Genomic DNA, 115343 nt, shown 5'->3' with positions numbered 1-115343 from the left:
TAAACATCTCACAGTAACCTTGAATAATATCCTCGCTAATCCATGTTTTATCTGCATAACTTCTTGGCAAAGAGCAAGAGCGAATAACTTGTTCAAAGGCATGATTTACCGTAATGGTGTAATCGTACTTTTTCATGTTCCGAATGAGTGATTTACTTGGTTTATAGTTTTGAGGGTAGATCACGCAACGAGGTTCTGGGCTCCACCAACAAATAGGCTCATCTTCATTAAACCAAGGAAAAAGACCATGGGTGTATGCTTCATATAGGGTAGAAGGGGAGAGGTCCGCTCCGATACAAATTAAACCATGCCCATCTGGATCGGCCTCAATGGGATCAGGAAAAATGAATTGGGAAAGTGGAAGTGTATTCATAAAAATAAAATAAGATGAGCTTTAAGGTTATGCTATAAAAATTAATATATGTCAGCTAGTCATTATTCTAAAAAAACAGCCGTTATAAGAACGGCTGTTTTAAAACTCTAGAAATCTATTAATTAAAGATTATCTAGATATTTTTCAGCATCTAGGGCCGCCATACAGCCAGACCCAGCAGAAGTAATCGCTTGGCGATAAATGCTGTCAGCGACGTCACCAGCAGCAAAAACACCAGCTACAGAAGTCGCTGTTGCATTACCAGAGGTACCGCTTTGCACTTGGATGTAGCCATCACGTAGGTTTAACTGGCCTTCAAACATTCCAGTGTTTGGCTTGTGACCAATTGCTACAAACAGACCATGAACCTCTACGTCTTGCTTAGAATCATCTTGAGTTGATTTAAGGCGAACACTGGTTACGCCAGTATTGTCACCCAATACTTCTTCAACTTCGTGGTTCCAGATAATGCTGATTTTGCCTTCTTTTTCTTTGGCAAATAAATGATCTTGCAAAATCTTTTCAGAACGTAAAGTATCACGGCGGTGTACAAGCGTTACATGTGAAGCAATATTTGATAAATAAAGTGCTTCTTCAACAGCAGTGTTACCACCACCTACAACCATTACTTTTTGGTTTTTGTAGAAGAAACCGTCACATGTTGCACATGCGCTTACACCTTGGCCCATAAAGTTTTGTTCAGACTCTAAACCAAGATATTGAGCTGTAGCACCAGTTGCAATAATCAAAGCGTCACATGTGTACTCTTCCATGTCACCTTTTAAAACAAAAGGACGTACATTTAAATCCACTTCGTTAATATGGTCATAGACGAGTTCTGTACCAAAGCGTTCAGCATGTGCTTGCATACGATCCATTAATGCAGGACCTGTTAAACCTTCAGGATCGCCCGGCCAGTTGTCAACTTCGGTTGTTGTTGTAAGTTGCCCACCTAGTTGTAAACCTGCAATTAAAGTAGGTTTAAGGTTTGCACGCGCTGCATATACTGCTGCACTATAGCCCGCAGGGCCAGAACCGAGAATAATTAACCGAGAATGACGAGCACTCATTGAGGGTATCCTTATTTATTTCGAGAATTTTGAAAATTATACGTGAATTTGCCGATCAATAGCGTTAAATCAATGTGGATAATATTGATCAGGTCAATCGAATTAAGTTATATAACAATATAGAAGTGCCTTATGTTAACAACAACTGTAAAGAATCATGCACCTTTTTTGTAAGAACAGGTGCATAATATAAAGTTCATTCGTTGAAGATCTAAAATATAGTTCTTCACATCTCTAAACCAATAATTAAATGGGTTACAGGACAGTATATGACTGCGGTGTCAAGTGTTTATGCACAGCGCTTATTGATGACATTATTCTTGGTTTCTTTTGGTATTTATATGTTTCTGGCAACAGTAACATATACACCATTTGACCCGGGCTGGATGCATATTTCCAGTGATACTCAGCAAGTATCCAATGCAAGTGGTATTGCTGGCGCATGGATTGCAGATTTGCTGTTTGGTTTTTTAGGATGGGCAAGTTTGCTTATTCCAATTTTCCTTTTCATTGAAGCAATTCAGGTTTGGTGGCCACGTAGTTTCCTAAACCGCCCATTTCGTTATGCTGCACAATTCTTCTTAATTTTAGTTGTATCTAGCTTACTTTATTTACACTGGAATGTGCCGGCAGATACTTTAGATAATGCAGCTGGGGGAATTATTGGTTATGAGTTAGGTCAAAGCCTATCTCAGTTGTTAACAATTTACGGTGCAACCTTATTTTTACTGGTTTTCGGGGTCGTGTTGTTTACTCTTGCATTTGGGGTGCAATGGAGTAAAACATGGGTTACGCTCAAAGCTACACCAAGTTATTTACAAGATTTATTTTATAAGAACGTATCTCCGAATGAATCGGATTATGACTTAACAACTCAACCTGCCACCAAAGCAGCCGCGGTTAAAGTTGCTGACAATGTAGAAACGAATGCTAATGCTTCAGATGAGAAAGAAGCATCAGTTCAACCTGAATCAACTCAACCGCAATCTACCACAACGCGACATGATGCGGTTGCTGAGCGCTTATTTGCAGATGTGCTAGCGAAAGAGCAGAGCCGACCTGAACCTGTTGCAGATACACCAGTTGCAAATACTCAGAACTTTGAGCATACGCTTGAACAGGCCCATAAACTTGAACGAGATAGCCAACGTTTAGTTGCGACTGGCGAAGTATGGCGTGCTTTACAGCGTGATGATGCGAGCCATAAGCAAGAAATTGATGCGCTTTTAAGAGCTGCTGATGATTCGACAGAGACAGAGCAAGTTCCTACTCATGAGCAATTTCAGCAAACAATTTCTCAGGTAAATCAAAATCAACCATCATCTAAACAAGACTTACATGGTCTTGATTGGAATGATGATGAGATTTTTGATGAGTTGCTTGCCGCGGTTCCAAACAGTAAAACTGCAACAGATGTGCATACACCATTTGTTCAAGATCACCATGTAGAAGCCGAACCAACTTCGCAATCTGTTAATATTGCGAATGAAACATCTTCAAATATTTCAAATTTAAATCAATCACCTAAAAATTTAGCAAACGAACAAGTCTTTGAAGATTTTGATGATTTATTAATAGATGAAGACATTGCCCCAACTGAACCTGTGAGAGCAAGTAGTTATGCGCAATCTTCAGCATTTGTAAAAGCTCCTATTCAAACGACTATTCAGGCCGACAAACTTTCAAAAGAAGAGTTTATTGAAGCTTGGCAGGAGACTGCTGGAAAACCGCAGGAAAATGCTGATTTTGATGAGGACGATTTCGATTTTGATGCACCGTTAACAGATGCATCAGGCCGCCCAATGTCTCGTGCAATGCAAGTTGCTAAGAAGCGTTTGGATTTACCAACTTTACCGGGCCTTGACCTACTTGATAAGGTTGATCCAAATAAGAAAGTCAACTTTACTGAAGAGCAACTTTCACGTTTATCTGAATTGCTTGAAATTAAATTGCAAGAATTTAACGTTAAAGCACAGGTGGTAGAGGCTCAACCAGGACCAGTTGTAACTCGCTTTGAGTTAGATTTGGCGCCGGGTGTTAAAGCTTCTAAGGTAACGAATATCTCACGTGACTTGGCACGTTCAATGTCGATGGCATCTGTACGTGTGGTCGAAGTTATTCCTGGTAAACCATACATTGGTATTGAAGTGCCAAACAGTGCCCGTGAAATGGTACGTTTGATTGAGTTATTGGAAACACCAACATATCGCGACCCAAGTGCATTAATTAGTATGGCGATGGGTAAAGATATTTCAGGTAATCCTGTACTCACTGATTTAGCGAAAGCACCACATATGTTGGTTGCTGGTACGACAGGTTCTGGTAAATCGGTTGCGGTCAACTCGATGATTTTATCGATGTTACTTAAATATACGCCTGACCAATTACGTTTAATTTTAATCGATCCAAAACAGCTCGAACTTGCAAACTATAATGATATTCCACATTTATTAACTCCAGTCGTTACTGACATGAAAGATGCGGTAAGTGCTTTGAACTGGTGTGTGAATGAAATGGAACGTCGTTATAAGCTTATGTCGTTCTTAAAAATTCGTAAATTAAGTGACTACAACCGTAAAGTTGAAGAAGCGATTGCGAATGGTGAAGACTTAATTGATCCGACTTGGAAGCCAAGCGACTCGGCGACACAAGAACGTGCACCTCGTTTAACGCCATTACCATCTATTGTGATTGTTGCGGATGAGTTCGCCGACATGATTATGCAGGTGGGTAAAAAAGCAGAAGAAATGATTACCCGTTTGGCACAAAAATCTCGTGCTGCTGGTATTCACCTATTGCTTGCGACTCAACGTCCCTCTGTTGATGTTATTACTGGTTTGATTAAAGCCAATATTCCAACGCGTGTAGCACTACGTGTAAACAGTAAAATTGACTCGCGTACTATTTTGGATGCAGGTGGTGCAGAAGACTTGTTAGGTCACGGTGATATGCTGTTCTTAGGACCAGGTAAAATTGAGCCGGAACGTGTGCATGGTGCTTTCATTAGTGATGATGAAGTAAACCGTATTTGTGATGCTTGGCGTGAGCGTGGCGAGCCTGATTATATTGATGAAATCTTGACTCCATTTGATGAAGAGCCTGCATCACGTGGCTTTGAAGAGGGTGAGGGTGGTTCTGACCGAGATGCACTCTATGATCAATGTGTGTCATTCGTATTAGAAACTCGAAAAGCGTCTACATCTTCGCTACAGCGCAAATTTAGCCTTGGTTATAACCGTGCCGCTCGTATCATTGATCAAATGGAAGAGAACGGCATTGTGAGCTCAATGGGCCCTAATGGTAAGCGGGATATTCTAGTTTAATACGTATAATTTAAGCCTCTTCGGAGGTTTTTTTATAACTTAAATAAAGTGAACCTATTTATAAATGACTTAAAGATTTTATCGTCTAGTAAAAAATGCTAATGTATTTTCCCTAAATAAATAACAATGAATTAAATTAGGAGAAAGACATGTTATTAGCTTTGATTACTTTAGCCTTTATTCACTTTTGTGCGCTTATCACTCCTGGGCCTGATTTTTTTCTTGTATCTCAAACCGCCATTAGCCGGTCTCGTAAAGACGCTATGCTGGTCGTTGCTGGTATAACGGTGGGTGTTATGTTTTGGGCGTGCTTGGCACTGATGGGATTAAATCTTATATTTGAGAAAATGGCTTGGTTAAAGCAAGGATTGCTCATTGCTGGTGGCTTATATCTATGTTGGTTGGGCTATCAGATGCTACGTTCGGCTTTTTCAAAAAATCAGCAAGAGGGCAGTGTTGCTGTTGAGCTCCCAAAAGCACCTTACTTATTTTTTATTAAAGGTTTGATAACCAATTTATCAAATCCAAAAGCTGTTATTTATTTTGGTAGTGTTTTCTCTTTATTTTTAGCTAATCCTCAACTTGATCAGGTTCACTGGCTACTATTTATTATTGTCACGGTCGAGACAATTTTATGGTTCTGCTTTGTGACTTTTATTTTTTCATTACCGAGTTTTAGAGCAGCTTATCGTAATTTTTCAAAATGGATTGATGGTATTTCGGGTGGTATTTTTACCGTATTTGGTATTTTCCTGATTGGTAATCGATAAGTCTAGATAAGAAAAAAGCCTCTTTTAGAGGCTTTTTATTTTTAAGCAAACTTTGCTAGAACTTCTAAAAATGGTGCTGATTGACGCGGAAACTTAGCAATTACATCATGGATGCGTTGGCCTTCAGGATCTTTGGCATTAATATCGCGTCCGTCCGCAATAAATTGCGTTAAAAGACGCTCATAGTCTGTTGGGCGCATATGTTTGAATGCATGGTAGAGCACATGAAAATCTGCATTCACACCACTTGGAGGAAGTTGGTTGAGGTAGGCAAAAACACGCTCATCGGACCATTCTTCATTGAAAGTTGCTGGCTGTGATAATGCCATGACAATCTCCTCATTTTAAAAAAGGCAAAATAACTTGCGTTATTTTGCCTTGATTCTGATTTATTGAATAGTCAGAAATAGAATTATCGTTCTTCAGGTAAATTGATATTCATTTCTAACATTTCGATATTGGCTTCAGAGCGAACTTGCATTTGGATATGCTGTTCACCTACACCGCTAACATAACGACTAACCACTTGCATGATTTCTTTTTTCATCTGATCAATTTTGTCTTGGCTTAAACGGCGGCCTAAACCTTGTTCAGAAGCAACAATAACTTTCAAACGATCTTTGGCAGTTTGAGCACTTGATGGTTTTTCTTCGCTGCTAAATAATTTACTCCAGAATCCTGCCATATCTACGCTCCAAATAGTCGTGCTAACCAGCCTTTAGGTTGAGCTGTGATGTGTCGATAAGGACGGTCTTCGCCAAGGAAGCGTGCAACCAAATCATCATACCCCTGACCAGCTTTAGTTTCTGAATACAGAATAACTGGCTTACCTTCGTTTGATGCTTGTAATACACTTGGACATTCTGGAATAACACCTAATGTCGGTACGCGTAAAATATCTTTAGAAATATCATCAATTGTCAGCATTTCCTGACGGTCAGCACGTTCCGGGTTAAAACGTGTAATACATAAATGTTTACGTATACGCCCTTCGTTGTGTTCAACTTTCTTGGTCTTGCTATCTAACATACCAATAATACGGTCAGAGTCACGTACTGAAGAGATTTCAGGGTTTGTTACAATGATTGCTTCATCTGCATGATACATGGCTAAAATCGCGCCACGCTCGATCCCTGCAGGTGAGTCACAAATGATGTAATCAAATTCTTGAGATAGCTCATCAATAACACGAGCAACACCTTCGTCGCTCAACGCATCTTTATCACGTGTTTGTGAAGCCGGTAAAATATAAAGGTTTTCGATATCTTTATCGCGAATAAGGGCTTGCTGCAGACGTGCTTCGTTATTAATAACATTAACAAAATCATAAACAACACGACGCTCACAACCCATAATCAAATCAAGGTTACGTAAGCCTACATCAAAATCAATCACAACAGTTTTATGACCACGAAGGGCTAAACCTGTTGCAAAAGATGCGCTCGTTGTAGTTTTACCTACACCACCTTTGCCTGATGTTACGACAACAATTTTGGCCACCGAATCCACTCCTATTATGGTCATACACCCTTAAAAGGGCTGTTTTTTGGTGATTTGCTTAATAAATTAAAGTTCTAGAGCTTCAAATTCAAGCTCTTGCTTTTCATTTAAATAAATATGTACTGGTTTTTTTACCACATGTTTAGGGATATCATCTGCGACACAATACGTTCCGGCAATGGAAACGAGCTCAGCCTCTAAAGATTGGCAAAAAATGCGTGCAGCTGCGTGCCCGCCCGCACCAGCAATGACTCTACCACGAACTGTGCCATAAATATGTATATTTCCTGAAGCGATCACCTCGGAACCACTATTCATGCCAGCCTTTAAAATAATATCGCCGTTATCTTGTACAAGGGATTGGCCTGTACGCAAAATTTCATCATGATAAGAGGTAATATGAGCGACCGCTATCTTGTTTAGTGGTTTTTTTGTTTCTGCTGAAGACGAGGCAGGAGCTGTAGCAGGTTTTTCCACAATAGCCACTTGTTCAGCTGTCGCTTTAATGCGTTGTAATGGTTGATCTGCCGGTAAAACAGGGAATTGAATAGCGCGAGCCTCATCTCCTAAAATACCGTCGATTACCGCCATTGGTTGTAAACCCAAGCTCACCAGAAGTTGAATCAATGCAATTAACTCTTGCTCAACTGTACTGTCAATAATCACTAAAGTTCCTTGATAGGAACCTTCATTTAAAATATTTGATAATTGCTGGCGGATCACATCATGATCATTGGTATCGAAGGTTATCCTGCTAAAGTTAACCATTCTGCCGGTAATCCGTATATCAGCCATAAGTCTTCCTTCAAGGCGTTAAACGAGCTGTAATATCGTTAAGTTTATTGTAAATAGGGCAAATGCTAGAACAATTCGTGCCAATTCTCTAGCGTGATTTATAAAAAATTAAATAAATGCTTATTCTTTGATTCGATCATACTCCGCAAGGGTTTGTTGCCATTGTTTGACCTTGACTTGTTTACGTACAGACTCCAGTGTCTCGAACACTACAGATTCAACCAATTGCTCAAGCTGACGATTATTAATATTGATTTCACTTACTCTTTGAGAAATTAATTGATAAGTAGGATTTGGAGCATCTTGAGATCCCTCAATTAAAGGTTCAATTAAACCTGCACTAATATTTTCACCTAATCTTTGACCAATGCTTTGAATTTGCTGTTCAATGCGGCCACCGACTAAAGGAATTAAGCGTAATAATTGAGTTAGCTCAGGCGTATCAATAATGGCTTGATCTACAATTTTGCCCACACCTTTTGTAATGGCAGGCTTTTGTTCTTTTAAAGCGGTGGCTAAAGATTCTTGTAATAATGCGGTTAGAGCGACAGTAAATTGCTCACGATGATGATTAACCAAGTCATGAATAATCTGTTTATGGCTAGAACTGGTTTCAAGTTCATATCTAATGCCATCAATCACGGTAATTACAACGCGGTCAGATAGTTCTTCCATTACGACGCGATAATAAAATAGCCCAGTTTTTCGCCAGCTTTCAGGAACAACTGGATAGCCCAACTCATGTAAGCGATAAGCAATAATCCCAGCGCGGAATAAACGTAAAAAACGGAGCTGAGGAATAATAGCTAAAATTTCATACCAGTGAATAAACGGGAAAAAGAACCAACGCTTATGGTGCTTGTTGATGATCGCAATAGCCCAGCGTACAAGCAGCTCAATAATTAAAAAACCAATAAACCAAGCTTCTGATGTAATCACCCACGGATGTAGTGAAGTACGATAAAAGCTGAGTACTTGGGGCAAGTGAATATGTTCGAAGAACCATGCCCCAATACTGCTCATTAAAAAGAAATTAGTTGCAAGACAGAACAAGTTAAAAATGATAATAAACACCATAAAGATGTCGTAGACCAAAAACAGCTTAAATGAAAGGCTGTTTGGGTCTACATGATGGTATTTCGTTTTTTTCCCAGAACTGTTTTGCATAATAACGGGTGCTTTCTTAAATATTTGCAGTGGTATATTGAGACTTCATTTGCTCAATAAGTTGATCTTTTTCGGTCCAAATGTCATGAACCCATTGCTGGAAACGTTCACGATAAGCCGCGTCATCTTCATAGTTGCCGCCAAGTACCCAGTCTGGAATTTCAATTTTACGTAAGTTAACCGCAATTTTTGAAACATCCCCAAGCCAGAAATCGCTATATCCTGGTACGCCATCAGGATAGACGATGGTCATATCAACTAGGGCATCAATTTTGTCACCCAAGATGTTTAATGCAAGCGCTAAGCCACCTGCTTTGGGTTTTAGCAAATGCTTATAAGGGGATTTTTGCTGGTCATGTTTTTCTTGAGTAAATCGAGTTCCTTCCAAATAATTTAATAATGTAAAGGGTTGACTTAAAAGCTGCTCACAGGCTTTACGCGCTTCCATCATGTCACGGTCTTTAAGTTCAGGATTCTTTGCAATCTGTTCTTTGGTGTGACGTTTCATCATTGGGAAGCCTAAAATTTTAAATGCTTGCCCAACAAAAGGAATAAAGATGAGTTCCCATTTAGTAAAGAAACGGGTTAGAGGCATACGGGTTAAACCGAAATATTGATTTACAGTCGTGTCTACCCAACTTTGATGATTACAGGTCATGAGATAACGACCTTGCATATTCAGATCAAGTCCTTCATCAATGGTAATGTCCCATTTTAGATTGGGTAGAACATGGTCAATTAACCAATTATTTACCCCTAACCAGCTATTTGTAATTTGAATATTAGTTTCATCTATTTTTGATGATTTTTTTAATAGCTTGGTCAGACCTAATGCAAGAACAGGAGGACCATGAAAAAAAGTACTTCCTGTAATGACTGTACCTACAGTGAGTCCACGTGTAATTTTTTTTAGCGCAGATTGTTTATTGGGTGCAGTTGACATATAAAAGACCCCGAATGTCTCAAATCCATAGAAAAGTTGTTCAACTATAACTGTCATAATATGAAATACAACGATATCTTAGACAACAATGAAGAAATTGTGATGAGCTAGCATCTTAAAGTGCATCAAAATATTACAAAAACATAACTAAACTGTTTATTATTAACAAAATATCAATGTTTTATACTTCCTTTTTGTTTCATTATTCATTCAGACAACAAAACACACAAAGTGAGGAGGCATGCAATGCGTGCATTAGTTATTTCAACAGTGGTAGGGGCAGCAGTAGTTCTTTCTGGTTGTCAAACAACTGGTAATAATCTTGGTGGCGTTGAATACGATAAAGCCGCATTAGGTACTTTAATTGGTGCAGCAGCTGGTTATGGTATTTCTAAATCAAATGCAAACTCTAGCCGTCAAAACAACCGTGCTGCGGCAATTGGTGCAGTTCTTGGTGCTGGTGGTGGTGTATATCTTGACCAGAAAGAGAAAAAATTACGTCAACAAATGGCGGGTACTGGTGTAGACGTTGGCCGTAACCCAGATGGTTCTGTTCAATTGATCATGCCTGGTAGCATTACTTTTGATACAAACAAATCAAACATCAAGCCAAACTTCTACGCAACTTTAAACAAAGTGGCTCAAACTTTGGCTGAAGATAACAAGAGTGCAATTCTTGTAACTGGTTATACTGATAACACTGGTAATGATTCAATTAACATTCCATTATCACAAGCACGCGCTCAATCAGTACGTAGTTATTTAGCTAGCCAAGGCGTATCTGCTAGCCGTATCGACGCGCAAGGTTATGGTTCATCTAACCCGATCGCAGATAACTCAACTGCATCTGGCCGTGAACAAAACCGCCGTGTAGAAATCAGCATTTATGCTAAACAATAAGATCTAGTTTATTGTTTCAAAAACCACCTTCGGGTGGTTTTTTTATGGGTGCAGTACAAGAAATAATCACGACATTCTGCGGCGCATAAATTGCATTATTAGACATCATTTATACATATCCGTAGATTTACTATTGGGATTCTAAAAAAGAGATGACTATAATCATGCTCGAAAAATTAAGAGGTAATACACGATGTCATCTGCCAGTCAATTGAACAACAAGCAAGAAGAAGCCATGAAATATACTCAGGGCCCTTTATTGGTGCTTGCTGGCGCTGGTTCAGGTAAAACATCGGTAATTACGCGTAAAATTGCCTATTTGGTGCAACATTGCCGTATTCCTGCGCATCGTATAACCGCGATGACCTTCACAAACAAAGCTGCACGTGAAATGAAAGAACGTGTGACTAAGCTTTTGTCACGTGAAGAAGCAAAAGGTTTATCTGTTTCTACCTTCCATACTTTTGGTTTAAATCTTTTACGTTTAGAACTTAAAAATTTACCTTTAAAAGCTAATTTTTCGATTTTGGATGCAGACGACTGTAAACGTATTTTGATGGATTTGATGCATCGTGACAATTTATCGGGTGCAGAGAGTAAAGAATTAATTGCCAAGGCAATGAAGAAAATTTCAGATTGGAAAAACGATCTGATTTTGCCTGAACAAGCGCATTCGACTTGTGAAACACCAGAAGATGTCCAGTTTGCTCATCTTTATCAACTTTATGAACGTAATTTACGTGCCTACAATGCTGTCGATTTTGATGACTTGATTGTTATGCCAACACGCTTATTGCAAGAAAATGCAGAAGTACGTGACAAGTGGCAAAACCGTGTCCGTTATTTATTAGTCGATGAATATCAAGATACCAACACCGCGCAGTATATTTTGGTCAAACTTTTAGTTGGGGTAATGGGGCAGTTCACCGCGGTAGGTGATGATGACCAGTCGATTTACGCATGGCGTGGTGCTAAGCCTGAAAATATGGCATTGCTTAAACAAGATTTCCCAAATCTACATATTATTAAGCTTGAACAAAATTACCGTTCGACCAGCCGTATTTTAAAAGCAGCTAACTGTGTGATTCAAAACAACCCACATATTTTTGACAAGAAATTGTGGAGTGATAAAGGACATGGGGAAGTCATCCGAATCATTACATGTCGTAATGATGACGATGAAGCAGAGCGCGTGGTAAAAGACTTACTGACTCATAAGCTGATGAACGGTAAGAACTGGAAAGATTATGCTGTGTTGTACCGCGGAAACTTTCAGGCACGTGTGTTAGAAACCCAGCTTCGTCAAATGCAAATTCCGTATAAACTCTCTGGCGGTACATCGTTCTTCGCCCGTGCAGAAATTAAAGACGTGATGAGTTACTTACGTCTTATTATTAATCCAGAAGATGACAGTGCTTTCTTACGAATTATTAATACGCCTAAACGTGCGATTGGCCCTGTTACTCTAGAGAAGCTAGGTTTATTTTCACAAGAAAATAATTTGTCTTTACTCGGTGCTTCTGCTGACCAGCGTTTAAGTATGGTGCTTCCTAAAAAGGCAGAAACACAGCTTCATGAGTTTGCTGACTTTATTGCGACATTTACTCGTGAATTGTTGGAAGATGATGAGCCTGTGCCTAAAGTTCGTCAAATGATGAATGAAGCGGGTTATATGGATTACGTTCGCGAACAGTCAGCTACACCTGCACAAGAGAAAAGTAAACTCGATAACATCGAGAATTTATTTACCAGTATTCAAAATCTGATTAATCGTGCAGAAGATGTTGATGAAAAGAATATTGAAAGTGTTATCCGAAAACTAGTTTTGCTCGATCTGTTAGAACAGCAGCAGGAAGAAGAAGATACAGACAAAGTGAACCTTCTTACTTTGCATGCAGCAAAAGGTCTGGAATTCCCATATGTGTACATTATGGGACTTGAAGAAGAACTATTGCCTCACAAGAACTCGATTGCAGCAGAAACCATTGAGGAAGAGCGCCGTCTCATGTACGTGGGAATTACACGTGCACGCCAAGGTTTAACGTTAACTCTAGCGGAACAGCGTAAAAATGGTGGACAGATGAAACAAATGACGCCTAGCCGTTTCCTTGATGAGCTTCCGCAAGATGAGCTTGAGTGGTTAGGGCGTAAAAAGAAAATTGCGGCTAATGTTGATCCTAAAGAACAGGCTCAACAATATCTGGCAAATTTAAAAGCTTTATTAAAGCGTTAATTTTTTTATTTTTTAGGAAATCCCATGAAAGTTCAAGTGAAATTGCTCGATCCGCGTTTAGGTAAAGAATGGCCTTTACCTTCATATGCAACAGCAGGTTCAGCGGGTTTAGATTTACGTGCCTGTTTAGATGAAGCAATTGATATTGAACCAGGACAAACTGTTTTAGTTAAAACAGGTATGGCAATTTATATTCATGATGTAAATTTTGCTGGTTTAATTTTACCGCGTTCAGGGTTAGGTCATAAACACGGTATCGTGCTTGGCAACTTAGTTGGTTTGATTGATTCGGATTATCAAGGTGAATTGATGGTTTCAGTTTGGAACCGTGGTCAAACCACATTCCGTTTAGAACCAGGTGAGCGCTTGGCACAGTACGTTTTAGTGCCTGTCGTACAAGCTGAATTTGAGCAAGTAGAAGAATTTGAAGAAACTTTACGTGGCGCAGGTGGCTTTGGTCACACAGGTAAACAATAAGTTTTTTAAATATTAACGAAAATCAAACGCCTGTTGAACAGGCGTTTCTTTTTACATCTTGAATGTTACAAAGGATTATATTACAACACGCTTTACTCATATTCTTTTAACTTTTTTAGCAAACAAACCTTTCAAAAATTTTGAATAATCTATGTTTTTGCGATAGATCGAATTGATCTTTAAATAGAAGATACGCTATGAATGTAAGACACTCATTTCCAAAAAGTATTTTTCGTGCTTACGATATTAGAGGCAAACTTTCTTTCTTAACCACGGACGTTGTCCGTTCAATTGCCTACGGATTGGCACAACAATACAAACAAGCAAAACAAACTCAATTAGTAATTGGCTATGATGCCCGTCTCACAAGCCCAGCCTATGCACACTTAATTGAAGAAATTTTAGTAGAACAAGGTTTAAAAGTGACCAATATTGGTTGCTGTTCATCACCAATGATGTACTACATTGCTCGAGATTTTGGGGGCAATGGCATTATGGTGACCGCAAGCCATAATCCAAAATCTGACAATGGGATTAAGTGGATTTTAAAGGGTGAACCGCCGTCTCCAGAAATGATTCAGCAGGTGGGTGAAGAAGCCCAAACTTATGTACCGTCTCATTCAATTTCTGTACTTGAATTGACATTACCTCAATTTAAAGCTGAATTTTGCCAACAATACCAACAAGCTATTTTTAAAGATATTCATTTAAAACGTCCTTTAAAAGTTGTTTTAGATGGTCTGCATGGTTCAGCTGGGCATTGTTCAAAATTAATATTGGAAAAAATGGGTTGTGAAGTCATTGCTTTACGCACCAATCCAAATGGTGAGTTTCCAGATCACGCACCAGACCCTTCACATGCGGCACATTTAACTCATTTGCGTAAAGCTGTAGTTGAGCAGCAGGCGGATATCGGCATCGCTCTTGATGGCGATGGAGACCGTGTTGTTTTAGTCGATGAAAAAGCACAGATATTAACAGCAGACCGCTTATTGTCGCTTTTTGCGCAAATGTGCCTTGAGCAGCATCCAGAGCAAGAAATTGTTTTTGATGTGAAATGTTCACGTATGGTTCAAGAGACCGTCGAGAAACTCGGTGGAAAAGCAAAAATGATCCGCACGGGAAGTAGCTTCTTACGTGCTTATTTATCTCAATCGAATGGACGTGCCATTTTTGGTGGAGAATATGCAGGTCATTATGTGTTTAATGATGGCCGTGGTTTTGGCTACGACGATGGTTTATATGCTGCATTACGAGTAATGGAGTATTTTACCCAATCTGATGCCGCTACGATTTCTGAATTATTTGCTCCATATCCGGAAAGATGTTGTACAGAAGATACCTATATTGGTACTTATCAGTCTGATCCAAAGTATGTATTACAAGATATTGAGATTTTAAGTCATCGCTTAGGGGCGCGTATTAGTAAAATTGATGGCGTACGTCTTGATTTTGATGATGGTTTTGGCATTATTCGAGCATCAAATACTGGTGAATACTTTACAGTACGATTTGATGCAGATAATCCTTTACGATTAAAGGAAATCCAGCAAAAATTTGTGGATATGTTGCAAGAACACTATCCGCAAATTGCACAAGAACTTTCAGAGGCCTAAGTAAGGAGAGGCGTAATGCCACAACATCAGCATATCGGTGTCGACAAAGCAAAAATCTTGATTGAAGCTTTGCCGTATATTCAACGCTTTACTGGTAAAACGCTGGTGGTGAAATACGGTGGCAACGCAATGACTGATCCAGAGCTTGAAAGTTCATTTGCCCGAGACATCGTTTTACTTAAAACTGTAGGATTAAATCCGATTGTTGTTCACGGTGGTGGACCACAAGTGGACTCATTCTTAAAGCAGTTAGGCCGTGAATCTGACCGCATTGACGGTATGCGCGTAACTGATGCTGCAACCATGGAAGTGGTTGAAATGGTGTTGGGCGGCAGTGTAAATAAATCAATCGTTAACCTGATTAATAAACACGGTGGACGTGCGATTGGTTTAACGGGTAAAGATGGTAATTTACTTCGTGCCCGTAAATTGCTTATGGAAAAGCAAGAAGAAGATGGTTCTGTCAAACATATCGACTTGGGTATGGTTGGTGAAGTGACAGGCGTTAAAACAGATGTATTGGAAATGTTCACCCAAAGTGACTTTATTCCAGTTATTGCGCCATTAGGTGTAGATGAAGAAGGCAATACTTATAATATTAACGCTGATTTAGTTGCAGGTAAGGTTGCAGAAGCATTAGGCGCTGAAAAATTAATTTTGCTCACCAATATTAGCGGTGTGCTTGATGAAAATAAAAATCTGTTAACTGGCCTTACGACACAAGAAGTTGATCGCCTCATTGAAACAGGTGTGATCTATGGTGGTATGATTCCTAAGGTAGGCTGTGCGCTTGATGCTGTTAAAGGTGGCGTTGTGAGTGCGCATATTGTTGACGGTCGAGTGCCACATGCTACATTACTTGAGATCTTCACTGATCATGGTGTTGGAACGCTGATTTCTAACCGAACTAAAACAGCTTAAGAAATCCATTATTCTCAATAAAAAGATCACCCTAGGTGGTCTTTTTTTATACCATTTTGATTTGGTCATTTTTTTGTCATGAGCTTTGACTAGTGTAGGGGGGGGCACTAGGAGCGTTCATTATGCTGGAAAAATTTAATCAATATCGCCAAACCTGGACTTTACCTTTAAATCGTCATAAAGCAATAAATCAGACGCAATTTCGTTTTGAGTGGGTTGATAATTTAAAAGAATTACAAGATGTACAACGGTTTCGTGCACAACAATTTAGTCAACAATTCGGAATCAAGTTTGAAGATAACTTAGACCAAGATATTTACGATTTTGGTTGTGAACATGCGGTCTTGCGTGAAAAGTGGACTGGAGAAATTGTAGCGTATACGCGTCTAAAACTATTTCAAGGCCATGAAATAGCACAGAGTTATAGTGCACATGAGTTTGATATTGTTCCTCAATTATCCCATCTTCCAAATGTGTTAGAAATAGGCCGTACTTGTGTACATCCTCGCTTCCGTAATGGTAAAGCGTTATCTATGCTGTGGTTAAACCTTGCACCGAAAGTGCTATGGTCAATGCGTGCTAAATATTTAATGGGCTGTGTCAGCATTCATTTACAAGATAATTTGGCTAGAGCGTACTACACGCATCGTCAGATTCAGCAGTTACCTGAAAGTAAAACGATTGATATCCGTTCGAAAAAAATCTATGAACCTGAATATCCTGAGTTTAGCTTTCCACAAGATGAACGTATGCCAAAGCTATTCCAAATGTATTTGAGCATGCAGTCAAAACTATCAAAACAGGCTTTTTTTGATGAAGAGTTTAACTGTTTGGATTATTTTGTATTTCTCGAGGTCAATAAAGTCGCGACCTCGTTTGTAATGAATAAAATGGTGCAGCGTTAATCATATTTTCTATTTTGTAATAGCCAGCACATATTGAGATTTGCAAGCACTTTTACTCTCATGCACAATAGAGCATATGGGGTAATTAGAAGTAGTTTAAAAAGCGATATGTGCCAGCTATTAGGAATGAATTGTGCAACACCAACGGATATTACTTTTTCCTTCCGTGGTTTTTCACAACGGGCAGGAATTACCTCAGATCATAGTGATGGATTTGGCATCGCATTTTTCGAAGATAAGGCGTGCCGTTTATTCGTTGATAATCAGTCGGCAGTTGAATCTCCAATTGCTGATCTTATCCGTAATTATCCTATTAAATCACGCAACGTGATTGCACATATCCGCAAAGCTACTCAAGGCAAAATCACTTTAGAAAATTCCCATCCCTTTATTCGAGAGTTGTGGGGGCGACAGTGGATTTTTGCCCATAATGGTGATTTACATGATTTTAATCCGCCGTTAAGTGGACGTTTCACGCCAGTAGGTAATACCGATAGCGAGCGTGCTTTTTGTTATTTGCTTGATCAACTCGTTGAAGCTTTTGGTTATGAAGAACCAAGTCTTGAACAGATATTTGAAGTGTTAGAAAAGATTTCTCCACAAATTGCGGAATACGGCACATTTAACTATTGTCTATCTAATGGCAAAGCATTATTTAGTTATGCCATTACTAAATTACATTGGCTCGTTCGTGAATATCCATTTAATCATGCTCATTTAATTGACTTAGATGTTGAAGTCGATTTTAGTCAGGTAACCACCCCAGAAGACCGTGTGGCAGTAATAACAACTGAACCTTTAACACATAATGAAAATTGGACAGCGTACCAACCTGGTGAAATGATTTTATTTCAACATGGTAAACCAATTAAAAAGGCTATTACCTTTGTAGAAAGATTAAAGCGCGAACAGGAAAATCCTGAACTTAAACGTATTACGCGTGCAGATCAGTATTAATATAAAATACATTTAAAATATATGAATAAGGATATTTATATATTTTTATCATTTAATAATAAAATAGTTTGTTTAAAAAATACTTTATTATTTTAGTTGGTTAATTTTAATTTAATATTTAAAAAACAATAACTTGGGTTAATTATGATTTTTATATGCTAAAGCCGACAAATTAGGTTTGTTTTTATTTATATTCTTTAAATATATCATGCAGTTTATGCAACGATCATTAATCATCATTGGGGAGATGTATGAAAATGAAATGGGCTTCAGAATATAATACGGGTATTGATGTTATTGATGAGCAACATAAACGAATACTTGATTATATTAATGAAATTGATGATGTAAAAGATGAAGAGGATAGACGTCGTATTAAAGATGTTCTAGACAATATTATCGATTACACGCAATCACATTTTACTTTCGAAGAAAGTTTGCAAGAGGAAGCTGATTATAAATATCGTGTACCTCATAAACGTGTACATGATTTATTTATTAAAAAAATAGAGTTATATCGTGAACGTTTTGAAATGGGGCACACGATTGAAGCAGAATTACAAGAAATTTTGGCTAAATGGTTAATTAACCATATTCAACATGATGATGCCGATTATGTAGGAGCAGTAAAAGAAAATATGATGGGAATTATTAGAGAAAAAGAAAAGAAAAAAGGGAAAAACTGGTTTGCTCGGTTTTTCTCATAACCTGAAATAAAAAGAACTCATAATTTCAGTTAGCGCGGCAAACTATCGATTCGGTAGTTTGCTTTTTTTATTGAGCAAACTTTGATTTTCAAGCATGACACGGGCAAAATATCTCTAGTCTTTTTCAAGGAATGCATAATGCAGGACATACCTATGTCACGATGGTTATCGCCCCTGATGGCGTTTTGCTTATCTTTCATCATTATGGCGACATTGGCACCCACAATGGGAATCCAGATTGATCGTCAACTCGATTTCTGGTTATTGTGGTTAGGCACAATGTTGTTATTGGCACTACCAGTTTGTTATTTGGAAATTGCTTTAGCAAAACGGTCGAAGACTACAGCCTTAAATGCTTTATCAAGTTTAACTCGTGAAGCAGATAGTTCCCCAAAATGGCGTTTGGTTGGCTGGCTTGCAGTTATTTTTATTCCATTTTTAGCTGGTAATGTATTAAGTACCGCTGGCAATTTACTGACTACACAACTTAATAATAGTGTTTCAGGACAACTTGTTTTTGCTGGCCTTGCTGTTGTGGCTCTCATTTTATCTTTTATTCCACGTCAAATTTTAATTTTACTGATGACGGTTGGTGTAATTGCTTCTCTTGTTTTAGCTAACACAATGGGAACAACTTTACAGCCTTGGCACTGGACCAATGTTGAGTTTAAAGAATGGGGGAATGCGACTGTACTTGCACTTGTTGCGAGTGGATTGGGCTTAGGGCTTTACTGGCAAAATAGTGTAGGTACTGTTCAGTCGCAAGAAGGTGCAACGAAAACTGTTCTTCCAATTTGGTTAGCTCAGTTAATTGCTGTGATTGCCTTTGGTTTCTTTTCTTTACAAGCACAGCTTCCTGTTTTTACTTGGATCTTTACCGCAGTAATGACCACAGCGTTATTTGTGCAATTGGCTAGAGAGCAGCTTGCTCAGCGTCAGCTTATGCCTATTTTACAGTGGGTGATTATTGTTGTAGCGATTGCTGTTTGGGCTGTGCCTGAGCTTCATAACATCTTTACGCTGATTTTGATGCTTTGGGGATTACTCATTTGCCTGATCTATGCCATTTTTGCTGGCTGGATTATGAAAATTAGCCATTTGCGTAAATCTATGAATTTTAGCAATGAGTTGTTTTATAACTTATGGCGTATTGCAGTACGTATTGTATTGCCGCTTTCAATTGTTATTGCCATGATTGCGGTGATTGGACAAATTATCTGATGGAAAAAGCTCAGCAAGTGTGGGTTGCTTATGCAGCCCCAGAGCAACAGTTTTTAGTTGCTATTCCATTTGAAGCTGGTATGACTGCATTACAAGCAGTTGAGGCGAGTGGCTTGCAGACACAGGTCAGTTTGCCTGAGCCATTACAACTTGGCATCTTTGGTGCAAAAGTTGAAGCACATGCGATTTTGCAAGCGGGTGATCGAGTTGAGGTTTATCGCCCTTTAACGATTAACCCCAAAGATATACGACGTAAACGCGCCGAGAAAAACCCTGTGGGGCGATATATTAAAAGTAATCGCTTTAAGCAATAAGCCCCATAAACAAAACCCCTCAAAGTATTTCACTTGAGGGGTTTATTTTTATTAGAAAAAACGATTATAGTGGTGGTGCAGTTAAAATCGCTTCTTTAGAAGCAGGTAAACCTGGTTGCGATTCTGGAATAGTTTCTAAACCTTCAATTTTAGTTACTGTGCCAGTGCCATCAAAGTAAATTTTTAAATGCTGACCATGTGCTGCGGGGATTTTTGCTTTTTTAGCATAAGTTCCCGGGATATAGTTGTAAATGTAGTCCCAACGTAGAGGATTGAGGGGATCAGTCACAGTTGGACTACCAAGCAAAAAACGCACTTGCTGGAAATTCATGCCGACTTGTACTTGAGAGGCTTGAGCTTTGGTCAATGGAGTCCCTTGAGGAATATCAACCTTATATACACCAAAGATTGAACAACCAGCAAGGAGTGAAGTGACTAATAACGTCAGCACGAGTTTTTGCATTTTGCTACACTATCCCAATAAATTATGATGCATTTGATCAAAGGATAGATCATACTTCATCTAAATTCTATTGCCTATTCCAACTTGAGATTTGTTGAGAGACCTTTTTTCATGCCTATTTCCAATCAAGATTTGCGCAAAGCTGGACTTAAAGTTACCCTTCCTCGAATTAAGATTTTGGAATTATTAGAAAATTCAAAACAACATCATCTTAGCGCTGAAGATATTTACAAGACTTTGTTAGAACAAGGGGAAGATGTCGGTCTTGCGACAGTTTACCGTGTGTTAACACAATTTGAAGCTGCAGGTATCATTCAGCGCCACCATTTCGAAAATAATCATTCTGTTTTCGAAATTATGCAAGAAGATCACCACGATCATTTGGTTTGCCATAATTGCAACAAAGTTATTGAATTTACTAATGATGTTATCGAGAAAGAACAGCATGCTGTAGCTGAGCAACATGGGTTTACCTTAACGGGTCACTCATTAAACCTCTACGGTTACTGTAACGAACCTGAATGTCAGGAAGTACTGCGCAAGAAATAATCGTTTTCACACAAAGAAAACAAATAAAAAAGGAAGGTTACGTTTAACCTTCCTTTTTTTATGAAGAAATTACTGTCTGTCGAAGGTTAAATGCTGATTTGTGCCTGCAATTTGCTCAGGACCTTCTTCGGCAAGCTTAATTGTTAAACGTAAATCGTTTGGTGAGTCGGCATGTTTTAATGCATCTTTGTAGGTAATTTGTCCTGACTTATAGAGATCAAACAGTGCTTGGTCAAAAGTTTGCATACCGAGTTCACGTGAGCGTTTCATTAAATCTTTAATTTCATGAATTTCGCCTTTGCGAATATAGTCTGAAATTAGTGGTGAGTTAATGAGAATCTCAATCGCTGCACGGCGCGAATTACCATCTGGAGTCGGAATAAGTTGTTGTGCAATCATGGCCTTTAAATTAAGCGATAAATCCATGTAGAGCTGGCTATGACGGTCACTTTCAAAGAAGTGAATAATACGGTCAAGTGCTTGGTTGGCGTTGTTCGCATGCATCGTGGCTAAGACCAAGTGACCCGTTTCGGCAAAACCAATCGCATAGTCCATGACTTCACGCGTACGGATCTCACCAATCAAGATTACATCGGGTGCTTGTCGCAAAGTATTCTTTAAAGCTACTTCAAATGAATCAGTATCGATCCCGACTTCACGTTGGGTAATGATGCAGCCAGCATGTTCATGAATAAACTCGATAGGGTCTTCAATGGTAATGATGTGACCTTTAGAGTTATGGTTACGATAGCTAATCATTGAAGCCAATGATGTCGATTTACCTGTACCTGTTGCCCCTACAAAAATAATGATGCCACGTTTGGTCATCGATAAATCTTTAAGCACTGGCGGTAATTGTAAGTCGTCAATTGAAGGAATTTTGGTTTCAATTCGACGTAGTACCATGCCTGGCATGTCGCGTTGCTGAAAAGCACTTACACGAAAGCGCGCACTTTTATCACGGTTCATAATCGCAAAGTTACATTCACGAGTCTCTGCAAATTCTTTGCGTTGTTTTTCACTCATGATGGAGTGTAATAGTTGCCCGATAATTTCGCCTGAAAGACTATTTTTTGAAATGGGAACAATTTGCCCGTTAATCTTCATCGATGGTGCAACGCCATCTGTAATAAAGAGGTCGGATGATTTTTTTTCAACCATCAGGTTGAGCAGGTCATTAAAATCCATATTTATTCTCTAATTATTTTTATAGAAATGATTCAGGCTGTTTAGCAGCAGTACGAGCCGTTTGCGGGCTGATCACACCGCGAGACACCAAATTTTTTAAGCTTTGGTCGAGGGTGGTCATGCCATGATTTGCGCCAGTCTGAATAGCTGAGTACATTTGCGCGACTTTATTTTCACGAATTAAGTTACGAATAGCAGGAATACCAATCATGATTTCATGAGCTGCGACACGACCGCCGCCATTCTTTTTAAGCAGGGTTTGTGAAATTACAGCCTGCAATGATTCAGAGAGCATGGCACGAACCATGTCTTTTTCTTCGGCTGGGAATACATCAATTACACGGTCGATGGTTTTCGCAGCAGAAGTGGTGTGCAGCGTGCCAAATACCAAATGTCCTGTTTCGGCAGCAGTAAGTGCTAAACGAATAGTCTCAAGGTCACGCATCTCACCGACCAAAATAATATCTGGGTCTTCACGCAGTGCTGAACGTAGTGCCTCATTAAAGCCGTGTGTATCACGATGCACTTCACGTTGGTTGATGAGACATTTCTTAGATTGGTGTACAAATTCGATAGGGTCTTCAACCGTTAGAATGTGGTCATAACGGTTTTCGTTGATGTAGTCCATCATCGCTGCAAGTGTCGTCGATTTACCAGAACCTGTTGGACCTGTCACCAGTACAATGCCGCGTGGATAATCACAAATATCTTTAAAGATTTGACCTAAGCCTAAATCTTCCATGGTGAGTACTTTGGACGGAATCGTACGAAACACTGCACCCGCACCACGGTTTTGGTTAAATGCGTTAACACGGAAACGAGCAACGTTGGGTACTTCAAAAGAAAAGTCGGTTTCGAGTTTTTCTTCGTAGTCACGACGCTGTTTATCATTCATGATGTCGTAGACCAAACGATGAACATCTTTATGATCTAGAGCAGGTAAGTTAATGCGACGGACTTCACCATCAACGCGAATCATTGGCGGCATGCCAGCAGACAAGTGTAAATCGGACGCGCCATTTTTCACAGAGAAGGCGAGTAGCTCTGTAATATCCATAATTTCCCCAAGTAAATCAAAATATGTCATTATTTTGTAGAATAATATACGGCTTTCACCGAGGCTTACCAACACCTCGCTTTAGGTGAAAAGCAAAAAAGTTTTTTGAAAATGAGAACCTTGTCAATGAATTACCTGCAAGATGCGCGGCAGCACGTATTACAGCAAATCCAAAGTGCTTGTGAACATGCTCAACGTGCGCCTGAAACCGTACAACTTTTAGCCGTATCGAAAACACATCCAAGTGAAAGTTTGCGTGAAATGTATGCAGCAGGGCAAAGAGCATTTGGCGAAAACTATTTGCAAGAAGCTTTAGATAAAGTCGAAGCTTTACACGATTTAGACATTGAATGGCATTTCATTGGTCATGTTCAACGCAACAAGACGAAGCATTTGGCCGAGAAATTTGATTGGGTACATGGTGTAGATCGTTTAATTATTGCCGAGCGCCTATCTAACCAGCGTGGTGATGATCAATCTGCGCTTAATATTTGTTTGCAAGTGAATATTGATGGGCAAGACAGTAAAGATGGCTGTGTACCAGATGAAGTTGCCGAGTTAGTTGGTCAAATGAGTCAACTACCGAAAATCAGGTTACGTGGCTTAATGGTCATTCCAGCGCCTGACAATACTGCCGCTTTTGCAGATGCTAAAGCCTTGTTTGATGCTGTGAAAGACCAACATACGCACCCAGAAGACTGGGACACTTTAAGTATGGGAATGTCGGGTGATTTAGAAGCTGCAATTGCTGCTGGTTCAACTATGGTGCGTGTAGGAACGGCGTTGTTTGGTGCTAGAGACTATTCGCAAAAAGGGTGATGTAAGCTTTATCTTACAGAAATTTCGGCCTTTTGCGGCTATGGCAGACAATGCTTTTTTCGTATTATGAACTCATCAGGAAACAGGATGTTTCTAAGAATAACAATAAACAGTGATGAATGGATGCATACAGGTACGACAGGAGTTATACCAACGCAGAATCTAAAAAAGCCCCGACAGGATGTCGGGGCTTTTTAGTTTTAACCTACTACTTCAATGGTACTTGCACCCGCGCCGAGTGGTTTTACCTGAATTTGTACAGGAATACGTTCATGCATTTCTTGAATGTGTGAGATGAGAATGACTTGGCGTCCCTGATTTTGTAGTTGGTCTAGAGCATTCATGACCATATGTAAAGATGAGGCGTCTAAAGTACCAAATCCTTCATCAATAAACAGCGATTCAATTTTCATTGAGCCCGAGGCCATATTGGCAATCGCTAAAGACAAGGCAAGGGCAGTTAAGAACGACTCACCGCCAGACAAAGATGCAACAGAACGGGTTTCTCCATCCATGTCATGGTCAATAATCGCAAGACTTAGAGACTGATCTAGGCGTTTTAGCGTATAGCGTTGAGACAGCATTGCCAGTTGCTGGTTGGCGTGTTCAACTAAAATATCTAAGTGATATTGCTGGGCATAGTCGCGGAACTCTTTACCTTTGGCATCACCAATCAAGCCTGAAATTTTGCTCCAGCGATGTTCTTCTTGCTGAATATTTTGAATTTGCTCGGCATATTGTTGCTGTTTAGCCAGATTTTGCTGATGGACTTCAAGCTTAAGCTTGAGGCGATCACGTACTTCAAGCTGGGCTTTGAGCTCTACAATATTGTCTTGAATAAGGCTAACAAGCTTTTCATATTCAATATCTGGCTGAGTTTGTAAGTGCTCGCTCAATTGCTCTTGCATAGTTTTAAGGGCAGAAGAAGCTTCACTTAATAAACGCTCTGCATAATTAAGACGGTTACGAATGTCTTGCTCTTGGGCTGAATTAATTTGTATGAGTGCCGTAAGATCATATGCTTGAAAATCAGTATGGGCTTTTAACCAGTTTTGAATTTGCCCATCAATTTGCTGCTGGTACTCCGCAGTGTGTTGATGTTGATGCTTGAGTTGATCGAGCGCCTGTTTTTGTTGTTCAAAGTGTTGTCTGGTTTGTTCGAAACGCTGTTTAGCCTCATGATACGCCGTTTGTTGTTGCTGACGTTTGGCGTCATGCTCAATTAACCATTCATGTGGTTTAATATCGGTACGGCCTGTCATTTGCTGAATGAGCGATACCGCTTTTTCATTATTTTGTTGGCCTTTAAGCGTAATTTCTTTGAGATTTTGATCGACCTCATCAATTTGCTTGGTCATTTGCTCAAGGTTGGCAGCTAACATTTTAAGTTCTTGTTGCTGCTGTTCAAAATGCTGTGCAAGCTGTTCTTGTTGCTCAAGTTGCTTGGCGCGTGCATCAAGAATAGTCCAAGTCTGCTTAGCCGTTTGGCTACTCGACTGCTGCCATGCGTGTTGTTCAGTTTCCGATAAACACTCAACAATATGTTGAACCTGTTGTTGCCATTGCTGTGCTGTATTAAGCAAACTTTCATTACGCTGAATCGCTTGAACAAGTTTATTGTGTTGCTTAATCGCTTGGGCTAAACGCACGTTTTCTGAGTCAAATGAACTTATGGCAGTTTGTGTGGCTTGTCTGAGTTTGTTCAGTGTTAGCAAGATTTGTTCAGGAGCTTGATTAAGCTCAATCTGTAACTGATTGAGGTTAAGCGCTTGCTCAAGTTCTTGCTGTAAGTTTGTTTGTTTTGCCTGAAGTTGAGCTAGATATTTCTGAACTTGCTCAAGTTCGGCATGGCACTGAGTAAGTGCATGTTGTTGGGTTTGCCACGTATTAAATGTAGTTTGCTCGAGTACAATAGCTTGTTGCTCTTGCTGTTGCTGCAAATCGAACAAGGCCTTGGAGACTGCACTGTCATCAACACGGTAAGGGTGATGGGTACTTCCACACACTAAACATGCTTCACCTTCTTTAAGATTGGCCCGTAACTGCTCAATATTTTCGGTGTGTAGTAAACGCTGTTGTTGCAGAATGTGCTGTAACTTTTCACGTTCAGTTTTTGCTGTTTGGTAGTCTTGTTCAGCTAACTGGCAAACGGTTTTAAGCTGCTGTTCTTGGGCTGAGACTTGAGTTTGTTTTTCAGTGAATTGCTGAAGCTCAGCATATAACTCATGATAAATTTTTATTTTCTGTTGAACCAGATCTAACTGAGTGATTTGAGCAAGTTTCTGATCTTTATCTTTACGTTGCTGTTCAAGCTTTAACTCAATTTGTTCAACTGTGCCGAGTGAAGCTGTGAGTTGTTCAACTTCACTTTTAGCTTCCGATAGCTTTTGGCGAGCAAGGGTAGGGTTACCGAGCTGTTGTTCAATCGTTTGGTAATTTTGAATAAATTGCCCGAGCTGATGTAGATGTGCTGAAAGGCCCTTATCTAATACCGCATATTGCTGAGTTTGGGTAAGTTGTTGTTGTAGATAAACTTGGTTCTGCTCAAGCTGTACAATCTGCTGTTGCACAGTGTTTTGCTGTTGTTGCAATGGACTGAGTTTCTGCTCAAGTACATTTTTCTTTTCTTTGCACTTTTTATATTCATCGGCAATAAAGGCACGTTCTTGAATGGACTGTCGAACTTGATTTAAAGCTTGTTGATGCTGTTGCTCAAAATCGAGCGTTTGTTTGAGTTGTTGTTCTGCAAGTTGATACTGTTTTTGTTCCGTTTCAAAAAATTGCACCAACTCATTAAACTTGGTTTGCGCTTGCTGAATTTGCGGCTCAAGTTGTTGTAGCGTTTGTAAATTTTGAGATTGCTGAAAAACTTGTGGGCGTATTTCAGAGAAAACTTCGAGTCGTTTTAATTGCTCACGTTCAGGGGCAAGTTGCTGATGGTGATTTTGCTGGGTTTGAAACTGTTGTTGTTTAGCTTGAACTTCTTGTTCAAGTTTTGCTTTACGTTCAAACCATTGTTGTTGTTTGTCTAAAACATTTTTTTGTTGTTCTAACTGTTGATGGTTTTGCTCGGCTTGCTGATATTGTTCGGTAAAAGCCGCAATATCTTCATCAGACAAAATTTCAATGTGGCCTAAGAACTCTTCAAACTGTTTACGCTGCTTTGCAATATCGGCTGTTTTACGAAAGGCCAATTCACCGATTTTGGCGAAAATACTGGAGTTGGTTAGGTACTCGAGTAACTCACCGCGTTCGCTGTCTCTTGCTTTTAAAAATGCGGTTACTTCTGACTGGGCAAGTAATACAGCACGCGTAAACTGTTCAAAAGAAAGCTGGGTAATTTGTTTAACTTTTTCATCAACCGCTTTGGCTTTATCAGCAAGCACGACACCATCGGTTAAGCATTTTAAGTGGCGCTGTACGCTTTGTAATTTACCATTTGGGTTTTCACGTGCCCGTTTAATTTCCCAACGAGCCAAATAGCGCTTTTGATCTTGTGCGATAAAGCAAAGCTCAGCAAAACCATGTCCTGTACCACGGCGTAAGACAGTTAAAGGTGAGTTAGTGAGTAACTCAGAACCATCAACATCTTTTAATTTACCATCACTGTCTTTCAAGCGAGGCACCCGATTAAACAAAGCCAGACACATGGCATCTAAAATAGTCGATTTACCAGCACCAGTTTTTCCCACAATCGCAATGAGACCTGCATGGGCGAGAGGCGCGCTTTCAAAATCAATAAAGTGTTCATCAGAAAGAGATGCCAGATTTTTTATTCGAATGGATAAAATTTTCATGACATATCCTTAAGGTGTTGCATCATTTTCAAGATATTTTTGTGCTTCTTGTACTAGACTTAGAAAATCTTTTAAGACCGCATCATCAGCGTTGTAACCTTGTTTTTCCCAGATATTTTGAAAGAGTTTTTCTGGTGTTGGTGGTTCAAGTGCGATTTGCTGAGTGGTATTTGAATCAGCCGCATCTTTATTCACATATTGACGTGAAATACGTACTAAACGGTAGCGGTCAGACGGTAGAGCTGCTTCAAACTGCTGACGTAAATTAGGCTGTGGCGGCGTTAAACTATAATACTCAATATCGACATATTCACGGTGGTCAATATTCTCAATCACGCCGCTTGGTAAGGCTTTGAGTTGTTGCAAGACTTCATTTAATTCACCACGAATGCGGTGCAACTGTATACAACGCGGAATTTCTACAGCGTCAAATTGCAAACGGCTGTCTGCCTCCTGAGTCGGATCAACTTTGACCTCAACCACTTGGTGTTTATAGTTTATTTCACTAAAAGAAAGCGGAATTGGCGAGCCACTATAACGAATGTGTGGCTGACCTACTTTTTGTGGTTTATGTAGATGTCCTAAAGCGACATAGTCGACAGCATCTTCAAATAAAGTCGTTGAAAGTGCCTCTTCATTACCAATAATAATTGGGCGTTCAGAGTCGGATGTTTCCCCACCTTGCATATGCGCATGCGACATCAAAATAAGTGCTTGGTCTGGTGTCTTGCGACGTTTGGCTTCTGCTATGAGTTGCTGGTGCAAATAGGCAATTGCGTTTTTGCTATTGGTGGTATGTTCGTTAAAACCCGTAATTTCGGCCGAACGTAAAAAAGGCAGGGCAAGGCACCACGCCACAATATCCTGATTTTGATTATAAATAGGCAAAAGTAGTCGATCGAGATCTAGAGTTTTATCTTCATTCCAGCGAACCACGCCCACGGTTTTTGCATTGTATTTTTCTAAAAGTGGTTCGACCTGTTCAATACGGTAGCCTGAGTCATGATTGCCCGCAATCATGAGTGTTTGCATGTGCGGTGCAATGCGATGTGCATCTGCTAAAAATTGGTAGAGTTGTTTTTGTGCTTGTGAACCCGGGTTAATGACATCAAAAATATCGCCAGCAATAAGCAGGGCATGCGGTTGTTTTTCTTGAATTTGAGTGAGCAACCAGCTTAAAAATTGTTGGTGTTCGTAGTGTCGTGAATGATTATAAAAAAACTGCCCCAAATGCCAGTCAGAAGTATGTAGAAAATGTACGGACATAGAAACAGACATCAAGCCAAAATAAACACAGATACGTTAGCATAAATTGGCAGGAGATTTTATCAAGACATTTTAAAGTGCTCGTTATTTAAGCCCAAAGTAAAACTTGAATTAAATTTTTCACTTTAAACTCTGCTTTGTTACTATCAGGTCAAACCATGAACTTTGAGAACAAAATGACCATTCATGAATACGAAGTAAAAATACAGTGGGAAGGCAATACAGGAACTGGCACTTCTTCTTATCGTTCATATAAAAGAGACTTTAGTATTCAACATCCGCAAAAGGCCACGATTCAAGGCTCATCAGACCCAGCCTATTTAGGTGATGTGACCAGATGGAACCCAGAAGATTTATTGGTTGCATCAGCTTCAGCTTGTCATAAGCTTTGGTATTTACACCTATGTGCAGTCAATCATATTCATGTGCTGAGTTATGTCGATCATGCACTGGGATTTATGGAAGATACAGATCCGGTCAAACGTGGTCATTTTACCCAAATTATTTTAAGGCCCGAGGTTGTTTTAGAAAAAGGTGCTGACCAAGAGCTTGCAGCAAAACTGCATGAAGAAGCACATCACGAATGTATGATTGCCAATTCGGTGAATTTTCCAATTACATGTGAAGCCAGCTTCAGCTTTGCTGAATAATTCATATGAAATAGCCACCGATAAAAAGGCGGTGGCTATAAATTAAAAATAATTAAAGTCGTTAAATAAGATCTTTAAGCTGCATTTTCATCGACTTGAAAAATACCAAAAACGTTGTGGTCTAAATCGACAAAATAGCCATGCCAAGCGCGGCCCGGAATAGCGAATTTATCCATCGCGATAATGCCACCTTGCTCTAAAATCTTTGCAGCCACTTCATCGAAGTTTTCGACCTGAACCGAGCAGGTAAATGCATTGGTGCCATATTCCATTGGCGGTGTTTGAGCGGGGCGTTTTAATAGTCCACCCATAATTGAAGATGTCTCTATGCGATAATATTCAATCGGTAAGGTTTCATCGAGTTTAAATTGCCAACCAAACACAGCTTGATAAAACTGCGCATCGCGGGCAGGGTTTGAAGACTGGATTTCAAAATAGGCAATAGTGTTCATATTATTTAAATCATATTTTTATGGTGCAAAAAGTATACGCATAGCCTTTATCGCCACGAAAGCACTATTGTGTATGGTGAGCGTAAAATAAATGAAAGTGCTAGAAAATAAAAACCGACGATTCGAGTGATGAGAGAATCGTCGGTCAAAAACTTCATCAAGGGTTTCGGCTGCTAACAAAACCTAATCCGAAGGAAGGAAAGAGTCGTAATGAAAGGTCACCGAAACAATTTTGCGGATGCCGTGCAAAGGAAGTATTCGGTTGCTGCGACCTTGTTACCCTATATAACGTCAAGAGATCAGGATTGGTTGACAGAAAAATGAAAAAAAATCGAAAAAAATTTATAATTATTTTTTGAACCCATAAATTAGGCAAAAATATGACCAAATTACGTTCTTACTTTCTCTGGTTTTTTGGTTTATGCATCGTGCTCACCTTAATTGTAGGTGTGGTTGCAGCACTATTACCAGCGAGTGTAGGCGGTATTTTAACAGCCGTTCCATATTTAGGCGCAATGATTTTTGTCTTATTTAAATTCTTAAAGAAAGAACGCCGTGCCCCGACCGTACCAGAAAAAAAGAAATTTACTTTAGGTTTTACCTTGATTTTTTGGGGCTACAACTTATGTGGTGTTTTATTTGGCCTGTTTTTATTTGCTAGAAAAGACCCTGAAATTTTGCAAAACTTTATGCTTTACCTCAAACAACCTCAGTTTTTAAGCATTATGGTGATTATGCTTTTAATGTTAGCTATTCCACTTTATTTAATTACCTACTGGTTTTATGGCAAACAAGCACAGCGAATGGCTGACAAAATGTTTAACGTGCAATAGATCACTACGAAAACTCATACGATTAAATATAAATGAGTCTTATACAATTAAATAAAACTTGAATCCTCAGCTTAGGAGGAAATATGAATAAGAATGTATTAATTACAGGTGCAAGTGGTTTTATCGGAACGCATTTAATTAAGTTCCTCTTACAGAAAAATTATAACGTGATTGCTGTGACACGGCAGGCTGGAAAGGCATCTGACCATCCTGCCTTGCAGTGGGTGCAAAAGTTTGAAGATATTTCGACCCGACAAATTGATTATGTGGTGAATTTGGCAGGTGCAAATATTGGCGAGAAACGCTGGACCGAGTCACGTAAAAAACAGCTCATTGAAAGCCGTGTAAATACGACCCGAAAACTGTATGCATGGCTCAAGCAATCTCAAATTTTTCCTGAAGTAATTGTGTCTGGTTCGGCCATTGGCTATTACGGAATAGATGATCAAGAAAAGTGGGCAGAAGTTTGTACTGAACAAAGCCCGCCACAGCCTATTTTTATGTCCGAGCTTTGCCAAGAGTGGGAGCGAGCAGCTTTAGCAGATTCTCAACAAAATACTAAAATTATTCGCTTAGGTGTGGTGTTTGGGCAGGGCGGTGGCATTTTGCCTAAAATGTTGCTTCCTATTCGACTCAATTTAGTCGGTCAAATTGGTCATGGCCGTCAGCCTGTGGTTTGGGTACATATTGAAGACGTATTAAACGCAATTGAGTTTATATTTAAGCATCCTCAATCAGCTCAAATTCACAATGTCGTAGCGCCAGAAAATGTGACTCAAAAAGCTTTTGTTGAACAAGCAGCAGAGGTTTTGAATAAGAAACCATTGTTGTCATCACCAAGCACGGTTTTTCGCTGTTTGTTGGGGGAACAGTCTCAATTGATCTTAAATGGTCAGTACGTCAAACCCGCAGCCTTACAAACTGAAGGATTTGAGTTTGCTTATCCTCAGTTAAAAATGGCTTTAGAGAATATACTCGCCTCAGGCTAAGATTTTATTTTGCAAACGCTCTGGCGAATATGCTTTGGCATCAACTAATGTTGGTTGACCCAGCATAAGCTGACGGAGCAATTGTGCAGAACCTGCACCCATGCATAAACCATTTCTAAAATGACCAAAGTTTGCCCACAGGTTATCCATTTCAGGCATTTTGCCAATGTACGGAACGCCATTCGGTGAACTTGGTCTGAGGCCTGCCCAGCGCTGTACAATCGGGAAATCGGCCAGTTCAGGCACCATTTCTAAACATGCTTCTAAAATATTGTGCTGCGTAGTTTCATCGGTAGAGGTGTCAAAACCACGATGTGCCATGCTTGACCCGCACACGATATGACCGTCCATACGTGGAATCAGATACATCACTCGATTCATACACATGGTCGGTAGCCAGTGAGCAGGGGTTTTAAATAACAGCATTTGACCTTGAACAGGTTCGACTGGAATGTCGAGTTGTAATTGTGAGTTCCAGTAATGGCTCCAAGCGCCCGAAGTTATTACAAAATGGTCTGCTGTATGTTTGCGACCATCTTCGGTTTGGAGCGCTTGTATGGCATCACCTTTTTGAATCAGTTTTTTAACAGGAGTGTTTTCAAAAAATTCAACATTCGGATGTTGTTTTAAATAGCTAATCAGAGACTGTAAAACGCGTGGATTACGAATATTAGACAGTTCAGGGAAATAAATCGCTTCTTGAAACTGTTCGGAAATATGCGGGTTGACTTGCTCTAAAGCATCTCTTTGTAGATATTCACAGCGCTGCATCGGTTCTTGATGTTGATTTGCATAGGAAAGCCCGACGTCAAAATCTTCTTCATCAAAAATTAGCATGCCTGTGTCATGAATTTCAAAATCAATCCCTGTAATAGGGTAGAGCTTTTGGTTCCATGCTTGATAAGAGGCTTTGCCAAATTGGGCAAGTTGGTTCACTGCATGCACATAGCGCCACGGGTACATCGGAGAGAGAATGCCTCCACCAGCCCAAGAGGCTGCTTGTCCCGCTTGTTGTTGATCAAAAATGCTGATGGTACAGCCTTGTTCAACCAACTCCAGCGCAGACATTAATCCACTTATGCCCGCGCCAATAATTGCAATATGCATGCAGTGTTATCCTTTCTCTGCGAACTTAGTTCATTTCCTTGAGTTTTTCAGCAGCGGTTTCTGCAAAGTAAGTCCAGATTCCGTCTGCACCTGCGCGGCGGCAGCACATGAGTGATTCTAAAATGACTGAGTCTGATAACCAGCCATTTTGAATTGCGCCCGCTAACATCGCGTATTCGCCACTCACTTGGTAAATGAATGTCGGAATACCAAAGGTATCTTTTACTTCACGTACCACATCCAGATATGGCATGCCCGGTTTTACAATCACCATGTCGGCGCCTTCTTGAATATCAAGCGCGATTTCATGTAATGCTTCGGCACGGTTGGCAAAGTCCATCTGGTAGTTATATTTATTACCACCTTTTAGGTTGGATGCAGAGCCAACAGCATCACGGAACGGACCATAGAAGCTAGACGCATATTTCGCAGAGTAGGCCATGATATTGGTGTAGATGTGACCATTGGCTTCTAAAGCCTGACGAATCGCGCCAATGCGGCCATCCATCATGTCACTTGGAGCAATCACTTCGGCACCTGCTTCTGCGTGACTTAAGGCTTGTTTAATCAAGCATTCTACAGTCTCATCGTTTAGCACATAGCCAGTTTCATCAATAATGCCGTCTTGACCATGCGTGGTGTATGGGTCGAGGGCACCATCAGTAATTAGTACCATTTCTGGTAATTCTTTTTTAAGCAAACGGCAGGTGGTTTGAACTAAACCATCTTCACGCCATGCAGCTTCTGCGGTGAGGCTTTTATCTTCTTGAGGGGTAACTGGAAAAAGAGCCAGTTTTGATACGCCTAATTCCAGAAGTCTTTCAGCTTTTTTCAGTAACAAATCTGCCGACAAACGCTGAATGTTTGGCATACTTGGAATATCTTGGGTCTGATTTTGTCCCGGTAATACAAATACTGGATAAATCAAGTGATTGGTAGTGAGCTGTGTTTCGCTGACCATCGCACGCAACTGGTCATTTTTACGGATACGGCGCATGCGAGTGGCTGGAAATGCAGGACGATTGAACGTATAAGTCATAACAATCTCGATGTTCGGTATTACACTAGGATAGGTTGGCGGATATTCCATTACTGTCAACCGACTGCTGTATTGTAGCCCCATAATGCTGGATTTGTACAAAATTATGGGTGTTTATCATGCTCTTAAATTTAGGCAATGTATGAGTGATGAAAAGAAAAATTGGACTGGGAACATCCATTTAGGTGCAAAAACTGACCTAACTGTGGTTCTCAACCAATTATGTAAGGCGTTTAATAGCTCTCCTTTTTTTAAGCATAGTGGAATGATTATGCGTGTGGTGGACGGGCACATTGAAGGCTATATCGAGATGCAACCCAACCTGATTGGCAATTTGGCATTTCAGATTTTGCATGGTGGTGTTGCTGCAACTTTGCTCGATAGTATTGGTGGAATTGTGGCAATGGAACACCTATATCGCCGTTCAACTCCCGAAACTTTAACTGAAACCATTAAGCAAGTGTCGCGTTTGGCAACAGTCGACATGCGTGTAGATTATTTAGCACCGGGGCGTGGTAAATATTTTATTGCACGTGCCGAAGTATTACGTTTAGGTCGTAAGGGCTGCACCATGCGCATGACCATGGTCAATGATGAAGATAAAGCGATTGCTGCCGGCATTGCTTCATATGCCTATTAAGCAATGAATTGAACCCTTTGAAAGCGCCAAGTGCGCTTTTTTTAGTGTATAAAAAGCAGAAATTTTTACAAAAACTTTGAGATAAACATTAATTTAATTAGAACGAACGCATGAGTTATAAATTTTTATTCTCATATTATGAGGTTTTAGCGTTAAAATTAGCTCCTTTGACAATGCGGTATGTCTTGTTTATAGAAAAATAAAAACTCTATAACAAGGTGTAGTGCGAGATTGATGGCAAAGCCAACTCATCTTTAGGAACATACCATGACTGATGCACAAAGCAATGTACAAGAAACAGTGCCAACAACATCTGCCTCGGATGATAACAATCAAAACAAGCGCAAAAAATTTCTTGGTTTTTTTGCGCTGATTTTATTGATCGCCGCTATTTTGTATGCAATCTGGGCATTATTTTTAAATAATTCCGTGAGTACGGATAATGCCTATGTCGGTGCAGAAACCGCGCAAATTACTTCAATGGTGAGCGGACAGGTCGCTCAGGTTGTCGTAAAAGATACCCAAACGGTACATCGTGGTGACGTGCTGGTTCGTATTGATGACCGTGATGCCAAAATTGCATTGGCCCAAGCTGAGGCAGAACTTGCCAAAGCAAAACGCCAATACAAACAAACTGCGGCAAACAGTAGTTCTTTAAACTCCCAAGTTGTGGTTCGTGCTGACGAAATTAACAGTGCCAAAGCACAAGTTGCACAGGCACAGGCCGACTACGATAAAGCTGCTTTAGAGTTAAACCGCCGTGCACAGCTTGCTGCCTCTGGTGCAGTGTCTAAAGAAGAACTCACTAAGGCACAAAGTGCAGTTGAAACAGCCAAAGCAGGGCTAGAGCTTGCTAAAGCTGGTTTAGCGCAAGCCTCTTCGAGCCGTAAAGCTGCTGAAAGTACCTTAGCTGCAAATGAAGCGTTAATTCAGGGTGTAAGCGAAACTTCGACACCTGATGTACAAGTTGCACAAGCACATGTTGAACAAACTCAGCTTGATTTGGAACGTACCGTGATTCGTGCACCAGTTGATGGAGTAGTTACGCGTCGTAATATTCAAGTGGGTCAACGTGTTGCGCCGGGCACCAGCATGATGATGATTGTGCCGCTCAATGATTTATATGTAGATGCGAACTTTAAAGAAAGTCAGTTGAAAAAAGTCCGTCCGGGTCAGGAAGTCACGCTGACTTCAGATTTATATGGTGATGACGTTGAATATCACGGCAAAGTGATGGGCTTCTCTGGTGGTACAGGCTCTGCCTTTGCCTTAATTCCGGCTCAAAACGCAACAGGAAACTGGATTAAAGTGGTTCAACGCTTACCGGTTCGTATTGCACTTGACCCAAAAGAACTTGCTGAACACCCACTACGTGTTGGCTTGTCGATGGAAGCAAAAGTCGACTTATCTGCGAAGTAAACGCTTATGAAAACGCAAACACCTTTTGCCGAACTAAGCGGTGGCCGTTTAATACTGGCAGCGTTTGTTATTGCCTTGTCGAACTTTATGGTCGTGCTCGATACGACCATTGCCAACGTGTCTGTACCGCACATTACCGGTAACCTTGCCGTTTCAAGTACACAAGGAACATGGGTTGTTACGTCGTATGCCGTTGCAGAAGCGATTTGTGTACCTTTAACAGGTTGGCTTGCGGGTCGTTTTGGAACCGTTCGGGTTTTTATTTTTGGTCTGATTGGTTTTACCATTTTTTCTTTTTTGTGCGGCCTAGCAAACTCGTTAGGCATGCTGGTGTTTTTCCGTATTGGACAAGGTCTATGCGGTGGCCCCCTCATGCCACTCAGCCAAACTTTGCTGATGCGTATTTTCCCTCAAGAAAAGCATGCACAGGCGATGGGCTTATGGGCCATGACTACCGTCGTTGGACCAATTTTAGGGCCAATTTTGGGTGGTCTGATTAGTGACAACCTGTCTTGGCACTGGATTTTCTTTATTAACATACCAGTCGGGATTATTTGTGTTTTAGCAGCAATCCGTTTGCTTAAACCAGCCGAAACAGAAACGATTTCTTTAAGAATCGATACCGTCGGTTTAGGTCTGTTAATTTTGTGGATTGGTGCGCTACAGCTTATGCTCGATTTAGGGCACGAACGAGATTGGTTTAATAGCACCAGCATTATCGTTTTAGCTTTAACTGCCGCCATTGGCTTTGTGGTGTTCCTCATATGGGAGCTGACCGATAAACACCCCGTCGTAGACGTGAAAGTCTTTAGGCATAGGGGCTTTGCAATTTCGGTGCTGGCCTTGTCGCTTGGCTTTGGCGCGTTCTTTGGCAGTATTGTACTGATTCCCCAGTGGCTGCAAATGAACCTTTCCTACACCGCGACTTGGGCCGGCTATTTAACCGCAACCATGGGCTTTGGTAGTTTGACCATGTCACCGATTGTGGCAAAGCTCTCGACCAAACATGACCCACGTGCCCTGGCGAGTTTTGGTTTGATTTTGCTGGGTGGTGTGACCTTAATGCGGGCATTTTGGACCACAGATGCCGACTTTATGGCGCTGGCTTGGCCACAAATCCTGCAAGGTTTTGCTGTGCCATTCTTCTTTATTCCATTGTCGAATATTGCACTCGGTTCGGTACTCCAGCACGAAATTGCATCTGCTGCGGGCCTCATGAACTTTTTAAGAACCATGGCAGGGGCGATTGGCGCTTCAATTGCAGTCACAGTGTGGGACGACCACGCCAAAGTTGCACGCAGTGAAATGGTGTCAAATCTACATACGACTGAAGTACAAAACACACTTTTGCAAAATGGTTTTACGGCTGACTCGACTTTAGGCATTATTTCAAACCTTGTCGATAAAGAAGCTATTACCATGTCGGCAAACCATGTGTTTTTGCTATTTGCGATTGTGTTTGTCTTTGCGGGGCTGGTCATTTGGCTGTGCCCAAAACCCAAACAGGTCAGCGGCATGCCTTCTCACTAAACATAAAAAAGCATCTCTTCGGAGGTGCTTTTTTTAGGCCAACTACAAAATGAGTGAGTTTATAAATAGCAGATTTAGCCTGTATTTAAAGAAATAAAGCATGCCAGAATTGGGCAAATCAGTTATAAAAGAGTGTGATAACAAACAAGGAGACATCACACAGGGCACAAAATAAACACCCTTAATCATTTAATATTATTAAAACTTTATTTTTATCAAAGATTAAAAAACTGAAGACCTGAAAACAAAGAAGCTTGCATGGCAATTGCATGGATAGGCAGGCGTATATATTGGAGTTATCACGTGAATAAAAGATATTCATTTTTGTTCAGTAGTTTATTAGCAGTCGGTTTATTACAAGGATGTGGAGATGACTCCTCGTCAGATCAGCCCAAGGATGATTCAAATACAACCCCGCCCAATTTAATTGTAGATAATGACCCGACCAGTTGTAGCAAACTGGCACAAGACGGTTCAAGCGTGGTGGTCGGTTCAAACCAAAATGGTGACCCCGCCGCGCCAGAGGGTGCATCGGGTTACAAACTTGGTAACACGGTTAAATATTCAGATAAATATATGGTGGTGGCAAACACGCCACTTGCAGTAAAAGCAGGTTGTGATGTTTTAAAAGCAGGCGGTAGCGCAGTCGATGCAGCCGTAGCGGTACAAGCGGTGCTGGGGTTAGTCGAGCCACAGTCGAGTACCATTGCTGGTAGTGGTTTTATGATGTATTACGATGCCAAAACCAAGAAAGTCACTGCTTATGATGGCCGTGAAACCGCACCAGCCGCAGCCAACGAATTTTATTTAATTCGCCAAAATATATATGACCCAAATTCACCTCCGCCTGTACCAAGTGCACGCCGTAGTGGCCGTTCGATTGGTGTACCGGGTGTGATGCGTTTGCTTGAACAAGCCCAAAAAGAGCATGGCAAGCTTGAATGGAAACAACTTTTTGGTGAAGCGATTGGTTTGGCTGATAACGGTTTCCGCATTCCGGGGCGTTTGGCAGATGCCATTGCAAGTAATGCAAGCAATTTAGCGCTTGATGCAAATGCAATGGCGACCTATTTCTACCCAGATGGATCACCACGTAAAGTCGGTGAGACCATGACCAATAAAGCCTATGCCAGAACACTTGAAGCACTCGCTTCACAAGGGGCAAACGCACTACACACTGGACCGATTGCGCAAGCCATTGTGGCAAAAGCAGGGCAAACTGTAGGTGATGACCCCGCACGGACTCCCATTACCCCAAGTTTGATGACCTTGCAGGATTTATCGAACTATCAGGTGAAAAAACGCGACCCGATTTGTACAACGTACCGTGACCGTTACTATGTATGTACCATGCCACCTCCATCTTCGGGAGGGATTGCAGTTGCACAGACACTGGGTATTTTAGAAAACTTTGATATGTCACTTTATCCACCTAAAAACCCTGAAAATGAAGGCGGTGTGCCCGATGTCATGGGCGTGCATTTAGTGTCTGAGGCAGAGCGTTTGGCCTATGCTGACCGTGATAAATATGTCGCAGATACCGACTTTGTTCGTTTGCCGGCACAGGGTATTCCAAGTTTTATTGATAAAAATTACTTAAAACAACGTGCGGCACTGATTAACCCGAACCAAAGTATGGGCGTAGCACCAGCAGGTAATTTCAATACAGCGGCAGGTGTAGATACCACAGTTGAACATGGCACGACTCAGTTCACGATAGTAGATGCCTATGGCAATGTGGTTTCAATGACATCGACTGTTGAATCGAGCATGGGTTCATTCCACATGGTGGATGGGTTCTTGCTGTCGAACCAATTAACTGACTTTAGCGCAAACCCTTATGACAGCACTGGGGCACCAGTTGCCAACCGTGTAGAAGGCGGCAAACGCCCACGTAGTACTATGGCACCAACCTTAGTATTTAAAGGCACCACGCCAGATGAGTTTTATATGGCAACAGGTTCACCAGGCGGTGGTACGATCATTCAATATGTGGTTAAGACTTTGGTGGGTGCATTGGACTGGAACTTAAATGCACAGCAGGCCACTTCACTTGTTAACTTTGGCGCGACCAATAGCAAAAACACCAATGTGGATAGCTCAAACGTTCAGCTTTCCTTAGTTGACCTGATTGAAGGCTTAAAAGCAAAAGGGCATGGCATATCGAACACTGCGCAAACCAGTGGTATTTCAACGATTATGAAAGTAAATATAAATAATCAAAGTAAATACGCAGGTGGGGTAGACCCACGCCGTGAAGGGATCGTGTTAGGCAATGGTGCTTTATAGACCCAACTTTAAAAAAGCTGTCATTTTTGGTAGCTTTTTTATATGGCCCTTGAAAAAAACAAAAGGCTCTCCATTATGTAAATATGTTCATCAGTAGCAGACTGTTGATAAATTGCACAGCATTTTATTTTAGTTATGCTATGATGTGCAGACATTCATGGGGATGTTATTGGCTTCGACGCCGGTGATGAAACTCATAGATGCATGCCGAGAGCGCATTTTCTCTCGTAAATAAAATTTGCATTTAAATAGTCGCAAACGACGAAACTTACGCTCTAGCTGCCTAAGGGCCGCTTGTCCGCTTCCTAGAATACTTGTGGTCTGGGAACCCGACTGAAGCGCACGCACACAAGTCCGTATAGAGTCAAGCCTCGGGGCTTTATACCAAACTTAGAGGATCGCACCTTGTACCCTGTTCGTCGGGTCACTTGGTGTTAAAACAATAGACGATATCTAAGCATGTAGTATTCTCGAGCGTAGTGCTGGCGGACGCGGGTTCAACTCCCGCCATCTCCACCAAAATACTTTAAATAAATCAGCCACTTAATGTAAGTGGCTTTTTTATTGACAGGTTTTTGACAACTTCTAGTTTGCTTTAATTTTTACTTTCTAGTCTGATCTTTTATTTATTAAAAAAAGTATTATGGGGTTTTATTGATCAATAATGATTCGAGTTTTATCTTCTGGTTTCATACTTTTGTTATTCTAACCTCGTCTAAATATATGGTATGAAAATAATTTTCTGTTTTGAATATTCTTATAAATAAAGTAGTTGTTGTCTGAAAAGATGATGAGTTAAATTGGGGGGGAAATCTAGAGCTTTAATTTTTTAATGAGTAAATTCCTTTAGAGATTTTGGATGAGTTCAATTGCCATTACCATGCCACAAGCTGTAAGAAATACAGATGATAGAGCTATTGTTAAAATCGGCCTTTTTCCTTTTCTAAAATACGACAACACATATTGATATTAAATGAACTATTGGCACATACAACTACACCCAGACTCAAGATTAGACGTTGATACGCTAAAAGCTATACTTATGAAAAAACAAGTTATAGGTATGGGTGAATATTGGGAAGACAAAAAAGGAAATTCAGTAATTGATCCTAAGCTTTTCAAAAATGATATGAAAATTGACGATGTTGTGATGGTTCGTGATGGAAGTACGCCAGTAGCATTAGTAAAAGTAAAGGGTGATGCTTATATAGAGCACAATACAGACGATGAATTTGATTGGTTCAAACTTAGAAGACAAATTGAAATTCTTGGTTTTTACGAAGAAGATGAGAAAAATCTTCTTTATCAGATTTTAACAGCTTATGGTAAAAGTCATATACAAGCGCCAGGCACTTTAACCTGTTGTAACGGGTCTAATGCTACAAATAATTTTATTGTAAAGTGGTATAAGTTAAGGACTTATAAGAGACTAATGGAAAATATAAAACTGTCAGAAGAGCGACAAACTCACATCAAAGTACTTTGGAACAAATTTAAAAATGAAACAAAAGAGGAAGAAAAAAAATTTAATAAGGACGAAGTTGAGAAATTAATTTCTGAATGGAAATTATATAAGCATAAAATTTTAAATGACACATTGAGTTTGGATGACTACACAAACATTTTAGGAAGTTCCACAGCAATAATGCCCGGCGGATATTTATGTAACTTTTTAGAACGAACCACGAGAATTGTTTTAGGTTCTTCAAAGCCTGGTACAGCATTCAATTTTGAAGTGAAATTGAATGATGACAATTCTACTTATCATATCAAAAGTGTAAACAAGTCAAATGCTACTCGACAAGACGCGGAACTTTATTTTAATGAAAAAATAAAAGGTTTACTGAAAAGTATTGTCTCAAAAACTGATCCGTTAGAAAAAATATATTTGATTGAAAATTCAAATTACAGTGCCAAGCAAGTTTTAATGAAACTAGCTGTATTGGATAATTTATCGGACTTTCTCTATATCTACTCTACACAATGGTTAGAAGAACTATATAACGAGTTTATTGATAGTGATGCTGAAGAAATCTTTAGAAAAAACTATCAAGTTTGTCTTGTAGCAAAGAAACTTTTAGACGTAAATGAACAAGACAAAAACGAACTTGTTTTGCTTTCACGTTTCTTATGGCGTTTTGTAAATTCCAAATCGATTGCAGACACAAACAATCCTAATGTTATTCTTTATGGGCCGCCAGGAACAGGTAAAACATTTTCTGTAAAAAGTAGTTTAGATTTTGTTTGTCAAGGTGATACTTCAAGATATGAGGTTTTACAATTCCATCCATCATTTACTTACGAAGATTTTATTGAAGGTATTAAACCAAAAGGCGTTTCAAAAGATGGAAATATTCGCTTTGAGTTAGTAAATGGTATTTTTAAAAACTTTTGTATCAAAGCGAAAAAACACCCTGAAAAGGATTTTTATTTCGTCGTGGACGAAATAAACCGAGCAAATCTTTCAATGGTTTTTGGCGAAACTTTATCGCTATTGGAAAAAGATTACCGACAAGATACTGAAAATAAAAACCTGATTCGAACACAATATTCTGCGCTAATTGAAGATTTGATCAAAGAGGACAATAAATTTAAAGATTTAGCTTATGAAATTCACAACAATGAAGTGAAGTTCGGAGTTCCTAAGAATGTATTTTTTATTGGAATGATGAATGATGTGGATAAAAGTATTGATGCTTTTGATTTAGCACTCCGTAGACGTTTTAAATGGATAAGAAAAGATTGTGATTACGAAGTAATTGAAGAGGAGACACGTTTCAAAGGAAAAGATCAGTTCAATAATATTGGACTGTATGTCAAAGCCTGCGAAAAATTGAATGACTATATTTCTAAAGACTTAGGTTTGGGAAAATCATATGAATTTGGTCATTCATTTTTTATGAAGATTAGCGATATTGCTAAGCGTAAAGATATTACAAATAACAATATTGAAATTTTATTTAACTTGTATTTGCGACCAACATTGAAAGAATATCTAAGAGCCGTATTTGTGGAAAGCGAATTGGAAAGTAGGTTAGATGAAGCGTTGAATAAGTTCAAAGAAACAATAAAATGAAAATTAGTATTCCAGTCAATCATAATTTTTACGAAGAAGCCCCAATTTCAAACTTAGGTAAAGCTTTCGGAGTAAAACAGTCAAGCGTAAAAAACTTGCAAGAAATATTTTCGTCTGTTTATGAATTAAAACTTGGTGCAGAACAACTAAAACAGATCAAAGTATTTCATTTCAAAAGCAAACGTATTTTTGAGCAAGATGAAGAACGTCTAATTTTAAAATTATATTCAAAAGAAAAAGAAAAAGAAAAAAAATACTTTATTCAAACTGGTGTATATGCTGGAGTGCTTTTTTACAAAGGTTGTAAAATTAATATTACAACAAAATATGGCGACACTTTTCTAAAACGTATGCTTAACTTCGTAAATGATATTTACGTTGACAATGAGCCAATACAAGCAAAGACAGATGAAACCGAAAATCAGTTCTTGTTTATTATTGCTCATTTATTTATTCAGTCATTAGAAAAAGCGGTGGTTTTAGGTTTGCCACAACAATATCAAAAACAGCAAGAGCGAAGTCAAAAAGTAAGAGGAAGTATAAATTTTAATGATTACTTAAAAAGAGATATTCCATTTCAAGGAAAACTAACAACAACTTTCAGGGAACGAATGTATATTCAAGAAATCATTGATGTTTTATATTTGGCATTAAAGAAATTAGAAAGTGTTTTCGGCAAAGAAATTCACAGCCGTTTGCTTGGTTTAAGTCAATTTTTAAAACAACAATATTCTGGTCGTTTTGCGAGTTACGAAACAATACAAAGAGCCAAAACATACCAAACTATAAACAATCCAATGTATCGTGGTTTCAAAAAAGTTTTGGAGTATGCAGAAATAATTTTATTGAACAAAGACCTAATACCCGATAATGATAAGAAAAGTTTAGAGACAATAGGTTATTTGTTTGATATTGCAGAATTATATGAAATTTATCTTGAAAAACTTTTGAGTAGAAACTTTCCTGAATGGTCGGTAAGTGGACAAGTTGATATTCCAATTTACAAACAGCAATTTTATCGTAGATCAATATTTCCAGACTTAATAATGAAACATAAGGAAACAGGCAAAATTATTGTTTTTGACGCAAAATTTAAGAAAATGGAAATGCAAAATAATGACATTGATAGGTCAGATTTACACCAAATACATTCTTACTCGGGTTATTACCAAAATAACTTAATAGCAAGTGGTTTGATCTATCCATTATCAAAACAATTAGACGTTGAGAAGTCTTACTCTGAAACTTTATACGGTAACAATAATAATGATGTGTTATTTATAATAGATGGAATTTATGTTCATGAGACCCAAACAATGGATGATCTAATTGAAAGTGAAGATATATTTGTAAAACGAATAGCAGATTTGATAGGCAAAAAAGACATAACTATTTAACAAAAGTAACATCCCTATTTCTTTCTTGAAGAGCGTATTTAGAAACTCGGTAATTTGTAGTTATTATACTGACTGCGGCACGCCCTGCATTAATTAAAGCTTCTCTATCGCTATTTATCTGGGAATTTGCACAACCATTCATAAAAAGCATAAACAGAAGAGCACAGATAAATTTAACATAAGTTCTGCTTACTAACATTGTGTGGATCTCCGAGGAATTCTCTGAGTTGTTTTTATTATTTGAATCAGTTGGGGTAATTTACCTTAACTCACTTTAGAAAAAGCCTTCAACATTCAGGGCCTTTTCTCGCTTAGATTAATTTTTTACATTCAATATCATTTAACGGTGAATCAGTTTTCATAATGATTTTTTCAATTTTCGGTTGAAGTACCAAAGCCTCTTTTGAAAGTTCTTTCGCTTTAGCTGATATCTCACTTCCGCTTTTTCCTTTAAGTTTTATATATTTTTCAATGTATTTATTACTTACACATAATGAATCTAAAGCATCAATTGACATCTTACTTTTTTTGCCAGAAGCCATTAAATCTAGATCATCATTAAGCTTTATGTTTAAAGAGTCATAAGTTGTATTAATTGTATACATTAAAAAGGTGGCATAACTTAGCAACTGATCATTAGTTTCAGTTACCTTGTTAGCTTCATTGTATGCTGCTTTATACAGAAACTTTGTGTAATAAAGCTGATTAAACTGGGCATAGAGTGATGCTTCATATGCTTGGGTTATATCAGCCTCAGTAATTCCATGTTTTTGAGGGCGGACTTGGCTACATGCTACTGTTAAAAGAGACAATAAAATAATACAAAGTTTAGATTTCACAATTAATTAACCATTTCTTATTCAGGCAGGGAATAAATAGATTTAACTATAACTAATTTATAAAATTAGCTATATAAAGCTCCTTTTAATTGGAGCTTTATATAGTAATATTTAATTAATATTTTCAACTATTTACAAACTTGTTGAAAAGTTGCTAGAGATTTTTCTTTGCTATCTCTTAGCTTGATAATTTCATTTCTTGCTTCGTATAGTTGCTTAACACTTTTCTTGGTGTCTTCGGTGATATTGGCTTTATATTGCTCATCCATATTATTTACATAGTTTTGCATGTAGACGGTCAGCCAACAGACATCGTTGAGATCGGTATAGTCAAACTTATTTTTATCTAAGCCAGTTAACCAATTACCATACTCATCATTCAGTAGACTTTGTGCAGTTCTTACTTTTACAAAAGTATTTTTGAAAATGATCTCTTTTAGAGCTGGTTCTTGTTTTACGTCTTTATTGGCTTCCAAAATCAATTTTCTATTATCAGTAACGTAATTCTTGAAGTCCTTTTGAATAAATGTATCTACATCCTCTTTTTCAGATGCTTTACATCCATTGAAGCCAACCAAAAGAAGCGGTGCTAAAAATATTAATATCGTTTTCTTCATATTATTACTCGTGACTAGAAACTACTGAGCGGCGGTGTATATTGATATTGTCGTATAAACTGCGATACGGTAGCACTATCATAAGGACGACCAAATACTTTCTTATACATATTCTCATTAATTAGATATGGTCCATTATTCTCATGAATAGGCTAAACTAATTAAAAGATATCTCTTAAAAGAGGAGTCTTTCATAAAGAAATCTTCTATTGACATAAAGATGACTTACTCTGAAATTTTAAATAACTTTCTAAGATATTAACCCTATATGGTTACATATAACTTATTTTTTAGTTTAAGTAAGTTTTGATATTATTGTATTGAAAATTAGAGCAGGAACTATAATGACAAGTCCTATTTTTTTACAAGACCTTCCTATTGAACAATTAGAAAAGCTTTCAAAAAATGATATTCAAAAGATTTCTAATGCTGAAAAACTCTATTGGGATAATAAACCTCATATTATTTACTACGTGGCTGTACATGGTGCTAAAACTCAGAACGATGGTTTAGTTAATGTATCTTCTACTAATACAAAAATTAAAGGATTATCTATTGCCCGTGTTGGAGATGAAGTTATTTATGCAGATGGCACAACCTCCAAAATCATCTCTGGTGCTGGTACAGCATGTATTGTTGATGGATCACCGGTAGCTCTAGTGGGCAGTCGATTAGAAAATGGGGATGAAATTATTGAGAGTCCGAATAATACTATTGCGATTAGAATTTACAAAGATCAGGCCTTACCTCAAAACTTTTTGAGTCATGACTAATTTTTAAGGGGGTAGGCTATGGCTAAAGGTTTTGCGATTCACAACGCTATTACTGATCATGGTGGAGTTGTTCCATCTACACAATCGAGAAGTTCTCAAATGGGGAATTTATTTGTTAGAGCTGGTGATGGTCATATGTGCCCTAAATGCAGGTGCTGGTCTATAGTTATTAAAAGTCATGACCATGTGATTTTTGATGGTAAACCAGTGGCATATGTGGGTGATAAGCTATCATGTGGTGCAACGATTCAACCACAACAGTCTCATGTTGTAGGGGAAAGTGGTGGAGGGGGAGGATCCTCTTCTAATAATTCCAAAAGAACCCCTAAATTTGATGAACAACTTCAATTAGCTGACGATTCTAGCATTAACAGTCTTTTCAAATATATTGGTTACAAACTTCAAGTTGGTAGTAATTTGCATGAAGGTCTATTAGATAGTGAAGGTAAAACCCAAAGAGTCACTTCAGAAAAAGCTGAAGAAATAACAAATATAGAGTTCTTTTTTAAAGAAAAAATTCCTTATTTTTATGAATTAGATCAGGACAAGTAGTGTGGGTATTAATATAAAAGCATCAACCAATAGTGTTGAAAATAGTGTGAAAAAAGTAATAACGTTACCTTCCCGTAATCTAACATCTGGTGAAATAGCTTTATCTAAGCTCGTTTTTAAAGATAGTATTGATTATTCTAAAGTTAAAATTTTTACTGGTGACTATTTACCTAACCAAGACCCAACAACATTCGTTACTCCAAACGGTAATATTTATGCTCCGAGAGAAATTTATTTACCAGACTATAGTGCTTCAACAACTGATTTTAAAAAGGTTTTTTTACATGAAATGGGCCATGTATGGCAATATCAATCAGATGTGAATGTACTAGTTGTAGCGGGTTCAGTACATGCGTGTGCTTATTTTACTAAGAAAGATCCTTATCTCTACAACATACATGAACTAAAAAAATACAAGTCAGATTTCATGCCTAATTTAGTTGAACATCTACCTAAAAAATTATTGGATTACAACTTGGAATCTCAAGCAGAAATTTTAGCTGATTATTGGTTACTAAAATATACCAATAAACAAATTCAGTATATGAAAGTAGATAATATTAAGACCAATATTAAAGGTGCTTGGACAACTATAGTACAAATTTATGAAGATAAAGTTAGACAAGCTATTCCATAACAAGGAAGTTATATGAAATTATTTAGCGCATTGATTATTTTATTTATCCCTTTTTTCGTTACTGGATGTACAAGTCACAATAGTATAAAAACTGATATTGTTGTTTCTAGTAATCAAGGAAATCTCTATTTTTCTTTTCCAAAAGATAAAAAAGTTTTGGTTTATCATTATGAAATTAATGACTATGAAAACTTTGAATCAGATGGCATAACTTATAAACGATTATTTGTTTCGAAAGAGATTAATAAGGAAATGAAAGAGATTATTTTTGAGAACTATAAATCAAAAAAAATTGTAGAAAATCACGCTTATTATATGTTGTTAGGTGAACAAGGATTAAATAAAACTGGTGTTGGATTCACTACAGTAGGTTTTTGTTTACATAAAGATAAAATTCTTACTAAGCAACAAAATGAAAATACTTCTGTATTTATTCAAAAATGCCATGATTTATGATGTAGATGCTTAACCGTAGCCCTAATACTTTGGGGATTACCTTTAAGGTAATTTCTATGAAATTATTGTATTTACTACTTTTTATTAGTAATTCTGTTAGTGCTTCTCCTAGTTTAGCATTATATGTAAAAATTAAAAACAATAATGTGTGTGTATTTACAAAAGGAGGCTATGACAAAGCATATGAGAATCGGACCTTAATTTATATGGGGAAAGTAGATGGAATTAATACCTTTCATGATACTTATTCAAAAACTTATTTGAATCTTAAAATACCTATTATTGAAGAGAACTGTATTAAAATTAAGGCATCCGAATTTGAAGAGCCTTTTCCGTATGATGTTATCCTTGAAACAGACCAATCATATACGCAAAGAATTTGCGTAAATAGGACTGCTGAAGGAAAAACTGTATTATTAGATGCTAAAGCAGACCTTGAAAAAGGTATATATTGTGGCACTAATCAATATGATTACTCTAGCAATGGCCTTTGGACTAAATTAAAAAATCTCTATTATTGGTTAATTAATTTTTTTAATTAAAACACTTTTAAAGAGGTCATGGTTACTTTATATACGATACATGTATTCAGTTATAGCTCTTCATTTCCACAAGTGAAGAGTTTTTTTATTCTATAGTCTGACACACAATTGATCGAATCTAGTTCCTTTCGAGTAGTCGAAATGGGAGACAGATACAATTGCACTAAACCCTCTTATAAGCAGGCCCCCATGCCACAACAGAACTTTAATTTTTTGCGCTGATTTAAAGTAATCCACCATTGCGACACAGAGATAAGGGAGCTAAGCCAAACGCTTAGCCCATGTCTTCTTTATCGCACCGCCGCATCACACTAAAAAAAGTAGGGGCAAAGTCCTGTGGGAGAGCAGGACTTTGCAAACTGACATGTTCTAGACGTTGCATGAGCTTAGGCGAATACACTTGTTCAAGCTGTTGGTAAATACAGTCGCAACTGGCTGGGGTGTGCCCACCCGACAGGCAAATTTCTTCAAAATCCTGCTGAGTGTGAATGTCACAACCCGAAACGCTGTAATCGCCGACAACGAGGCCTAAAACCAAAATAGTTTTATAAAATTTCATATTATTCTCGTAATGATTGGGGATATATCAATGAGAAAAAATAAACCGCTATATTTTAAGTTTTAAAATCATTTTTAAAGGAAATAGTTAACCTGCCTATAAAAGCAATAAAATAAAATGATTTAAATTTTAAAATAAAAATAATTTATAGATTTAAAACTTTAGATAATAGAAAACCTAAATTTTAAATAAATAAAAAGTTTATAAGGGAGAGGGGATAAATATATATAGTGGCATGGTCAACTCCTTAAAATGTATGGAGCTCTACCACCAAAAATCACCGTCAATTGATTATGGTGGTAGAACGAAAGGGGGTTAGCAGACTGGGATCCAAGGAACCAGCACGCGCGAGCGCGTCCCCCTCCCGTCCTACCGCAAAGAAAAGGGACGCAAGGGTCTAACGACTTATAGTGGAACTATAACCCGCCATGGATCTACGGTCTGCTAAAACCGACTGGCAATGTAGGCCAGCGGGACCATAATAATCATAAGTTTTTAATAGGTCAATTCAATTTAAATAAAATATTATAAAAATTTTAAATATAAATTTATATTTTAATTAAACTCAAAAGTTAATATCTCTAAAGCTATAAATTAATAAAAATAATAAAGCTAAACTAAACGTTTAACTTGTGCTTAAAATATATAGCGGTAATTAATAAATAAGTATTGAAGATTCTAAAATTTATAGAGCAATTTTTTAGAAAATGCTCAAGCAATTAGAAATCTTGCCGATTTGCTTTAAGAAAAGTGCAGCAAAGCGAGCAGGCAATTAATTCAATTTATTAAACAGTGATTTAAGTTTTACTTGAATTATTGCTTGACTTGTTTAAATGATAATTATTATCATTTGTGAGTTCCTTGTTTTGAGTCCAATTGCTGTGAACAAAACTTCTTTGCTTGTAGATCAGTTATATAGAAGTCACCAAAGCTGGCTTCACCAATGGTTGAGACAAAAATTAGGTAATACTGATCAGGCCGCAGATCTGGTCCAGGACACATTTATTAAACTGCTACAAACGCGAGACGAGCTATTCGGCATTAAGGAACCGCGTGCTTATTTAACCTCGATTGCTAAAAACCTGCTGATTGATCAAGTGCGCCGTAAACGCATTGAACAAGCCTATTTAGATAGCTTGAGTCAAATGGAATATATGCTTGATGCAGTGGCTTCACCCGAAGACCAAATGCAAATTATTCAAGCAATTAACCAGCTTTGCAAAGCACTCGAAGGGGTTTCTGAAAAAGCACAACAAGCTTTTATTTTGCATTACCTCGAAGGCTATACCCATAAAGAAATTGCCGAGCGTTTAAGTGTATCGACCAAAATGATTCAAAAATATTTGGCGAGCTGTTTAATTCAGTGCTACCAAAACCGACAAGACATGGACGCTTGCATTTAAATGGCCATGGATAAAAACAAACATCACCAACTGGTTGAAGAAGCCGCACATTGGATTGTTCAACTGAGCTCGGATGATGAAAGCTCACGAAAAACCGCCAAACAAAAATTTGAAGAGTGGAAAAACAACAGTGAGCAACATCGCCAAGTGGCTGCCGATATTGAACAGTGCATTGGGTCAATTCAAAAACTTTCCCAAACCAGCGGACATAAAAAAGTTACCAAGGTTGCCCTTAAAGCTGGCCTAAGCTCAGGCAAAGCCTATAAACATTTGCGCGCAGGAACAGCGTTTGCAGTCGTATTTGTTGCCATGAGTGGGGCATTATTTTATTTAACTGATACCACAATGGCCTATGTGACTGCCGATATTCAAGGGCAATCGGGGCAGTGGACCACGCAAACCTTACCAGATGGTTCACGTTTAATTTTACGTGGTAAAAGCGCAGTCAATCTTGATTTTAAAACCAACCAGCGAGTGGTTGAGTTGGTGCAGGGGCAAATTTATGTCGATGTTGCTAAAGATAAGACCAGACCGTTTTTAGTCAAAACCAGTCATGGGCAAATTCAGGCACTCGGCACAGCTTTTAGTGTCAGTTATGATCCTTCAGCAACCGAGCTCAACATGTTGCACTCAAAGGTAAAAGTAGAAGCCACGCAAGTTAAAACCACTCAATTGCACGCTACTCGTCAGGCTATTGTCGAGGCAGGTCAAGCCATTAAAATGGACAAAAATGGCGTACAAAAACTGCCTGCACTGAATGTTTATAATGAACAACAAAAATGGCAAAAGCATCAGCTTATGGTAGAAAACCTGCCGCTGAATCAAGTGTTACAAGAGCTAGACCGCAACTACAAAGGCAAAATTATTTTTAATGATGCGGCATTGCAACATGTACGGGTCAATGCTGTGTTGCCTTTAGACCAAACCACAGAATCGCTTAAGCTTTTGGCTACGGTTTTTCCTGACCTGAAAATTAAGCAAATCACGCCGTTTGTGGTCATGGTTTCTTTAAAATAATAAAAAATTAAATTTATTTTCAATTTTAGGTTCCACTTTTTTGAGAGTCGTTCGTCATAGTAAGTAGAAGCAATAAATACGGATCATTTTAATTAGTTGTATTGAATGATTCTTATTACGATTTACTGGGGCGGGGCAAATGAAAAAAGCGGGAACAGGGCAAAAGCGGAATCGATCGATTTTTCGATTCTCAACACTGGCGTTTGCCATGCATGTTGTGTCGATGGGTGGGCTTGTTGTGCTTCCTATGCAGCAGGCCTATGCAGAAACAGCCGGAGTTAAAAGCTATAACATTCCTGCCGGCCGTCTTGCTAACGTACTCAACCAGTTTGCTGAACAATCGGGTACTTCAATTGCAATGGATGCCCAACAACTCCAAGGGCTTCATAGCCTAGGCTTAAAAGGTAACTTTGCAGTCGAACAAGGTTTTGAGCAGCTTTTAAAAGCCACCGAATTTAATGCTGTAAAAGTTGGGCAGGGCTACACACTCAGCAAAAAAACTACGCCTTGGGTCACTTCATCTAAGGTTCAGGCCGCTAGTCTGCTGCCAAGTAGTGCCGTAATTGAAGAAGATGCGTCGGTACGACTCACGCCAATTGTGGTGTATGGCAAAGAAGACCGTGACACCGAAGGCTATAACAAAGTTTATGATGCAAATCGCTCTTCGGTCTATGCGGGCAAAGACTATGTCGAGCGCTTTAAAGGAACCAACCCAGCCGATGTTTTACAAGGCATGGTGGGAGTCTATAGCGGCGATGCTCGCAACAGTGGCGCACTCGACCCAAGTGTACGTGGTGTGCAGGGTGTTGGTCGTGTGCCTTTAACCATTGATGGCACCGAGCAGTCGATTGCCGTGTGGCGTGGCTACAACGGGGTAAATAACAGAAACTATATCGACCCCAATCTGATTGCAGGTATTGAAGTCATTAAAGGCCCATCTTTAGAGCGCAATACCACAACTTCTGTAGGTGGTGGCGTAGTGGTTAAAACGCTAGAGGCCGATGACATTGTTCGTCCGGGTAAGTCTTTTGGTGCAGAGTTAAAAGTAGAAGGCTCAACCAACTCAATTGATCCGTCTTTGCCAGACATGAGTAAAGTGGGTCAAAACTACGATGACACAACGCCTTGGATCGACATGAACGGGTCAAAGTATGACCCCGATATTTATAAAAAGAACCGTACCAGAAGTGATAACTCTCATTTTTCGGGCGATGACTTAGCGGGCCGACTGGCAATTGCCACCAAGCAAGATAAATTTGATTTACTGGCTGTTTATGCAGTACGTGAGCGCGGCAATTATTTTTCAGGGACACATGGCGCGGGCTATTATAAACGAGCGACGCCAGACAGCAGCCTCGATTTTATTCCTTACTTTGCCTATGCCTATCAACCGGGTGATGAAGTTCCCAACACTTCAAGTCATATGGAGTCATGGTTGTTAAAAGGGACCTATCGCCCAACCGATCATCAGACCCTTAAACTGACTTACCGAGATACCAAAAATATTTTTGGTGAAATTATGCCGTCTCGGATTGTTTGGGGCATTACGCCTGACTTGGGTGTTCCGCAGTGGCCTTTAAGCAATATTCACTCTAAAGCTTATAGCCTCGAATATAAGTTTAAGCCTGAGAATAATCGCTGGATTGATTTTTATGCCAACATTTGGCAAACCGACACCGCAAGCCAGACCTATACACGTGGTGGGTGGCCAACCACAATCGACTTTCGAGATAACACCATTATTAACACGGCAATAAGCCATTCTGACAATACGCGTAAAGGCATTACGGTCAGTAATAAAACCCGTTTATTAGACCAGCTTGATTTGACGCTCGGTGGAAGTTTCTTAAAAGAAAAACTAACGTCTGACGATATATATGGCGAATTTGGCCCAAGTTATTCGCTCTATCAGGCGCTGCCACGAGCAGGGCGCCGTGAGGAAAAAACGTTCGACTTTAATTTTAATTATCGACTCCTGTCTTGGTTAAGTTTTGATGCGGGCATGCGTTATCGTTCATATTGGGCTGTTGATGACTTTTTAAATAAGTCTTTGCAGAGCGAGATTGACCCGAGTTTAAATCCGCTATTTACCAAAAAAAGTAGGCTTAAAGAATATACCTTTGAATATCAGACCATGCCTGAGAGTTACACCTCGACTCAGCAGCGTTTAATCAATGTTTTAAAACAGCGCTATGCCACAAAAAATCCTGAGTGGGATGGGCAGCTAGACACTGTGCCTGCATCAGAGAGCACTTTGTATAACATGATCTGGTCACAGAAAAATACGCTGAGCTGGAAAGCAGATGCCAACGGGCAATTGTCGCTTGCCGATAATCCTTTAAACCAGCTCAATGCCTCTGGCCAAAAGTACGTCGTAACTGGCGGGAACTTTATGTCGGTGGTAGACCAAGTTCCGGTTGAGTCTGCCGATAAAGTTAAAGATAGCGGCTGGGCACCGCAATTAGGCGCCTCAATTCATCTCACGCCAAACAGCAGAATTTACGCACGCTATGCAGAGGAATATCGCTTACCAAGTTTGTTTGAAAGCACTGTCGGTTTTTCTGCCATGTTGCCATATCAAGCAATCAAACCTGAACACGCTTTTAACTACGAAGTAGGGTATGTCTATGACATGCGTGATTGGTTTAGCACAGCGCGCAATGCCGACATTAAGCTCGCCTATTACTACAACAAAACCAAAAATGTGATTGAGCGTGACCAAAACCTTATTTTTACCAATATGGATGAGCAAAAGCTATCAGGTCTAGAGTTACAAAGTCGTTTTGATAATGGCGGTTTTTTCACAGACTTGAGCGTGGCCTATAACTTAAAAAATGAAGTATGTGACACCAATAGTGCCATTAACAAAATGATTTTAGGCGGCACGGTTCAAACCGAGCAGGGCCTTGAGTTCCGCGAACCGTATCAGCGTTGTGTCGATGATGGTTTTCCAAATGGCTACTTAGTAACAATGGCTACTCCTGAACTGAGTTTTCACGGTTTACTTGGCGCACGCTTTTTTGATGAAAAGTTAGAGTTAGGTGCACGCGCCACATTCTATAAAGCTTATGAAAGCCCACTACGTAAAAACAATGATGCTAGCGTCAATAAAGGCTATTACCTCAATGTGCCTTTGGCTTGGGATGACACGTGGATTTTTGATGCCTATGCGCGTTATCAGGTCGATAACTACAACACGGTTGAGTTTGTCGGCAGTAATCTTTCTAACCAATTTTATATCGATCCTTTAACTCGTAGTGCCATGGCCGCACCCGGCCGAACGATGAAAATTAGCTGGACCACTAAATTTTAAACAGAATTTGATTCCCTCTATACATACATAAAAGGGGAGTCAGGTAACGGTAAATAATAAGATTGAATGATTATTATTTACAAAAAAACCGAGTAGGTTTGCAGCTGGGCCTACTCAATAAACTAAAAATAGCGAAATCGTTATTTTAAATTAAACAATAACTTAGTTTTAAAAAGATGGAGTAACAACAAATGAAAATCTCTCAATTGTTCTTGGGTCTCGTTGCTTGTTCAACTGCATTTGCTTATGCAGGAATTGATGGTATTTCGAGTAATGAAAGTAATATCAAAATCGGTGCTGCTGCCAATGCAAGTCATCCGGGTGGTGTAGCAGCGGTGTCGGTTCAAGCTGCGGGTGCGCCATATAACGCTTTTACAGGTTTTAGTTCGTTAAAAGGTTTGGCTCAGGCTTTTGCTGCTCAGGGAACAAGTAACACCAATGTAACGGTTGGCAGCAAAACCTTTAATATTTCGCATATTCCAGTGTCTGCAATGCCACCTTCACACAGTGCATTAGGTAATTTTAACTTTGGTCAGGTGGGCACACAGGAAGTCTATTTTGGTGAATGGTGGAAAGCGGGCGACACGCCGGCAAGCGCGAGCCATACCGTTTACTATGCGGGTGATAACACCAATACCACTGTTCCAACCGCGGGTACTGCAACCTATACCGTTGCAGGAATTAACGGCTCTGCAAGCAATCTATTAAGTGGTACGTTCACGGCAAATTATGGTGCGGGTACACTTGAAGGAACGCTTACAGGAACTGGTACGGCTGTTTCATCATTAAGCCTAGATGGTGTGGCATTTAACCCGGGTACAGCTGCATTTGCAGGTTTGGCAACGGCTAACGGTACAGCTGGTGTCGACAACTCTGGTGTGGTTCAAGGTCAATTCTTTGGTGCAAATGCTTCGGCTTTAGCGGGTATTGCCCAGTTTGATAACGTGTCTTACAACACTGCATTTGGCGGTGCTAAAAATTAATCAATGCAAAAGGAATCTACACATGTAGGTTCCTTTTGTTTTTTGGGCTTTTGCTTGGTTGCTTCAGGTTTATTGTTTTATGAAACGAACGTTTTTGTGCTGTCTGACATTCTTGAGTTGTCCATTTTTATATGCCGACGAAGACACACAGCTTCGTCTTAATCAAAGCTTGGACCAAACGCTTTTACAAGAACAGCGCCAGTTTCACGAACAGGGAACCATTCGTAGTACCGAGCAATTACCTAAACTTCAAATTAATGGACAAGAATACAGTGTTGAGCAAAATCCGAATGATCTTGCCAAGGCGTTATATTTGGCAGTCATGCAAAAACAGTGGCTCAAAGCCACGGTTTATTTAGAACATTATAAAAAATATGTTGGCTACGATCGGGCTTTAACCGACTTTGCCGAAGGGGCAGTTGCACGTTCTCAGGGTCAACTGAAATTGGCTGAACAAAAATTTCAAAGCAGCCTAAAACAACAACCTCATAATTTAATTTGTGAACTTGAGTTAGCGCGCGTGCTGTTTGAACAACAGAAGAATAAGGAAGCAGCACGCCTTTTTATTTCCATTCAAGACCAACTGAAACAAAGTGATCCCGCTGTTATTCCGTCTGGAGTTTTAACAACAGTGAATACCTTTGTTCAGGCATTAAAAAAACGAGACTCTTGGCAAGGCTCGGTTTCAGCGGGTTACACCTATGTCAGTAATTTAAATAGTTCGTCTGAACAAAGCAAAACATGGACGCTTTATGGCAAAGATAGTGACGGTAATATTATCCCAATTGAGCAAGTTACCCGTGGGACCCCTAAAGCTGAGTCGGCAACGGGTTTAGATTACGAAGCCAGTCTGATTAAACGCTATGCGATTAAGGAGCATCATGGCGTGGCTTTACGTGCGCTGGCGTTTGGACAGTCCTATAACGACCACGCGGCATTTAATGAATCTACCATCAACATTAATGCAGGCTACAGCTACTTTGACTTAAAAAATCAAATCGGGGTGAGTCCGCTTTTTGAACATAAACGTTATGGCAATGATGGTCTTTACAATGCCTGGGGTGCGCGTGCCGAGTGGATGCATTTTATCTCTGCAGATAAAGCTTTCAAGCTTGAGGCTGAGAGTAAAGATTTAAATTATCAGAAATATAAAACCCTAGATGGGGTAGAAAGCTCAGCTTTTGCTACTTTCTGGAAGATTTTTCCAGACCAGTGGACTTTTTTTGGTGGTCTAGATGTGCTCGAGCATTCGACCCAAGAAAAATACATGGCTGCCTACCAACAGCAAGGTGTGCGATTGGGCTTAAGCAAATCTTGGAGTACAGGATTTAATACCACTTTGCTGAGTTCTTATCGTTGGCGCCTGTTTGATAAATACGCAGAAACTTTCTTAGCTCGTCGTCATGATTTTGAACAAAACTATACCTTTGTTGTGCAAATGCCGCGCTTTGAGTTTTATGGCATGACGCCTAATTTAACCTATCGCTATAACCATAATAAAAGCAATGTCGATTGGCTGTATTCCTACGATAAACACAACATTAGTCTCAAGCTTGAGCATCGTTTTTAGGGAATAAGTCATGAAATCAAAATCTTTATTCCCTACCCATAAGCCGATTGTTATGTTGCCTTTACCACAAGGGCCAAAGCATTTTTATAAGTGCTTAACCGTAGTCGTGGTGATTGGTCTGCATGTGTTTGTTGTCTGGATGCTGAGTCATTTAATTGAACCTTATATTTTTAAAGCAACACCCAAAGTAGATGCCTTAAAAGTAAGTTTTGTGTCATTGGCACCTGCTAAAAAGCCATCGGTTGAAAAGATCGAAAGCAAACCTAAAAAAAGTGTAACGCCTCAATCTACGTTAAGCAGTTCGGTATCTTCAGTACCTGAAGAATCAAAAAACTCGCCTACAAATGTTCAAACATTAGCATCAAAAACTGCTACTAAAGAAGTTGTGCAAAATAATTTAAATGACAAACAGCAAGCACAACCAAAAACGACTTTAAATAATTTAGCTTCGTCTCAAGCAATACAGCCTACAGAAAGGCGAGTGGCTCATACCGATAAACCACTCAATACAACAGACCTTGAACAAACGCAAACTGAGCATTTGCTAAGCAGCAATAGCGAAACTAAAAGTGGTGGGGTCAAAACACCCGCAATGCAGCAAGAGTATTCCAAAGCACCGAGCACTCAAGTTGAACACGATGACGTTGTTCAGGTGAGTAGCGTGGATGTGCTGAGTTTTGGCGGGCTTGACTATGATGACCGTGAGTTAAAACAACAAAATCGTTTGGTTGAGCTTCGTATTCGCATTAATGAAAAAGGGCAGCCAATCAACATTCAATTACGTCAAAGTTCGGGCATTCAAAGCCTTGATGAACGGGTCATACAAGCTACACGTAAATCCAGATTTAAACCCCACAAAATTAACGGTCGAGCCGTGACCATTGTTGTGGATTTTCCAGTCCAACTCAAACTCAATCGGAGCCGTTAACCGATGAGTAATATCCATTTTGTAGGAGAAAGATGATGAATTCATCTACAGAACAAATCATTAGCAACAGTTTGTCTTTACGTTTGAAACAAGAAACTGTTGCTGAACACGAACGTATGCATCAATTAATGTCAGAGGCAAAGGTGTTTTCAAGTAAAGAAAAATACGCGCAATTTACTTTGTCTCAATATTACTTTCAGCGTGAAATTGAACATCTTTTTGAGAAAGAAGGGGTAGCAGGCCTGATTCCGGACTTAGACATTCGTGGCCGCTCAAAACAAGCACTTGCTGATTTAAATGATTTAGGTATTCAACCCAACGGGCAGCAATTACAGAGTGAAAACGTACAATTACCCGAAGCTTTAGGCTGGATTTATGTGTCTGAAGGTTCAACCTTAGGAGCTGCATTTTTATTTAAAGAAGCTCAAAAGCATTTGGGTTTTTCTGAAACGTTTGCTGCACGTAATTTAGCGGCATATCCCGAAGGGCGCGCGAAAGTCTGGAAACGTTTTGTACAAGCACTGGATGAAGCAGGCTTTGACCAAACTCAGCAAGACCGAGTTGTTCAGGGAGCTTTAGATGCCTTTGGATATTTTGGTCAGGCGCTTGATCAGCTTGATGAATTGAAATAGTAAAAGTGGATAAAGGGAATACCCAATATGGATAAACTCAATCAAGTAAATACCATGGTAAAACATGAGCAGTCGTTAGCACCCGCTCAACCAGTCAGTAAACTTGCCCGTTCTATGTGGGTGCGTTGGGTGTTTATTGGTTTGGCTTGGTTGTGTATTGCGCTTGGCATATTGGGTATTTTTATTCCGGGTTTACCTACCGTTGATTTTATAATTTTGGCGGTTTTCTTTGCGGCTCGAGGTTCTGAAAAACTTCATCAATGGTTTCGAAATCATCGCTATGTCGGCCCACTCATTCGTGAGTGGCAAGAACATCGGCGTATCCCCAAAAAGGCGAAATACATCTCGACCTTAAGTATGAGTCTGGCTGCGGGACTGATGATTTGGACCATTCCGCATCCGGGGTTTGTCTATCCAGCATTTTTATGTATGGCTGGGGGATTGGCGTGGATGTGGCTTAAAAAATAAAATTATGACTGGCATTTTTGCATGGTACGCATCATGGATTTTACAAAATCACGCGGTATTTCAGGACTTTGTAAACTCAAACTTCCAAGTTTATGCATGAGCTTAGGGGAGTATTGGCGTTCTAAACGATGATAAATGCATGTACAGCTTGCACGGCTATGACCAGCCGCAATACATTTTAGATAGAAATCACGATGAGGACTGTTTTTTTGACCCGCGAAGGCAACAGATACAAATAATAATCCCCCTAAAAAAACTGAAAAATTATAAAGTGACATATATCTACTCGTGATTGTTGTTATTGATTATCCATATTTTGGCATAACTTTTTCAGGTCCAAAACCAGTTGATGTCAACTAGCGGCTTCATCATAGTTAGAACAGTTTTAGAGGTCAAATTGATTTAAGGAGGAGAACAGTTTAGTGTTTTAAAAATAGTCAATTTTGATTGTTGCCATTTTAAAGACAGTGTTACGACATTACGCACCCTATTTTTTTACATGATTTTTTGCTTTCATAAACGCTTTAGTATTATTCATTTTTAAATCATTTATATACAACTTAATTGCTTTAAGATTTTAATTTAACAGGATATTTTATATGACAGATACCCCAATTAAAAAAGACACAGAAAGTACCTGGGCGATATGTCGAGATCCTGTTTTACTCACCATGGTGGGTGGGGCAATTGATACTATTGGTTTTATTGCATTGTTTGGCTTTTTCACCGCGCATGTGACGGGAAACTTAGTGTTGGCAGGGGCAGCATGGGTTAAAGGTGGCTCGGGTTTATGGATTAAGCTCGCAGCAATTCCATTATTTATTTTGACCGTTGTCATTACAAAACTGTTGATTGACCGCAGTCAGGCCAAGCACAAAACGCTGTCTTATTTATTTTTATTTGAAGCTATTTTTCTTTGTGCCTTTATGGTGGCAGGGCTTTACTTTGAGCCATTTAAAGATCCGGATGCATTAACAGTTGCAGTAACGGGTGGGCTAGGCTTAATTGCTTTGGCTATTCGTAATACTTCAAGCAAAACCCTTATTAAAAATATTAGCCCAAGCACCATGATGACAGGCAATACTACCCAGCTTGGGATTGATATTGCCAACTTACTTAAAAACAATAACGCAGCTAATCGGGCCAGTTTTCTAAAAAGTGCCAGTATTGTAATTGGTTTTGTGATTGGTGCTTTCTTGGGAGCGATCCTCTATGTTTATTTTGATTTCTGGAGTGTAGCGCCGTTTATCTTACCAATTTTGTATTTCTCTTATTTAGCTTCACAGCAAAAGTTCAACCAAGCTTGATTTGAAAAATAACAAATTAGCCTGAATTAAAATGAGTTCAGGCTTTTTTTCGTAATAAAGAAAAACGGAAGCGGAGTCGAAATTGTTCGTTCACTGCTTTACAGGCATAATGACCAGATGGGGAATACATTCGATTAAGGAAGGCAGAATGACAAAGTCTTACCATTATTCAATCATAACAATAATGGCTTTGCTCAGTGGCTGTCAGGTCATTCATTTAAAAGAAAGTAATTTAAGCAATGCTTTAAAAAGTAAGAATGAAAGTATTCTGACCGATGGCACCTTAAGTCATCAAACCCAAAACTTACTGTATTTGGTCAAAGAAGATGAAAAAACTTGCCTACAAAATTTTGATGATTGTTTAAAGAAAATTCAGAGCCTGTCCGAAAATAGTAGCCGAGAAGAACGCTATGCCGCGCTGAGTGAAATTTACTTGGCAAAAGCTTTAGATGTCGGGCGTAGTAGCCAGTGTCATGTTATTAATAAAAGTAACAGTTGCGTTGAGCAAGAGTTAGCGCTGTTCGATAAAAGCTTACGCTATAGTTATGTCTATTTATTTGATTCTGAAGAGTCGCCTTTCGATCGGGTGTTTGACCATCGCCAAAATCAGGTACGTATTTTTTATAACGTGGCCTTGTCAAAGCTTATGACCACGTATTTTAATCATTTAAATACGCATCGTTTTCCGCCATTGCTGAAAGCAGATGGGCATGAGTACCATGTCAATTTTGACCACGCGTTAGATGTACAAAAAATTGAAGTCGATACTTTTCGCTCCAGCTATAACATGAACTTTTCCGGTTTTAATACCGTCAACCGTAAGGATGGTTTGGGGGCAGAGTTTATTGTTGGGCGTAAAGAAAATGATGTGAATCACGGCTTCATTTTAGACCCCGATAATTTTTATGCTCGCCAAGCCAACCCTAATATTCATTTACCACGCTTCTTTCCAGCTACTGCGATTGCATACCCAAAACAAAAAGCCACAGCCGATCAGGTCATTGCTGGGGCAGAGTTAGAAATTTCAATGTTCGATCCATATCGACAAGACCGTGTAAAAATTGAAGGTGTGGATTATCCACTGACTGCAAACTATTCGGCTCCTTATGGGCTGTGGCTATCGAAATATAATTTAGGTGCGGCAGGTTATTGGTCTTTAATTAATAAAGAAGCCAATTTGATCATGCCGCATTTATATATGCTGGAGCCCTTTAACCCGAATAAGAAAATTATTGTGTTTGTTCATGGTTTGGCAAGTAGCCCAGAGGCGTGGGTGAGTCTAACCAATGACATTATGGGCGATGCTGAATTAAGGAAAAACTATCAGGTTTGGCAGGTGTTTTATTCAACCAATATGCCGATTTTTGAAAGTCGTTTTCAGATTTATTCATTGTTGAATCAAGCTTTTCAAAACATTGCGAAAGACAGTTATGCGGCACACGATGCAGTGTTGGTCGGGCATAGTATGGGCGGCGTGATTAGCCGTTTACTGGTGAGTAATGCTGATGTTTCAGAGCAAGCCATGCAAAAAATGAATGAAGCGCAGTTAAATCGTTTAAAAGAAAATCCGATCATTCGTGAGCGTTTTCAGTTCAAGGCTTTGCCATATTTTAATCGAGTTGTTTTTGTTTCGGCACCGCATCATGGTACAGACTACGCTGATCGATGGTTTACCCAAATTGCCCGCCGTATTATTCGTTTACCGGCTGACTTTTTTATTGCGGTCGAAATGAGAGATGAGAAAAATACCAAACTCAGAAAAGGCTTAATTGAAAATGGGGCGAGTAATTTAAGTCGCTCTTCTAACTTTATGCAGTTGACTCAAGCCATTCAACCATCGCCCCAAGTGGTCTATCACTCGATTATGGGCAATATTAACGGGACAACAGATAAGTTAAAAAGCAGTGATGGGATTGTGCCTTATCAAAGTTCACATTTGGGTGGCGAGCAGTCAGAGCTGATTATTAAAGGTGGGCATTCGATTCAAAATAGCCCTGAGGCAATTTTAGAACTACGCCGTATTTTACGATTGCACTTAAAGCAGTCGCAGCCTTCAAAATAGAAATTTTTGTTTTTAGAAAACCACTGCTGAACTAGGTCAACAGTGGTTGAAATAATTAATTAAGCTGATTTTATTTGAGCGATTTTTTATGCTCAAAATAGCTGATTGAAAAAATAACCAAGCCGACCAAATACAACACACCAGACAAGAGTAGTAAGTCTAGTCCTGCGGCATAGAGTAACCAAAGCGCATAGATTGAAGCGACACTTGCAATGGCAATATGCGGCGTGCGTTTATGGCGAATGGATTCTTTAAGGTAAAAAGCTGACACCAGAAAATAAGGCAGCAAAATCATGACCGATGAAATCAATAAAAGTTGAGTGTAATTTTTATTGAAAAAATACACGGCAATGAGTGAGCCTTGTACAACAAGTGTCGTCAGCCAAAGTGATGAAATGGGCACATTATTTTGATTATTCTTTAAAAATAATTTCGGGAAAGCACCATTTTTTGCAGCCAAAAATGGAATTTCAGTGGCAAATAAAGTCCAACTTAAATAAGAGGATGCAACTGAAATAATGAGTCCAATGGTAATAATGATGGTACCCGGCAAGCCGATCAGTTGCTGTAAAATGGTCGCCATAGATGGGTTATGCATGCCTGCAAGGGCTTCACGACTCGCCACACCATAAGCCAATACGGTCACCATCACGTAAAAACTTAATGCCAGCAAAACACCTAAAATAGTTGCTTTACCAATATCATGACGTTTTTTTGCACGCGATGATAAAACTACAGCACCTTCAATACCGGTAAATACCCAAAGGGTAATCAACATCAGGTCTTTCACTTGCTGCCAAAGTGGAACTTGCAATGAAAAGTCATGTAAGTTGAGTTTGAATAAATCAAACTTAAAGGCAATGAAGGTAAAGAAGATGAAAACCACCATTGGAATAATTTTGGCAATGGTTGCCAGTAAATTCACAATCGCAGCTTCTTTAATGCCTCGACTCACTAACCAGTGCACCAACCATACAAAAATGCTTGAGCCAATCAGTGAATAGAGTGTATTACCTTCACCAAAAATAATATGGTCTTTGCTGTCGGTAAACATGCCGACGCCTGAAAAGGCAATCACCACATAACCAACAATACCAATGGTAGTACACAACCAATAACCCCACGCCGAGCAAAACCCAATCAGGTCTCCAAAGCCTTCGCGTGCATAGTTATAAATACCGCCGTCAAGGTCTGGTCGTTGACGCGTTAAATGTAATAGCGAGAGAGCCAAGAAAATAATGCCGACCCCAGTAATGAGCCATGCAACAAGAAGGGCAGAGCCGTTAGCGACTTGAGCCATATTTTGGGGAAGGCTAAATACGCCTGACCCCACCATAGAACTAAAGACCAGCGCTGTAAGAGACAATAATCCGATTTTGGCAGCAGACATGGCATTTATTCTTTAAAAAATTGAGAAAGTTCAGCAATGTGTTCTGGCCCGATACCACAGCAACCACCCACTAAACTTGCACCTGCTTGCTGCCATTGTTTAGCAAAACCTAGATAAGCTGGAGCATCTAAGTCTTTACGAATTTCATCCAGACCATCGTTGGCAGTAGCGCTTTCATCTTGCGGTGGGAAAGCATTGGCATAAGCACCAATTTGTACAGACTCAGGAATAAGTCCTTTAATTTCATTAATCGCTTGCAAGATCACTTCAGGTTGGCAGCAGTTAAACAACACTGCTTTGGCATTTGATTGTTTGATGAACTCAGCCACTTGCTGCATATTTTCACCAGAACGAAGGAGTGCTTGTTCTTGTTTAATCTCATCTTGCAGCGTAAATGACACCCAATAGTCCTTACCATCTTGTGGTAATAACGCATGTACTGTTTCAACTTCTTTTAAGCATGATTGGGTTTCTGCTAACCAAAAATCAACTTCCGGTGCCAAGGTATTAATGATGGGTTCTGCAAGGTTTTTAGCCTGTTCAGGTTGGAACAGGTCTGCACGGTAAGAACCAAATAACGGTGGTAAGCAGCCTGCAATTTTGACATTTTTGCCGCTTTCTTTAACTGCATTTTTTGCTTGTTCAATAGCAACTTTAATTAAACGCACGCCGTCAGTTTCAAAGCGTTCTTGACCAATATGAAATGGCACAACAGCATAGTTGTTAGTCGTAATGACTTCTGAACCAGCGTTAATAAAATCGAGATGTACTTCTTTTACTGTTTCTGGTGCTTCAATGAGTGCAAGCGCAGACCATTCTGGTTGACGAAATGGAGCGCCACGACGGGCCAATTCACGGCCTAAACCGCCATCTAAAATTTTCATAAATTACAACATAAAGGGAGAAAAATAATTCAGCTAATCTAGCGTGTAGATGGATCGTATTCAATCGCGAATATGCTCGATATATTTCTAAATAAATTAGATTGTTATGAATATTTTTTCTTAAAAGGAATTCTGTAGATCATGTTCAGTTTTACTGATGAACTTCATGTGAAAAAGATTACGTATTTATTTGAAAATATAGACTAAAAAATAATCTTATAACGCGCCATATTGTTGCCAACTTTCGCCAGTGTGCTGCGCTCTATAATACGCTTTAAGCTGTTCAAGCTGCATAAAGTGTATGTCTGACCAAATTAATAAACTGATGAATATTAAAACTTTAGATAAGCGACGAACTTTTTCTAGGCGAGCAAAAGCTAATAGTACAAAAAATAAGGCAGGTAAAAATATAAAGAATTGAACAGGGGAGAAAAATAAATGAGCAGTACTGAAATATAACGCTACTGCACCCATCAGCTGATTTAAAGCAGAACATAGCTTTTGATATTTACCGAGCTTAAATGCATAAGCCGTTATGACAAGTAACACCGCTGAGCTGATGTAAATTGCTGTGCCGCCAATCATCCACATATAAAAACCGCTTAACAAAAGATAAGCCAGCAGTAAAACAAGCACGAGCTTAAAACCAAATGACAAGAGGCGAGATGATGAGTTTAAAGGCGTCATAGTGAATCTAAATATCTCAACTGAGGGCTTAAAAAACAAAAGGACGAATCGAAATTCATCCTTTTGGAATTTTATTTATACATCGTGAAACTTAGTTTGCTTTTGCAACTGGGGCAGCAGCAGTTTCATCGTTTGCAGCTTTGAACGGAGATGTATAGTTCAAGCCAAGCGTAGAACTTGTGTACTGACGAACTTTGTCGAGTAATACAGGGTCTTTGCTCAAGTCTTGCTTATAAGACACTACAATTTCATGAAGCTTCTGATTCCACTTACCTTCAGTTTGCTCAGGGAAAGCTTTTTCAAGCAAGTTAAGCATGATGTATGGAGAAGTCGAAGCACCCGGAGACGCACCTAACAATGCAGTTACAGCACCATCTTTAGACGCAAAGATTTCTGTACCGAATTGAAGCGTTGCTGGTTTACCCGGTTCTTTCTTGATGATCTGAACACGTTGACCACCTTGGCTTAAACGCCAGTCTTCAGCTCTCGCATCTGGGTAGTATTTACGAAGTTCATTTAGACGATCTTCATCTGACATCATGACTTGGCTGACCAAGTATTTAACAAGATCAAGGTTTTCCAAGCCAACAGTCGTCATTGGTAAAACGTTGTTTTTGTTAGTTGATGCAAGTAAATCAAGCTGAGAACCATTTTTCAGGAACTTGTTTGAATACGTTGCAAATGGGCCAAACAATACATATTTTTTACCGTCGATATAACGTGTATCAATATGTGGTACAGACATTGGAGGCGCACCAAGTTCAGCACGGCCATATACTTTCGCTGTGTGTTCAGCAGTAATTTTTGGGTTGTCAGTAATTAAGAACTCACCACCAACAGGGAAGCCAGCATATTGTTTAGCTTCAGGTAAACCAGTAAGTTGCAATAATTTAACTGCTGCACCACCTGCACCGATAAATACAAAACGTGTTTTAACGTGATCTACTTTACCAGTTTTCAAATTTTTGAAAGACACAGTCCAAGTTTTGTCATCATTTTGGCTGATGCCAGTCACTTCAGTCGATGTCTGTAATTTGAAATTAGGATTTTGATTTAAATGACCCACTAATTGTTTAGTGATTGAACCATAGTTCACGTCAGAGCCAACATCCATACGGGTTGCTGCAACTTTTTGACTTGGATCACGGTCATTCATCACTAAAGGTGCCCATTGTTTAATCACAGCTGGGTCTTCAGTAAATTTCATACCTTTGAACAACGGGCTTTGGATCATGGCAGCATAACGTTTTTCTAAGAATTGAACGTTATCGCCCCAAACGAAAGCAATGTGCGGAACTGGATTAATGAATGATTTTGGTTCAGCTAAAACGCCTTGTTTTACCTGATATGACCAGAACTGTTTAGCAACTTCAAATTGAGAAGCAACTTTTTCAGCTTTGGCAATTTCCATCTTACCGTTTTTCTCTTCGGTATAGTTCATTTCCATAAAGCCAGAGTGGCCTGTTCCGGCATTGTTAAAGCCGTTTGAACTTTCTTGAGCAACTTGGTCAAGACGCTCAAACATACGAATTTGCCAGTTTGGTTCAAGCTCAGTGAAATAAGTACCGAGAGTGGCACTCATGATGCCGCCGCCAACAAGAACAGCATCAACAACTGGCTCATCTTTTGCAGTTTCAACTTGTTTTGACGTTGTTGGTCTAAACAAGAATGCAATACCTGCAATTAGAATAAGAATGATTAATACCAGAAGGTATTTCAAAAACTTTTTCATGTAAGGGGGACCTTAAAATAAGTTATTTGAGTCACTTAAGGAGTGAGGAAACCTAGACAGCGTATCCAGACAAAACGGATATAAATGCGAAAGTAAATTCTCAAAATTAGAGAACTTCGAAAAAAATAAAAATTACTTGGGATTATCGCAAACACTCTATATTTTAGACTAATTTTGCATTGACAAGACAATTTTTATAATAAATGGGGTTCATCAAAATCATAAATATGATTTATATTTAATCAAATTGAGCTTTAAAAAGATAATTTAAGCTAATTATTTTTATTTAAATATTTGAAATTAAATTAATAATTTTAATTTGATTAAAGTTAAATCATTTGAAGAATATTTGCCTATAAAAATCGATTAATTTTTATTTCATACCATATTTATGTAAATAAGCTGCTCGTAAGTGCTTATTTTCTGTCATACATTGTTCTTATTAATATTGGTTCTATAAAGATTAAATTAAAGGCATATCTCTGCATAAGAAATATGCCCTTTCAGATTTTATGATGCTACATAGAACGGTGCAGTTGAACGTGGTAACGCTTCGCGTCCACGAATTTGGTCTGCAATTTTCTCGGCAATCATAATGGTAGTTGCGTTTAAGTTACCGGTAATAATGAGTGGCATGATAGAGGCATCGACAACACGTAAACCACGCATACCGTGTACACGGCCTTGACCATCTACAACAGCCATTTCATCTTCACCCATCTTGCAGCTACAAGATGGATGGTAAGCTGTTTCTGCATGGTTACGAACAAAGTCATCAAGCTCTGCATCAGTTTGCAAATGTTTACCCGGGCTAATTTCATCACCACGATATGGATCAAGCGCAGGTTGCTGCATGATTTCACGAGTAATACGAATTGCATCGCGGAACTCGCGCCAGTCTTGCTCAGTCGACATGTAGTTAAACAAGATACTTGGATGCTCAAATGGATCTTTCGATTTAAGTTTGATTCGACCACGTGAAGGCGAACGCATTGAACCGACGTGAGCTTGGAAACCATGTTCTTTCACTGCATTACTACCGTTGTAGTTAATGGCAACTGGCAAGAAATGGTATTGGATGTTTGGCCACGTAAACTCATCCGAACTACGGATAAATCCGCCTGCTTCAAACTGGTTACTTGCACCAATGCCTGTACCATTAAATAGCCACTCGGCACCAATCGCAGGTTGGTTATACCATTTTAAAGCAGGGTATAAAGAAACGGGTTGTTTACATTTATATTGTAAGTACATTTCTAGATGGTCTTGCAGGTTTTCACCTACGCCCGGCAAATCATGAACCACATCAATGTCCATTGATTTTAAGAAGGTACTTTGACCCACACCTGAGCGCTGTAAAATTTGCGGTGATGCAATTGCGCCCGCACACAGTAATACTTCGCGTTTAACCAATGCGCGTTGTAAGTTATTTTGATCAGCGCCAATAATGTATTCAACACCAATCGCTTGCTTTTGATTAAACAAGATTTTATTGGTTGTAGCGTGAGTCAGAATGGTCAGGTTTGGACGGCCTTTTGCCATATCTAAATAGCCACGTGCCGTGCTTGAGCGGCGACCCTTAGGCGTAACTGTACGGTCCATTGGACCAAAGCCTTCTTGTTGATAACCGTTTAAGTCATCAGTACGTGGATAACCTGCTTGTACACCAGCTTCAACCATGGCATGGAAAAGTACATTGTTGCCATTTTTAGGTGTAGCCACTGATACAGGACCATTGCCGCCATGGTAGTCATTGCCACCAATATCACGAGTTTCGGCTTTTTTGTAGTAAGGCAAACAGTCGGCATAAGACCAGTTTTCAAGGCCTTTATGGGTTGCCCATTGTTCTAAATCCATTGCGTTACCGCGGATATAGCACATGCCGTTAATTAAAGATGAACCACCTAAACCTTTACCACGACCACATTCCATACGGCGGTTATTCATGTGTGGCTCAGGATCTGTTAAATAAGCCCAGTTATAGCGGCGGCCTTGAAGAGGGTAGGCCAAAGCTGCCGGCATTTGTGTACGAAAATCCAAGCGATAATCTGGTCCACCCGCTTCTAATAATAAAACGGTGGTATCTTTGTCTTCAGTAAGACGCGCAGCGAGTACATTTCCGGCAGATCCTGCGCCAATAATAATGTAATCATATTCTTTAATATTCATAACTATCCTTTTTTTACTAACAGTTTGCCTGAGCAATCTATAAAGACTGCTCGGCATGTGTGATTTAGGTTGAAGGTTTTAGAGCGATAGGGGCATTAAAAAATGCTTTGATAATCGCCAAGTTCAACTTGAATAGATTTGATACGGGTATAGTGCCCAAGCGTGGTTAAGCCATTTTCGCGGCCTACACCAGATTGTTTATAGCCACCAACTGGCATCTCGGCAGGCGATTCACCCCAAGTGTTAATCCAGCAAATACCTGCTTCAATTTGGTGAATAATGCGATGAGCGCGGCTAATGTCTTGAGTGACAACGCCAGCAGCTAAACCAAAGGTAGTGTCGTTAGCACGACGGATGACTTCTTCTTCGGTTTCATAGCTTAAGATGCTCATGACAGGCCCAAAAATTTCTTCTTGAACAATTGCCATCCGGTCAGTGCAGTCGCTAAATACTGTCGGTAGTACATAAGCGCCTTTTGCAAGTTCGCCTTCTGTTGCGCGGCCACCGCCAATTAACACTTTAGCGCCTTGTTGTTTGCCTGACTCAATGAAAGACAAAACTTTTTCCATGTGAGGGAAGCTAGTGAGTGGACCGAAGTTGGTGTCTTCAGCCATTGGGTCGCCAATGCGAATACGTTTTACACGCTCTACAACGGCTTTTTCAAAGTCGGCTAAAAGTGATTTTGGAACAAATACGCGTGTACCGTTGGTACATACCTGACCTGAGCTAAAGAAGTTCGCCATGACTGCAATATCTGCGGCACGATTAAGGTCGGCATCTTCACAAATAATGAGTGGAGATTTACCACCAAGTTCCATAGTCACTTCTTTTAGCGTAGAGCCAGCAGCGCTTGCCATAACTTTTTTGCCAGTTTCCACACCGCCAGTGAATGAGATTTTTTCAATCACAGGATGTTCAGTGAGCCACTGACCAATTTCACGACCAGCACCTTGCACCACGTTAAAGACGCCGTCTGGAACGCCTGCTTCTGTATAGATTTCTGCAAGTTTAAATGCAGTGAGTGGAGTGGTTTCGCTTGGCTTGAAAATCATGGCATTACCCGCAGCAAGGGCAGGGGCAGATTTCCATAAAGCAATTTGAATTGGATAGTTCCAGGCACCAATACCAGCAACCACACCTAACGGTTCACGGCGTGTATAAAAGAAACTTGATTCGCGAAGTGGAACTTGTTCGCCTTGAATGGCTGTTGCAAGTCCTGCGTAGTATTCGAGTACATCTGCGCCAGTCACAATATCGACTGTAGATGTTTCGCTAAAAGCTTTACCTGTGTCGAGTGTTTCAAGACGGGCAAGCTCATCATTACGTTCACGAAGAATGTCGACAGCACGACGTAAAATACGTGAACGTTCCATGGCAGTCATGGCAGCCCAGATTTTTTGTCCTTGTTGGGCACTTTGTACAGCAGCTTCAATATCTTGTTCAGAAGCTTGCTGAAGAGTCGCGATTGTCTCGCCGTTGGCAGGGTTAATACTATTAAATGTTTTACCACTGGTTGCTTTAACATAGCGTCCATGGATATACAATTGATGAACTTGTACATCACTCATTTTGTCTCTCCTGCAAAGGCTTGTTCGCAAATTGCAATTGCGTTTGTACATAATCGTAAGCAATGGAACGAGCAAGGTTGCTGTCAAATTCGTTATGACGGCTTAAACTGCCTCGTAACCATAATCCATCAATCAATGCTGCCAAACCTCTAGCGGCAACACTGGCCTGTTGTTCATCCATTAACTTAAGAAAATAAAATTTCAAGTTGGAGTACAGGCGTTGATCATTAATCTTTTGTAAGCGGCTTAAGTCTGGTACATGCATACTTGCTGACCAAAAGTCCAACCAGACCCGCATTGCTTTTTCATTGACCTGACTAATGTCAAAGTTAGAGTCGATAATGGCCTTAATCTGGCTCTCTGGATGCGAATCTGCTTCTGCTCTGTACTGTTCGGTTTTACGACGCAGAACATTTAACATTTCTTGCATGCAGGTATTTATCAACCCTTGTTTGTCGCCAAAATAATGGCTGACAATGCCGGTCGACAGCTCGGCTTTTTTTGCAATTTGTGCAATGGTGGTATTGGATAACCCCACTTCATAAATTACGTCGAGTGCAGCGTTCATGATTTCTTCACGTCGCACATGTTCTGGTTTTACTCTGCGTTTTGTCATGGTTGTCCACATCAGCACTTTTAGTGGTGCTTAAAATTCAACATGTTAACTTGCAGAGCATCATAGCACTTTTTTATCATACTTGTTATTGATTGAACGTTCAATCAATAACAAGTATGATATGTAAAAATCAATGAATTTTTGAACAAGCTTCTAAAAATAAAGAGGTGAAATCAAAGGTTCTTAAGGATAGGATGATGCGCATAAGTACATTACTTATCACGTTATTTTGAGAAAAATACACCGATTGCAAGGAGCAATAAGATGGTGTTGAAAAGTGATGGATATTCTTCAGACCATATTCGGTTAAATCGTTTCGTATTTTGGAGTTCAGCAATCAGTATCGGTATTTTTGGCCTACTTTTTGTGCTGTTTCCAGAAAAAAGTCAGTTTTGGCTGACCTATGTACAAGAGCAGGTAAATCACTTTTTTGGGTGGTATTACATGCTGGTTATTGTGCTTTGCCTGGGCTTTGTTGGTTGGCTCGCTTTTTCAAAAGTAGGGCAGATTCCTTTGGGAAAAGATGACGACAAACCTGAGTTTAGTTATTTGGCTTGGACTTCAATGCTGTTTTCGGCAGGGATTGGTATTGCGCTACTTTATTATGGTGTGGCCGAACCTGTTGACCATTTTTTAAGACCGCCAGAAGGTGAGGCAGGAACGATTCAGGCAGCCCGTAATGCGATGACTTATAGCTTTTTGCATTGGGGGATTCATGGCTGGGTGCTCTATGCATTGCTCGGAGTTACTTTAGGTTACTTTGCTTTCAGACAAAACTTGCCATTAGCACTTCGTTCGGCGCTTTACCCAATTTTTGGAGAGCGAGTGCATGGCTTGGTGGGTGATTTTGTCGATGGCTTTGGAATTTTAGCGACAGTTATTTCCTTAGTCACCAACTTGGGAATTGGAGCATTGGTACTTGTATCGGGCATTTGTTATTTACTGCCGCAAATTCCGGATAACTCTGCGACCTTAATTACTGCCGTGCTCATCATGATGTTCGTTGCCACGATTACGACAGTGGTGGGTATTGAAAAAGGCTTGGCATGGTTGTCGCGTATTAATTTACGTTTGCTATATGCTTTACTTTTATTTGTATTTTTAACAGGTCCGACCAACCATTTATTAAATGGTCTGGTGCAAAATACTGGCGATTACCTCAATAATTTTATTGGTAAAAGTTTTGATATGTATTTGTACAATCAAAAAGCCAGTGGCTGGTTGGGTTCGTGGACCGTATTTTATTGGGCTTGGTGGATTGCTTGGGCGCCTTTTGTCGGTATGTTTATTGCCCGCATTTCAAAAGGACGTACCATTCGTGAAGTAGTATTGGGTGTATGCCTGATTCCACTCGGTTTTACACTGGCTTGGATTTCGGTTTTTGGAAATACTGCAATTTATTTTATCTTGCAGCAAAAACAGAAAGTATTAGGTGATATGGTCTTAACTGATCCAGCATTATCCTTATTTAAATTACTCGAATATCTGCCGTTTAATCCTTACGTTGCAGGTATTGTTGTTGTAATTTGTTTCGTTTTATTTTTGACACCAGTTGGTTCTGGTACACTAATGATCGCTAATTTGTCCTCAAAAGGGGGCACCAATGATAGTGATTCACCGATCTGGTTACGCGTCTTTTGGTCTGTGGTAATTACCATTGTAAGTATTGGCTTACTTTTAGCCGGTAGTTTTAACTCCATGCAAAGTGCAGTGGTGTTATGTGGTTTACCATTTTCAGTCATTATTTTGCTTTATATGTTTGGTTTAGCCAAAGCGTTAAAGCAAGATGATTTTGACCCTCAATTAGTGAAAAAACAGTTAGCTGTTTCAAAAGACATTTCAGTCCCATCGAATTGTGACCAGAATAAAGTGACCGAGGTTTTATAACCTCAATCGATCACATCTATATATTATTTTTTTGCGTTTAAAGTCGTCTTTTCATTGTTTTAAATAAGAGTGAAAAGACGAAATTAAATATTTTGTTTTTATTTTATTCCTTGAGGATTGTATGGCAACAGATAATCCAAGAGCAGTTGATGATTTAACATTATCTAAATCTAAAAAAGACCCGCTCAACCGTGTGGTTTTTTATTTTTCAGCTGTACTTATTTTAATTTTTTCTCTCGTCACGTTTTTGTTCAACGATTTTGCAAATCGAGTCATGAATGCTGTGCTTCGGTGGGTAACTTCAACTTTTGGTTGGTATTACCTGCTGGCAGCAACACTATATATGGCTTTTGTGATTTTTATTGCCTGCTCAAGATATGGCAGTATCAAATTAGGACCTAAGCATTCAAAGCCTGAGTTTAGTTTGCTCAGTTGGTCTGCCATGCTGTTCTCGGCGGGTATTGGTATCGACCTCATGTTCTTCTCGGTCGCTGAACCATTGTCTCATTACATGCAACCTCCGGTTGGAGTAGGTCAAACCTATGAAGCAGCACGCCAAAGTATGGTTTGGACATTGTTTCACTATGGTTTAACTGGCTGGTGTATGTATGCCTTGATTGGTATGTCATTGGGATATTTTAGCTATCGTTATAATTTGCCGCTTACCATTCGTTCTGCACTTTATCCAATCTTTGGACAAAGAATTAATGGGGCAATTGGGCATAGTGTTGATACAGCTGCCGTGATCGGGACAATTTTTGGTATTGCGACGACCTGCGGGATTGGAGTAGTACAGCTGAATTATGGCCTACATGTGTTATTGGGGTTACCAGAAAATATCTGGATGCAATTTATCCTGATTGCTGTTGCAGTGGGTATTAGCGTTATTTCGGTGACATCTGGGGTCAATAAAGGCCTGCGGATTTTATCTGAAATCAATATTTATGTTTCAGTCGGGTTATTGCTGTTTATTTTATTCTTGGGAAATACTGAGTTTTTACTCAATGCCCTTGTCCAAAATATTGGTGACTATTTAACTCGTTTCCCTGCTTTAGCATTACAAAGTTTTGCTTTTGAACAGCCTAAAGAATGGATGAGTAGTTGGACTTTCTTCTTCTGGGCGTGGTGGATTGCTTGGTCTCCATTTGTAGGACTCTTTTTGGCACGTATCTCAAGAGGGCGTACCATTCGTGAGTTTGTATGCGGTACCTTAATTATTCCACTTCTATTTACACTCACGTGGTTATCTATTTTTGGTAATAGCGCACTGCACAGTGTTATTTTTGAAGGCAACCAAACCTTAGCAGCGACGGTGTTAGCAAATCCGGCTCATGGTTTCTACGACCTGTTAGCGCAATATCCGGGCTTTACCTTTATTGCTTCAATTGCCACCGTAACAGGGCTTTTGTTTTACGTGACTTCTGCCGATTCGGGAGCGCTGGTTTTAGGTAACTTCACGACTAAACTCACTAATATCGATAATGATGCCCCACGTTGGTTAAGCGTGTTTTGGGCTGTAGCGATTGGTTTACTCACATTAGCCATGCTCATGACCAACGGCATTACTGCCTTGCAAAACGCAACTATTATTATGGGATTGCCGTTTAGTTTTGTGATGTTCCTTGTGATGGCAGGGCTTTATAAGTCGCTCAGACTTGAAGATTACAGGCATGCTAGTCTCAGTATGAATGCAGCGCCAGTGGTAGGGAACGTGGATATTCTGAACTGGAAACAGCGTTTAACTCGAGTCATGCATCATCCGGGAACTACAGAAACACAGCGCATGCTAGATATGGTGTGTTTGCCAGCTGTTCAGGCTGTTGCTGATGAGTTGATTAAGCAGGGCATGAATGTGGACGTGCAGCAAACCCCGCTTGAAGATGAAGATACGCTTTACCATCTAGATCTGACTATCCATTTGGAAGAAGAGCAAAACTTTGTTTATCAGATTTGGCCTGTACGCTATAGCGCGCCGAACTTTAGCCAGCGTGTAAAACGAGGCAAACAGTTCTATTTCCGACTTGAAACCTATCTTTATGATGGCTCTCAAGATAACGATCTGGTCGGTTACAGTAAAGAACAGGTCATTAACGATATTTTAGATAAATATGAAAGACATATGACGTTCTTACATATTAATCGTATTAGCCCCGGGAATCGTCCATTGTTCCCAGATCCACAAGCTTAAGAGGAAAATGCATGGCTTCTCCTTATCTACATTCTTTTGCTTTATTTTTCTCTTTGCTCAATCCATTTTTAATGAGCATTTATATGATTGGCCTGATCCGCCATTCAGAAGCCAAGGTGTTTAATAAAGCACTGATTCAGGGAAGTTTGATTGCTTTTGTCGTCTTCATGCTATTTGCATGGGGCGGCGAAACAATTTTTAGTAAATATCTGAATGTACGTTTTGAAGCCTTTCAGATTTTTGGAGGCCTCATCTTTTTGGTGATTGGCTACCGCTATGTGTTTCAGGGCGCCGATACCATTGGTGAAATGCGCGGTGCACCAGAACATCTGGCTGGCACCATTGCCATGCCATTTATGATCGGCCCAGGCACCATTAGTGCGGCTGTGGTCACAGGTATTGAAATGTCAATTGGTGAGGCAGCCCTAGTGATTGCCTTCACCTTGTTTTTAACTTGCAGTATTTTGATTTTGATGAAATTTTCACATGATCATTTACGCTATAAACATGCCAAGCATATCGACCGCTATTTTGATATTGTTGGGCGTTTATCTGCTTTATTAATCGGTACGATCGCCATTGATATGATTATTAATGGTGTGACAGGCGTCATTAATAAAGTTTAGCAAGTCACTCATAACAACCTGCTATGCCATTGAACATGGAATAAAATGGCATAGCATCTTCTAAAAAATTCTAAGATAAATAGAACAGCTTTAAAAAATAACTTTAAAAATAGCACCTTAAAAAATTAAATTTTAAAAAACAATCAAAGATATTAAAAAATACAATGCTATGTTGTGGATTTAAGCATGTTTTTTTTGTGAATTATCAACCATAATGTTGACTGAGCTTGTTTTAAGACAGAGTTGAGCTATGCCTACATTAGATGAAATGACCACAGCAACTGATGATCAGTCTGAATTGACGATGTCAGTTTTGATGACGCCTGATATGGCAAATTTTTCAGGTAATGTTCATGGTGGTACGATTCTAAAACTACTAGACCAAGTCGCTTATGCTTGCGCAAGTCGTTATTCGGGTGGCTACGTGGTGACTTTATCTGTAGATAAAGTAAATTTTAAAGAACCTATTTATGTAGGTGAGTTGGTAACCTTCTTGGCAAGTGTGAACCATGTAGGTCGTACTTCAATGGAAGTCGGTATCCGTGTTGAAGCGCAAAATATCCAGAAGCGGACAGTGCGCCATACCAATAGCTGTTATTTCACGATGATTGCTGTTGATGAACAGGGCAAGCCATGTGAAGTACCTCAATTAAATCTCAATACAGAATGGAAGCGTTGCCGCTTTGAAGCTGCTGAGCATCGTAAGGTTTTACGTCTTCAAGAAAACCACAACCCATCTTGTAGCATGTATAAGAAAACTTCTTAAAAAAATAGATCAAATTAAAAAAGGATCGAACCGCAGCATGGTTCGATCCTTTTTCTTCTTTACCAAAATTCAGCGTCCATTTTTCATTTCAGTAAAATTATCTCTGAGCTTGGAGGAGAATGCTGAGAGAATTAACGAGTTGCAGGAGCAGCTTCAGAAGCAGAACCTACAGCATCAGATGCAGCATTTGCAGTGTTTGCTTGTTCTTGAGTTGAAACAACAACTTTTTCTTCACCAGCAGTGTTATGTGCTTGGTCGTGCTTAGAAGCAGCAAAAGTTGAAGCAGCAGTTAAAGCAAGTGTAGTAGCGAGTAAAGTTTTAGCTAATTTCATTTTATGGCATCCTTAAATTTCATTTAAAAATAAATTAAACCTAATCGTTCATACATACCTGAAACCTGTATGGCTGAATGACTAAGCTAGGACACATGCTAAGCCGAGGTTGGTATTACATCAATTAACTTAACAATCTATTACGGCTATCTTAACAATATGAAATATACGGGTCATTTATGTGAGCAATCTGTAAAATAAAGGGACTTAAATACACCTTAAAATGTGAAAAAATATTTCTTATCGAGTAAAAAAAAGCCAACTCTGTTACGTAAACCTAACACTCTGGCATGAATTGTGAATGTGCTTGAATAGGATATTTCGTTTGAGTTATAGATGTTAAAAGCTAATTTAGATAATTGATGAGATGCCTGTCACAAATTGAGAGCTTTAGCCTGATAATTGAAAAGTATATCTTCAAAGTTAAAAATCATTTTCATGCTACTTAAACAGTGATATACCTTTCTTAGTTTTTTAAACCTTGTTGATTTGAGCCGCTTGTGAAACTGATCACTCCAAAAACTGTTCCTACCCATATTATTTCCGGTTTTTTAGGGGCAGGAAAAACCACATTATTACAGCATTTATTAAGCCAAAAGCCTAAAGATGAGGTTTGGGCTGTATTAATGAATGAGTTTGGACAAATTGGAGTAGACCAACAACTCTTACCTCAAGATGAAGGATATGCAGTCAAAGAACTATTAGGCGGTTGTTTATGTTGTAGCAGTCAATTGCCGATGCATATTGCTTTAGCTCGACTGTTGAGTGAACAAAAGCCAGACAGGCTGTTTATTGAGCCGACTGGACTTGGGCATCCTTCTCAGTTATTTGACCAACTGACTGAGCCTCATTGGCAAAGTAGTTTAGCCATGCGAGCATTGATTACGGTGGTAGATGGTAGTCGTTTGCATGATACTAATTGGGTTAAACAAAACCTTTATGAAGATCAGTTAAAAGCTGCCCAGATTGTGGTGGTGTCACATACCGATGTGATGACTTTTGAAGATGATCAGGCGCTTGAGCTATTAAAAGACGAATACCAGCCTTATCACCAAGAGTGGATTAAAACTGAAAATGGTCAGTTAGCGTTAAATAAAATTGATGTAGCTGCTCGTTTAACCGAGCGATCTATACAACCTTTACTTAAACTTCAAAAACAAATGACTGAAACCGAGGTTAAGAAGGAAATTCAGCAATTACCTTATCATTATGTCGAGTCGGCACAAGGCTATATTGTGGCAGGTTGGAAATTACCTAAGCGCTGGAAATTCGAGTTTTATGCTTTGCTAGATTTATTATGTGCACAGCAAGACTGGCTTCGAATTAAGGGAATTTTTAACACAGATCAAGGGTGGAAAGTTTTTAACTTTAATCCTGATCAGTTTAATTATAAGTCTGGTGAAGAGGGCATTGATAACCGTATTGAAATCATTAGCGAACATAACCATGATTGGTTGGCTTTTGAAACAGCATTACTTGCCTGTCAGCTTGAAGAATAGAGAACATTAAACCAAAAGTAATTCAATGTTCTCTGATGAGTGGGATTAAGGTTTGCTATCTAACACAGCTTTAGCTTGCGCATGGTCAATATCTTTTTCCCAGTGAGCAATCACTACGGTCGCGACACAGTTACCAATTAAGTTGGTACAGGCACGAATAATTCCAATAAACCAGTCGACTGAAAGTAGAAGCACTAAGCCAATTGCAGGGAGACTTGGTATCACTGAAAGTGTGGCTGCAAGAATAACTAAAGCCGAGCCTGGAATACCGTGTGCACCTTTAGAAGTAATGAGCGAAACTAGCAAAATAGCCAGTAAGTCATGCATAGACAAATCAATATTGCAGGCCTGTGCAATAAAGATCACGCCTAAAGTTAAGTAAATTGAAAAGCCATCTAAATTAAATGAATAACCAGTTGGAATAACCAAACCTACCGTTGAATCTTTAATTCCCAAATTTTTGAGTTTTTTCATAATTTGAGGAAGAACAGAGTCAGAAGAAGCGGTACCTAAAACAATAGCGAGTTCATCTTTAAAATAACCCACAAATTTGAAAATGTTGAAACCGGCAAGTTTTAAAATCGAACCTAAAACAATAACGACAAATAAAATGCAGGTTGCATAAAACAGTAAAACCAAATAACCCAATTGTAAGAGTGAATCTAAACCAAATTTAGCAGTGGTATAGGCCACTGAACCGAATACACCAATTGGAGCTAAACGAATAATAAGTCCCATAATTTTAAAGAAGACTTCTGAAAAAGCTTCAAGTGCTTGACGTACCAGCTCTGCTAAATGTTTTGGAATTAAAAGTAGGGAAACACCAAATAAAATAGCGATCAATAAAACCTGTAAAATATCGCCGTTTGCAAAAGCGGCAGTGAAGGTTTTTGGAATAATATTGAGTAGAAATTCCGAACCCGTATGCATTTCATGGGCACGTTCGGTATAGGTACTTAAATCTTTTGCATCTAAATGGCTAATATCGATATTCATACCGACGCCCGGTTTAAATACATAGGCCACAATAATGCCTAAAATTAAGGCAATACTGGTGACGACTTCAAAGTAGAGAATCGTTTTTGCACCGACTTTGCCCATTTTTTTAATGTCGTTTGCACCATAGATTCCCAGTACAACAACACAAAACACAATTGGTGCAATCAGCATCTTAATTAAAGAAATAAAACCATCACCTAATGGCTTTAAAGATAGGGAGAAATCATGAAAGCCGATTCCAACTGCAACCCCAAGAAAGAGAGCACAAAGAACCTGTAAAAATAAACTACGCTTGAGCTTTAGCCACATAAGTCATCAATTTTAGCAAGAGGAAAATATATCTCTCTAAAGCAAAAAGCCGGCCAACTATAAAATAAGCTGAGCGTTTTGGAAGAATATGCAAATTTCACATGACTATGCTTTGCATTGTTCAGTTTTTTTATAATTTTTTACCCAAAATCGAGTATCCTTAGCGCCAAATTTTTGGACATATTAATCATGGCGCTTAAAGCAACAATTTATAAGGCAGACTTGAATATTGCCAATATGGATGACCATATTTATGGTGATTATCAACTGACGCTTGCCTTGCATCCTTCGGAAACTTTAGAACGCTTAATGGTTCGTTTGATGGCTTTTGCCCGTTTCGCAAGTGATGAGCTTGAGTTTACTAAAGACCTTTTTGAAACTGACGAGCCAGCATTATGGCAAAAAGATTTAACGGGTCAGTTAGAAACATGGATTGAAGTTGGTTTACCGTCTGAAGATAAAGTCAAAAAAGCCAGTGCTCGCTGTAAAACAGTTGCGCTCGTTGTGTATGGCACACAAGTCGAAGAATGGTGGAAACGAAACAGTAAAATTAAAACGTTAAGTAACGTTCAAGTGTGGCAAATTGCCCCTCAAAGTACAGCAGAGCTTGAACAACTTTGTGAACGTACAATGCAGCTTCAATTAAATGTCATGGACAACGAGTGGACGCTTTTAGGTGAAAAGGGTCAGGCAAGTGTTGTGTGGACACAGTTACAGTAACATAGAAAAGCGCAACAAATTCTACAGATTCAGTTGGTACACTAAGTACCAATTGCGATTTTAAAGATTCAGATTAAGGGGTAAACCATGTCAAATGAATTAGAAATTATCGATTTAAAAGTAGGTGAAGGCAAAGAAGCGGTTAAAGGTGCTTTGATTACAACTCACTATACAGGTTGGTTAGAAGACGGCACAAAATTTGATTCTTCAATTGATCGCGGTAACTATTTTGAATGCGTGATTGGTACAGGCCGTGTAATTAAAGGCTGGGACCAAGGCATTATGGGAATGAAAGTTGGCGGCAAGCGTAAATTAATCGTACCTGCTCATTTAGCTTATGGTGAGCGTAAAATGGGTAAGATTATTCCTGCTAATTCTAATTTAATTTTTGAAATTGAATTATTCGATGTCAAAACTCGTGACTAGTGAAATTTAAAGCCCTTTAGGGGGCTTTCTTGTTTATATGAGCTTTAAATATAAATACATTATTAATTTATATTTTAGCTTTTTAAATATTTAAGATTATTTTCAGATTATTTGATTATAAATGCTGACTGAGAAACTGTTCATTTATGGGCAGGCTGACATTAAGACCAAATTTCAAAAAGTTTGCGTCTTAAAATCAAACTTCGCATAAATAATCTATATTGTTATTGAGACGCTATTTCATGATTATCCGCTTTGCATCTCCTTTGTTGAACATATCACTTGGCTTAGCTCTGGCAGGTTTGTCAGGCATGGCATTAGCCAAACCACCTAAACTGGACGCGTCAACACTTACGGTGATTGGTTATCATGAAATTACCGATACTAAAAATGCACTAATTCCTCAATATGCAGTGACGACTCAACAATTTACACAGCATGTTGAATGGCTGCAAAAAAACGGATTCCATTTTATTACGGTTGATCAGTTGATCCGTGCTCATCAAGGTAAATTTCAATTACCTACAAAACCTGTTCTATTAACTGTAGACGATGGTTATCAATCTTTTTATCAAAATGCTTATCCTGTTATTAAAGCTAAAAAAATCCCTGTAGTACTCGCAGTAGTAGGTTCATGGTTAGAGCCAAAAGCAGGGCAGAAAGTCGATTTTTCAGGGGAAGAAATTCCACGCGATAAAATCTTAAGCTGGGGTGAGCTGAAAGAGATGCAAGATAGTGGCTTTGTAGAAATTGCAAACCATAGCTATCATTTGCACCGTGGTATTACAGGCAACCCACAAGGCAACTCTGAACCTGCTGCAACTACTCGTTTTTATGATGTAAAAACTCAAACTTACGAGAACGATGCACAATATCAGGCACGTATTTATAACGACTTAAAGAAAAATAACGAACTACTCAAAGCACACGGCTTACGTTCACCACGTATTATGGTATGGCCTTATGGTCGCTATAATATGCAAACTGTTCAAATTGCTAAAAAGCTTGGTATGCCAATTACCATTACACTTGATGATGGGGCAGACCACGCAAAACAATCTCTCCAAAATATGAGCCGTATTTTGGTAGAAGGCGATATGACGACTGATGATTTGGCTCAAGAAATTAAAAATCGTGAATTGAATTTAACGGATAACAATCGTCCGCAAAAAATTATGCATATTGATCTGGACTATATTTATGATCCAGACCCGAAACAGCAAGAACGTAATTTAGGTCACTTGTTAGACCGAATTAATGCGATGGGTGTAAATACAGTCTATTTACAGGCATTTTCAGATCCAGATGCGAATGGCTCTGCTGATATGGTGTATTTCCCAAACCGCCATATTCCAATGCGTGCCGACTTGTTTAACCGTGTAGCATGGCAAATTCAAACGCGTACGCCTGTAAGTCGTATTTATGCGTGGATGCCTTTATTGGCATGGGAACTACCAAGAACTGATCCTGTTTCTAAGGATTTGGTGGTGACAGAGCAAGCAAAAACAGGTGAACACCTCAACATGGGGTATATCCGTTTAAGTCCGTTCTCAGCAGACGCACGCCAAACTATTCGTGAGATTTATCAAGATTTGGCGAAGTCATCTTCATTTAACGGAATTTTATTCCATGACGACGTCACCTTATCTGACTATGAAGATGCAAGCCCAGATGCCTTAAAAGCTTATGCGAAACAAGGTTTACCTACAGATTTGGCAAAAATTCGCGATAACGATCAAGATTTGCAAAAGTGGACGGCATATAAGACAAAATATCTAGATGATTTTGCAATGCAACTCGTTGATGACGTGCGACAATATGAACCGTTCTTACTCACCGCACGTAACTTATATGCGCAAGTTGCTTTAAAACCATATGCAGAAAACTGGTATTCACAATCGCTTGAAGAGTCATTAAAACGCTATGACTTTACGGCTATTATGGCAATGCCTTATATGGAACAGGTAGATAATGCTGATCAGTTCTATAAAGATATGGTTGATCGCGTGAAACAATATCCAAATGGTATTAAGAAAACCGTTTTTGAATTACAGGCAACCGACTGGCGTAAAAACGAAAAGGTACCTTCAACTGAAATGGCCGCAACAATTCATTCTCTTTATCAGCAAGGTGTAATGCATGTCGGATATTACCCAGATGATCCAATTAAAGATCATCCGGATGTTGATGTGATGCGTAAAGCATTTGCTGAAAAATCATCTCGTCTTGTGCCGTAGTTGAGGCTAAAACATGACAATCTTTGCTGCAATATGGTCGCATGCCTTAAAATTCGTTTTCTATTATCCATTATTCATGTCGTATTTATGGATGATTGGCGCGATCATTTTCTATTGGAAAGAACGTCAGGCTCCGCCTTACGATCAACCTGCTCCGTTAGAGAGTTATCCAAAAGTCGCTGTTTTAATTCCTTGTTTTAATGAAGGGGATAATGCAGAGGAAACGATCAGCCATGCTTTAAAACTGGACTATCCTCATTTTGAAGTGATTGCGATTAATGATGGTAGCTCGGACAATACAGGCGAGGTACTCGACCGTTTAGCAGCACAACATGAAAAACTACGTGTTGTTCATTTGGCTCAAAACCAAGGTAAAGCTATGGGGTTGCAAGCCGGAAGCTTAATGACCGATGCCGAGTTTTTAATTGGTATTGATGGCGATGCTTTACTTGATCCTCATGCAGCAAAGTGGATGATTCGTCATTTTCAGGAAAATCCAACAGTTGCAGCGGTTACAGGTAACCCGCGTATTCGTACTCGCTCAACTTTGCTAGGGCGTATTCAGGTCGGTGAGTTTTCTTCGATTGTTGGCATGATTAAACGTGCACAACGTACCTTTGGGCGCTTATTTACCGTATCGGGTGTGATTACCGCTTTTCGTAAGAGCGCTGTTCACCAAGTGGATTATTGGTCACCCAATATGTTGACTGAAGATATCGATATTACTTGGAAATTGCAGCGTGCAGGTTGGGACATTCGTTTTGAACCGAATGCCTTAGTCTGGATTTTAATGCCTGAAACTTTAAACGGTTTGTGGAAACAACGTTTACGTTGGGCTATGGGTGGGGCACAGGTATTAATTAAAAATATTGATGTCTTCACCAAGCCAAAATTAAATTTTTTATGGCCTTTAATGTTTGAGCTTTGCTTAACCTTAGTTTGGTCATATTTAATGCTGGCGATGGCTTTATTATGGTTGGTACATTTTATTTTACCGGTCCCTGCTTTAGCCGTTGTGAGCTCTCCATTTTTACCGTATGGTAGCGGTATTTTATTGGGGGCAACCTGTCTCATTCAGTTTGCTTTAAGCAAATGGATGGATAGTCGTTATGAACCACATCTAGGAAAAAACTATTTCTGGATGATCTGGTATCCATTGGTCTTTTGGCTAATCACCATCTCGGCAACTATTGTGGCATTTCCAAAAGTTTTAAAACGTGGAGATGAGAAACGTGCGCGTTGGGTGAGCCCGGATCGGGGCATTCGTGGATGAAATGCAAGAGTCATGAGATTTTAAAGATCGTGCTGTATTGATGTCTGGGGAAAACCACAGCACTTCGTTAGGTAAAGAGAGAAATGAAGACAAATTCGTTGATTATTGATTTACGCCGTCAATTACCATGGCATAAACGCTATGCTTCTACAACAAGCACAGCCATGATGTGGGCGGTTTGGTTGTTGCTGTGGCGTCCATTTGTACTGATCTGGGTTTTGGCTGAGCTCCAAAAAACACATTTGGTTCACCGTTTGTTTAGTGCCTTTGGTTTAGGTATTGAACATGGTATTACTGCGTTAATTGCTTGTGCAATTTGTTTATTGTTGTGGAGTCATGTGCTGCCTGAGCATCGTGTTGGTGGTAATGCGCTTAAAACAAAACAGACAGATGATTATGCGCGCTATTTTGATTTACCTGAACATGAAATTGAGCAGGGACGTAGTCAGAAAATTACAGTCGTTCATCATGATGAACTAGGTAAAATCGTTAGAGTTGAATAAAGAAGATTAATGAAAAAAAGCCCGCATCGTGTGGGCTTTTTTTTTACGCTAATTTCTGTATATCCATAGGTTTTAAACTGTAGAATGCAGTGCTTGAGCAGGTATTATTTACCTTTAAAAACAGGAGGTCTTTTTTGCAACATGGCAAATACACCTTCTTGAACATCTTCTGTTGTGAGCAAAGGTTGAAGATGGTTTTGTAATTGCTTAAAGGCAACCCCGTAACCTTCGTTAATAGCTTCGCGAGCAGAGGCGAGGGTCGCTTTTACAGCAAGAGGAGCAGCTTGCGCAACATGTTCAGCAAGTTCTATTGCACGATTGAGCTGAGAACCTTCTGGACATATTTCTGTAATCAGGTTCATATCAAATGCTGCTTTTGCATCGAAAGAGTCACCAGTGAGTAAATAGCGCATGGCTTTTGCCCAACCCGCGGCTTGAGTAAAACGGGCGGTTGCTCCGCCAAAAGGTAAGATGCCACGTTGAACTTCCATTTGAGCAAATTGTGTATTTTCACTCGCAATCGTAATATCTGCGTTGAGAAATAGTTCTATACCAGCTGTATAACAATAACCTTGTACTGCCACAATCAAAGGTTTACTGAGCTTTCGGCCTACAGTGCCCCAAGGGTTAATCTCATTTTCACTAAAATCAAAAACACCTGTAGCGAGTTTAGGTTGTAACTCAACTAGGTCTAAACCAGCTGTAAAATGATCCCCATGAGCAAAGATAACCGCGCAGCGCAGGGCATCATTATTTTCATATTCGGTGAGCGCTAGTGATAAGTCTTTGATCATGTGACTATCAAAAGCATTACGTTTTGCTGCCCGATCTAGACCAATTAAAAAAATATGTCCACGAGTTTCACGGCTGACTTTTCCTGCTTGATTTGACATATTGTCACGCTCTTTATTTGTCTTTAATCATGTTTTAAACAATCGTTTAAAAACTAGCAAATATAATTTGTTTTGCGACTCGATCAGTATTTCTTTTGTCTGTGCATTGAAATAAATCGATGACATTAGAAAAGAATAAAACCTCAGACAATGCCAATTTGCATAATTTATTTAAATTAGCAGTTTGCTTCGCTTTATATTTTTCTCATAATACTTCGTCAAATTGATCTCAATAAGCAGCTGTTTTTATGTCACCTCTAGAAATCTTTGCAGTCTTGATTAGCCTGATTGGAGTCGGATTAACGGTAATCCGTAATATGTGGTGTTGGCTGTTTAATTTCTTTGCCTTTGTTTTATATGCCTATTTGTTTTACGAATTTAAGCTATATGGCGAAACGATTTTGCAGTTCTTTTTTATGGTCGTAAATTTTTATGGCTTTTACTACTGGCTTAAGGGAAAGCAGCAAGATCATGACATTCGTATAGAGCCAATAGCTCTTAAAGTTGCAATTTTTCAAATGATCATTGCCGCGGTAGGTGGCTTGCTTTTTGGCTTAATTCTTAAAAACTTTACTGATGCAGCAGTTCCTATGCTCGACTCACAACTTGCCGCATTTAGTTTGCTTGCAACGTATTGGACCAGCCGAAAACATATTGCGACTTGGATACTTTGGGTATTTGTCGATATTATTTATGTCGGTATGTTCATCTATAAAGATTTATTTTTAACAGCCGCTTTGTATGCAGCATTTGTTTTGATGGCAGCTTATGGTTGGTATCAATGGGAAAAGGTTAAAAAGAAACAGCTTTTAGCCTCAAACCAGCTTTAATTTGGAGTGTGATCATGTTGTTGAGCTTAGAGGTCTATAAACAACAACAGTTTGATCAAATTGCTGCAAAAATAATGGCAGAGCCAAAACAGTATTGTGAATTTAATTCTGTATCAGATTTTTATAACGCTGCATGGCTTAAGAAATTTCCACAAGGCAGCCAGATTTCTGCTACGGGTTTAGATGATGGAGCTGAAGAGTTTTATGCAGTAATCCAGTTTAAACAGCAGTATTTAAAATTTGATATTAAAGAGCATCATTCGATACTTATTTTTATGGATATGAATGGGAACATTTTTAAAAATAACTTTTAATTTATGAAATAAAATCTAAAAAAAAGCGACTTAACGTCGCTTTTTTTAATAAATAAATTTGGAAATTTTATTCGCTGTTTCAACAACTAAATTTGCGATATCTTCCTTAAATGTTCTTTCATCATAAGTGGTAATTGGACAACTTACAGAGATAACAGCGACCATTTTACCATTTGACTGTTTAAAAATAGGCGCCGCACAGGCTGCCATATCATGGTTGTAATGACCCCAGCTCACCATAGTTTTTTGAGTTTTTACGAAAGAGAGTCTTTGCAATAAAGCTTTTAAATTGGTTGGCGTCAGTTCAGAGAAACTGTCCCAATCGCTAAAATTGCGGTAACGCTGACGTACTTCAGTTTCAGGTAAATCAGATAAAAGCATTTGACCAATGACGGTTGCATGGGCAGGCCAGCGAGTTCCTAAGCTAATGTTGCTCGTGAAGGTTCCCATCGACTGGATATTATTTACAAAGACAATATGAGTGCCTTCTAAAATTGAAAGATGTACCGCGAGTTTGGTTTGGTCACGTAGTTCTTTCATTAAAGGTGTCGATAAATCGAGTAATGAAAGTTTAGATAAACTGTTAAAACCAAGTTCCATGACTTTTGAATCGAGAGCGTAAGTTTTTTGAGATGCTTTTCTTAAATAGCCACAAGATTCGAGAGTATAGATCAGACGAAATGCACTAGAACGGTTCACTTCTAAAATTTCAGCAATTTCTGTAATGGTCATTTCTTGCGCTTGTTGGTTAAATGCTTGCAAGATAGCTAAACCCCGTACAAGTCCGGGAACTAAATATCGATCATCATTTTTTGTTGTTTCCGATTCTTGCGAATCTTCATCAATTGCTATGCTCATTCGTGTCATTTTCCTATAAATAAAACATGATTCAATTTGGGGCATGCTGCTTTATTTTATAACTATTGTAATTGTTAAAAATGCATAAAACAATTTTTATATTTAAAACTTTGTTTCCTTCTTGAAACGTAACAAAATATTTAAAAATTAATAAACCAATGAATTTTATATTTATTTTTACTTTGACAAAAAATGATCAAGGGGATTATGCTTAGCTTGTGTTTTGAAAATCAAATTATGTTTTGTATATAAAACAAAATGAGGACGCAAGGTATGAGTTGGATCTCAGTTTGTCAGCAGGGTGACGTTAGCGAAGATGAGCCGAAAGCCATCGAAATTGAAGGGAAAAAAATAGGCGTATTTTTCGTCGATGAAAATTACTTTGCTATCGAAAATGTTTGCCCTCATGCGTATGCCTTATTAACCGAAGGATTTATCGAAGATCAGACTGTTGAATGTCCATTGCACGAAGCAATTTTTGACATTCAGACAGGTGAGCTAAAAAGTGGACCCGGGTGTAGAAACCTATGTACGTACCCAGTTCGTGTTGAAGGACAGGATATTCAAATTCAACTCTAGTCCTCACATGTACAAGGAAGCAGAACAATGAAGACATTTAATGAAAAGTTGGCAAGCTGGATTCATGCAACGCCGGCAACCGAAGCAGGGATCAACAATATTCAAATTCCAGGTCAATCTGAATTGTTGGTTTGGCAAACACGCTATAAAGAACCAACGCTCTATGAACAGGATTTTGTAAAAAACTTGATTCAGGCATTTTCTGCGGGCGCAACAGAGTTAGATGACGTTGTTTCTGCACTTAATCAACAGGGTTTCCGCTGTGAATCTGGTGATGAATGGACTTCTGCAAGCTTTACAGAAGAAATGCAACGTTTAGGTTATTGATTCAGGGAAGAATAAAATGAACGCAATCGTATCAACTTCACAAAGTGCTGAAGAATATTTAGAACTTGGTTTACGTGACCAATGGCATCCGGTTTTAGCAAGTTGGGAAGTCGCTGCTAATCCAGTCGGAATTACCCGTTTAGGCGAAAATATTGTGGTTTGGCGTGATGCCGAAGGTCAGGTTCATGCACTTGAAGATCGCTGTCCACACCGCGGTGCTCGTCTTTCCCTTGGTTGGAACTTAGGCGACCGAGTTGCTTGCTGGTATCACGGTGTTGAAGTTCGTGCTGATGGTGTTGTGGCTGATGTGCCAGCAGTTCATGAATGTCCAATGACCGGAACTAAATGTTTAAAGAACTATCCTGTAATTGAGCAGCATGGCGCAATCTTCATCTGGTTTGGTATTGATGCAAATGAACAACCAGCACCGCTTGAGTTCCCAGAGCAACTTGCAAGCGAAGAATGGAGTGCATTCCTTTGCCAAGCGGACTGGAAAGTAAACCATCAATATGCGATTGATAATGTGATGGACCCAATGCACGGGACATATTTGCACGCGACATCGCACTCTATGGCAGATGGTGAGCGTACCGCCGAGATGAAGCACCGTACCACCGATAACGGCTTTGTTTTTGAAAAAGAAGGTCAAACAGGCGTGAACTTTGACTGGGTTGAATATGGTTCAACAGGTGCAAGCTGGTTACGTCTTTCAATTCCATACCGTAAACAGTTTGGTCCGGGTGGTGAGTTCTGGATTGTGGGTTACGCAACGCCAATTGATGCCAACAATACTCGTGTATTTTTCTGGCGCTGCCGTAAGGTGAGTGGTTGGCAACGAAATGTATGGCGCTTCTTGTATCGCAATCATTTAGAACAGTTGCATTGGGATGTATTAGAACAAGACCGAATTATTTTAGAAAACCTTGCGCCAAATGCACGTGCACGAGAATTCTTATATCAACACGATGTCGGTCTTGCACGTTTACGCCGTTTAATGAAAAAAGAAGCTGAGAAGCAATTAAAGAAAATTGCTGCGCTAAATGCATCAAACCGTATCGAGATGCAGGAAGAAGCTCATGGCTAATGTAGCGTTGTTGCAAGGCAAAAAAGTTTTAGTGACTGGTGCTGCACGTGGTTTAGGCCGAGATTTCGCTCAAGCCATTGCCGAGGCAGGTGCTGAAGTTGTGATGGCAGATATTTTATCTGACTTGGTGCAACAAGAAGCACAAGTGTTACAACAACAAGGACTAAACGTTCATGCTGTCACCGTTGACCTTGCCAATGCAGACTCTATTGAAAATGCGGTTGCAAAAAGCATGGAAGTATTACAAGGACTAGATGGCCTTGTGAACTGTGCAGCGCTTGCAACCAATGTTGGTGGAAAAAATATGATTGATTACGATCCTGAACTTTGGGATCGAGTCATGAATATTAATGTGAAAGGTACATGGTTAATTACAAAAGCGTGTATTCCACATTTAAAGCAATCGGCTGCTGGCAAAATTATTAATGTTGCGTCAGATACAGCACTTTGGGGCGCACCGAACTTGATGGCTTATGTGGCAAGTAAAGGTGCAATTGTTGCCATGACACGTTCAATGGCAAGAGAGTTGGGGCAGTTCAATATCTGTGTCAACACATTGTCTCCGGGCCTTACTCTGGTTGAAGCAACCGAGTATGTGCCTCAAGAACGTCATGATTTATATGTCAACGGAAGAGCGATTCAACGTCAGCAACTTCCACAAGATTTAAATGGAACAGCATTGTATCTACTGTCGGATTTGTCCTCTTTTGTGACAGGTCAAAATATTCCGGTCAATGGCGGTTTTGTCTTTAACTAAGGAGTAGTCAAATGATTACAGGGATCGAGATTTTAAAGTTTGGAGTTGAAGATAGAGCCGCTTCAAACAAGTTTTTGGCAGATTTTGGTTTAAGCCAAAGTAGTTCGGATATTGAAGGCACTGATCTTTACCAAACCCAAAATGGTAGCAAGATTTATCTATTTAATTGTGATGATGATCGTTTGCCAACTGCTATTGAGCAAGGTTCAACTTTACGTGAAGTTACGTGGGGTGTTGAAAGTGCTCAAGACCTTGAAGACTTGGCAGCTCGTTTGGCTGATGTAAGAGGCTTTGAGCGTTCTGAACATACAGTTCAGTGTCTTGACCCAAATGGCATGACCATTCGTTTTGAACAAAGTTTTGTAAAAGAAGTACCTGAACTTAAAACGGAAGGCATTAACCAATACGGCAACATTCAACGTGTGAATGCCGCAAGTCCTGTCTATGAAAAAGGTCAACCTGTTGCGATTGGACATGTGGTGTTTTTCACACCGGATTTAGCAACTACTGAAAACTTCTATATTGAAAAAGTAGGTTTTTATTTATCTGATGCTTACAAAAATCGCGGTGCATTCTTGCGTTGTCGCGGAGAAGGGTATCACCATGATTTATTCTTGCTCAGTGTTCCAAATAAACCTGCTGGCTTAAATCACGTTGCGTTTGTAGTACGTGATATCCATGAGGTGATTGGGGGCGGTTTAAATATGAATCGTTCGGAGTGGTCAACCTTTATTGGACCCGGACGTCATCCAATTTCTTCTGCTTATTTCTGGTACGTCAACTCACCATTAGGTGGTGCATTTGAATACTACACCAACGATGACTATTTGACAGAAGAATGGCAACCACGTGTAGAAGAACATCGTCTAGAGCTTTTCACCGAATGGGCGATTGAAGGTGGTCTTGATGACACAACCCGCCGTCAGGTGAAGCCTGTTTAACAGGTATTGCTGAACAAGGAAGATGGCTATGGAAAAGATCGTAATTGTAGGTGCCGGACAGGCAGCGGGTTGGGCAGTAAGTACCTTACGTCAAAATGGGTATGTGGGTGAAATTCACGTTGTTTCAAATGAAGATCAAGTGTTTTATGAACGTCCGCCACTGTCTAAGCAAGTACTTTCAAAAGAAGCAACGTATGAAAGTTTGAATCTGTTCTCACCTGAACAGGTTCAAGAGTTCAACGTTCAATGGCATAAACCGGAAATTGCAACAAAAGTCGATCGTGAGCAAAAACAGGTTCATTTAGAAAGTGGTCAGATTTTGCCTTATGACAAATTGCTGATTGCAACTGGAAGCCGTGCACGTGTACCCGTCAATACATGGCAGTTCATTCCAAATGTTGTGACTTTACGCAATGTGCATGACTGTGAACGTTTGGCTGAAATTTTAAAGAATGCCAAAAATGTCGCTGTGATTGGCGGCGGCTGGATTGGTTTAGAAATTGCTGCAACTGCACGTAAGCAAGGTAAAGATGTTCATATTTTTGAATATGGCGACCGTTTGTGTGCAAGAAGTGTGAGTCCGGAAGTTTCTGCATTTTTAAAAAATATGCATGAAACCCAAGGTACAAAAATTCATTTAGACAGCAAGAGCCTTCATTTAGTTGAAGCGCCGAATCAGAAAGTTGAAGTGGTGAATCATCCACAAAATAGTCAGTTATTTGACTGTGTGGTGGTAGGTGCAGGCGCTGAAATTGCCAAAGAGTTAGGTGTGCACGCTGGTCTCGATGTGAAAGATGGCATTGTGGTGAATTGTTTTGGGCAAACTTCAGATCAAAACATTTATGCCGCAGGTGATGTCGCGATTCATCCGGGCTTGGGTTATTGCATTCAGTCTTGGGCAAATGCACAAAATCAGGCGATTGCAGCTGCGAAGTCGATGCTCGGAATTGAAACTGAATATAGCGATATTCCATGGCTTTGGTCAGATCAATATCACTTTAATATCCAGATTTTAGGTACGTATCAACCTGAAAAAACGAAGGAAGTAGTCATTCGCCAAGGCGGTGAAGATCAGGTGAGCTATTTATATCTGGACCATGAAAATCGTTTGCTCAACATGATTGCCATTAATGATTCTAAACTGGTCAAACTGGCAAAACGTTGGATGCAAGCCAACACCGTTTTAGATCCAAAACTATTAGCAGATGCTGAATTTAATGTCATGAAGTTAAAACCGTAAACATTAAATCTGGTTCTCATTACCAAATCGAAGGAATGACACATGAGTAATGAAGAAAAAAGTGGATTGAAGCATTGGGTACCTGCTTTTGTCCTTATGGTGTGTGTGGTACTGGCGTTTTTCGACAAGATTAGTATTGCGGTTTTATTTTCAGATCCTCATTTTCAAAGTGCAATGGGAATTGCTGAAGATAAGGCCAAGCTCGGATGGCTCATGACAAGTTTCTTACTTGCTTATGGTTTTTCATCAGTCTTTCTAAGCTTTTTGGGTGACATCTTTAACCCAAAGAAAATGCTGTTCTGGAGTGTAACGTCGTGGGGCGTACTCATGTTCTGTATGGGGTTCACCACCAGTTATTCAGGCATGTTAGTTTTACGTGTACTGCTTGGTTTAGCAGAAGGCCCGTTATTTGCCTTGGCATACACCATTGTTAAGCAGACTTATACGGACCGTCAGCAGGCACGTGCTTCTACCATGTTCTTACTTGGAACACCGATAGGTGCATTCCTTGGGTTCCCGATCACTGCAAATGTTTTAGCTCACCACGACTGGCACACCACTTTTTTTGTGATGGCTGCGCTAACCCTGATTGCGATTTTTAGCATTGTTTTTGGTCTGCGTAACTTGCAGCTCAAGAAAACTGTCGAAATTGAGGGCGAGAGTAAACGCACTAATTTCAAAGGTCATATTGCCAATACTAAATTGCTGCTCAGCAACAGCGCATTCTGGTTGGTTTGTCTCTTTAATATTGCGTTGATGACTTATTTATGGGGCTTAAATAGCTGGGTTCCTTCTTACCTTATGCAAGACAAAGGATTCAATCTCAAAGAGTTTGGGATGTATTCAAGCTTTCCATTCATTGCCATGTTAATTGGCGAAATTATCGGTGCGTTTTTATCTGACAAGTTAGGCCGCCGCGCAATTCAAGTGTTTAGCGGTTTACTACTCGCGGGCATCTTCATGTATGTGATGGTCATTATGACTGAGCCACTATTGATTATTGCTGCCATGTCTTTAAGTGCTATGGCGTGGGGTTTTGGAGTAGCAGCTGTATTTGCTCTGCTTGCAAGAGTGACGACCTCAAATGTAGGTGCGACTGCGGGTGGAATATTTAACGGTTTAGGTAATTTTGCAAGTGCAATTGCGCCTGTTCTTATCGGTTACATCGTGATGCAAACACACAGTTTTAATTTAGGAATTACCTTCTTGGCTGCTGTCGCTGTCATTGGGTCGTTGTTCTTGGTTCCTCTTTTAAAACGTTATTAATTCACTGTATAGGAGTTTAAAAAATGACTACACAACAATTCGAATCGTGGGCACAACCAGAGGGTGCTTCTTTAGAAGATTGGTTAAACACACGTATTGCTCGCTTTGAGACACGTAAATACGACTTCGATGCTTTGAAGTTCCAAGCAGATTACGACCCGAAATATCGCCGTGCACAAATGCGTTACATGGGTACGGGTGCAACAGGTGTTGCGAATGACGGTAACACTGTACCAGCAGAAAACTTCACGTTTTCAACCATGGTTCTGCCACCACAGTGTGAAGGCCCTTTGCACATTCACCACGATGTTGAAGAAGTTTTCTTTATGCTTCGCGGCGAAATTGATTTGTTCATTGAGCACAACGGCGAAAAATTTGAGACCCGTTTAAAAGAGCGTGACCTGATTTCAATTCCACCGGGAATCTACCGTGGTTTGTTTAACCCAGGACAAGAAGATGCCTTGATGTGTGTGATGTTGGGAACAGGTAAACCAACTATTCCGAACTATCCACCAGAGCATCCATTGTCTCAAATCAAACGTTAATTGTTTGATGAAGTGAATGAAAGGAAAGAATTGAAAATGATGACACTCATTGAAAAGTTAGCAGAATTTCCGGTGAAAACCGTTACTGTTCAAGGCCAGCAGCAAGCCTATCGGGAAGCTGGTCAGGGCGAGTACCTTGTGCTGTTGCATGGCATTAGTTCCGGTTCTGCTTCATGGGTAAACCAACTTGAAGTGCTGTCTCATCATTTTCATGTCATTGCCTGGGATGCACCGGGCTATGGCAAATCAGCTGAACTTTTAACGGATCAGCCCAATGCTACCGACTACGCAAAGCGTTTGGCAGCGTTGTTCGATGCTTTAAAAATTGAAAAAGCAATAGTGGTGGGACACTCATTAGGTGCCTTACAGGCCAGTGCATTTGCTGCACTTTACCCAGAGCGAGTGAAACACTTGATTGTTGCTAACTTAGCTCAAGGCTACCAACGCCACGATGAGCAGACACAAATTCAGGTTTTTGAAAAAAGACCAAAAATGTTGAAAGAACTAGGCGCTAAAGGAATGGCTGAAAGCCGTGGGCCTCATTTGATTTATAAACAAGAACCACAAGCCTTAGCTTTAGTTTCAGAGGTGATGCAGCAGTTGACCCTACAAGGTTTTACACATGCATCGTACTTACTGGCATATGACGAAATACGTAATTACTTAACCGATTTAAAAGTCCCATGCACAGTGATTGCAGGGAAGCAAGATCAAATCACTCCTGCGTTAGGTATACAAGAGCTTGCTCAGGAGTTGCAGTTGGAACAGCGCTTCGTCATAGAAGATGCCGGACATTTAAGTTATGTCGACCAACCGCAAGCATTTAACCAAATTATGTTGACGATTCAGGAACAATCGTAAGAGAGATTAAGGATTATGAGCTTCCAAGTTGAAGGAAAAGTTGCAGTTGTTACCGGTGGCTCATCTGGGATTGGGCTGGCTGCTGTTGAAATACTGGTTGCAGAGGGTGCAAAAGTTGCTTGGTGTGGTCGCGATGAAGAACGTTTAAATGCTTCAAAGCACTATATTTTAGAAAAATTTCCACATGCCAATATTTTTACCAAAGCATGTAATGTATTGAAAAAAGAAGAAGTTCAGCAATTTGCCAAAGAGGTCAAACTCAATTTGGGCAATGTGGACATGCTCATTAACAATGCTGGGCAAGGTCGTGTTTCAAATTTTGAAAACACACAAGATGAAGACTGGATGAAAGAAATTGAGCTGAAATATTTCAGTGTTTTACATCCGGTACGGGCTTTTCTTGATGACTTAAAACAGTCAGCAAATGCCTCAATTACCAATGTGAACTCGTTGCTGGCATTGCAACCAGAACCGCACATGATTGCGACTTCATCTGCACGCGCTGCACTGTTGAATTTAACCCATTCTTTGGCACATGAATTTACTCAATATGGCGTTCGTGTGAACTCGATTTTACTCGGTATGGTCGAATCTGCGCAGTGGAAACGCCGTTATGAGACCCGTTCAGATTTAAATCTGTCATGGGAAGAGTGGACCGGCAATATCGCAAAAAATCGTGGCATTCCTATGCAGCGCTTAGGCCGCCCAGAAGAGCCTGCACGTGCTTTAGTTTTCTTGGCATCACCATTGGCATCTTACACCACAGGTTCGGCAATAGATGTCTCAGGTGGTTTTAACAAACATTTATAAATATCAGGTGCTGTCATGAAAAAGTTGATGATGATTGGTTTTGGCGCAATGGCAGCAGAAGTGTATGCCCACTTGCCTCAAGATCTGCAACTCAAATGGATTGTCGTGCCATCTCGCAGCATTGAGAAAGTGCAGTCACAAGTCTCTTCCGAGATTCAGGTGATTTCAGATATTGAGCAATGTGATGGTACGCCAGACTATGTCATTGAGGTGGCGGGTCAAGCAGCAGTGAAAGAACATGCTCAAAAAGTTTTAGCGAAAGGCTGGACCATTGGTCTGATTTCGGTGGGTACTTTGGCTGATAGCGAGTTTTTAATTCAGCTTAAACAAACTGCCGAAAAAAATGATGCACATCTGCATTTACTTGCAGGGGCTATCGCAGGCATTGACGGTATTTCTGCGGCCAAAGAAGGTGGTTTGCAAAAAGTCACTTACAAAGGCTGCAAAAGTCCAAAAAGTTGGAAGGGCAGTTATGCAGAGCAATTGGTCGATTTAGACCATGTTTCAGAACCTACGGTCTTTTTTACTGGAACTGCCCGTGAAGCTGCCATGAAATTTCCGGCCAATGCCAACGTTGCAGCAACGATTGCACTTGCAGGGCTTGGAATGGATGAAACCATGGTTGAGTTAACTGTTGATCCAACTATCAACAAGAACAAACACACCATTGTGGCGGAAGGTGGCTTTGGACAAATGACAATTGAACTGGTGGGTGTGCCGCTGCCAAGTAACCCGAAAACATCAACTTTGGCTGCGCTTAGCGTGATTCGTGCTTGTCGCAACAGTGTAGAAGCAATACAGATTTAAGAAGGATTTGATCATGGCAAAGGAAATTTATATTGCGGGTGAATGGCGATTAGGCCGTGGTGCAGTCATTCAAAGCCTGTTTCCGGCAGATCAGTCGGTAAACGCTGAGCTTTCAACAGCAACGCTTGAAGATGTAAATGAAGCAATTGAAAAAGCGGATCAGGCTTGGCGTGAACCGAGCTGGAGAAACAGCTTGCCGCATGAGCGTGCACGTATTCTCTACAAAGTTGCCGACATTATTGAAGCGCGTGTCGATGAATTAGCGAAATTACAAACCCGCGATAATGGTAAGCCTTTAACCGAAACTCGTGGTTTGGTGATGAGCGCTGCGGCAACTGCACGTTATGTTGCTGCGGCATGTGAAACGCTGAACGATGAGCTCACCACTCAGCGTGCTCCAGACTTTATGACCATGAGTGTGCATGAACCAGTGGGCGTTGTGGCAGCCATTACCCCTTGGAACTCTCCAATTGCGAGTGAAGTTCAAAAGCTTGCTCCAGCTTTGGCAGCAGGAAATGCAGTGGTGTTAAAACCAGCAGAAGCAACTTCACTCATTGCTTTAGAGCTTGCCAAAATTTTTGAAGAAGCAGGTTTACCAAAAGGCTTACTCAGTGTGTTAGTGGGGCGCGGTTCTGTGATTGGTGATGCAATTGCTCAGCACCCATTGGTTCGTAAAATTTCTTTTACAGGTGGAACAACCACAGGTCGTCATTTGGCACATATTGCCGCAGACAAACTGATTACCACTTCGCTTGAGTTAGGTGGTAAGTCACCAACCATCGTTTTGCCGGATGCAGATGTCGAACTGGCGGCTAAAGGTGTGGCATACGGTATTTTTAGCTCGGCAGGCCAAGCGTGTATCGCAGGTTCTCGCTTGTTTATTCATAGCAGTCTTTACGATCAGTTTTTAACACGTTTGGTTGAAATAACCAAAGGCTTACGTGTGGGCCATCCAGAACAAGCGGGTGTGCATTTAGGGCCTCTAGTCAATGACAAACATTTGCAGTCCGTCGACCGCTATGTGCAGCTTGCTAAAAGCGAAGGTGGTCAGGTTCTGATTGGTGGAGAGGCACTTACGACTGGTGACTATGCCAAAGGAAGCTATTACTTACCAACCATTATCACGGGCTTAAATAACAGTGCTCAAACCTGTCAGGAAGAAATTTTTGGCCCTGTTTTAGTCGTTATGAAATATGACAACGAGCAAGATTTAATTGCCCAAGCCAATGACAGTTGTTTTGGTCTTGCCGCAGGTATCTGGACTGAAAGTTATCGTAAAGCTTGGCGTATTGCACGTGCCTTAGAAGTGGGAACGGTATGGATTAATACCTACAAAAAATTCTCGATTAGTGCGCCGTTTGGCGGCTTTAAAGACAGTGGAATCGGGCGCGAAAAAGGTCGTTTGGGCATTTTATCGTACATGCAACAAAAGAGTATTTATATGGGGCTGAATGAACAGCCTAACCCTTGGTGCGATTAATAAATTCAAGGACTGAAAATAAATTTTGAGGAACAGACATGACTGAACGTGTAAATGTAGGCGAAGCAATCGCAAGAGTTTTAGAAGCGCACCAAGTTGATAGTATTTATGGTGTTATTTCCATCCACAATTTACCTATTGCCGATGCAGTAGGGCGCCGTGAAAAAATGCGTTTTGTTGCAGCCCGTGGTGAGGCTGGCGCAGTTACCATGGCAGATGCACACTCACGCTTTAAAGGCCTAGGTGTAGCGTTGACCAGTACAGGTGCTGGGGCAGGTAATGCCGTAGGTTCACTGATTGAAGCTATGAATGCGGGTAGCCCTGTATTGCATTTAACGGGTCAAGTTGAGCGTGAATATCTTGACCGTGATGCAAGCTTCATCCATGAAACCAAAGACCAACTTACATTCTTACGTGCATCGAGCAAAGCGGCGTTCCGTATTACCAGCCCAGACAATGCTGTTGGTGTAATACGTGAAGCTATCCGTGTAGCAACCACAGTTCCAATGGGACCGGTAAGTGTTGAGCTGCCGATTGATGTGCAGGCAGCAGAAATTGATTTGCCACTTAACTTAGGGCCAGTCAAAGCACTTGAGTTACCACAGGCAGAGCAAGCTGAAATTGATCTTCTTGTCAGTGAAATCAAAAAAGCAAAACGCCCGATTTTCTGGATTGGCGGTGGAACTTTAAATAGTATTGCCGAAGTTAAGGCAATTGCAGATTTAGGTATTCCGGTTGTTTCATCGACCCATGCTCGTGGAGTGTTGCCAGATGATCATCCACGTAGTTTGGGTGCTTTCCATAACTCAGCAGGTGTTGAGCAGTTATTAAAAGATGCTGACTTAATGGTTGTGGTGGGTTCTCGTTTACGTAGTAATGAAACTAAAACCTATTCGGTTGAGTTCCCTGAAAACATTATTCAGGTGGATGCCAACCCAGTGGCTCAGCAACGTAATTACAAAATCCGCAACTTCATTTGTGGCGATGCCAAAGATGTCTTGACACGTGTGTTGGAACAACTTCAAGGCACTTCAAAAGTTGATGCCGATTACGATGCTGCTGTAGTGGCTGCTAAACAAGCTGCAATTGATGCGCTGCGTAAACAAATCGATCAGTACGCATTAATTTGTGATCACTTACGTGCAGCTTTACCTCAAGACGGTATTTTTGTACGTGACATCACCATGTCGGGTAGTACATGGGGCAGTCGTTTATTCCCTGTACAAGCACCAAACCAAAATATCCACTCACTCGCGGGTGCAATTGGTTTAGGTCTTGCAACAGCAATTGGTGCTTCGGTTGCTAACCCTGACAAAAAAGTGATTGGTTTAGTCGGCGATGGCGGCTTAATGCTGGGTATTGGTGAAATTGCAACTATGGTGCAAGAAAACACCAACATGGTCTTAATGATTATGAATGACGGTGGTTATGGTGTAATGCGTGGCATTCAAAATAACTACTTTGGTGGCCGTCAGTATTTCAATGAATTACATACACCGGACTACAAACTCCTTGGTGAATCAATGGGTGTGAAAAGCTGGAAAGTCGGTAGTGCAGATGAGTTTAAAACGGTTATTCAAGAGGCAGTCGCTTTTGAAGGGCCAACCGTAATTGAGCTCGATATGAACTCGATTGGACCATTAAACTTCGCGGGTCCACCGCAAAAGAAACTGTATTAACCAGTTTGGATGGTTTAGTACATATGCGATGGGAGCTGCTAAGCCATCCTTTTTTTAGATAAATTTTTTTATCTAAAAAACAATAAAAACGAAGTTTTACAGGTAAAACAAATAAAGTTCCAGCAGGACGCTGGAACTCAATCAAGGATGTAGAGATGAAAAAGACTTCATTGATCATGGCATTCATTGCACCGCTTACGCTGGGGGTAAGCATCAATGCATTTGCAAAAGACTCATTACTTGAATGGAAAAGTGATGACGGCACCGACTCATTAAAATTAGGTGGGGTGGTTCGGTTAAATCAACGTTATGAAGATTGGGAAGGGCCAAACCGTGGTTTTGGAAAACTTCATTTTGATATTTTCAGGGTAGATCTCAAAGGTAAATTCGATGATGCCTATATCAATGCCAGTTATATGGTTCAAGACCAACAGAAAACGTCCATTGAAAAAGCATATGTCGGCTATAACTTAGATGCCAATAACAGCATTGAAGCAGGTTTAGTTTATAAGCCTTTTACGATTTATCCTTATCCGCAAAATGGCTGGACCTACCACATCCCATTCTTTTTAGGTTATGGCAACAATATTGCGCCGGGGATCAACTGGAATTATCACAACAAAGATTGGGATGTAAAGCTGGGTTATTACCCGCAAATGTTAGAGACGAACTTGCGTTATTCACCTGAAAGTGCAACTTACGATGACTTGGCAGGAAATGCATTTCCATCTCAAAAAGCCTATCAAAATGAAAAGCGCAATCAGGTGAATACCCGCATTGTTCGCAAGTTAGAAACTGATTTCGGTAAGCAAGAGTTCGGTGTATCGGGTGCAATTGCCCAGCTACATAATGATATTACCGATAAAGACGGCAAATATTATGCAGTCGGTTTACATACCGAAAACAACTACAAACGCTTTAATTTACAAAGTTCGGTCATTCATTATCAATACGATGCTAAAAATCCAGATGGCGTAAATAGTGATATGACTTTGATGGGAGCGAATGGCCTTACGCCTGCTTATTTCATTGCTTCGGAAGGTACGATTGCCAGTTTAAACCTTGCTTATACGTTGCCTGTGACCAATATGGGCAAGCTAAAAGCCATTAAGTTTTATAATGACTATAGTTATCTCGATAAAAAACGTGATGATTGGTCAGACTCGCAAATGAATACCACAGGGATGATGTTTATTGCTTCACCATTTATGGTTTGGGCAGATTATACGTGGGGTAAAAACTCCAACATTATTGGTGGCTCGACTAACTCAACGGGTTATACCTCTGCAACCTCGCCAAACAGCGATAAATGGCTATACCGTATTAACTTTAATATTGGCTTTACTTTCTAAAGTAAGCAGCAATAAAAAACCACGCGATCGGCGTGGTTTTTTATTTAATAAGTGAAAATTTTTAATACCTGTTTTTTTCAAACTTATTCCAAAATACAAAGGCAGTCACAAAGGCCAAAATGGTTAGCGCGAAAATATAATACATCGCACCAATATCACTATATTGACTGAGCCAATGCACTAAAGGCAGAGTCATACCGCCAACAATCGCATAAGACAAATTATAAGAAAATGAAATACCCGAGAAACGCACAGGCGCGGGGAACATTTTGACCATACTGCTCGACACCATGCCGACAGTACCTGAGCATAGACCCAACAGCATATATAAACCAAAAATGGTTGAATGTGCTGCGTGTCCTAAACTGTTATAAAAAACTGCTGCTGTGAGTGCTACGGCAAGTGCACCGAACATCATGACTTTGCCACAGCCAAAACGGTCAGCAAAATAGCCTGCTAAAATACAGCCGACCATTTGCATAACAATGGCTGCACTTTGCATTTCAAAAGTTTGAGCACGCTCAAAACCAAACGTACCAGTTAATAAATTTGGCATGGCTAAAATCACCACCACCACACATCCCGTTAAAAACCATGTAAATAACATGCCAATCGCAACAGCTGTTTTATGCGTTTTTAAGACTTGTTTTACAGGCATTTCTTTAGAAATTTCTTTACGGGCCTGCATGGCTTTAAACACAGGTGTTTCTTTTAAATAAGTTCGTAAATAAAGTGCAACGAGACCAAAAATACCACCTGCAATGAAAGGAATACGCCATGCCCAGTCATGGATTTGTCCTTCACTAAAATTCAGCGAAATCCATAAAGACATGAGCGCGCCTAGTAAAATTCCTAAAGACAGCCCAGCGGTAAGTAAACCATTTGCCAGTCCGATTTTTCTTTCAGGTACATGTTCAGACACAAAGGTCCATGCGGCTGGAATTTCCCCCCCAATTGCAATACCTTGTACTACACGCATGAGTAACAAAAGTAGCGGTGCCAAATATCCGATATTTTCAAAGGTGGGCAATATCCCGATAAATAGGGTAGGCAGTGCCATCAGCAAAATAGAAAGCGAAAATAGTTTTTTACGCCCAACCAAATCACCAAAATGGGCCATAACAACCCCACCCAAAGGCCTAAAAAAATAACCTGCTGCAAAAATGCCGTAAGTATTAAGCATGGCCCAAAACGGACTAAGTGTGCTGGGGAAAAAAAGGTCGGAAATGATTTTGGCGTAAAATACATAAATCACAAAATCATAAAACTCTAAAGCTCCACCCAATGAAGAAAGGGCGAGGGTTCGTTTATCTTCTTTATTAAGATAGTTCGCATCCTGCAAAGTTAATTCCTGATCCATTTTTTACTTAATTGTTGTAATTGAAGTTTGGATATTAATGGAAAAGTGAAGTAAAAGTAAATGGAGGAAATTTGTTCTATATAGCAACGTCGATTGGACTTGCTCTGATCAAAAAGCTTTAAAACAAAAAACGCTTTAGATGAAACAAAAACAGATGTAGGAATGACTTTTCTTTTGAGTCGTTCAGCGACACAATAAAACTTGTCATAGCCAGTTTAATGAGAGATTCAAAGGATGAGTGTAGTTCTACCTGTCGCGAAGCGTGGCGAAGATATTTTAAAACTAATTGCGGCTCCCGTTTCGGTAAATGAGTTAAACAGTAATTGGCTTTATCAGCTTGCTGACGCTATGCATGCAACAATGCTTGAGCGTAATGGAGTAGGGATTGCCGCACCGCAAATTTATATCTCTAAACGTGTCATTATTGTGGCATCTCGACCAAACCCGCGTTATCCAGATGCACCTGAAATGGATGCGGTAGTAATGGTAAATCCTGAGATATTAGAGTTCTCAAAAGAAGTTTGTTTAGGTGAAGAAGGCTGCTTAAGTGTGCCAGACGAACGTGGACAAGTTGAACGCGCAGAAATGGTTAAGGTGAAATATTTAACACTTCAGGGCGAGACGGTGGAAACAATTTTTCATGGTTTTCCTGCTCGTATTGTTCAACATGAGGTCGATCATTTAAATGGGATCTTGTTTGTAGAAAGAATAAGCTAATCTTCAGTTTAAAGTTTTGAAAAACCTATAATGAGCTTGAAAAGGGTAAGTCATCGGAATTACAATACTTATAGCGTGATATTTAAATCATTACAAAAGATATAATTTTAATATTATCAGCAGGTTGTGCTGAAATTTTGCGCGATGTTGTAAATCTCCTCATTTAAGGTTACTGACCATGCAAACCCCTCTCCCAGATTATTTGGCAAATGTTATAGAAGCCTGTGACATCGATAACAGCGGTCATCTCGCCGATTATATTCCTGAGTTGGCAAATGCAAACCCAAATCGATTAGCTTTAGCAATGTCTACGGTAGATGGTGAAATTTATTCGGTCGGTGATGATGATGTTGAATTCACCATACAATCAATTTCTAAACCTTTTGTATATGCCTATGTTTTACAACAGCTTGGCATTGATGCAGTACTTGCGAAAGTAGGGGTAGAGCCTTCTGGTGAAGCCTTTAATGAAATTTCATTAGGTAAAGACGGACGTCCGAAAAACCCGATGATCAACTCTGGCGCAATTACTGTACATTCCTTGATTCAGGTCAAGCATGGTTTACATAGCGCAGAAATTCTACGCCGTTTTATGAGCGAGCTTGCTGGTCGTGAATTAAGTTTTGATGAGTCTGTTTATGATTCGGAAGTCAAAACAGCCTACCGTAATCTTTCGATCGGTTATATGTTGCGTACGGTGGGGATTTTGGAAACTGACCCTGTCGATATTGTGAATGGTTACATTCGTCAATGTGCGATCATGGTTACAGTTAAAGACTTGGTACGTATGGGCAGTGTACTTGCTAATGGCGGGGTCGATCCTAGAACTGGAAAGCGCCTATTAAATCGATCTGTAGTTAGACAAGTCCTCAGTGTCATGATGAGCTGTGGTATGTACGATGCAGCGGGTGACTGGCTTTCAACTGTAGGTATTCCTGCTAAAAGTGGTGTAGCAGGCGGTATCTTGGGTGTGCTACCGGGGCAGGTCAGTATTGCTGCTTTTTCACCTCGACTAGATGAGCATGGTCATAGTGTTCGAGGTATTGATATTTTAGAACGATTATCTCGTGACATGGGATTACATCTCATGGAAGGTACACCTTCTGCCCAGACCATTGTACAAAGTCATTACCGTACAGGAAAAGATGCATCGTTAAGTGTGTATGTGCTTCGGGGCGTATTGAAATTTACCGAGGCTGAAATGTTATTGCGTATTTTACAAGACGAGACAACTGACCAAAGCACAATCGTGATTGATTTAACCCAGATCTCACTTATCCACGATGTGGGTAAACGTATGTTTTTAGAAGGCGTGGATCGTCTGATTGATGACGGCCATACTCTTGTTTTAGTCGACCCTGAGCAGCGCTTAGACCATGCCCGAACTGGTAAAGATCGAGAACTGCATGTCTATCATGATTTCGATGATTTGCTCGAAAAGCATGACCTACCTGCAAAAAAAAAGACTTATAGCGACATCGCGGCACTTCTAAACTGCTGAGGTGTTTTTCCTAGATGTCGCTTAAACATCGCACTGAATGCGCTGGGGTTTGTATACCCCAGTGACTCTGAAATTTGAGCAATAGATTCACCATTCGCGATTTTACTCAAGGCAAGTGCAATATACATTTGTTGTAACCATGCCCGATATGACAGTCCAGTTTCTTTTTGGAACATACGCATTAGGGTTCTAGAACTCGCACCAATATCATCAGCCCAATCTGTTAAATCTTTTGAATGGTCAGGCGTATGTAATAACTCTTGGCAAATTTTTAAGAGTCTTTTGTCTTTCGGCCACGGAATCTGAATGGGCAACAAATTGGCCCGATGGATTTCTTCAAAAATCAAAATTTGTAAAGAACGGGAAAGCTCTTGGGACGTTGCTGTATTTGGAGTGTCCTCTCGTTCAATTTCATTTAAACGAATCAAAAGCTCATGCAACAGATTGCTTACCCGAATAATAAAACAATGTTGTCCCATTAAAGCTGCTGCATTTACTTCAACCAATGCCGTATTTAACTTCACGTGACTCAGTGAAATCACGCTGTGCTCTACATGTGCTGGAATCCATAACGCGCACATGGGCGGCACAATCCACACATGATTAGGCGTAAAAACCTGAATAGTTCCAGTAGAGGCATATAAAAACTGCGCACGTGTATGCGTATGGGTAGGCGTGATTTCTCGGTAAGAATGCTCAGAAGATAGCCCAATCACAAGTTCAGACAAATCAGACTGAATAAGAGAATCGGACATAAACTATCCTAAAAATTGTCACTTATACGGTGATTATTGGAAGATAACTTTATAAGCGACAATTTACAATAAGCCTCTCATTTAAAAATATTGGAGTTTTTCAGGTATGACGTCTTCAATACAATTGAAAGATGGTATTGCCAATACCGTTGCAAATGATCAGCCTCAAGGAATGATTATTAAAATTGTAGGCGCCGTGGCGGTCGCACATTTACTGAATGATTTAATTCAGGCGGTGCTACCAGCCATCTATCCAATGCTAAAAGCAAACTTTGCGCTGAGTTTTGCGGAGGTTGGCCTAATCTCGTTTGTATATCAAATTACAGGTTCACTGCTACAGCCTTGGATTGGACTTTATACCGATAAACATCCAAAACCATATCTTCTACCACTCGGAATGGTTGTCACATTCTGCGGCATTATCTTGTTAGCATTTTCACCAAGTTTTGCTGTGTTGTTATGTGCATCTGCACTTATTGGGGTAGGGTCTGCAACCTTTCATCCTGAGGCTTCGCGGGTGGCACGAATGGCATCGGGCGGGCGCTTCGGTACAGCGCAGTCGACTTTCCAAGTGGGCGGAAACACCGGTACAGCCATTGGTCCATTGTTGGCAGCTTTACTAATTGTCCCGTTTGGACAGCATGCAGTTGCGGGCTTGGTGATATTTGCATTTTTAGCGATTTGGGTTTTATTTGGTGTAAGCCGTTGGACAGTGAGCCATGCTAAAAGTCAGGTGGTTGCACGTGCTACCCAAGCACATAGTAAATTGCATGGCCGTAAGCTGATTATTGCTTTGAGCACAATTAGTGTATTGATGTTTGCCAAATTTACCTACATTGCCAGCATTAGTAACTACTTTACTTTTTACTTAATTCAAAAGTTCCATATCAGTATTCAAACAGCTCAGTTGCATTTGTTTGCCTTTTTGGCAGCCGTTGCTTTAGGTACATTTGCAGGCGGCCCAATAGGAGACAAAATTGGCCGTAAAGCTGTGATCTGGGTTTCATTTATTGGTATGGCACCGTTTGCATTAATGATGCCGTATGCAAACTTATTCTGGACAACAGTTTTCTCAATTATTGCAGGTTTGGTGTTGTCGTCTGCTTTTGCTGCAATGGTGGTTTACGCACAAGAAGCTGTTCCGGGCCGTGTGGGTATGATTGCAGGTTTAATGTTCGGTCTTATGTTTGGGGTAAGTGGTATCGCCGCAGCTGGGTTAGGGCATTTAGCGGATATTAACGGCATTGAATGGGTATTTGGTTTATGTTCATTGTTGCCATTACTTGGTTTTGCAACCGCATTTTTACCCAACACAAAAGTAAAATAAATGAAAGACTCTCAGCCATATTCAGCTGAGAGTCTTTTTAATATGAACATAGCCTCATTGAAAAGACTATTTTTGAACACCAAACTTAAATACGGTAACACTGTTATAAGTTTGATTTGGGTTTAAACGTGTAGAAGGGAAGGATGGTTGATTCGGGCTATCTGGAAAATGCTGTGTTTCTAATGCTAGCGCGTCTGCTTGTCGATAGAGCACACCATTTGCGCCAACAATATTTCCTAATAAATGATTGGCTGTATACATTTGAACGCTTGGTTCAGTAGTTAAAACCTGCATGGTCCGTTTAGATTTGGGATCAACCACACTAGCTGCAAGATTGAGTTTCCCTTGAGACTTTTGATTAATTATCCAAGTTTGATCATAGCCATATCCATAGGCCAATTGCTGATTATTCGCTCGAATATCTTTCGCAATCGTCTTAGGCGTTCGAAAATCAAAAGGTGTACCTGCAACTGAAGCAATTTCACCTGTGGGTAAGGAGTTTTGGTCGGTTACCAATATACGGTCTGCATTGAGTTGTACCACATGATCTAGTACGCCATAAGGATTATTCCCAGCGCCTGATAAGTTGAAATAACTGTGGTTGGTGAGATTGACGACTGTCGGTTGATCAGTTTTGGCTTTATATTCAATCTGGAATTCATTTTGATCTGAAAGACTGTAGATCACTTCTAAATCTAATTTTCCGGGAAATCCTTGATCACCATTTGGACTGGTTAACTTCAGAGACGCTTTAACGGTTTCACCTTTAGAAACCAGAGGCTTAACTTGCCATACACGTTTATCAAAACCAGGATTGCCGCTATGTAATGAGTTCGGGCCATTATTTTTTTCGAGGTTATACGTTTTTCCATCTAAGCTAAATTTAGCATTGCCAATACGGTTCGCATAACGACCAATTAATCCGCCAAAATGAATTCCTTCCTTGGTATCAGTAACTTCATAGCCTTTTAGATCATCGAAGCCCAAAACGATATTATTTTGTTTACCTTGGGCATCGGGAGTCAAAATCTGTGTAATTACACCACCGAAGCTAATAAAAGAAACTGAGACTCCTTTGTTATTGCTCATGGTGTATAGATCAACTTTTTGACCGTCTTGAGTTGTACCATATGGTTTTACATTTAATGTGGCTGCATTGGTAAGTTGTGCAAAGCTATAAATCGTAATACCTAAAATTACTAATTTTTTCATGTTTATACTCTATTTTTTAATAGTAAGACTGGATGAATATAAGATTGATTTTTCATCTTTTTAAAGAGGTTTTTATTATATGTAGTGTTAATAATAATCGATTAGTTAATGTTAAATATTGGAAAAACTGGTTCAATTTATGCTTATAAAGAAGCTAATCTTATGAGCAAAATTCAACGGTAAGTTATTTTTATGACTCATTCCGACTCGGTTTTAAAATTTTCACTTGGTCTAAATAGTCTCTCGTTTGATGTAGACAGCCAACACATTCACCTTGAGCAGGGCTTAGGTTTTGTTGGTTCAAAAAGTATCGGCCATGGGGTTGTTGATGAACTCGCTATCGAAAAGATGATTTATTTTATTGAAGAAATCATCGAGTCAAGGCCCCTCAGAAATCTGAATATAAGTGGTGTAGCGGTTACGGCTGACACCGCCATGGCACAACTCAGTGAGTTATTTTTTAGTGCTAAAAAGCAAATCAGCCGTATTGAGCTTGAGCATGGATTTAATAGTTTTATTGAGCGTTTGAGCTACTACACAAATCAAATGGCTCCAAATCAGCTTTATGTTTTTACCTACTTTGTATTTGTTCGAGAGATGATGCATCACTTACGAGTTGAAGAAATTCAAATCATTTAAGAAATGACTTTTCAATCAGCCAACTCATCATAAATCCAGTTTAAAAACAGCTCAATTTTAGGAATAAATTGATGCGTTCGTGGATACACCAAATGATGAGCAGAGATAGGAATCGATAGTTCATCTGCAAAAACTCTAACTAATTTTCTAGATTCTAAGTAATTTTGAGTAAGTAAATTACTTTCTAAAACAAAACCTAACCCGTGTGTGGCTGCCTCAAGTGACATATAAGAGCGGTCAAAACTCAAAGTGTAGGGAAACTCAGGAATGCTTAAACCCTGATGGGCAAACCATTGGGGCCAAGTGACTAAGGTCGAGCGCGATAAAATCAGTTCTTTCTTTAATAAATCTTGAGGTTTATAAACCGGACTACGTTCCAGCAGCTTAGGGGACGCAAGCACTTCAAGCTTTTCATTACGAATCGTTCTGATTTCTACCCCTGTCCAGTTGGGCAAACCATGACGAATATCAATGTCGATCTTGTCGCGAGTAAAGTGCAAATTTTCATAAGAACATGACAAGTTGACCTGAATCATGGGGAACTTTTCTTTAAATGACTCGAGGCGAGGGAGCAACCAAAGCAAACCGAAACTTGGGGATGAATGAATATATAAACTGTCTTTAGGGCTTTTATCGGCAGCTTTTTCAGTCGCTAACATGAGGTTATGCAAAATGGTGGTGACATCTTGAAAATAGCGTTCGCCAGAAGGGGTCAGCGTCACACCACGCGCACCACGAATAAATAAACTCTGCCCAATCATTTCTTCAAGCTTAGCAATTTGGTGACTCACTGCCGAAGGAGTGAGATTCAAATGCTCGGCTGCCTTGGCAACATTGCCGAAACGGGCGGTTTGTTCAAAAGCCTGTAAGGTTTTAATTGAGGGCATCTGGTTGAAATTGTTTTCACTACTATCCATGAAATGATCCGTTTTTAGCCCTAAAACTTATTTGAAAATAGCATAGGCATGAATTTTTTTCATGTCTTGTTGAATTCGAGATGATTGCTGGGCTTTGTGAAAAAAGAGATTCTAAGTCAGAACTCAGGAAATAAAGCGTAAAAGAGGATTGAATATGTTACTACAAGGAAAAGTGGCATTAATTACCGGTGCAGCATCAGAACGTGGAATTGGGCGAGCAACCGCAGAAATCTTTGCACAACAGGGTGCCAAAGTCATTATTGTTGATTTAGATCTTGCTCAAAGCCAAAACGCTGCAAAGGCGCTTGGCGAAGGACATATGGGTCTTGCTGCCAATGTTGCAAATGAAGAGCAGGTCAAAGCTGCTGTTGAACAAGCGCTACAGCACTATGGAAAGATTGATATTTTAATTAACAATGCGGGCATTACTCAGCCTATCAAAACACTTGATATTCAACGCAATGACTATGACCGTGTTTTAGATGTCAGCCTGCGCGGAACACTGATTATGTCGCAAGCGGTTATTCCATCTATGAAAGCAAACGGTGGTGGAAGTATTGTCTGTCTATCTTCAGTTTCAGCACAACGTGGTGGCGGTATTTTTGGCGGGCCACACTATAGCGCTGCTAAAGCAGGAGTGTTAGGTCTAGCAAAAGCGATGGCTCGTGAGTTTGGTGGTGACCAGATTCGTGTAAATTCTCTTACTCCGGGCCTAATCCAGACTGATATTACTGGCGGTTTAATGAATGATGACCGTCGTCACGACATTCTGGCTGGTATTCCGCTGGGCCGTTTAGGTAAAGCACAAGATGTTGCAAATGCAGCACTATTTTTGGCAAGTGATCTATCAGCTTACTTAACTGGTGTCACACTCGATGTAAATGGTGGCATGCTGATTCATTAATGCTTGTCATTTAAAAACTAAAAATAGAATGATGGTCACAAGAGGATACTGTGGCCAAATGTAAAGGGATTCGCATGATGGATACAGTATTTTCATCTGAAGTAGATACAACGGTTCGTAAATCGGCGTATCGAAAAATTGCATTTCGGCTCATGCCATTTTTAATGCTTTGTTATTTTTGTGCCTATTTAGATCGGGTAAATGTGGGTTTTGCCAAACTCCAAATGATGAGCGATTTACAGTTTAGTGAAGCTGTATATGGACTAGGCGCAGGGATTTTCTTTATTGGTTATTTTCTCTGTGAGGTGCCAAGTAACATTGTACTTCACAAGGTAGGTGCGAGACGTTGGATTGCCCGAATCATGATTACATGGGGAATTTTGTCAGGCTGTTTTGCTTTTGTTCAAACCGAATGGCAATTTTACACCTTACGTTTTTTGCTTGGTGTTGCTGAAGCTGGGCTAGCTCCGGGTTTGTTGCTCTACCTCACTTACTGGTTCCCATCTTACCGCCGTGCGCGCATGACCGTACTTTGGTTTATCGCGATTCCAATTTCGGGAATGATTGGTGGGCCACTTTCAGGCTTAATCATGGACCGAATGAGCGGCGTACATGGCTGGTTTGGCTGGCAGTGGATGTTTGTAATTGAAGCCATTCCCACAGTGGTTGTCGGCTTGCTAGTACTTGCTGTTTTAAAAGATTCAGTTCAAGACGCTAACTGGTTAACCCAAGACGAAAAAAACTTGGTGAAGCAAGAGCTTGCTCAAGACAACCAGCACAAAGAAGGTCATGCTAGCGTCAAAGAGTTCATCGCAGATAAACGGTTATGGCTACTGGCAGGTATCTACTTTTGTGTCGTGATGGGGCAATACGCCATTACATTTTGGCTACCAACTCTCATTCGTAACTCGGGCATTAATGATAACTGGCATATAGGTTTGCTCACAAGCCTGCCTTATATGTGTGCCATTGTGGTCATGATTTTGGCAGGGCGTAGTGGTGACCATTTCCAAGAACGCCGCTGGCACTTAATTATTCCGATGTGTGCAGGCGCTATAGCACTCACATTTGCGACTTTATTCGCTTCAAATCTAACGCTCTCTTTAATTTGCCTTTGCATCGCAGCCTCAGGTGTGCTGACGGCATCCTCTTTATTCTGGATGTTACCGACCAACTTTTTGGGTGGTGTTTCCGCAGCGGCAGGTATTGCAGCAGTGAATAGCTTCGCCAATCTTGCAGGATTTTGCTCACCTTATTTGATCGGTTGGGTCACTACCAACACAGGTTCAAATGCAATCGGCATGTTCTTAATCACAGCAGTATTAATTTTCGGTGCCAGTCTGGTTCTGCGTGTTCCGGCAAAACTGGTCAATCGTTAATAAGGAATAGTAAATGACAATGTTAAATGTTGATAAAGCAGGCCAAATTGCCGAGTTGCAACAACGTGCCTACCACATTCGCCAACATGCTTTACGTATGGGGCAAGTACAGGGGCAAGGTTATGTTGGGCAAGCCTTAGGGGCAGCAGATTTGCTCGCCGTGTCTTATTTTCATGCCATGAAATATCAGCCAGAGAACCCTGAATGGGAAGGCCGTGACCGTTTTTATCTGTCTATTGGGCACTATGCAATTGCACTCTATGCAGCCTTAATTGAAGCAAAAATTATTCCGCTTGAAGAACTTGAAACCTACGGAGCCGATGACAGTCGGTTACCAATGTCGGGCATGGCTTCTTACACACCGGGTATGGAAATTACAGGTGGTTCATTGGGGCATGGTCTTGGAATTGCAGTCGGTGCTTGTTTAGGGCTGAAACAGAAAAAGTCGGATGCTTTTGTATATAACTTACTTTCTGATGGAGAGCTAAATGAGGGCTCAACATGGGAAGCCGTGATGTCTGCTTCGCATTGGAAACTAGATAACTTAATTGCCATTATTGATGTGAATAATCAGCAGGCAGATGGGCACTCCAGTGAAATTTTAGCATTTGAGCCAATTGTTGATCGTTGGCAGTCATTTGGTTGGTACACCCAACGTGTGGATGGCAACAACATGGAAGCTTTGCTTGAAGCATTCGAACAAGCACGAAACCATGAGGGAGCATGCCCACGTGTCATTATTTGTGACACCAAAATGGGTAAAGGCGTGTCGTTCTTGGAAAGCCGCGAAAAAACACACTTCATTCGTGTTGATGAACATGAATGGGACGATGCTTTAAATATTTTGACCCATTACGGACAGTAAGGAATACACCATGAGCCAGTTAGCTAATCCTCCTAAGAAAAAACTAACCACTTCGGCAATGATTGCTTCTATTGCTGCCGAGGGCCAACCGACCAAACCAGCACCATTTGGACATGCACTGAATGCCTTAGCAAAAGAGCGTGACGATATTGTGGGGTTATCAGCAGATTTATCTAAATACACTGATCTACATATTTTTGCTAAAGAAAACCCAGACAAGTTTTTCCAAATGGGTATGGCAGAACAACTTTTGATGAGTGCAGCAGCAGGACTTGCTCGTGAAGGGTTTGTTCCTTTTGCAACAACTTATGCCGTATTTGCATCACGCCGTGCCTACGATTTTATTTGTATGGCAATTGCGGAAGATAACCTGAATGTCAAAATTGTAGCAGCACTTCCGGGGTTAACCACGGGTTATGGCCCAAGTCATCAAGCGACAGATGATATTGCGATTTTCCGCGCTATGCCGAACTTGATGGTTATCGATCCATGTGATGCCTTGGAAATAGAACAGGCGATTCCTCAGATTGCCGCGCATAATGGTCCGGTATATATGCGTTTATTACGCGGTCAGGTTCCGTTAGTGCTCGATAAATACAACTACCAGTTTAAATTGGGTAAGGCACAGGTGATTAAACCGGGTAAAGATTTACTCATTATTTCCACTGGTCTATTGACTATGCGTGCGCTTGAGGCAGCCGAAGAGCTTGAAAAAGAGGGCATTGAGGTTTCTGTGCTGCATGTGCCTACCATTAAGCCTTTAGATGAACAAACTATTTTGGCCGAAGTCGCAAAAGGTGGCCGTTCTGTTTTAACTGCCGAAAATCATTCAGTGATTGGTGGTTTAGGTGAAGCTGTCGGCTCACTACTTCTAAGAAATGGGCAACATCCTCGTTTTGACATGATTGGTTTGCCAGATGCAT

General features: G+C 39.9%; 107 protein-coding genes and 1 other RNA gene (2 of these 108 running past the window's edge). 73 read left to right on the top strand and 35 right to left on the bottom strand.

Annotated elements, in window-relative coordinates:
* Both aat and trxB read right to left on the bottom strand, forming a co-directional pair.
* A protein-coding gene (gene aat / locus B806_RS0114005) for a leucyl/phenylalanyl-tRNA--protein transferase (protein WP_017386720.1) crosses the window boundary here: on the bottom strand, window positions 1–373 show its 5' portion. 359 nt of this gene lie to the left of the window's left edge; 373 of the gene's 732 nt are visible here — the first part of the coding sequence; it begins with the start codon at window positions 371–373; its stop codon lies off the left edge, out of view.
* Between the two features lie 122 nt (window positions 374–495).
* Window positions 496–1443 (bottom strand): thioredoxin-disulfide reductase, encoded by a 948-nt coding sequence (gene trxB, locus B806_RS0114000; RefSeq protein ID WP_002121722.1) that lies wholly within the window; start codon window positions 1441–1443, stop codon window positions 496–498.
* A gap of 269 nt (window positions 1444–1712) precedes the next feature.
* On the opposite strand from trxB, the gene B806_RS0113995 reads away from it, so the two are divergent.
* Both B806_RS0113995 and rhtC read left to right on the top strand, forming a co-directional pair.
* The gene (locus B806_RS0113995; RefSeq protein WP_017386719.1) at window positions 1713–4766 is read left to right on the top strand and encodes a DNA translocase FtsK; all 3054 of its coding nucleotides are present in this window, start codon (window positions 1713–1715) and stop codon (window positions 4764–4766) included.
* Window positions 4767–4915: 149 nt separating this feature from the next.
* Entirely contained in the window at window positions 4916–5536 is a 621-nt protein-coding gene (gene rhtC / locus B806_RS0113990; protein WP_017386718.1) for a threonine export protein RhtC, read from the top strand.
* Window positions 5537–5577: 41 nt separating this feature from the next.
* Here the strand turns inward: rhtC and B806_RS0113985 are convergent, their stop codons facing one another.
* The 6 genes from B806_RS0113985 to B806_RS0113960 all read right to left on the bottom strand — a co-directional run bounded on the left by B806_RS0113985 (window position 5578) and on the right by B806_RS0113960 (window position 9941).
* Entirely contained in the window at window positions 5578–5865 is a 288-nt protein-coding gene (locus B806_RS0113985) for a PA4642 family protein (RefSeq protein WP_002121755.1), read from the bottom strand.
* 83 nt (window positions 5866–5948) lie between these two features.
* Window positions 5949–6221 carry a cell division topological specificity factor MinE gene (minE, locus tag B806_RS0113980; protein ID WP_000896934.1) on the bottom strand — a complete coding sequence of 91 codons (273 nt, stop codon included), beginning with the start codon at window positions 6219–6221 and terminating at the stop codon, window positions 5949–5951.
* Window positions 6222–6223: 2 nt separating this feature from the next.
* Complete coding sequence (gene minD, locus B806_RS0113975) at window positions 6224–7036, bottom strand: septum site-determining protein MinD (RefSeq protein WP_002121719.1); 813 nt, start codon at window positions 7034–7036, stop codon at window positions 6224–6226.
* 66 nt (window positions 7037–7102) lie between these two features.
* On the bottom strand, window positions 7103–7831 hold the full coding sequence (gene minC / locus B806_RS0113970; protein ID WP_005075304.1) for a septum site-determining protein MinC: 729 nt from the start codon (window positions 7829–7831) through the stop codon (window positions 7103–7105).
* 120 nt (window positions 7832–7951) lie between these two features.
* Window positions 7952–8998 (bottom strand): hypothetical protein, encoded by a 1047-nt coding sequence (locus B806_RS0113965; RefSeq protein WP_005803142.1) that lies wholly within the window; start codon window positions 8996–8998, stop codon window positions 7952–7954.
* Between the two features lie 16 nt (window positions 8999–9014).
* Window positions 9015–9941, bottom strand: a complete 927-nt coding sequence (locus B806_RS0113960; protein ID WP_005803140.1) for an acyltransferase — start codon at window positions 9939–9941, stop codon at window positions 9015–9017.
* A gap of 246 nt (window positions 9942–10187) precedes the next feature.
* Here B806_RS0113960 and B806_RS0113955 point away from each other — a divergent pair, with 246 nt between their 5' ends.
* The 10 genes from B806_RS0113955 (at window position 10188) to B806_RS0113910 (ending at window position 20192) form a co-directional block, all read left to right on the top strand.
* Window positions 10188–10841 carry an OmpA family protein gene (locus B806_RS0113955; RefSeq protein ID WP_005803139.1) on the top strand — a complete coding sequence of 218 codons (654 nt, stop codon included), beginning with the start codon at window positions 10188–10190 and terminating at the stop codon, window positions 10839–10841.
* A gap of 193 nt (window positions 10842–11034) precedes the next feature.
* A complete protein-coding gene (locus B806_RS0113950; RefSeq protein WP_005070868.1) occupies window positions 11035–13074 on the top strand; it encodes a UvrD-helicase domain-containing protein in 2040 nt (679 codons plus the stop codon).
* A 24-nt stretch (window positions 13075–13098) separates the two neighbouring features.
* The gene (dut, locus tag B806_RS0113945; protein WP_002121799.1) at window positions 13099–13551 is read left to right on the top strand and encodes a dUTP diphosphatase; all 453 of its coding nucleotides are present in this window, start codon (window positions 13099–13101) and stop codon (window positions 13549–13551) included.
* Window positions 13552–13748: 197 nt separating this feature from the next.
* Window positions 13749–15167, top strand: coding sequence for a phosphomannomutase/phosphoglucomutase (locus B806_RS0113940; protein WP_005070866.1), 1419 nt, complete (start codon window positions 13749–13751; stop codon window positions 15165–15167).
* A gap of 15 nt (window positions 15168–15182) precedes the next feature.
* Entirely contained in the window at window positions 15183–16088 is a 906-nt protein-coding gene (argB, locus tag B806_RS0113935) for an acetylglutamate kinase (RefSeq protein WP_017386717.1), read from the top strand.
* Window positions 16089–16210: 122 nt separating this feature from the next.
* Window positions 16211–16993, top strand: coding sequence for a GNAT family N-acetyltransferase (locus B806_RS0113930; RefSeq protein WP_002121744.1), 783 nt, complete (start codon window positions 16211–16213; stop codon window positions 16991–16993).
* A 108-nt stretch (window positions 16994–17101) separates the two neighbouring features.
* Entirely contained in the window at window positions 17102–17950 is an 849-nt protein-coding gene (locus B806_RS0113925; protein ID WP_017386716.1) for a class II glutamine amidotransferase, read from the top strand.
* Between the two features lie 251 nt (window positions 17951–18201).
* A complete protein-coding gene (locus B806_RS0113920; RefSeq protein ID WP_002121698.1) occupies window positions 18202–18657 on the top strand; it encodes a bacteriohemerythrin in 456 nt (151 codons plus the stop codon).
* A 153-nt stretch (window positions 18658–18810) separates the two neighbouring features.
* Entirely contained in the window at window positions 18811–19878 is a 1068-nt protein-coding gene (locus B806_RS0113915; protein WP_029769005.1) for a membrane protein, read from the top strand.
* Window positions 19878–20192, top strand: a complete 315-nt coding sequence (locus tag B806_RS0113910; RefSeq protein WP_014205982.1) for an RnfH family protein — start codon at window positions 19878–19880, stop codon at window positions 20190–20192. Before B806_RS0113915 ends, B806_RS0113910 begins: the two co-directional genes overlap by 1 nt.
* A 64-nt stretch (window positions 20193–20256) precedes the next feature.
* Here the strand turns inward: B806_RS0113910 and B806_RS0113905 are convergent, their stop codons facing one another.
* Window positions 20257–20655 (bottom strand): outer membrane protein assembly factor BamE, encoded by a 399-nt coding sequence (locus tag B806_RS0113905; RefSeq protein ID WP_002121740.1) that lies wholly within the window; start codon window positions 20653–20655, stop codon window positions 20257–20259.
* A gap of 111 nt (window positions 20656–20766) precedes the next feature.
* Between B806_RS0113905 and fur the strand changes: the two genes are divergently transcribed.
* The gene (gene fur / locus B806_RS0113900; protein WP_002121758.1) at window positions 20767–21204 is read left to right on the top strand and encodes a ferric iron uptake transcriptional regulator; all 438 of its coding nucleotides are present in this window, start codon (window positions 20767–20769) and stop codon (window positions 21202–21204) included.
* A 69-nt stretch (window positions 21205–21273) separates the two neighbouring features.
* Here fur and B806_RS0113895 read toward each other — a convergent pair whose 3' ends face one another.
* Complete coding sequence (locus B806_RS0113895) at window positions 21274–22392, bottom strand: PilT/PilU family type 4a pilus ATPase (protein WP_017386714.1); 1119 nt, start codon at window positions 22390–22392, stop codon at window positions 21274–21276.
* 19 nt (window positions 22393–22411) lie between these two features.
* Window positions 22412–23449: a type IV pilus twitching motility protein PilT gene (locus B806_RS0113890; RefSeq protein WP_002121749.1), complete on the bottom strand. Its 1038-nt coding sequence runs from the start codon at window positions 23447–23449 to the stop codon at window positions 22412–22414.
* 126 nt (window positions 23450–23575) lie between these two features.
* Between B806_RS0113890 and B806_RS0113885 the strand changes: the two genes are divergently transcribed.
* Entirely contained in the window at window positions 23576–24268 is a 693-nt protein-coding gene (locus B806_RS0113885) for a YggS family pyridoxal phosphate-dependent enzyme (RefSeq protein WP_017386713.1), read from the top strand.
* A gap of 200 nt (window positions 24269–24468) precedes the next feature.
* On the opposite strand, the gene B806_RS0113875 is transcribed toward B806_RS0113885, so the two are convergent.
* Together B806_RS0113875 and B806_RS0113870 are read right to left on the bottom strand one after the other, a co-directional pair.
* A complete protein-coding gene (locus B806_RS0113875) occupies window positions 24469–28065 on the bottom strand; it encodes an AAA family ATPase (protein WP_017386712.1) in 3597 nt (1198 codons plus the stop codon).
* Window positions 28066–28074: 9 nt separating this feature from the next.
* Entirely contained in the window at window positions 28075–29343 is a 1269-nt protein-coding gene (locus tag B806_RS0113870; RefSeq protein ID WP_031944601.1) for an exonuclease SbcCD subunit D, read from the bottom strand.
* A gap of 164 nt (window positions 29344–29507) precedes the next feature.
* Here B806_RS0113870 and B806_RS0113865 point away from each other — a divergent pair, with 164 nt between their 5' ends.
* Window positions 29508–29981 carry an OsmC family protein gene (locus B806_RS0113865; RefSeq protein ID WP_017386710.1) on the top strand — a complete coding sequence of 158 codons (474 nt, stop codon included), beginning with the start codon at window positions 29508–29510 and terminating at the stop codon, window positions 29979–29981.
* A gap of 74 nt (window positions 29982–30055) precedes the next feature.
* Here B806_RS0113865 and B806_RS0113860 read toward each other — a convergent pair whose 3' ends face one another.
* Window positions 30056–30433: a VOC family protein gene (locus tag B806_RS0113860; protein ID WP_017386709.1), complete on the bottom strand. Its 378-nt coding sequence runs from the start codon at window positions 30431–30433 to the stop codon at window positions 30056–30058.
* Between the two features lie 380 nt (window positions 30434–30813).
* On the opposite strand from B806_RS0113860, the gene B806_RS0113850 reads away from it, so the two are divergent.
* Both B806_RS0113850 and B806_RS0113845 read left to right on the top strand, forming a co-directional pair.
* On the top strand, window positions 30814–31266 hold the full coding sequence (locus B806_RS0113850; protein ID WP_017386708.1) for an ABZJ_00895 family protein: 453 nt from the start codon (window positions 30814–30816) through the stop codon (window positions 31264–31266).
* A gap of 83 nt (window positions 31267–31349) precedes the next feature.
* Window positions 31350–32255 (top strand): TIGR01777 family oxidoreductase, encoded by a 906-nt coding sequence (locus B806_RS0113845; protein ID WP_017386707.1) that lies wholly within the window; start codon window positions 31350–31352, stop codon window positions 32253–32255.
* Here the strand turns inward: B806_RS0113845 and B806_RS0113840 are convergent.
* Both B806_RS0113840 and hemB read right to left on the bottom strand, forming a co-directional pair.
* On the bottom strand, window positions 32247–33362 hold the full coding sequence (locus tag B806_RS0113840) for an FAD-dependent oxidoreductase (RefSeq protein ID WP_017386706.1): 1116 nt from the start codon (window positions 33360–33362) through the stop codon (window positions 32247–32249). The genes B806_RS0113845 and B806_RS0113840 overlap by 9 nt on opposite strands.
* A 25-nt stretch (window positions 33363–33387) precedes the next feature.
* On the bottom strand, window positions 33388–34401 hold the full coding sequence (gene hemB / locus B806_RS0113835) for a porphobilinogen synthase (protein WP_000222569.1): 1014 nt from the start codon (window positions 34399–34401) through the stop codon (window positions 33388–33390).
* 142 nt (window positions 34402–34543) lie between these two features.
* Here hemB and B806_RS0113830 point away from each other — a divergent pair, with 142 nt between their 5' ends.
* The 7 genes from B806_RS0113830 to B806_RS0113805 all read left to right on the top strand — a co-directional run bounded on the left by B806_RS0113830 (window position 34544) and on the right by B806_RS0113805 (window position 44752).
* The gene (locus tag B806_RS0113830) at window positions 34544–35041 is read left to right on the top strand and encodes a thioesterase family protein (protein ID WP_004703260.1); all 498 of its coding nucleotides are present in this window, start codon (window positions 34544–34546) and stop codon (window positions 35039–35041) included.
* A 267-nt stretch (window positions 35042–35308) separates the two neighbouring features.
* Complete coding sequence (locus B806_RS0113825) at window positions 35309–36460, top strand: EmrA/EmrK family multidrug efflux transporter periplasmic adaptor subunit (RefSeq protein WP_017386705.1); 1152 nt, start codon at window positions 35309–35311, stop codon at window positions 36458–36460.
* A 6-nt stretch (window positions 36461–36466) separates the two neighbouring features.
* The gene (locus B806_RS0113820) at window positions 36467–37990 is read left to right on the top strand and encodes a DHA2 family efflux MFS transporter permease subunit (RefSeq protein WP_017386704.1); all 1524 of its coding nucleotides are present in this window, start codon (window positions 36467–36469) and stop codon (window positions 37988–37990) included.
* 303 nt (window positions 37991–38293) lie between these two features.
* Window positions 38294–40279, top strand: a complete 1986-nt coding sequence (ggt, locus tag B806_RS0113815) for a gamma-glutamyltransferase (RefSeq protein ID WP_017386703.1) — start codon at window positions 38294–38296, stop codon at window positions 40277–40279.
* A 159-nt stretch (window positions 40280–40438) separates the two neighbouring features.
* Window positions 40439–40798, top strand: a transfer-messenger RNA (tmRNA) gene (gene ssrA, locus B806_RS19545).
* Between the two features lie 454 nt (window positions 40799–41252).
* Window positions 41253–43355 (top strand): AAA family ATPase, encoded by a 2103-nt coding sequence (locus tag B806_RS0113810; protein WP_017387081.1) that lies wholly within the window; start codon window positions 41253–41255, stop codon window positions 43353–43355.
* Window positions 43352–44752, top strand: a complete 1401-nt coding sequence (locus B806_RS0113805) for a hypothetical protein (protein ID WP_005075344.1) — start codon at window positions 43352–43354, stop codon at window positions 44750–44752. The genes B806_RS0113810 and B806_RS0113805 overlap by 4 nt, the downstream gene beginning before the upstream one ends.
* A 311-nt stretch (window positions 44753–45063) precedes the next feature.
* Here the strand turns inward: B806_RS0113805 and B806_RS0113795 are convergent, their stop codons facing one another.
* Complete coding sequence (locus tag B806_RS0113795; RefSeq protein WP_017387082.1) at window positions 45064–45591, bottom strand: hypothetical protein; 528 nt, start codon at window positions 45589–45591, stop codon at window positions 45064–45066.
* Between the two features lie 128 nt (window positions 45592–45719).
* Entirely contained in the window at window positions 45720–46208 is a 489-nt protein-coding gene (locus tag B806_RS0113790; RefSeq protein WP_017387083.1) for a hypothetical protein, read from the bottom strand.
* A gap of 344 nt (window positions 46209–46552) precedes the next feature.
* Here B806_RS0113790 and B806_RS0113785 point away from each other — a divergent pair, with 344 nt between their 5' ends.
* Genes B806_RS0113785 through B806_RS0113765 form a run of 5 tightly spaced genes read left to right on the top strand, consistent with a single transcriptional unit; the run spans window position 46553 to window position 49168 of the window.
* Window positions 46553–46981, top strand: a complete 429-nt coding sequence (locus B806_RS0113785; RefSeq protein WP_016141971.1) for a PAAR domain-containing protein — start codon at window positions 46553–46555, stop codon at window positions 46979–46981.
* Between the two features lie 18 nt (window positions 46982–46999).
* Window positions 47000–47533: a PAAR domain-containing protein gene (locus B806_RS0113780; protein WP_016141970.1), complete on the top strand. Its 534-nt coding sequence runs from the start codon at window positions 47000–47002 to the stop codon at window positions 47531–47533.
* Between the two features lies 1 nt (window position 47534).
* A complete protein-coding gene (locus tag B806_RS0113775) occupies window positions 47535–48170 on the top strand; it encodes a hypothetical protein (RefSeq protein WP_017387084.1) in 636 nt (211 codons plus the stop codon).
* A 12-nt stretch (window positions 48171–48182) separates the two neighbouring features.
* Window positions 48183–48626 carry a hypothetical protein gene (locus B806_RS0113770; protein WP_016141968.1) on the top strand — a complete coding sequence of 148 codons (444 nt, stop codon included), beginning with the start codon at window positions 48183–48185 and terminating at the stop codon, window positions 48624–48626.
* Between the two features lie 56 nt (window positions 48627–48682).
* Entirely contained in the window at window positions 48683–49168 is a 486-nt protein-coding gene (locus B806_RS0113765; protein ID WP_017387085.1) for an NF045616 family extracytoplasmic (lipo)protein, read from the top strand.
* Window positions 49169–49442: 274 nt separating this feature from the next.
* Here the strand turns inward: B806_RS0113765 and B806_RS0113760 are convergent, their stop codons facing one another.
* Window positions 49443–49727: a hypothetical protein gene (locus tag B806_RS0113760; protein WP_025466042.1), complete on the bottom strand. Its 285-nt coding sequence runs from the start codon at window positions 49725–49727 to the stop codon at window positions 49443–49445.
* A gap of 881 nt (window positions 49728–50608) precedes the next feature.
* Between B806_RS0113760 and B806_RS0113755 the strand changes: the two genes are divergently transcribed.
* The 8 genes from B806_RS0113755 to B806_RS0113720 all read left to right on the top strand — a co-directional run bounded on the left by B806_RS0113755 (window position 50609) and on the right by B806_RS0113720 (window position 60041).
* Window positions 50609–51130 (top strand): sigma-70 family RNA polymerase sigma factor, encoded by a 522-nt coding sequence (locus B806_RS0113755; protein ID WP_079381118.1) that lies wholly within the window; start codon window positions 50609–50611, stop codon window positions 51128–51130.
* Complete coding sequence (locus B806_RS0113750; RefSeq protein WP_017403173.1) at window positions 51131–52147, top strand: FecR domain-containing protein; 1017 nt, start codon at window positions 51131–51133, stop codon at window positions 52145–52147.
* A gap of 139 nt (window positions 52148–52286) precedes the next feature.
* On the top strand, window positions 52287–55460 hold the full coding sequence (locus B806_RS0113745; RefSeq protein ID WP_031944696.1) for a TonB-dependent receptor: 3174 nt from the start codon (window positions 52287–52289) through the stop codon (window positions 55458–55460).
* A 191-nt stretch (window positions 55461–55651) separates the two neighbouring features.
* The gene (locus tag B806_RS0113740) at window positions 55652–56443 is read left to right on the top strand and encodes a Slam-dependent surface lipoprotein (RefSeq protein ID WP_001991318.1); all 792 of its coding nucleotides are present in this window, start codon (window positions 55652–55654) and stop codon (window positions 56441–56443) included.
* A 103-nt stretch (window positions 56444–56546) separates the two neighbouring features.
* Complete coding sequence (locus B806_RS0113735; protein WP_079381117.1) at window positions 56547–58013, top strand: porin family protein; 1467 nt, start codon at window positions 56547–56549, stop codon at window positions 58011–58013.
* A gap of 10 nt (window positions 58014–58023) precedes the next feature.
* Window positions 58024–58941: an energy transducer TonB gene (locus B806_RS0113730; RefSeq protein WP_017403170.1), complete on the top strand. Its 918-nt coding sequence runs from the start codon at window positions 58024–58026 to the stop codon at window positions 58939–58941.
* A gap of 32 nt (window positions 58942–58973) precedes the next feature.
* Window positions 58974–59573, top strand: a complete 600-nt coding sequence (locus B806_RS0113725; RefSeq protein WP_079381114.1) for a biliverdin-producing heme oxygenase — start codon at window positions 58974–58976, stop codon at window positions 59571–59573.
* 27 nt (window positions 59574–59600) lie between these two features.
* Window positions 59601–60041 carry a YbaN family protein gene (locus B806_RS0113720; protein WP_017403168.1) on the top strand — a complete coding sequence of 147 codons (441 nt, stop codon included), beginning with the start codon at window positions 59601–59603 and terminating at the stop codon, window positions 60039–60041.
* A gap of 2 nt (window positions 60042–60043) precedes the next feature.
* Here the strand turns inward: B806_RS0113720 and B806_RS0113715 are convergent, their stop codons facing one another.
* Complete coding sequence (locus B806_RS0113715) at window positions 60044–60319, bottom strand: hypothetical protein (RefSeq protein WP_000061143.1); 276 nt, start codon at window positions 60317–60319, stop codon at window positions 60044–60046.
* 321 nt (window positions 60320–60640) lie between these two features.
* Between B806_RS0113715 and B806_RS0113710 the strand changes: the two genes are divergently transcribed.
* Both B806_RS0113710 and B806_RS0113705 read left to right on the top strand, forming a co-directional pair.
* Window positions 60641–61348 carry a YoaK family protein gene (locus B806_RS0113710; protein ID WP_017387094.1) on the top strand — a complete coding sequence of 236 codons (708 nt, stop codon included), beginning with the start codon at window positions 60641–60643 and terminating at the stop codon, window positions 61346–61348.
* A gap of 148 nt (window positions 61349–61496) precedes the next feature.
* Window positions 61497–63410, top strand: a complete 1914-nt coding sequence (locus B806_RS0113705) for an alpha/beta fold hydrolase (RefSeq protein WP_017387095.1) — start codon at window positions 61497–61499, stop codon at window positions 63408–63410.
* Between the two features lie 70 nt (window positions 63411–63480).
* On the opposite strand, the gene B806_RS0113700 is transcribed toward B806_RS0113705, so the two are convergent.
* The 7 genes from B806_RS0113700 to betI all read right to left on the bottom strand — a co-directional run bounded on the left by B806_RS0113700 (window position 63481) and on the right by betI (window position 72456).
* The gene (locus tag B806_RS0113700) at window positions 63481–64800 is read right to left on the bottom strand and encodes a basic amino acid/polyamine antiporter (RefSeq protein WP_029768360.1); all 1320 of its coding nucleotides are present in this window, start codon (window positions 64798–64800) and stop codon (window positions 63481–63483) included.
* A gap of 5 nt (window positions 64801–64805) precedes the next feature.
* A complete protein-coding gene (locus tag B806_RS0113695) occupies window positions 64806–65684 on the bottom strand; it encodes a homocysteine S-methyltransferase family protein (protein ID WP_017387096.1) in 879 nt (292 codons plus the stop codon).
* Window positions 65685–65900: 216 nt separating this feature from the next.
* Window positions 65901–66371: a hypothetical protein gene (locus B806_RS0113690; RefSeq protein WP_017403167.1), complete on the bottom strand. Its 471-nt coding sequence runs from the start codon at window positions 66369–66371 to the stop codon at window positions 65901–65903.
* Between the two features lie 91 nt (window positions 66372–66462).
* Window positions 66463–68103: a malate dehydrogenase (quinone) gene (mqo, locus tag B806_RS0113685; protein ID WP_017403166.1), complete on the bottom strand. Its 1641-nt coding sequence runs from the start codon at window positions 68101–68103 to the stop codon at window positions 66463–66465.
* Window positions 68104–68613: 510 nt separating this feature from the next.
* Window positions 68614–70272: a choline dehydrogenase gene (gene betA, locus B806_RS0113680; protein ID WP_017403165.1), complete on the bottom strand. Its 1659-nt coding sequence runs from the start codon at window positions 70270–70272 to the stop codon at window positions 68614–68616.
* Between the two features lie 95 nt (window positions 70273–70367).
* Window positions 70368–71840, bottom strand: a complete 1473-nt coding sequence (betB, locus tag B806_RS0113675) for a betaine-aldehyde dehydrogenase (RefSeq protein ID WP_017403164.1) — start codon at window positions 71838–71840, stop codon at window positions 70368–70370.
* Window positions 71833–72456 carry a transcriptional regulator BetI gene (gene betI / locus B806_RS0113670; protein WP_005070763.1) on the bottom strand — a complete coding sequence of 208 codons (624 nt, stop codon included), beginning with the start codon at window positions 72454–72456 and terminating at the stop codon, window positions 71833–71835. The genes betB and betI overlap by 8 nt, the downstream gene beginning before the upstream one ends.
* A 264-nt stretch (window positions 72457–72720) precedes the next feature.
* Between betI and B806_RS0113665 the strand changes: the two genes are divergently transcribed.
* From B806_RS0113665 to B806_RS0113650, 4 genes are all read left to right on the top strand, one after another.
* Window positions 72721–74343 carry a BCCT family transporter gene (locus B806_RS0113665; RefSeq protein WP_002117782.1) on the top strand — a complete coding sequence of 541 codons (1623 nt, stop codon included), beginning with the start codon at window positions 72721–72723 and terminating at the stop codon, window positions 74341–74343.
* A gap of 121 nt (window positions 74344–74464) precedes the next feature.
* On the top strand, window positions 74465–76531 hold the full coding sequence (locus tag B806_RS0113660) for a choline transporter (protein ID WP_017403163.1): 2067 nt from the start codon (window positions 74465–74467) through the stop codon (window positions 76529–76531).
* Window positions 76532–76542: 11 nt separating this feature from the next.
* Window positions 76543–77157 carry a MarC family protein gene (locus B806_RS0113655; protein WP_002117499.1) on the top strand — a complete coding sequence of 205 codons (615 nt, stop codon included), beginning with the start codon at window positions 76543–76545 and terminating at the stop codon, window positions 77155–77157.
* A gap of 250 nt (window positions 77158–77407) precedes the next feature.
* Entirely contained in the window at window positions 77408–77923 is a 516-nt protein-coding gene (locus B806_RS0113650) for an acyl-CoA thioesterase (protein WP_017403162.1), read from the top strand.
* A 131-nt stretch (window positions 77924–78054) separates the two neighbouring features.
* Here the strand turns inward: B806_RS0113650 and B806_RS0113645 are convergent, their stop codons facing one another.
* Complete coding sequence (locus tag B806_RS0113645) at window positions 78055–78255, bottom strand: hypothetical protein (protein ID WP_000761577.1); 201 nt, start codon at window positions 78253–78255, stop codon at window positions 78055–78057.
* 500 nt (window positions 78256–78755) lie between these two features.
* Here B806_RS0113645 and B806_RS0113640 point away from each other — a divergent pair, with 500 nt between their 5' ends.
* Window positions 78756–79754 carry a GTP-binding protein gene (locus tag B806_RS0113640; protein ID WP_017403161.1) on the top strand — a complete coding sequence of 333 codons (999 nt, stop codon included), beginning with the start codon at window positions 78756–78758 and terminating at the stop codon, window positions 79752–79754.
* Window positions 79755–79799: 45 nt separating this feature from the next.
* On the opposite strand, the gene dctA is transcribed toward B806_RS0113640, so the two are convergent.
* On the bottom strand, window positions 79800–81062 hold the full coding sequence (dctA, locus tag B806_RS0113635) for a C4-dicarboxylate transporter DctA (RefSeq protein WP_002117553.1): 1263 nt from the start codon (window positions 81060–81062) through the stop codon (window positions 79800–79802).
* Between the two features lie 189 nt (window positions 81063–81251).
* Here dctA and B806_RS0113630 point away from each other — a divergent pair, with 189 nt between their 5' ends.
* From B806_RS0113630 to pgaD, 5 genes are all read left to right on the top strand, one after another.
* Window positions 81252–81782 (top strand): YaeQ family protein, encoded by a 531-nt coding sequence (locus B806_RS0113630; RefSeq protein WP_002117684.1) that lies wholly within the window; start codon window positions 81252–81254, stop codon window positions 81780–81782.
* 87 nt (window positions 81783–81869) lie between these two features.
* On the top strand, window positions 81870–82208 hold the full coding sequence (locus B806_RS0113625; RefSeq protein ID WP_002117532.1) for an FKBP-type peptidyl-prolyl cis-trans isomerase: 339 nt from the start codon (window positions 81870–81872) through the stop codon (window positions 82206–82208).
* Window positions 82209–82450: 242 nt separating this feature from the next.
* Complete coding sequence (gene pgaB / locus B806_RS0113620) at window positions 82451–84445, top strand: poly-beta-1,6-N-acetyl-D-glucosamine N-deacetylase PgaB (protein ID WP_017403160.1); 1995 nt, start codon at window positions 82451–82453, stop codon at window positions 84443–84445.
* 13 nt (window positions 84446–84458) lie between these two features.
* Window positions 84459–85718, top strand: a complete 1260-nt coding sequence (gene pgaC, locus B806_RS0113615; protein WP_002117710.1) for a poly-beta-1,6-N-acetyl-D-glucosamine synthase — start codon at window positions 84459–84461, stop codon at window positions 85716–85718.
* Between the two features lie 83 nt (window positions 85719–85801).
* Window positions 85802–86221 carry a poly-beta-1,6-N-acetyl-D-glucosamine biosynthesis protein PgaD gene (pgaD, locus tag B806_RS0113610; protein ID WP_017403159.1) on the top strand — a complete coding sequence of 140 codons (420 nt, stop codon included), beginning with the start codon at window positions 85802–85804 and terminating at the stop codon, window positions 86219–86221.
* 104 nt (window positions 86222–86325) lie between these two features.
* On the opposite strand, the gene B806_RS0113605 is transcribed toward pgaD, so the two are convergent.
* Window positions 86326–87114, bottom strand: coding sequence for a crotonase/enoyl-CoA hydratase family protein (locus B806_RS0113605; protein WP_017403158.1), 789 nt, complete (start codon window positions 87112–87114; stop codon window positions 86326–86328).
* Between the two features lie 248 nt (window positions 87115–87362).
* Between B806_RS0113605 and pnuC the strand changes: the two genes are divergently transcribed.
* Window positions 87363–87944: a nicotinamide riboside transporter PnuC gene (pnuC, locus tag B806_RS0113600; RefSeq protein ID WP_017403157.1), complete on the top strand. Its 582-nt coding sequence runs from the start codon at window positions 87363–87365 to the stop codon at window positions 87942–87944.
* Window positions 87945–87958: 14 nt separating this feature from the next.
* A complete protein-coding gene (locus B806_RS0113595; protein WP_017403156.1) occupies window positions 87959–88258 on the top strand; it encodes a hypothetical protein in 300 nt (99 codons plus the stop codon).
* 45 nt (window positions 88259–88303) lie between these two features.
* Here B806_RS0113595 and B806_RS0113590 read toward each other — a convergent pair whose 3' ends face one another.
* Window positions 88304–89116 (bottom strand): IclR family transcriptional regulator, encoded by an 813-nt coding sequence (locus B806_RS0113590; protein ID WP_017387109.1) that lies wholly within the window; start codon window positions 89114–89116, stop codon window positions 88304–88306.
* Between the two features lie 273 nt (window positions 89117–89389).
* Here B806_RS0113590 and B806_RS0113585 point away from each other — a divergent pair, with 273 nt between their 5' ends.
* From B806_RS0113585 to B806_RS0113520, 14 genes are all read left to right on the top strand, one after another.
* Window positions 89390–89695 (top strand): non-heme iron oxygenase ferredoxin subunit, encoded by a 306-nt coding sequence (locus B806_RS0113585; RefSeq protein ID WP_002117586.1) that lies wholly within the window; start codon window positions 89390–89392, stop codon window positions 89693–89695.
* A gap of 27 nt (window positions 89696–89722) precedes the next feature.
* Window positions 89723–90022, top strand: coding sequence for a recombinase-like helix-turn-helix domain-containing protein (locus B806_RS0113580; RefSeq protein ID WP_005070730.1), 300 nt, complete (start codon window positions 89723–89725; stop codon window positions 90020–90022).
* Between the two features lie 16 nt (window positions 90023–90038).
* Window positions 90039–91106: an aromatic ring-hydroxylating dioxygenase subunit alpha gene (locus B806_RS0113575; protein WP_017387110.1), complete on the top strand. Its 1068-nt coding sequence runs from the start codon at window positions 90039–90041 to the stop codon at window positions 91104–91106.
* Window positions 91099–91863: an SDR family oxidoreductase gene (locus B806_RS0113570; RefSeq protein WP_017387111.1), complete on the top strand. Its 765-nt coding sequence runs from the start codon at window positions 91099–91101 to the stop codon at window positions 91861–91863. The genes B806_RS0113575 and B806_RS0113570 overlap by 8 nt, the downstream gene beginning before the upstream one ends.
* Window positions 91864–91874: 11 nt before the next feature.
* Window positions 91875–92804 carry a VOC family protein gene (locus tag B806_RS0113565; protein ID WP_017387112.1) on the top strand — a complete coding sequence of 310 codons (930 nt, stop codon included), beginning with the start codon at window positions 91875–91877 and terminating at the stop codon, window positions 92802–92804.
* 28 nt (window positions 92805–92832) lie between these two features.
* Complete coding sequence (locus B806_RS0113560; protein WP_017387113.1) at window positions 92833–94044, top strand: FAD-dependent oxidoreductase; 1212 nt, start codon at window positions 92833–92835, stop codon at window positions 94042–94044.
* Between the two features lie 42 nt (window positions 94045–94086).
* The gene (locus B806_RS0113555) at window positions 94087–95310 is read left to right on the top strand and encodes an MFS transporter (RefSeq protein ID WP_005803015.1); all 1224 of its coding nucleotides are present in this window, start codon (window positions 94087–94089) and stop codon (window positions 95308–95310) included.
* A 23-nt stretch (window positions 95311–95333) separates the two neighbouring features.
* Window positions 95334–95855 (top strand): cupin domain-containing protein, encoded by a 522-nt coding sequence (locus tag B806_RS0113550; protein WP_002117566.1) that lies wholly within the window; start codon window positions 95334–95336, stop codon window positions 95853–95855.
* 36 nt (window positions 95856–95891) lie between these two features.
* The gene (locus tag B806_RS0113545; protein WP_017403155.1) at window positions 95892–96716 is read left to right on the top strand and encodes an alpha/beta hydrolase; all 825 of its coding nucleotides are present in this window, start codon (window positions 95892–95894) and stop codon (window positions 96714–96716) included.
* Between the two features lie 15 nt (window positions 96717–96731).
* Window positions 96732–97526, top strand: coding sequence for an SDR family oxidoreductase (locus tag B806_RS0113540; RefSeq protein WP_000009973.1), 795 nt, complete (start codon window positions 96732–96734; stop codon window positions 97524–97526).
* 15 nt (window positions 97527–97541) lie between these two features.
* On the top strand, window positions 97542–98333 hold the full coding sequence (locus B806_RS0113535; protein WP_017387115.1) for an aspartate dehydrogenase: 792 nt from the start codon (window positions 97542–97544) through the stop codon (window positions 98331–98333).
* A 13-nt stretch (window positions 98334–98346) separates the two neighbouring features.
* On the top strand, window positions 98347–99813 hold the full coding sequence (locus tag B806_RS0113530; protein ID WP_017387116.1) for an aldehyde dehydrogenase: 1467 nt from the start codon (window positions 98347–98349) through the stop codon (window positions 99811–99813).
* Between the two features lie 38 nt (window positions 99814–99851).
* A complete protein-coding gene (locus B806_RS0113525; RefSeq protein ID WP_017387117.1) occupies window positions 99852–101492 on the top strand; it encodes a thiamine pyrophosphate-binding protein in 1641 nt (546 codons plus the stop codon).
* A 155-nt stretch (window positions 101493–101647) separates the two neighbouring features.
* A complete protein-coding gene (locus tag B806_RS0113520) occupies window positions 101648–102844 on the top strand; it encodes a hypothetical protein (RefSeq protein WP_017387118.1) in 1197 nt (398 codons plus the stop codon).
* Window positions 102845–102905: 61 nt separating this feature from the next.
* Here B806_RS0113520 and B806_RS0113515 read toward each other — a convergent pair whose 3' ends face one another.
* On the bottom strand, window positions 102906–104204 hold the full coding sequence (locus B806_RS0113515; protein ID WP_005070697.1) for an MFS transporter: 1299 nt from the start codon (window positions 104202–104204) through the stop codon (window positions 102906–102908).
* Window positions 104205–104438: 234 nt separating this feature from the next.
* Here B806_RS0113515 and def point away from each other — a divergent pair, with 234 nt between their 5' ends.
* Window positions 104439–104921: a peptide deformylase gene (def, locus tag B806_RS0113510; protein WP_017387119.1), complete on the top strand. Its 483-nt coding sequence runs from the start codon at window positions 104439–104441 to the stop codon at window positions 104919–104921.
* A 178-nt stretch (window positions 104922–105099) separates the two neighbouring features.
* Entirely contained in the window at window positions 105100–106422 is a 1323-nt protein-coding gene (locus tag B806_RS0113505) for a glutaminase (protein ID WP_002060167.1), read from the top strand.
* Here the strand turns inward: B806_RS0113505 and B806_RS0113500 are convergent.
* Window positions 106389–107177 carry a helix-turn-helix transcriptional regulator gene (locus B806_RS0113500; RefSeq protein WP_017403154.1) on the bottom strand — a complete coding sequence of 263 codons (789 nt, stop codon included), beginning with the start codon at window positions 107175–107177 and terminating at the stop codon, window positions 106389–106391. The genes B806_RS0113505 and B806_RS0113500 overlap by 34 nt on opposite strands.
* A 106-nt stretch (window positions 107178–107283) precedes the next feature.
* Between B806_RS0113500 and B806_RS0113495 the strand changes: the two genes are divergently transcribed.
* A complete protein-coding gene (locus B806_RS0113495) occupies window positions 107284–108504 on the top strand; it encodes an MFS transporter (RefSeq protein ID WP_017387121.1) in 1221 nt (406 codons plus the stop codon).
* 66 nt (window positions 108505–108570) lie between these two features.
* Here the strand turns inward: B806_RS0113495 and B806_RS0113490 are convergent, their stop codons facing one another.
* On the bottom strand, window positions 108571–109716 hold the full coding sequence (locus tag B806_RS0113490; RefSeq protein WP_017387122.1) for an aldose epimerase family protein: 1146 nt from the start codon (window positions 109714–109716) through the stop codon (window positions 108571–108573).
* 192 nt (window positions 109717–109908) lie between these two features.
* Between B806_RS0113490 and B806_RS0113485 the strand changes: the two genes are divergently transcribed.
* The gene (locus tag B806_RS0113485; protein WP_017387123.1) at window positions 109909–110355 is read left to right on the top strand and encodes a hypothetical protein; all 447 of its coding nucleotides are present in this window, start codon (window positions 109909–109911) and stop codon (window positions 110353–110355) included.
* 11 nt (window positions 110356–110366) lie between these two features.
* On the opposite strand, the gene B806_RS0113480 is transcribed toward B806_RS0113485, so the two are convergent.
* A complete protein-coding gene (locus B806_RS0113480) occupies window positions 110367–111242 on the bottom strand; it encodes a LysR substrate-binding domain-containing protein (RefSeq protein ID WP_079381097.1) in 876 nt (291 codons plus the stop codon).
* 184 nt (window positions 111243–111426) lie between these two features.
* Between B806_RS0113480 and B806_RS0113475 the strand changes: the two genes are divergently transcribed.
* The 4 genes from B806_RS0113475 to B806_RS0113460 all read left to right on the top strand — a co-directional run.
* A complete protein-coding gene (locus B806_RS0113475) occupies window positions 111427–112176 on the top strand; it encodes an SDR family NAD(P)-dependent oxidoreductase (protein WP_000926503.1) in 750 nt (249 codons plus the stop codon).
* A 77-nt stretch (window positions 112177–112253) separates the two neighbouring features.
* Complete coding sequence (locus B806_RS0113470; protein WP_017387125.1) at window positions 112254–113555, top strand: MFS transporter; 1302 nt, start codon at window positions 112254–112256, stop codon at window positions 113553–113555.
* 19 nt (window positions 113556–113574) lie between these two features.
* Window positions 113575–114420 carry a transketolase gene (locus B806_RS0113465; protein ID WP_079381098.1) on the top strand — a complete coding sequence of 282 codons (846 nt, stop codon included), beginning with the start codon at window positions 113575–113577 and terminating at the stop codon, window positions 114418–114420.
* 10 nt (window positions 114421–114430) lie between these two features.
* Window positions 114431–115343, top strand: partial view of a transketolase C-terminal domain-containing protein gene (locus B806_RS0113460; RefSeq protein WP_017387127.1) — the 5' portion only. Its footprint extends 92 nt past the window's final position; only the first 913 of its 1005 coding nucleotides appear in the window; the start codon lies at window positions 114431–114433; the stop codon falls past the right edge of the window.

Source organism: Acinetobacter sp. TG2027 (assembly GCF_000302435.1).
GTDB classification, from domain to species: Bacteria; Pseudomonadota; Gammaproteobacteria; order Pseudomonadales; family Moraxellaceae; genus Acinetobacter; species Acinetobacter pittii.
Note: the sequence above shows the minus strand (reverse complement) of the source record. Positions and strands in the feature narration are given on the sequence as shown.

What these genes read in the sequence shown, in the direction of transcription:
- trxB (WP_002121722.1), bottom strand. Translation starts at nt 1,443, where the DNA reads ATGAGTGCTCGTCATTCTCGGTTAATTATTCTCGGTTCTGGCCCTGCG.
- B806_RS0113995 (WP_017386719.1), top strand. Translation starts at nt 1,713, where the DNA reads ATGACTGCGGTGTCAAGTGTTTATGCACAGCGCTTATTGATGACATTA.
- rhtC (WP_017386718.1), top strand. Translation starts at nt 4,916, where the DNA reads ATGTTATTAGCTTTGATTACTTTAGCCTTTATTCACTTTTGTGCGCTT.
- B806_RS0113985 (WP_002121755.1), bottom strand. Translation starts at nt 5,865, where the DNA reads ATGGCATTATCACAGCCAGCAACTTTCAATGAAGAATGGTCCGATGAG.
- minE (WP_000896934.1), bottom strand. Translation starts at nt 6,221, where the DNA reads ATGGCAGGATTCTGGAGTAAATTATTTAGCAGCGAAGAAAAACCATCA.
- minC (WP_005075304.1), bottom strand. Translation starts at nt 7,831, where the DNA reads ATGGCTGATATACGGATTACCGGCAGAATGGTTAACTTTAGCAGGATA.
- B806_RS0113965 (WP_005803142.1), bottom strand. Translation starts at nt 8,998, where the DNA reads ATGCAAAACAGTTCTGGGAAAAAAACGAAATACCATCATGTAGACCCA.
- B806_RS0113960 (WP_005803140.1), bottom strand. Translation starts at nt 9,941, where the DNA reads ATGTCAACTGCACCCAATAAACAATCTGCGCTAAAAAAAATTACACGT.
- B806_RS0113955 (WP_005803139.1), top strand. Translation starts at nt 10,188, where the DNA reads ATGCGTGCATTAGTTATTTCAACAGTGGTAGGGGCAGCAGTAGTTCTT.
- B806_RS0113950 (WP_005070868.1), top strand. Translation starts at nt 11,035, where the DNA reads ATGTCATCTGCCAGTCAATTGAACAACAAGCAAGAAGAAGCCATGAAA.
- dut (WP_002121799.1), top strand. Translation starts at nt 13,099, where the DNA reads ATGAAAGTTCAAGTGAAATTGCTCGATCCGCGTTTAGGTAAAGAATGG.
- B806_RS0113940 (WP_005070866.1), top strand. Translation starts at nt 13,749, where the DNA reads ATGAATGTAAGACACTCATTTCCAAAAAGTATTTTTCGTGCTTACGAT.
- argB (WP_017386717.1), top strand. Translation starts at nt 15,183, where the DNA reads ATGCCACAACATCAGCATATCGGTGTCGACAAAGCAAAAATCTTGATT.
- B806_RS0113930 (WP_002121744.1), top strand. Translation starts at nt 16,211, where the DNA reads ATGCTGGAAAAATTTAATCAATATCGCCAAACCTGGACTTTACCTTTA.
- B806_RS0113925 (WP_017386716.1), top strand. Translation starts at nt 17,102, where the DNA reads ATGTGCCAGCTATTAGGAATGAATTGTGCAACACCAACGGATATTACT.
- B806_RS0113920 (WP_002121698.1), top strand. Translation starts at nt 18,202, where the DNA reads ATGAAAATGAAATGGGCTTCAGAATATAATACGGGTATTGATGTTATT.
- B806_RS0113915 (WP_029769005.1), top strand. Translation starts at nt 18,811, where the DNA reads ATGTCACGATGGTTATCGCCCCTGATGGCGTTTTGCTTATCTTTCATC.
- B806_RS0113910 (WP_014205982.1), top strand. Translation starts at nt 19,878, where the DNA reads ATGGAAAAAGCTCAGCAAGTGTGGGTTGCTTATGCAGCCCCAGAGCAA.
- B806_RS0113905 (WP_002121740.1), bottom strand. Translation starts at nt 20,655, where the DNA reads ATGCAAAAACTCGTGCTGACGTTATTAGTCACTTCACTCCTTGCTGGT.
- fur (WP_002121758.1), top strand. Translation starts at nt 20,767, where the DNA reads ATGCCTATTTCCAATCAAGATTTGCGCAAAGCTGGACTTAAAGTTACC.
- B806_RS0113895 (WP_017386714.1), bottom strand. Translation starts at nt 22,392, where the DNA reads ATGGATTTTAATGACCTGCTCAACCTGATGGTTGAAAAAAAATCATCC.
- B806_RS0113890 (WP_002121749.1), bottom strand. Translation starts at nt 23,449, where the DNA reads ATGGATATTACAGAGCTACTCGCCTTCTCTGTGAAAAATGGCGCGTCC.
- B806_RS0113885 (WP_017386713.1), top strand. Translation starts at nt 23,576, where the DNA reads ATGAATTACCTGCAAGATGCGCGGCAGCACGTATTACAGCAAATCCAA.
- B806_RS0113875 (WP_017386712.1), bottom strand. Translation starts at nt 28,065, where the DNA reads ATGAAAATTTTATCCATTCGAATAAAAAATCTGGCATCTCTTTCTGAT.
- B806_RS0113870 (WP_031944601.1), bottom strand. Translation starts at nt 29,343, where the DNA reads ATGTCTGTTTCTATGTCCGTACATTTTCTACATACTTCTGACTGGCAT.
- B806_RS0113865 (WP_017386710.1), top strand. Translation starts at nt 29,508, where the DNA reads ATGACCATTCATGAATACGAAGTAAAAATACAGTGGGAAGGCAATACA.
- B806_RS0113860 (WP_017386709.1), bottom strand. Translation starts at nt 30,433, where the DNA reads ATGAACACTATTGCCTATTTTGAAATCCAGTCTTCAAACCCTGCCCGC.
- B806_RS0113850 (WP_017386708.1), top strand. Translation starts at nt 30,814, where the DNA reads ATGACCAAATTACGTTCTTACTTTCTCTGGTTTTTTGGTTTATGCATC.
- B806_RS0113845 (WP_017386707.1), top strand. Translation starts at nt 31,350, where the DNA reads ATGAATAAGAATGTATTAATTACAGGTGCAAGTGGTTTTATCGGAACG.
- B806_RS0113840 (WP_017386706.1), bottom strand. Translation starts at nt 33,362, where the DNA reads ATGCATATTGCAATTATTGGCGCGGGCATAAGTGGATTAATGTCTGCG.
- hemB (WP_000222569.1), bottom strand. Translation starts at nt 34,401, where the DNA reads ATGACTTATACGTTCAATCGTCCTGCATTTCCAGCCACTCGCATGCGC.
- B806_RS0113830 (WP_004703260.1), top strand. Translation starts at nt 34,544, where the DNA reads ATGAGTGATGAAAAGAAAAATTGGACTGGGAACATCCATTTAGGTGCA.
- B806_RS0113825 (WP_017386705.1), top strand. Translation starts at nt 35,309, where the DNA reads ATGACTGATGCACAAAGCAATGTACAAGAAACAGTGCCAACAACATCT.
- B806_RS0113820 (WP_017386704.1), top strand. Translation starts at nt 36,467, where the DNA reads ATGAAAACGCAAACACCTTTTGCCGAACTAAGCGGTGGCCGTTTAATA.
- B806_RS0113810 (WP_017387081.1), top strand. Translation starts at nt 41,253, where the DNA reads ATGAACTATTGGCACATACAACTACACCCAGACTCAAGATTAGACGTT.
- B806_RS0113805 (WP_005075344.1), top strand. Translation starts at nt 43,352, where the DNA reads ATGAAAATTAGTATTCCAGTCAATCATAATTTTTACGAAGAAGCCCCA.
- B806_RS0113790 (WP_017387083.1), bottom strand. Translation starts at nt 46,208, where the DNA reads ATGAAGAAAACGATATTAATATTTTTAGCACCGCTTCTTTTGGTTGGC.
- B806_RS0113785 (WP_016141971.1), top strand. Translation starts at nt 46,553, where the DNA reads ATGACAAGTCCTATTTTTTTACAAGACCTTCCTATTGAACAATTAGAA.
- B806_RS0113780 (WP_016141970.1), top strand. Translation starts at nt 47,000, where the DNA reads ATGGCTAAAGGTTTTGCGATTCACAACGCTATTACTGATCATGGTGGA.
- B806_RS0113770 (WP_016141968.1), top strand. Translation starts at nt 48,183, where the DNA reads ATGAAATTATTTAGCGCATTGATTATTTTATTTATCCCTTTTTTCGTT.
- B806_RS0113765 (WP_017387085.1), top strand. Translation starts at nt 48,683, where the DNA reads ATGAAATTATTGTATTTACTACTTTTTATTAGTAATTCTGTTAGTGCT.
- B806_RS0113760 (WP_025466042.1), bottom strand. Translation starts at nt 49,727, where the DNA reads ATGAAATTTTATAAAACTATTTTGGTTTTAGGCCTCGTTGTCGGCGAT.
- B806_RS0113750 (WP_017403173.1), top strand. Translation starts at nt 51,131, where the DNA reads ATGGCCATGGATAAAAACAAACATCACCAACTGGTTGAAGAAGCCGCA.
- B806_RS0113745 (WP_031944696.1), top strand. Translation starts at nt 52,287, where the DNA reads ATGAAAAAAGCGGGAACAGGGCAAAAGCGGAATCGATCGATTTTTCGA.
- B806_RS0113740 (WP_001991318.1), top strand. Translation starts at nt 55,652, where the DNA reads ATGAAAATCTCTCAATTGTTCTTGGGTCTCGTTGCTTGTTCAACTGCA.
- B806_RS0113730 (WP_017403170.1), top strand. Translation starts at nt 58,024, where the DNA reads ATGAAATCAAAATCTTTATTCCCTACCCATAAGCCGATTGTTATGTTG.
- B806_RS0113725 (WP_079381114.1), top strand. Translation starts at nt 58,974, where the DNA reads ATGATGAATTCATCTACAGAACAAATCATTAGCAACAGTTTGTCTTTA.
- B806_RS0113720 (WP_017403168.1), top strand. Translation starts at nt 59,601, where the DNA reads ATGGATAAACTCAATCAAGTAAATACCATGGTAAAACATGAGCAGTCG.
- B806_RS0113715 (WP_000061143.1), bottom strand. Translation starts at nt 60,319, where the DNA reads ATGTCACTTTATAATTTTTCAGTTTTTTTAGGGGGATTATTATTTGTA.
- B806_RS0113710 (WP_017387094.1), top strand. Translation starts at nt 60,641, where the DNA reads ATGACAGATACCCCAATTAAAAAAGACACAGAAAGTACCTGGGCGATA.
- B806_RS0113705 (WP_017387095.1), top strand. Translation starts at nt 61,497, where the DNA reads ATGACAAAGTCTTACCATTATTCAATCATAACAATAATGGCTTTGCTC.
- B806_RS0113700 (WP_029768360.1), bottom strand. Translation starts at nt 64,800, where the DNA reads ATGTCTGCTGCCAAAATCGGATTATTGTCTCTTACAGCGCTGGTCTTT.
- B806_RS0113695 (WP_017387096.1), bottom strand. Translation starts at nt 65,684, where the DNA reads ATGAAAATTTTAGATGGCGGTTTAGGCCGTGAATTGGCCCGTCGTGGC.
- B806_RS0113690 (WP_017403167.1), bottom strand. Translation starts at nt 66,371, where the DNA reads ATGACGCCTTTAAACTCATCATCTCGCCTCTTGTCATTTGGTTTTAAG.
- mqo (WP_017403166.1), bottom strand. Translation starts at nt 68,103, where the DNA reads ATGAAAAAGTTTTTGAAATACCTTCTGGTATTAATCATTCTTATTCTA.
- betA (WP_017403165.1), bottom strand. Translation starts at nt 70,272, where the DNA reads ATGAATATTAAAGAATATGATTACATTATTATTGGCGCAGGATCTGCC.
- betB (WP_017403164.1), bottom strand. Translation starts at nt 71,840, where the DNA reads ATGAGTGATGTACAAGTTCATCAATTGTATATCCATGGACGCTATGTT.
- betI (WP_005070763.1), bottom strand. Translation starts at nt 72,456, where the DNA reads ATGACAAAACGCAGAGTAAAACCAGAACATGTGCGACGTGAAGAAATC.
- B806_RS0113665 (WP_002117782.1), top strand. Translation starts at nt 72,721, where the DNA reads ATGGTGTTGAAAAGTGATGGATATTCTTCAGACCATATTCGGTTAAAT.
- B806_RS0113660 (WP_017403163.1), top strand. Translation starts at nt 74,465, where the DNA reads ATGGCAACAGATAATCCAAGAGCAGTTGATGATTTAACATTATCTAAA.
- B806_RS0113655 (WP_002117499.1), top strand. Translation starts at nt 76,543, where the DNA reads ATGGCTTCTCCTTATCTACATTCTTTTGCTTTATTTTTCTCTTTGCTC.
- B806_RS0113650 (WP_017403162.1), top strand. Translation starts at nt 77,408, where the DNA reads ATGCCTACATTAGATGAAATGACCACAGCAACTGATGATCAGTCTGAA.
- B806_RS0113645 (WP_000761577.1), bottom strand. Translation starts at nt 78,255, where the DNA reads ATGAAATTAGCTAAAACTTTACTCGCTACTACACTTGCTTTAACTGCT.
- dctA (WP_002117553.1), bottom strand. Translation starts at nt 81,062, where the DNA reads ATGTGGCTAAAGCTCAAGCGTAGTTTATTTTTACAGGTTCTTTGTGCT.
- B806_RS0113630 (WP_002117684.1), top strand. Translation starts at nt 81,252, where the DNA reads ATGGCGCTTAAAGCAACAATTTATAAGGCAGACTTGAATATTGCCAAT.
- B806_RS0113625 (WP_002117532.1), top strand. Translation starts at nt 81,870, where the DNA reads ATGTCAAATGAATTAGAAATTATCGATTTAAAAGTAGGTGAAGGCAAA.
- pgaB (WP_017403160.1), top strand. Translation starts at nt 82,451, where the DNA reads ATGATTATCCGCTTTGCATCTCCTTTGTTGAACATATCACTTGGCTTA.
- pgaC (WP_002117710.1), top strand. Translation starts at nt 84,459, where the DNA reads ATGACAATCTTTGCTGCAATATGGTCGCATGCCTTAAAATTCGTTTTC.
- pgaD (WP_017403159.1), top strand. Translation starts at nt 85,802, where the DNA reads ATGAAGACAAATTCGTTGATTATTGATTTACGCCGTCAATTACCATGG.
- B806_RS0113605 (WP_017403158.1), bottom strand. Translation starts at nt 87,114, where the DNA reads ATGTCAAATCAAGCAGGAAAAGTCAGCCGTGAAACTCGTGGACATATT.
- pnuC (WP_017403157.1), top strand. Translation starts at nt 87,363, where the DNA reads ATGTCACCTCTAGAAATCTTTGCAGTCTTGATTAGCCTGATTGGAGTC.
- B806_RS0113595 (WP_017403156.1), top strand. Translation starts at nt 87,959, where the DNA reads ATGTTGTTGAGCTTAGAGGTCTATAAACAACAACAGTTTGATCAAATT.
- B806_RS0113590 (WP_017387109.1), bottom strand. Translation starts at nt 89,116, where the DNA reads ATGAGCATAGCAATTGATGAAGATTCGCAAGAATCGGAAACAACAAAA.
- B806_RS0113585 (WP_002117586.1), top strand. Translation starts at nt 89,390, where the DNA reads ATGAGTTGGATCTCAGTTTGTCAGCAGGGTGACGTTAGCGAAGATGAG.
- B806_RS0113580 (WP_005070730.1), top strand. Translation starts at nt 89,723, where the DNA reads ATGAAGACATTTAATGAAAAGTTGGCAAGCTGGATTCATGCAACGCCG.
- B806_RS0113575 (WP_017387110.1), top strand. Translation starts at nt 90,039, where the DNA reads ATGAACGCAATCGTATCAACTTCACAAAGTGCTGAAGAATATTTAGAA.
- B806_RS0113570 (WP_017387111.1), top strand. Translation starts at nt 91,099, where the DNA reads ATGGCTAATGTAGCGTTGTTGCAAGGCAAAAAAGTTTTAGTGACTGGT.
- B806_RS0113565 (WP_017387112.1), top strand. Translation starts at nt 91,875, where the DNA reads ATGATTACAGGGATCGAGATTTTAAAGTTTGGAGTTGAAGATAGAGCC.
- B806_RS0113560 (WP_017387113.1), top strand. Translation starts at nt 92,833, where the DNA reads ATGGAAAAGATCGTAATTGTAGGTGCCGGACAGGCAGCGGGTTGGGCA.
- B806_RS0113555 (WP_005803015.1), top strand. Translation starts at nt 94,087, where the DNA reads ATGAGTAATGAAGAAAAAAGTGGATTGAAGCATTGGGTACCTGCTTTT.
- B806_RS0113550 (WP_002117566.1), top strand. Translation starts at nt 95,334, where the DNA reads ATGACTACACAACAATTCGAATCGTGGGCACAACCAGAGGGTGCTTCT.
- B806_RS0113545 (WP_017403155.1), top strand. Translation starts at nt 95,892, where the DNA reads ATGATGACACTCATTGAAAAGTTAGCAGAATTTCCGGTGAAAACCGTT.
- B806_RS0113540 (WP_000009973.1), top strand. Translation starts at nt 96,732, where the DNA reads ATGAGCTTCCAAGTTGAAGGAAAAGTTGCAGTTGTTACCGGTGGCTCA.
- B806_RS0113535 (WP_017387115.1), top strand. Translation starts at nt 97,542, where the DNA reads ATGAAAAAGTTGATGATGATTGGTTTTGGCGCAATGGCAGCAGAAGTG.
- B806_RS0113530 (WP_017387116.1), top strand. Translation starts at nt 98,347, where the DNA reads ATGGCAAAGGAAATTTATATTGCGGGTGAATGGCGATTAGGCCGTGGT.
- B806_RS0113525 (WP_017387117.1), top strand. Translation starts at nt 99,852, where the DNA reads ATGACTGAACGTGTAAATGTAGGCGAAGCAATCGCAAGAGTTTTAGAA.
- B806_RS0113520 (WP_017387118.1), top strand. Translation starts at nt 101,648, where the DNA reads ATGAAAAAGACTTCATTGATCATGGCATTCATTGCACCGCTTACGCTG.
- B806_RS0113515 (WP_005070697.1), bottom strand. Translation starts at nt 104,204, where the DNA reads ATGGATCAGGAATTAACTTTGCAGGATGCGAACTATCTTAATAAAGAA.
- def (WP_017387119.1), top strand. Translation starts at nt 104,439, where the DNA reads ATGAGTGTAGTTCTACCTGTCGCGAAGCGTGGCGAAGATATTTTAAAA.
- B806_RS0113505 (WP_002060167.1), top strand. Translation starts at nt 105,100, where the DNA reads ATGCAAACCCCTCTCCCAGATTATTTGGCAAATGTTATAGAAGCCTGT.
- B806_RS0113500 (WP_017403154.1), bottom strand. Translation starts at nt 107,177, where the DNA reads ATGTCCGATTCTCTTATTCAGTCTGATTTGTCTGAACTTGTGATTGGG.
- B806_RS0113495 (WP_017387121.1), top strand. Translation starts at nt 107,284, where the DNA reads ATGACGTCTTCAATACAATTGAAAGATGGTATTGCCAATACCGTTGCA.
- B806_RS0113490 (WP_017387122.1), bottom strand. Translation starts at nt 109,716, where the DNA reads ATGAAAAAATTAGTAATTTTAGGTATTACGATTTATAGCTTTGCACAA.
- B806_RS0113485 (WP_017387123.1), top strand. Translation starts at nt 109,909, where the DNA reads ATGACTCATTCCGACTCGGTTTTAAAATTTTCACTTGGTCTAAATAGT.
- B806_RS0113480 (WP_079381097.1), bottom strand. Translation starts at nt 111,242, where the DNA reads ATGCCCTCAATTAAAACCTTACAGGCTTTTGAACAAACCGCCCGTTTC.
- B806_RS0113475 (WP_000926503.1), top strand. Translation starts at nt 111,427, where the DNA reads ATGTTACTACAAGGAAAAGTGGCATTAATTACCGGTGCAGCATCAGAA.
- B806_RS0113470 (WP_017387125.1), top strand. Translation starts at nt 112,254, where the DNA reads ATGGATACAGTATTTTCATCTGAAGTAGATACAACGGTTCGTAAATCG.
- B806_RS0113465 (WP_079381098.1), top strand. Translation starts at nt 113,575, where the DNA reads ATGTTAAATGTTGATAAAGCAGGCCAAATTGCCGAGTTGCAACAACGT.